Annotated in this window: 101 protein-coding genes, 1 tRNA gene and 2 pseudogenes; 64 read left to right on the top strand and 40 right to left on the bottom strand. The window is 67.8% G+C overall.

The genetic code is table 11. The features are described from left to right. Positions 1–211 precede the first annotated feature (211 nt). The 14 genes from FHS97_RS08915 (at position 212) to FHS97_RS08850 (ending at position 18,347) form a co-directional block, all read left to right on the top strand. On the top strand, positions 212–658 hold the full coding sequence (locus FHS97_RS08915; protein WP_184036026.1) for an RrF2 family transcriptional regulator: 447 nt from the start codon (positions 212–214) through the stop codon (positions 656–658). 2 nt (positions 659–660) lie between these two features. Further along, a complete protein-coding gene (gene sufB / locus FHS97_RS08910; RefSeq protein ID WP_028967178.1) occupies positions 661–2,124 on the top strand; it encodes a Fe-S cluster assembly protein SufB in 1,464 nt (487 codons plus the stop codon). A 147-nt stretch (positions 2,125–2,271) separates the two neighbouring features. Next, entirely contained in the window at positions 2,272–3,015 is a 744-nt protein-coding gene (sufC, locus tag FHS97_RS08905) for a Fe-S cluster assembly ATPase SufC (RefSeq protein WP_184036023.1), read from the top strand. Beyond that, positions 3,012–4,076 (top strand): SufD family Fe-S cluster assembly protein, encoded by a 1,065-nt coding sequence (locus FHS97_RS08900; RefSeq protein ID WP_184036020.1) that lies wholly within the window; start codon positions 3,012–3,014, stop codon positions 4,074–4,076. The genes sufC and FHS97_RS08900 overlap by 4 nt, the downstream gene beginning before the upstream one ends. A gap of 136 nt (positions 4,077–4,212) precedes the next feature. Continuing rightward, entirely contained in the window at positions 4,213–5,430 is a 1,218-nt protein-coding gene (locus FHS97_RS08895; protein ID WP_184036017.1) for an aminotransferase class V-fold PLP-dependent enzyme, read from the top strand. Continuing rightward, positions 5,427–5,891: an SUF system Fe-S cluster assembly protein gene (locus FHS97_RS08890; RefSeq protein WP_184036014.1), complete on the top strand. Its 465-nt coding sequence runs from the start codon at positions 5,427–5,429 to the stop codon at positions 5,889–5,891. The genes FHS97_RS08895 and FHS97_RS08890 overlap by 4 nt, the downstream gene beginning before the upstream one ends. Further along, positions 5,891–6,244, top strand: a complete 354-nt coding sequence (locus FHS97_RS08885) for a HesB/IscA family protein (protein ID WP_184036010.1) — start codon at positions 5,891–5,893, stop codon at positions 6,242–6,244. Before FHS97_RS08890 ends, FHS97_RS08885 begins: the two co-directional genes overlap by 1 nt. 240 nt (positions 6,245–6,484) lie before the next feature. Continuing rightward, positions 6,485–7,384 (top strand): YihY/virulence factor BrkB family protein, encoded by a 900-nt coding sequence (locus FHS97_RS08880; protein ID WP_184036007.1) that lies wholly within the window; start codon positions 6,485–6,487, stop codon positions 7,382–7,384. Between the two features lie 30 nt (positions 7,385–7,414). Beyond that, positions 7,415–9,838 carry a glycogen/starch/alpha-glucan family phosphorylase gene (locus FHS97_RS08875; RefSeq protein WP_184036004.1) on the top strand — a complete coding sequence of 808 codons (2,424 nt, stop codon included), beginning with the start codon at positions 7,415–7,417 and terminating at the stop codon, positions 9,836–9,838. Next, positions 9,835–12,006, top strand: a complete 2,172-nt coding sequence (gene glgB, locus FHS97_RS08870; RefSeq protein WP_184036001.1) for a 1,4-alpha-glucan branching protein GlgB — start codon at positions 9,835–9,837, stop codon at positions 12,004–12,006. The genes FHS97_RS08875 and glgB overlap by 4 nt, the downstream gene beginning before the upstream one ends. Positions 12,007–12,270: 264 nt before the next feature. Then, complete coding sequence (glgC, locus tag FHS97_RS08865) at positions 12,271–13,533, top strand: glucose-1-phosphate adenylyltransferase (RefSeq protein WP_184035998.1); 1,263 nt, start codon at positions 12,271–12,273, stop codon at positions 13,531–13,533. 4 nt (positions 13,534–13,537) lie between these two features. Further along, entirely contained in the window at positions 13,538–14,986 is a 1,449-nt protein-coding gene (glgA, locus tag FHS97_RS08860; RefSeq protein ID WP_184035995.1) for a glycogen synthase GlgA, read from the top strand. Next, positions 14,983–16,602: an alpha-D-glucose phosphate-specific phosphoglucomutase gene (locus FHS97_RS08855; protein ID WP_184035992.1), complete on the top strand. Its 1,620-nt coding sequence runs from the start codon at positions 14,983–14,985 to the stop codon at positions 16,600–16,602. Before glgA ends, FHS97_RS08855 begins: the two co-directional genes overlap by 4 nt. Then, the gene (locus FHS97_RS08850) at positions 16,599–18,347 is read left to right on the top strand and encodes a glycogen debranching enzyme (RefSeq protein ID WP_184035989.1); all 1,749 of its coding nucleotides are present in this window, start codon (positions 16,599–16,601) and stop codon (positions 18,345–18,347) included. Before FHS97_RS08855 ends, FHS97_RS08850 begins: the two co-directional genes overlap by 4 nt. Here FHS97_RS08850 and FHS97_RS08845 read toward each other — a convergent pair. After that, positions 18,329–18,646 (bottom strand): PilZ domain-containing protein, encoded by a 318-nt coding sequence (locus tag FHS97_RS08845; protein WP_184035986.1) that lies wholly within the window; start codon positions 18,644–18,646, stop codon positions 18,329–18,331. The genes FHS97_RS08850 and FHS97_RS08845 overlap by 19 nt on opposite strands. 123 nt (positions 18,647–18,769) lie before the next feature. Between FHS97_RS08845 and FHS97_RS08840 the strand changes: the two genes are divergently transcribed. Both FHS97_RS08840 and FHS97_RS08835 read left to right on the top strand, forming a co-directional pair. Further along, positions 18,770–19,951, top strand: coding sequence for a M24 family metallopeptidase (locus FHS97_RS08840; protein ID WP_184035983.1), 1,182 nt, complete (start codon positions 18,770–18,772; stop codon positions 19,949–19,951). A 17-nt stretch (positions 19,952–19,968) separates the two neighbouring features. Beyond that, a complete protein-coding gene (locus tag FHS97_RS08835) occupies positions 19,969–21,189 on the top strand; it encodes a multidrug effflux MFS transporter (RefSeq protein ID WP_246346561.1) in 1,221 nt (406 codons plus the stop codon). On the opposite strand, the gene FHS97_RS08830 is transcribed toward FHS97_RS08835, so the two are convergent. The 4 genes from FHS97_RS08830 to FHS97_RS08815 form a co-directional block, all read right to left on the bottom strand. After that, positions 21,144–22,460: a PepSY-associated TM helix domain-containing protein gene (locus FHS97_RS08830; protein WP_184035977.1), complete on the bottom strand. Its 1,317-nt coding sequence runs from the start codon at positions 22,458–22,460 to the stop codon at positions 21,144–21,146. The two genes, FHS97_RS08835 and FHS97_RS08830, sit on opposite strands and share 46 nt — an antisense overlap. A gap of 47 nt (positions 22,461–22,507) precedes the next feature. Continuing rightward, positions 22,508–22,891 carry a DUF2946 family protein gene (locus FHS97_RS08825; protein ID WP_184035974.1) on the bottom strand — a complete coding sequence of 128 codons (384 nt, stop codon included), beginning with the start codon at positions 22,889–22,891 and terminating at the stop codon, positions 22,508–22,510. A gap of 127 nt (positions 22,892–23,018) precedes the next feature. Next, complete coding sequence (locus FHS97_RS08820) at positions 23,019–23,489, bottom strand: OsmC family protein (protein WP_184035970.1); 471 nt, start codon at positions 23,487–23,489, stop codon at positions 23,019–23,021. Next, a complete protein-coding gene (locus tag FHS97_RS08815) occupies positions 23,486–25,423 on the bottom strand; it encodes an OPT family oligopeptide transporter (RefSeq protein ID WP_184035967.1) in 1,938 nt (645 codons plus the stop codon). Before FHS97_RS08815 ends, FHS97_RS08820 begins: the two co-directional genes overlap by 4 nt. 89 nt (positions 25,424–25,512) lie before the next feature. Between FHS97_RS08815 and FHS97_RS08810 the strand changes: the two genes are divergently transcribed. Beyond that, entirely contained in the window at positions 25,513–26,130 is a 618-nt protein-coding gene (locus FHS97_RS08810) for an FMN-binding negative transcriptional regulator (protein WP_184035964.1), read from the top strand. A gap of 6 nt (positions 26,131–26,136) precedes the next feature. Here FHS97_RS08810 and FHS97_RS08805 read toward each other — a convergent pair whose 3' ends face one another. Next, a complete protein-coding gene (locus FHS97_RS08805; RefSeq protein ID WP_184035961.1) occupies positions 26,137–26,925 on the bottom strand; it encodes a DUF6454 family protein in 789 nt (262 codons plus the stop codon). Positions 26,926–27,036: 111 nt separating this feature from the next. Here FHS97_RS08805 and FHS97_RS08800 point away from each other — a divergent pair, with 111 nt between their 5' ends. From FHS97_RS08800 to FHS97_RS08790, 3 genes are all read left to right on the top strand, one after another. After that, positions 27,037–27,519, top strand: a complete 483-nt coding sequence (locus FHS97_RS08800; protein WP_184035958.1) for a GNAT family N-acetyltransferase — start codon at positions 27,037–27,039, stop codon at positions 27,517–27,519. A 345-nt stretch (positions 27,520–27,864) separates the two neighbouring features. Next, complete coding sequence (locus FHS97_RS08795) at positions 27,865–29,151, top strand: homoserine dehydrogenase (RefSeq protein WP_184035955.1); 1,287 nt, start codon at positions 27,865–27,867, stop codon at positions 29,149–29,151. Between the two features lie 170 nt (positions 29,152–29,321). Next, the gene (locus FHS97_RS08790; protein WP_184035952.1) at positions 29,322–30,545 is read left to right on the top strand and encodes a threonine synthase; all 1,224 of its coding nucleotides are present in this window, start codon (positions 29,322–29,324) and stop codon (positions 30,543–30,545) included. Between the two features lie 128 nt (positions 30,546–30,673). Here FHS97_RS08790 and FHS97_RS08785 read toward each other — a convergent pair whose 3' ends face one another. The 4 genes from FHS97_RS08785 to FHS97_RS17705 form a co-directional block, all read right to left on the bottom strand. Then, a complete protein-coding gene (locus tag FHS97_RS08785; RefSeq protein WP_184035950.1) occupies positions 30,674–31,048 on the bottom strand; it encodes a hypothetical protein in 375 nt (124 codons plus the stop codon). A gap of 120 nt (positions 31,049–31,168) precedes the next feature. Then, entirely contained in the window at positions 31,169–31,375 is a 207-nt protein-coding gene (locus FHS97_RS08780; RefSeq protein WP_184035947.1) for a hypothetical protein, read from the bottom strand. A 139-nt stretch (positions 31,376–31,514) separates the two neighbouring features. Next, a complete protein-coding gene (gene murA, locus FHS97_RS08775) occupies positions 31,515–32,798 on the bottom strand; it encodes a UDP-N-acetylglucosamine 1-carboxyvinyltransferase (RefSeq protein ID WP_184035944.1) in 1,284 nt (427 codons plus the stop codon). Between the two features lie 66 nt (positions 32,799–32,864). After that, positions 32,865–33,134 carry a hypothetical protein gene (locus FHS97_RS17705; RefSeq protein WP_343053421.1) on the bottom strand — a complete coding sequence of 90 codons (270 nt, stop codon included), beginning with the start codon at positions 33,132–33,134 and terminating at the stop codon, positions 32,865–32,867. Here FHS97_RS17705 and FHS97_RS08770 point away from each other — a divergent pair. Then, positions 33,036–33,665, top strand: coding sequence for a Crp/Fnr family transcriptional regulator (locus FHS97_RS08770; protein WP_343053419.1), 630 nt, complete (start codon positions 33,036–33,038; stop codon positions 33,663–33,665). The genes FHS97_RS17705 and FHS97_RS08770 overlap by 99 nt on opposite strands. A gap of 2 nt (positions 33,666–33,667) precedes the next feature. Here the strand turns inward: FHS97_RS08770 and pgmG are convergent, their stop codons facing one another. The 3 genes from pgmG to FHS97_RS08755 are packed head-to-tail and all read right to left on the bottom strand — an operon-like array spanning position 33,668 to position 36,113. Then, positions 33,668–35,038: a phosphoglucomutase/phosphomannomutase PgmG gene (gene pgmG / locus FHS97_RS08765; RefSeq protein WP_184035939.1), complete on the bottom strand. Its 1,371-nt coding sequence runs from the start codon at positions 35,036–35,038 to the stop codon at positions 33,668–33,670. Next, positions 35,035–35,301, bottom strand: coding sequence for a J domain-containing protein (locus tag FHS97_RS08760; protein ID WP_184035936.1), 267 nt, complete (start codon positions 35,299–35,301; stop codon positions 35,035–35,037). Before FHS97_RS08760 ends, pgmG begins: the two co-directional genes overlap by 4 nt. A 2-nt stretch (positions 35,302–35,303) precedes the next feature. Next, on the bottom strand, positions 35,304–36,113 hold the full coding sequence (locus FHS97_RS08755; RefSeq protein ID WP_184035933.1) for a division plane positioning ATPase MipZ: 810 nt from the start codon (positions 36,111–36,113) through the stop codon (positions 35,304–35,306). A gap of 74 nt (positions 36,114–36,187) precedes the next feature. On the opposite strand from FHS97_RS08755, the gene panC reads away from it, so the two are divergent. From panC to queA, 7 genes are all read left to right on the top strand, one after another. After that, entirely contained in the window at positions 36,188–37,030 is an 843-nt protein-coding gene (gene panC, locus FHS97_RS08750) for a pantoate--beta-alanine ligase (RefSeq protein WP_184035930.1), read from the top strand. A gap of 109 nt (positions 37,031–37,139) precedes the next feature. Beyond that, a complete protein-coding gene (locus tag FHS97_RS08745) occupies positions 37,140–37,430 on the top strand; it encodes a hypothetical protein (protein ID WP_184035927.1) in 291 nt (96 codons plus the stop codon). A gap of 65 nt (positions 37,431–37,495) precedes the next feature. Further along, positions 37,496–37,735, top strand: coding sequence for an exodeoxyribonuclease VII small subunit (locus FHS97_RS08740; RefSeq protein ID WP_028967147.1), 240 nt, complete (start codon positions 37,496–37,498; stop codon positions 37,733–37,735). Continuing rightward, complete coding sequence (locus FHS97_RS08735; protein WP_184035924.1) at positions 37,732–38,640, top strand: polyprenyl synthetase family protein; 909 nt, start codon at positions 37,732–37,734, stop codon at positions 38,638–38,640. The genes FHS97_RS08740 and FHS97_RS08735 overlap by 4 nt, the downstream gene beginning before the upstream one ends. Before the next feature lie 15 nt (positions 38,641–38,655). Beyond that, the gene (gene coaD / locus FHS97_RS08730) at positions 38,656–39,156 is read left to right on the top strand and encodes a pantetheine-phosphate adenylyltransferase (RefSeq protein ID WP_184035922.1); all 501 of its coding nucleotides are present in this window, start codon (positions 38,656–38,658) and stop codon (positions 39,154–39,156) included. Between the two features lie 235 nt (positions 39,157–39,391). After that, positions 39,392–40,081: a peptidylprolyl isomerase gene (locus tag FHS97_RS08725; RefSeq protein WP_184035920.1), complete on the top strand. Its 690-nt coding sequence runs from the start codon at positions 39,392–39,394 to the stop codon at positions 40,079–40,081. A gap of 19 nt (positions 40,082–40,100) precedes the next feature. Then, positions 40,101–41,126: a tRNA preQ1(34) S-adenosylmethionine ribosyltransferase-isomerase QueA gene (queA, locus tag FHS97_RS08720; protein ID WP_184035918.1), complete on the top strand. Its 1,026-nt coding sequence runs from the start codon at positions 40,101–40,103 to the stop codon at positions 41,124–41,126. Positions 41,127–41,233: 107 nt separating this feature from the next. Here queA and FHS97_RS08715 read toward each other — a convergent pair whose 3' ends face one another. Together FHS97_RS08715 and FHS97_RS08710 are read right to left on the bottom strand one after the other, a co-directional pair. After that, entirely contained in the window at positions 41,234–42,280 is a 1,047-nt protein-coding gene (locus FHS97_RS08715) for a ferritin-like domain-containing protein (protein ID WP_184035916.1), read from the bottom strand. A gap of 55 nt (positions 42,281–42,335) precedes the next feature. After that, a complete protein-coding gene (locus tag FHS97_RS08710) occupies positions 42,336–43,331 on the bottom strand; it encodes a ferritin-like domain-containing protein (protein ID WP_184035914.1) in 996 nt (331 codons plus the stop codon). A gap of 148 nt (positions 43,332–43,479) precedes the next feature. Between FHS97_RS08710 and FHS97_RS08705 the strand changes: the two genes are divergently transcribed. From FHS97_RS08705 to FHS97_RS08680, 6 genes are all read left to right on the top strand, one after another. Next, a complete protein-coding gene (locus FHS97_RS08705; protein WP_343053409.1) occupies positions 43,480–44,064 on the top strand; it encodes a sigma-70 family RNA polymerase sigma factor in 585 nt (194 codons plus the stop codon). Further along, the gene (locus FHS97_RS08700; protein ID WP_184035912.1) at positions 44,054–44,758 is read left to right on the top strand and encodes an anti-sigma factor; all 705 of its coding nucleotides are present in this window, start codon (positions 44,054–44,056) and stop codon (positions 44,756–44,758) included. Before FHS97_RS08705 ends, FHS97_RS08700 begins: the two co-directional genes overlap by 11 nt. 128 nt (positions 44,759–44,886) lie before the next feature. Next, entirely contained in the window at positions 44,887–46,899 is a 2,013-nt protein-coding gene (locus tag FHS97_RS08695; RefSeq protein ID WP_184035910.1) for a hypothetical protein, read from the top strand. Next, a complete protein-coding gene (locus FHS97_RS08690; RefSeq protein WP_184035908.1) occupies positions 46,896–47,417 on the top strand; it encodes a TadE/TadG family type IV pilus assembly protein in 522 nt (173 codons plus the stop codon). The genes FHS97_RS08695 and FHS97_RS08690 overlap by 4 nt, the downstream gene beginning before the upstream one ends. Further along, a complete protein-coding gene (locus FHS97_RS08685) occupies positions 47,414–47,815 on the top strand; it encodes a TadE/TadG family type IV pilus assembly protein (RefSeq protein ID WP_184035906.1) in 402 nt (133 codons plus the stop codon). Before FHS97_RS08690 ends, FHS97_RS08685 begins: the two co-directional genes overlap by 4 nt. Before the next feature lie 135 nt (positions 47,816–47,950). Then, on the top strand, positions 47,951–48,838 hold the full coding sequence (locus FHS97_RS08680; protein ID WP_184035903.1) for an ATP-grasp fold amidoligase family protein: 888 nt from the start codon (positions 47,951–47,953) through the stop codon (positions 48,836–48,838). Positions 48,839–48,847: 9 nt separating this feature from the next. Here the strand turns inward: FHS97_RS08680 and FHS97_RS08675 are convergent, their stop codons facing one another. From FHS97_RS08675 to FHS97_RS08660, 4 genes are all read right to left on the bottom strand, one after another. Then, on the bottom strand, positions 48,848–50,296 hold the full coding sequence (locus tag FHS97_RS08675) for an oligosaccharide flippase family protein (protein ID WP_184035901.1): 1,449 nt from the start codon (positions 50,294–50,296) through the stop codon (positions 48,848–48,850). 74 nt (positions 50,297–50,370) lie between these two features. Then, positions 50,371–50,886, bottom strand: a complete 516-nt coding sequence (locus FHS97_RS08670; RefSeq protein ID WP_184035899.1) for an LbetaH domain-containing protein — start codon at positions 50,884–50,886, stop codon at positions 50,371–50,373. A gap of 197 nt (positions 50,887–51,083) precedes the next feature. Next, positions 51,084–51,551, bottom strand: a complete 468-nt coding sequence (locus FHS97_RS08665) for a glycine zipper 2TM domain-containing protein (RefSeq protein ID WP_184035897.1) — start codon at positions 51,549–51,551, stop codon at positions 51,084–51,086. Between the two features lie 283 nt (positions 51,552–51,834). Next, positions 51,835–53,544: an alpha-L-fucosidase gene (locus FHS97_RS08660; RefSeq protein ID WP_184035895.1), complete on the bottom strand. Its 1,710-nt coding sequence runs from the start codon at positions 53,542–53,544 to the stop codon at positions 51,835–51,837. A 151-nt stretch (positions 53,545–53,695) separates the two neighbouring features. Here FHS97_RS08660 and FHS97_RS08655 point away from each other — a divergent pair, with 151 nt between their 5' ends. After that, complete coding sequence (locus tag FHS97_RS08655) at positions 53,696–55,621, top strand: CocE/NonD family hydrolase (protein ID WP_184035893.1); 1,926 nt, start codon at positions 53,696–53,698, stop codon at positions 55,619–55,621. Positions 55,622–55,658: 37 nt separating this feature from the next. Here FHS97_RS08655 and FHS97_RS08650 read toward each other — a convergent pair whose 3' ends face one another. After that, entirely contained in the window at positions 55,659–56,969 is a 1,311-nt protein-coding gene (locus FHS97_RS08650; protein ID WP_184035891.1) for a sensor histidine kinase, read from the bottom strand. Then, positions 56,966–57,643, bottom strand: a complete 678-nt coding sequence (locus tag FHS97_RS08645; RefSeq protein ID WP_184035889.1) for a response regulator — start codon at positions 57,641–57,643, stop codon at positions 56,966–56,968. Before FHS97_RS08645 ends, FHS97_RS08650 begins: the two co-directional genes overlap by 4 nt. An 85-nt stretch (positions 57,644–57,728) precedes the next feature. Here FHS97_RS08645 and FHS97_RS08640 point away from each other — a divergent pair, with 85 nt between their 5' ends. The 4 genes from FHS97_RS08640 (at position 57,729) to FHS97_RS08625 (ending at position 66,301) form a co-directional block, all read left to right on the top strand. Continuing rightward, positions 57,729–58,991, top strand: a complete 1,263-nt coding sequence (locus FHS97_RS08640) for an efflux RND transporter periplasmic adaptor subunit (RefSeq protein WP_184035887.1) — start codon at positions 57,729–57,731, stop codon at positions 58,989–58,991. Beyond that, entirely contained in the window at positions 58,988–62,170 is a 3,183-nt protein-coding gene (locus FHS97_RS08635; RefSeq protein WP_184035885.1) for an efflux RND transporter permease subunit, read from the top strand. The genes FHS97_RS08640 and FHS97_RS08635 overlap by 4 nt, the downstream gene beginning before the upstream one ends. Next, positions 62,167–63,597 (top strand): efflux transporter outer membrane subunit, encoded by a 1,431-nt coding sequence (locus FHS97_RS08630; RefSeq protein ID WP_184035883.1) that lies wholly within the window; start codon positions 62,167–62,169, stop codon positions 63,595–63,597. The genes FHS97_RS08635 and FHS97_RS08630 overlap by 4 nt, the downstream gene beginning before the upstream one ends. Positions 63,598–63,811: 214 nt before the next feature. Next, on the top strand, positions 63,812–66,301 hold the full coding sequence (locus tag FHS97_RS08625) for a TonB-dependent receptor (RefSeq protein WP_184035880.1): 2,490 nt from the start codon (positions 63,812–63,814) through the stop codon (positions 66,299–66,301). A gap of 70 nt (positions 66,302–66,371) precedes the next feature. Here the strand turns inward: FHS97_RS08625 and FHS97_RS08620 are convergent, their stop codons facing one another. The 4 genes from FHS97_RS08620 to FHS97_RS08605 all read right to left on the bottom strand — a co-directional run bounded on the left by FHS97_RS08620 (position 66,372) and on the right by FHS97_RS08605 (position 72,853). Beyond that, on the bottom strand, positions 66,372–67,496 hold the full coding sequence (locus FHS97_RS08620; RefSeq protein WP_343053408.1) for an acyltransferase family protein: 1,125 nt from the start codon (positions 67,494–67,496) through the stop codon (positions 66,372–66,374). Further along, positions 67,493–69,757: an alpha-N-acetylglucosaminidase gene (locus tag FHS97_RS08615; protein WP_343053407.1), complete on the bottom strand. Its 2,265-nt coding sequence runs from the start codon at positions 69,755–69,757 to the stop codon at positions 67,493–67,495. Before FHS97_RS08615 ends, FHS97_RS08620 begins: the two co-directional genes overlap by 4 nt. Positions 69,758–70,083: 326 nt before the next feature. Next, the gene (locus FHS97_RS08610; RefSeq protein ID WP_184035874.1) at positions 70,084–70,767 is read right to left on the bottom strand and encodes a hypothetical protein; all 684 of its coding nucleotides are present in this window, start codon (positions 70,765–70,767) and stop codon (positions 70,084–70,086) included. Beyond that, positions 70,751–72,853: an alkaline phosphatase family protein gene (locus tag FHS97_RS08605; RefSeq protein ID WP_246346560.1), complete on the bottom strand. Its 2,103-nt coding sequence runs from the start codon at positions 72,851–72,853 to the stop codon at positions 70,751–70,753. Before FHS97_RS08605 ends, FHS97_RS08610 begins: the two co-directional genes overlap by 17 nt. A gap of 745 nt (positions 72,854–73,598) precedes the next feature. Here FHS97_RS08605 and FHS97_RS08600 point away from each other — a divergent pair. The 3 genes from FHS97_RS08600 to FHS97_RS08590 all read left to right on the top strand — a co-directional run bounded on the left by FHS97_RS08600 (position 73,599) and on the right by FHS97_RS08590 (position 76,568). Further along, complete coding sequence (locus tag FHS97_RS08600) at positions 73,599–74,231, top strand: HEAT repeat domain-containing protein (RefSeq protein WP_184035867.1); 633 nt, start codon at positions 73,599–73,601, stop codon at positions 74,229–74,231. Positions 74,232–74,312: 81 nt separating this feature from the next. Next, positions 74,313–75,041: an SUMF1/EgtB/PvdO family nonheme iron enzyme gene (locus FHS97_RS08595; protein WP_343053406.1), complete on the top strand. Its 729-nt coding sequence runs from the start codon at positions 74,313–74,315 to the stop codon at positions 75,039–75,041. A gap of 300 nt (positions 75,042–75,341) precedes the next feature. Further along, positions 75,342–76,568, top strand: coding sequence for an MFS transporter (locus FHS97_RS08590; protein ID WP_184035860.1), 1,227 nt, complete (start codon positions 75,342–75,344; stop codon positions 76,566–76,568). On the opposite strand, the gene FHS97_RS08585 is transcribed toward FHS97_RS08590, so the two are convergent. Further along, positions 76,537–77,667 (bottom strand): ROK family transcriptional regulator, encoded by a 1,131-nt coding sequence (locus tag FHS97_RS08585; protein WP_184035857.1) that lies wholly within the window; start codon positions 77,665–77,667, stop codon positions 76,537–76,539. The genes FHS97_RS08590 and FHS97_RS08585 overlap by 32 nt on opposite strands. 242 nt (positions 77,668–77,909) lie before the next feature. On the opposite strand from FHS97_RS08585, the gene FHS97_RS08580 reads away from it, so the two are divergent. The 12 genes from FHS97_RS08580 to FHS97_RS08535 all read left to right on the top strand — a co-directional run bounded on the left by FHS97_RS08580 (position 77,910) and on the right by FHS97_RS08535 (position 92,459). Then, the gene (locus FHS97_RS08580) at positions 77,910–80,285 is read left to right on the top strand and encodes a TonB-dependent receptor domain-containing protein (RefSeq protein WP_221233218.1); all 2,376 of its coding nucleotides are present in this window, start codon (positions 77,910–77,912) and stop codon (positions 80,283–80,285) included. Next, a complete protein-coding gene (locus FHS97_RS08575; RefSeq protein ID WP_221233217.1) occupies positions 80,282–81,217 on the top strand; it encodes a glycerophosphodiester phosphodiesterase family protein in 936 nt (311 codons plus the stop codon). The genes FHS97_RS08580 and FHS97_RS08575 overlap by 4 nt, the downstream gene beginning before the upstream one ends. A 144-nt stretch (positions 81,218–81,361) precedes the next feature. Next, entirely contained in the window at positions 81,362–81,460 is a 99-nt protein-coding gene (locus FHS97_RS17265; RefSeq protein ID WP_221233225.1) for an HU family DNA-binding protein, read from the top strand. A gap of 335 nt (positions 81,461–81,795) precedes the next feature. Continuing rightward, positions 81,796–84,423 carry a TonB-dependent siderophore receptor gene (locus tag FHS97_RS08570; RefSeq protein WP_184035852.1) on the top strand — a complete coding sequence of 876 codons (2,628 nt, stop codon included), beginning with the start codon at positions 81,796–81,798 and terminating at the stop codon, positions 84,421–84,423. After that, positions 84,423–84,995 (top strand): M16 family metallopeptidase, encoded by a 573-nt coding sequence (locus FHS97_RS17480; protein ID WP_246346558.1) that lies wholly within the window; start codon positions 84,423–84,425, stop codon positions 84,993–84,995. Before FHS97_RS08570 ends, FHS97_RS17480 begins: the two co-directional genes overlap by 1 nt. Further along, positions 84,959–87,163 carry a M16 family metallopeptidase gene (locus FHS97_RS08565; protein WP_246346573.1) on the top strand — a complete coding sequence of 735 codons (2,205 nt, stop codon included), beginning with the start codon at positions 84,959–84,961 and terminating at the stop codon, positions 87,161–87,163. The genes FHS97_RS17480 and FHS97_RS08565 overlap by 37 nt, the downstream gene beginning before the upstream one ends. Continuing rightward, on the top strand, positions 87,163–88,974 hold the full coding sequence (locus FHS97_RS08560; RefSeq protein WP_184035847.1) for an ABC transporter ATP-binding protein/permease: 1,812 nt from the start codon (positions 87,163–87,165) through the stop codon (positions 88,972–88,974). Before FHS97_RS08565 ends, FHS97_RS08560 begins: the two co-directional genes overlap by 1 nt. After that, complete coding sequence (locus FHS97_RS08555; protein ID WP_184035845.1) at positions 88,971–89,762, top strand: MotA/TolQ/ExbB proton channel family protein; 792 nt, start codon at positions 88,971–88,973, stop codon at positions 89,760–89,762. Before FHS97_RS08560 ends, FHS97_RS08555 begins: the two co-directional genes overlap by 4 nt. 3 nt (positions 89,763–89,765) lie before the next feature. After that, positions 89,766–90,179 carry an ExbD/TolR family protein gene (locus FHS97_RS08550; RefSeq protein WP_184035843.1) on the top strand — a complete coding sequence of 138 codons (414 nt, stop codon included), beginning with the start codon at positions 89,766–89,768 and terminating at the stop codon, positions 90,177–90,179. Between the two features lie 50 nt (positions 90,180–90,229). Continuing rightward, on the top strand, positions 90,230–90,901 hold the full coding sequence (locus FHS97_RS08545; protein ID WP_184035841.1) for a TonB family protein: 672 nt from the start codon (positions 90,230–90,232) through the stop codon (positions 90,899–90,901). 90 nt (positions 90,902–90,991) lie between these two features. Then, entirely contained in the window at positions 90,992–91,504 is a 513-nt protein-coding gene (locus FHS97_RS08540; RefSeq protein ID WP_184035838.1) for a sigma-70 family RNA polymerase sigma factor, read from the top strand. Continuing rightward, complete coding sequence (locus FHS97_RS08535) at positions 91,494–92,459, top strand: DUF4880 domain-containing protein (RefSeq protein WP_184035836.1); 966 nt, start codon at positions 91,494–91,496, stop codon at positions 92,457–92,459. The genes FHS97_RS08540 and FHS97_RS08535 overlap by 11 nt, the downstream gene beginning before the upstream one ends. 232 nt (positions 92,460–92,691) lie before the next feature. Here the strand turns inward: FHS97_RS08535 and FHS97_RS08530 are convergent, their stop codons facing one another. After that, positions 92,692–93,114 (bottom strand): MerR family DNA-binding protein, encoded by a 423-nt coding sequence (locus FHS97_RS08530; protein ID WP_184036506.1) that lies wholly within the window; start codon positions 93,112–93,114, stop codon positions 92,692–92,694. 70 nt (positions 93,115–93,184) lie between these two features. Between FHS97_RS08530 and FHS97_RS17475 the strand changes: the two genes are divergently transcribed. Then, positions 93,185–93,913 (top strand): cation efflux transmembrane domain-containing protein, encoded by a 729-nt coding sequence (locus FHS97_RS17475; RefSeq protein ID WP_343053405.1) that lies wholly within the window; start codon positions 93,185–93,187, stop codon positions 93,911–93,913. An 80-nt stretch (positions 93,914–93,993) separates the two neighbouring features. On the opposite strand, the pseudogene FHS97_RS08525 reads toward FHS97_RS17475, so the two are convergent. The 3 genes and pseudogenes from FHS97_RS08525 to FHS97_RS08515 form a co-directional block, all read right to left on the bottom strand. Next, positions 93,994–94,737: pseudogene (locus FHS97_RS08525) on the bottom strand (TonB-dependent receptor plug domain-containing protein); the annotation flags it as partial. 57 nt (positions 94,738–94,794) lie between these two features. After that, complete coding sequence (locus FHS97_RS17470) at positions 94,795–95,277, bottom strand: phage tail protein (protein WP_343053404.1); 483 nt, start codon at positions 95,275–95,277, stop codon at positions 94,795–94,797. Positions 95,278–95,281: 4 nt separating this feature from the next. Continuing rightward, positions 95,282–95,539 carry a hypothetical protein gene (locus FHS97_RS08515; protein WP_184035834.1) on the bottom strand — a complete coding sequence of 86 codons (258 nt, stop codon included), beginning with the start codon at positions 95,537–95,539 and terminating at the stop codon, positions 95,282–95,284. 323 nt (positions 95,540–95,862) lie between these two features. On the opposite strand from FHS97_RS08515, the pseudogene FHS97_RS08505 reads away from it, so the two are divergent. Further along, positions 95,863–96,675: pseudogene (locus tag FHS97_RS08505) on the top strand (DNA adenine methylase). 58 nt (positions 96,676–96,733) lie between these two features. Here the strand turns inward: FHS97_RS08505 and FHS97_RS08500 are convergent. From FHS97_RS08500 to FHS97_RS17255, 3 genes are read right to left on the bottom strand one after another with little or no spacing between them, the layout of a single operon-like run. Beyond that, on the bottom strand, positions 96,734–96,922 hold the full coding sequence (locus FHS97_RS08500; RefSeq protein ID WP_184035832.1) for a hypothetical protein: 189 nt from the start codon (positions 96,920–96,922) through the stop codon (positions 96,734–96,736). Between the two features lie 10 nt (positions 96,923–96,932). After that, positions 96,933–97,283, bottom strand: coding sequence for an SOS response-associated peptidase family protein (locus FHS97_RS17260; RefSeq protein WP_221233216.1), 351 nt, complete (start codon positions 97,281–97,283; stop codon positions 96,933–96,935). Between the two features lie 20 nt (positions 97,284–97,303). Continuing rightward, the gene (locus FHS97_RS17255; RefSeq protein ID WP_221233215.1) at positions 97,304–98,023 is read right to left on the bottom strand and encodes a hypothetical protein; all 720 of its coding nucleotides are present in this window, start codon (positions 98,021–98,023) and stop codon (positions 97,304–97,306) included. A 219-nt stretch (positions 98,024–98,242) separates the two neighbouring features. Here FHS97_RS17255 and FHS97_RS08485 point away from each other — a divergent pair, with 219 nt between their 5' ends. The 3 genes from FHS97_RS08485 (at position 98,243) to FHS97_RS08475 (ending at position 101,217) form a co-directional block, all read left to right on the top strand. Next, positions 98,243–99,196: a hypothetical protein gene (locus tag FHS97_RS08485; protein ID WP_184035828.1), complete on the top strand. Its 954-nt coding sequence runs from the start codon at positions 98,243–98,245 to the stop codon at positions 99,194–99,196. A gap of 280 nt (positions 99,197–99,476) precedes the next feature. After that, positions 99,477–99,887, top strand: coding sequence for a hypothetical protein (locus FHS97_RS08480; RefSeq protein ID WP_184035827.1), 411 nt, complete (start codon positions 99,477–99,479; stop codon positions 99,885–99,887). A gap of 52 nt (positions 99,888–99,939) precedes the next feature. Continuing rightward, the gene (locus FHS97_RS08475; protein WP_184035826.1) at positions 99,940–101,217 is read left to right on the top strand and encodes a site-specific integrase; all 1,278 of its coding nucleotides are present in this window, start codon (positions 99,940–99,942) and stop codon (positions 101,215–101,217) included. Positions 101,218–101,296: 79 nt separating this feature from the next. On the opposite strand, the gene FHS97_RS08470 is transcribed toward FHS97_RS08475, so the two are convergent. From FHS97_RS08470 to FHS97_RS08455, 4 genes are all read right to left on the bottom strand, one after another. Continuing rightward, positions 101,297–101,370: transfer RNA gene (locus FHS97_RS08470), tRNA-Gly, on the bottom strand. A gap of 242 nt (positions 101,371–101,612) precedes the next feature. Beyond that, on the bottom strand, positions 101,613–101,960 hold the full coding sequence (locus FHS97_RS08465; protein WP_184035825.1) for a response regulator: 348 nt from the start codon (positions 101,958–101,960) through the stop codon (positions 101,613–101,615). 28 nt (positions 101,961–101,988) lie between these two features. Continuing rightward, entirely contained in the window at positions 101,989–102,390 is a 402-nt protein-coding gene (locus tag FHS97_RS08460; protein WP_184035823.1) for a response regulator, read from the bottom strand. 157 nt (positions 102,391–102,547) lie between these two features. Then, positions 102,548–105,937, bottom strand: coding sequence for an amidohydrolase family protein (locus FHS97_RS08455; RefSeq protein ID WP_425506302.1), 3,390 nt, complete (start codon positions 105,935–105,937; stop codon positions 102,548–102,550). A 186-nt stretch (positions 105,938–106,123) separates the two neighbouring features. Between FHS97_RS08455 and FHS97_RS08450 the strand changes: the two genes are divergently transcribed. The 4 genes from FHS97_RS08450 (at position 106,124) to FHS97_RS08435 (ending at position 111,469) form a co-directional block, all read left to right on the top strand. Next, complete coding sequence (locus tag FHS97_RS08450; protein WP_343053403.1) at positions 106,124–106,864, top strand: Crp/Fnr family transcriptional regulator; 741 nt, start codon at positions 106,124–106,126, stop codon at positions 106,862–106,864. Positions 106,865–106,942: 78 nt separating this feature from the next. Beyond that, complete coding sequence (locus FHS97_RS08445) at positions 106,943–110,260, top strand: glycosyltransferase (RefSeq protein ID WP_184035821.1); 3,318 nt, start codon at positions 106,943–106,945, stop codon at positions 110,258–110,260. A 221-nt stretch (positions 110,261–110,481) separates the two neighbouring features. Next, a complete protein-coding gene (locus tag FHS97_RS08440) occupies positions 110,482–110,964 on the top strand; it encodes a hypothetical protein (RefSeq protein WP_184035818.1) in 483 nt (160 codons plus the stop codon). Positions 110,965–111,043: 79 nt separating this feature from the next. After that, positions 111,044–111,469: a VOC family protein gene (locus FHS97_RS08435; protein WP_184035816.1), complete on the top strand. Its 426-nt coding sequence runs from the start codon at positions 111,044–111,046 to the stop codon at positions 111,467–111,469. Between the two features lie 35 nt (positions 111,470–111,504). Here the strand turns inward: FHS97_RS08435 and FHS97_RS08430 are convergent, their stop codons facing one another. From FHS97_RS08430 to FHS97_RS08420, 3 genes are read right to left on the bottom strand one after another with little or no spacing between them, the layout of a single operon-like run. Then, positions 111,505–112,668: a glutathionylspermidine synthase family protein gene (locus FHS97_RS08430; protein ID WP_184035813.1), complete on the bottom strand. Its 1,164-nt coding sequence runs from the start codon at positions 112,666–112,668 to the stop codon at positions 111,505–111,507. 6 nt (positions 112,669–112,674) lie between these two features. Beyond that, a complete protein-coding gene (locus FHS97_RS08425) occupies positions 112,675–113,403 on the bottom strand; it encodes a PspA/IM30 family protein (RefSeq protein ID WP_184035810.1) in 729 nt (242 codons plus the stop codon). Between the two features lie 13 nt (positions 113,404–113,416). Then, positions 113,417–113,842 carry a YjfI family protein gene (locus tag FHS97_RS08420; protein WP_343053402.1) on the bottom strand — a complete coding sequence of 142 codons (426 nt, stop codon included), beginning with the start codon at positions 113,840–113,842 and terminating at the stop codon, positions 113,417–113,419. Positions 113,843–113,931: 89 nt separating this feature from the next. Here FHS97_RS08420 and FHS97_RS08415 point away from each other — a divergent pair, with 89 nt between their 5' ends. Next, complete coding sequence (locus tag FHS97_RS08415; RefSeq protein ID WP_184035803.1) at positions 113,932–114,573, top strand: DUF2491 family protein; 642 nt, start codon at positions 113,932–113,934, stop codon at positions 114,571–114,573. The last annotated feature ends 408 nt before the right edge of the window (positions 114,574–114,981 follow it).

Raw genomic sequence — 114,981 nt, 5'->3', positions numbered from 1 at the left:
TGTGTCGCATCCATCCAATCTTTGCGGCCGATTCAGCGCCATAACGGTGCTGCGACCCGAAGGGCTTCCTTAGGGAAGTCTCTTTCCTGAAGGGCCCGGCAGCGATGCCGGGCCCTTTTTTTGATCCGCACGCAGCGGTTGATTTCGCGCGCGCAAACGACCATCTGCCAATCGGAACAATTCGATCCGATTTGAGAGTGGTTCGCAACAGATGCGTCTTTCCAGCCTTACCGATTATGCCGTGGTGCTGCTCGGCGCCGCTGCACGGCATTGCGGTGGGATGGCGCGGCAGAATGCGACCTCGCTCGCCGAGGAGACGGGCGTGCCGCTGCCGACCGCGCAGAAGCTGGTCAGCAAGCTGGCGGCGGCCGGGTTGATCGACAGCGCGCGCGGCACCGGCGGCGGTTTCCGCCTGTCGCGCCCGCCGGCGTCGATCACGCTCGCCGACATCGTCGAGGCGGTCGAGGGGCCGATCGCGATGGCGTCGTGCGTCGATGCGGCGAATCACGATTGCGCGATCGAGGGAAATTGCCGGGTGAAGCCGCACTGGGGTGCGGTCAATCGGGCGGTGCGCGGGGCGCTGGCGGGGATCACGCTGGCGCAACTCGCCGCAGACGCGCCGGTGACGGCGCAGCAGCAGATGAAGGTTGAGGCATAATCATGGCCACCAAGAACGCCGAGGCACACGCCGCCGTCGCCAAGAAGTACGAATGGGGCTTCGCGACCGACATCGAGCAGGACTTCGCGCCCAAGGGGCTGAACGAGGACACCGTCCGCTATATTTCAGCGAAGAAGAACGAGCCGGAATGGATGCTCGACTGGCGGCTGAAGGCGTTCCGCGTCTGGCAGACGCTGGAGGCGCCCGACTGGGCGAAGCTCAACGTGCCGCCGATCGACTATCAGGATGCGTATTATTATGCCGAGCCGAAGGTGAAGAAGACGATCGCCTCGCTCGACGAACTCGATCCCGAAATCCGCCGCACCTATGAAAAGCTCGGCATCCCGATCGCCGAGCAGGAAGTGCTGGCGGGCGTCGAGGGCGCGCGCAAGGTCGCGGTCGACGCGGTGTTCGACAGCGTCTCGGTCGCCACCACCTTCCGCGCCGAGCTGAAGGCGGCGGGGGTGATCTTCCTGTCGATCAGCGAGGCGATCCGCGAATATCCCGAGCTGGTGAAGAAGTGGCTCGGCAAGGTCGTGCCGCAGCGCGACAATTATTTCGCGACGCTCAACTCGGCGGTCTTTTCCGACGGCACCTTCGTCTACGTGCCGAAGGGTGTGCGCTGCCCGATGGAGCTGAGCACCTATTTCCGCATCAATGCCGAGAACACCGGCCAGTTCGAGCGCACGCTGATCGTCGCCGACGAGGGCGCATATGTCTCCTACCTCGAAGGCTGCACCGCGCCGATGCGCGACGAGAACCAGCTGCATGCCGCGGTGGTCGAGCTGGTCGCGATGGACGATGCCGAGATCAAATATTCGACCGTCCAGAACTGGTATCCCGGCGACGAGAACGGCGTCGGCGGCATCTACAATTTCGTCACCAAGCGCGCGCTCTGCCAAGGCCGGAACAGCAAGGTGAGCTGGACGCAGGTCGAGACCGGCAGCGCGATCACCTGGAAGTATCCGTCGTGCGTGCTGGCGGGCGATGGCTCGGTCGGCGAATTCTATTCGGTGGCGGTCACCAACAACCGCCAGCAGGCCGACACCGGCACCAAGATGATCCACCTCGGCAAGAACACCAAATCGACGATCGTGTCGAAGGGGATCAGCGCCGGGCGCTCGGACAATACCTATCGCGGGCTGGTGCGCGTCGCGGCGAGCGCGGAGAACGTCCGCAACTTCACGCAATGCGACTCGCTGCTGCTCAGCGACCAGTGCGGCGCGCACACCGTGCCGTATATCGAGGTCAAGAACCCCAGCGCGCAGATCGAGCATGAGGCAACGACCAGCAAGATCAGCGAGGATCAGCTGTTCTACGCGATGTCGCGCGGGCTTGATGCCGAGGCGGCGGTCGCGCTGATCGTCAACGGCTTCGCGCGCGAGGTGCTGCAGCAGCTCCCGATGGAGTTCGCGGTCGAGGCGCAGAAGCTGCTCGGGATCAGCCTCGAGGGTTCGGTCGGTTAATCGTCGTCGTTCCTGCGGCAGGGTGTCCATCAAAGTACTATTTTGGTGGGACCCAAGGCAGGAACCAATGTCTGTCGCCGCAAGCGACACCGCGTGTTGATACAGAGATAGGCCCCTGCCTGCGCAGGGGCGACAGGTTGGGAAGCAATGCTCAAGATCGAAAACCTCCACGCCGAAATCGACGGCAAGGAAATCCTCAAGGGCCTGTCGCTCGAGGTGAACGCGGGCGAGATCCACGCGATCATGGGGCCGAACGGCGCGGGCAAGTCGACGCTCGGCTATGTGCTCGGCGGCCGGCCCGGCTATGAGGTGACCGCAGGCTCGATCACCTTCAACGGCGAGGACCTGCTGGAGAAGGAACCCCACGAGCGCGCCGCTGCCGGCGTGTTCCTCGGCTTCCAATATCCGGTCGAGATCCCCGGCGTCTCGAACGTCCAGTTCCTGCGCGAATCGCTCAACGCGCAGCGCACCAGCCGCGGCGAGAAGCCGCTGTCGGGCGCCGAGTTCCTCAAGCTGGCGCGCGCGCAGGCCGATGCGCTCGGGCTCCAGCAGGACATGCTCAAGCGCCCGGTCAACGTCGGCTTCTCGGGCGGCGAGAAGAAGCGCAACGAGATGGTGCAGATGGGGATCATCGACCCCGCCTTCGCGATCCTCGACGAGACTGACTCGGGGCTCGACATCGACGCGCTGCGGATCGTCGGCGACGGCATCAACCGCATCATGCGCAAGCCGACCAAGGCGGTGCTGCTCATCACCCACTATCAGCGCCTGCTCGATTACGTGCAGCCCGATCGCGTCCACGTCCTCGCCGACGGCCGCATCACGCGCTCGGGCGGGCCGGAACTGGCGCACGAGCTGGAGCGGCAGGGCTATGCCGAGGTCGCCGCGTGACGCTCGACCTTCCCTCCACCCGCGAGGAAGCGTGGCGCTGGGCGGATCTCGGCGGGATCGCCGCCGCCGCCGCGCTCACGCCGATCACGCGTCCCGATGCGCAGTTCCTCGACCTGCCCGGCGCGAAGCTGCTGTTCGTCGACGGCGTCCTCGATGACGCCGCCAGCGACCTCCACCGCGTCTGCGTTGGCGACCTCACCCCCGGCGCGCACGCGCTCGGCAAGCGCGCCACGCGCGGCTGGTCGCTCCACCTCGACGCGCAGGCGGTCGCGCACCCGGTGCAGGTCGTGCATGTCGCGACCGGCGGCGACAACCACGTCGCGGCGGAGATCGTGCTCGACACCGACACCTCGGCGCAGGTCGTCGAGACGTTCGTTGGCGCGGGCTGGTCGAACCGCAACACCCGCATCCGGCTCGGCAAGGCGGCGCGGCTGATGCGCGCCGTCCGCATGACGCAGGGCGCGGGCTTCGTCACGCTCCGCGACGAGGCGGAGCTGGGCGAGGGCGCGAGCCTGATCGGCACGATGCTCGCGGCGGGCGATCAGGGCGTCCGCATCGACGCCGCGATCACGCTGGCGGGCGAGGGCGGCTATGCCGAATATGGCGGCGCGCTGCTGACCCGCGACCGGCTCAAGCAGGAATGCGCGGTACGCGTCCGCCATGCCGAGCCCAACGGCCAGTCGCATCAATTGTGGCGCGCGGTCGCCGCCGACCAGTCGCAGGCAAGCCTCGCCGCCGCGGTCGAGGTCGCACGCCACGCGCAGAAGACTGACGGCGAGCAATCGTTGCGCGGACTGCTCCTGCACCGCACCGCGACCGTCAATCTCAAACCCGAGCTGGAGATCTTCGCCGACGACGTGAAGTGCGCGCACGGCGCGACGGTCGGCGAACTCGATGCCCGCGCCTTGTTCTACATGGCGAGCCGCGGCATCCCGGCGCCACGCGCCAAGGCCTTGCTGACGAAGGCGTTCGTCGCCGATGCGCTCGATCGTATCGCTGATGAGACGGTCCGCGCCGCCTTCGCCGCCGACGCGGATGCGTGGCTGGAGAGCGCATTGTGAGCGCTGTCCTACACGCCCGCCATCTGTCAGCGTCGGCGCCGATGACCGCGCTCCCGGCCCTTTCCACGCATGATGCGCAGACCGCGTTTGGCGTGACCTTCGCAAACATCCGCGCGTCGAACGGCGGGCGGCTCGCATGACCGACACCGCGCTCGCCGCCGGTCGCCCGCTCGATCTGGTCGCGGATTTTCCTGCGATCCCGGCGGGTTGGGCGTATCTCGACACCGCCGCGACCGCGCAGAAGCCGAAGCCTGTCATCGACGCGATCACCCGCGGCTACGACACCACCTACGCCACCGTCCACCGCGGCGTGTACCAACGTTCGGCGGACATGACGCTGGCCTATGAGGCCGCCCGCGCCAACATCGCCGACCTGATCGGCGCGCCCGCAAACGAGATCGTCTTCGTGCGCGGCGCGACCGAGGCGATCAACCTCGTCGCGCAGTCGTGGGCGGCGCAGAACCTCAAGCCCGGCGACCGCATCCTGCTGTCGATGCTCGAGCATCACAGCAATATCGTGCCGTGGCAGATGGTTGCCGAGCGCGTCGGCGCCGCGATCGACGTGATCCCGCTTACCGCCGATCATCGCATCGACCTCGACGCGATGGCGGCGATGATCCGCCCCGAGCACAAGCTCGTCGCGCTGGCGCATGTCTCGAACGTGCTCGGCTCGATCCTCGACGTGGCAAAGGCCAGCGAGATCGCGCATGCGGTCGGCGCGAAGATCCTGATCGACGGCTGCCAGGCGGTGCCGCGCGTGGCGGTCGACGTCGCCGCGCTCGGCTGTGACTTCTACGTCTTCTCCGGGCACAAGCTCTACGGTCCGACCGGGATCGGCGTGCTGTGGGCGCGCGCCGACCTGCTCGACGCGATGCCCCCTTATCAGGGCGGCGGGTCGATGATCGACCGCGTTTCGTTCGAGCGCACCACCTACGCGCCCGCGCCGACGCGCTTCGAGGCGGGGACGCCGCATATCGTCGGCGCGCTCGGGCTGTCGGCGGCGGTCGATTACGTCCGCGCGATCGGGCTCGACCGCATCCACGCGCACGAAACCGCCTTGGTGCGCGAGGCGCGCGCCGCGCTGTCGCACATCAATTCGATCCGCGTGCTCGGGCCGGACGACAGCGCCGGGATCGTCTCCTTCGTGATGGAGGGGGTGCATCCGCACGACATCGGCACCATCTTGGACGAGAGCCGGGTCGCGATCCGCGCCGGGCATCATTGCGCCCAGCCGCTGATGGCGGCGCTGGGCGTCGAGGCGACCGCGCGCGCCAGCTTCGCGGTCTACAACGGCCCCGGGGACGTGGCGGCGCTGGCGGCGGGAATCGAGCGAGTGAAGAGGATTTTCGGATGAGCGACTCGGTGCGGAGCGAAACGGTCGAGGCGGTCGACAAGCCGCCGCGCGCGCAGGTGTCCGACGCGGTCGATACGGGCGGTGCTGAGCGCCAGCGCGACTATCTGTCGGGCTTCCTCGCGCAGAAACCGAGCGGCGAGGCCGCGCACGAGCCCGGCGGCGCACTGTACGAGGCGGTGATCGACGCGCTCAAGGACATTTTCGACCCCGAGATCCCGGTCAATATCTACGACCTCGGGCTGATCTACGGCGTCGACGTCACCGAGGACGGCCATGCCGCGGTGACGATGACGCTGACGACGCCGCATTGCCCGGTCGCCGAGTCGATGCCCGGCGAGGTCGAGATGCGCGTCGCGGCGGTGCCGGGCATCGCCTTCGCCGACGTCAACCTCGTCTGGGATCCGCCGTGGGACCCGCAAAAGATGTCCGACGACGCGCGGCTCGAACTGGGGATGCTGTGATGGCCACCACGCTCCGCGCGCGCCCTGCGCCGCTGCTGCTCACCCCGACCGCCGAGGCGCGCATCGCCGAGCTGATGGCCAAGGCTCCGGTGGATGCGATCGGCGTCAAGCTGTCGACCCCGCGCCGCGGCTGTTCGGGGCTGGCCTATTCGGTCGATTACGTCACCGAGGCCCTGCCGATGGACGAGCGGATCGAGACGCCGGGCGGCACCCTGTTCGTCGACGGCGGGTCGATCCTGTATCTGATCGGCTCGACGATGAACTGGGTCGAGGACGATTTCACCGCCGGCTTCGTCTTCAACAACCCCAACGCCAAGGGTGCGTGCGGCTGCGGCGAGAGCTTTACGGTATAGCCGTCGCTTCTGCCCACAACCCGTCACCCCTGCGCAGGCAGGGGCCCATGTCTATGGAATGTTTCGGTAAATTTGACACATCGCCCGGCGCGCCTGTGTCAGGCCGATCGGCATACGACGCAGAGATAGGCCCCTGCCTTCGCAGGGGCGACGGGAGTGGGAGGTCTGCCGACCGCCGGACTAACCCAGGCTAATCCTTCCACCGGGAGCCTACGCCGCCGCGCGGCGTTCGCCCCCGTAATGAACATCGATCTCTCCTCGGCCGATCTCTGGCGATCCTTCCGGCGCAACTGGTGGGGCCAGATGAAGGCCGCCTACACCGCCTCGAACGACGACAATCTCGGACTGATCGCAGCCGGCGCGGCTTTCTACATCATCTCTTCGATCGCACCGATCCTCGCGGTGACGGTGTTCACCTATGGGCTGTTCGCCGATGCCGCGACCGTGCAGGAAGATATTCGCGCGCTGTTCGCCGCGCTGCCCGGCGATGTCGCGACGCTGGTCGGGCAGCAGCTCGACATCGTCACCTCGGGCTCGCAGGGGCGCAAGGGACTGGGATTGATCATCGCGCTCGTCATCGCGCTCTACGGCGGCAGCAAGGCCGCGACCGCGATGATGACCGCGCTCAACGTCGCCTATGAGGTCAAGGACAAGCGCAATTTCATCGTCTGGACGCTGACCTCGTTCGCGATCGTGCTCGGCGGTATCCTGCTGATCTTCCTCGGCATCGCCGCCAGCGCGGTGGTGGCGTTCATCGGCACGTTGATCCCGTGGTTTCCGGGCATCGTCCTCGCGTTGATCCGCATCGCGACCTATGCGCTGCTCGCGACGATCGTCATCACCGGCGCGTCGCTGCTGTTCCGGTTCGGGCCGTATCGCCACGGCGCGCGGCTGCGCTGGGCGACGCCGGGGACGGTCACCGCGACCGCGGTGTGGCTGCTCGCGACCACCGGCTTCAGCGTCTATGTCGCCAATTTCGGCAATTACGGCGCGACCTACGGCTCGCTCGGCGCGATCATCGTCGCGCTGACCTGGCTGTGGCTCAGCGTCTACGCCTTCCTGCTCGGCGCCGCGCTCGATGTGCAGGCCTATCGTGGACGGTCGGTGGAAAGCGTTGCTGGCGGGGCGGTCACCGCTTAGTCATTGTGCATACGTATCGGGGGGGCAGGCGTGATCGAGACCGAAACCGTGGCGCAGCGGGGTCCGCTGGCGCTCAACATCCTCGACACGCTGGTGCATCGCATCGGCAAGGACGAGCAGGCCGCGCGGCCGCACGATTGGCTCGCGGCGACGATCCTCACTGTGCGCAACGAGATTATCGAACGCTGGATGGCTTCCACCAAGGCCACGCACGCCGCGGGGGCGAAGCGCGTCTATTATCTCAGCCTCGAATTCCTGATCGGCCGCCTGCTGCGCGATACGCTGGCGAACCTGTCGGCGCGCGAGGAGGTGGCGGCGGCGCTGCACGAACTCGGCGTCGACCTCGCCGCGCTGGAGGAGATCGAGCCCGACGCCGCGCTCGGCAACGGCGGCCTCGGCCGGCTCGCGGCATGTTTCATGGAAAGCCTCGCGACGCTCGACCTGCCCGCCTACGGTTACGGCATCCGCTATGTGAACGGCATGTTCCGCCAGCGGATTGATGACGGCTGGCAGGTCGAGCTGCCCGAGACGTGGCTGCAATACGGCAACCCCTGGGAATTCCGCCGCCGCGAGAGCGCGTATGTGATCGGCTTCGGCGGCGAGGTGCACGGCGACGAAAGCGGCGCGGTGACGTGGAAGCCGGGCGAAATCGTCGAGGCGATGGCGGTCGATACGCCGGTGGTCGGCTGGCGCGGGCGGCGCGTCAACACGCTGCGGCTGTGGACCGCACGCAGCCTCGATCCGTTCAAGCTCGACGCCTTCAACCAGGGCGATTTCGCGGGTGCAATGGCCGACCAGCTCCGCGCCGAGACCTTGGTCCGCGTCCTGTACCCGAACGATTCGACCGCGGCGGGGCAGGAGCTGCGGCTGCGGCAGGAATATTTCTTCTCGTCCGCCTCGATCCAGGACATCGTCCGCCGCCACGTCCAGTATTTCGGCGATATCCGCACGCTGCCCACGCGCGCCGCGATCCAGCTCAACGACACGCATCCAGCGGTGTCGGTCGCCGAGCTGATGCGGCTGCTGCTCGACGAACATGGTCTCGCATTCGACGAGGCGTGGGAGATCACGCAGGCGACGTTCGGCTATACCAACCACACGCTCCTGCCCGAGGCGCTGGAGAGCTGGCCGCTGCCGCTGTTCGAGCGATTGCTGCCGCGCCACATGCAATTGGTCTATGCGATCAACGCCAGATTGCTCCGCGCCGCGCGACAGGCGGACGGGCTGGACGACCGCGCGATCGCCGCGATCAGCCTGATCGACGAGGGCGGCGAGCGACGCGTCCGCATGGCGAACCTCGCCTTCGCCGGTTCGCACAGCGTCAACGGCGTCGCGGCGCTGCATACCGGGTTGATGAAGACGACGGTCTTCGCCGACCTCCACCAGCTCTATCCCGAACGGATCAATAACAAGACCAACGGCATCACCCCGCGTCGCTGGTTGCAGGAGTGTAATCCGGGGCTCACGTCGCTGATCCGCGAGGCGATCGGCGACGGGTTCATGGAGGACGCCGGCAAGCTGACCGCGCTCGCCCCGTTCGCCGAGGACGCCTCGTTCCGCGAGCGCTTCATGGCGGTCAAGCGCGCGAACAAGGCTGCGCTGTCCGATTACCTGCGCAGCGAAATGGGCGTGCGGCTCGATCCGTCGGCGATCTTCGACGTGCAGATCAAGCGCATCCACGAATACAAGCGCCAGTTGCTCAACATTGTCGAGACGGTGGCGCTGTACGATCAGATCCGGAGCCACCCGGAGCGCGACTGGACGCCGCGCGTCAAGCTGTTCGCGGGCAAGGCGGCGTCGAGCTATCATCAGGCCAAGCTCATCATCAAGCTGGCCGGCGACGTCGCGCGGCGCGTCAACGCCGATCCGTCGATCGGCGGGCTGCTCAAGGTCGCGTTCGTCCCCAATTACAACGTCAGCCTTGCGGAGCGGATGGTGCCTGCGGCTGACCTGTCAGAGCAGATCTCGACCGCCGGCATGGAGGCGTCGGGCACGGGCAACATGAAGTTCGCGCTCAACGGTGCGCTGACGATCGGGACGCTGGACGGCGCGAACGTCGAGATCCGCGATCACGTCGGTGCGGAGAATATCGTAATCTTCGGCCTGACCGCCGACGAGGTCGCCGCCAAGCGGGCCGGCGGCTACAATCCGCGCGCGGTCATCGAAAATTCGGCGGAACTCGCGCAGGCGGTGAACGCGATCGCTTCCGGAGTGTTTTCACCAGATGACCACGACCGCTATCGCGATCTCATGAACGGCCTGTACGACCATGACTGGTTCATGGTGGCGGCCGATTTCGACGCCTATGCCGCCGCGCAGCGCGACGTCGACCGGCGCTGGGCGGACCGCGACGGTTGGGGCCGCAGTGCGATCCGCAACGTCGCGAACATGGGGTGGTTCTCGTCGGATCGTACGATCGGCGAATATGCACGCGAGATCTGGGGCGTGAAGTGAAGCCGCCCGCCGCCGCGATCGACGCGCTGCTGGACGGCACCAACGAGGATCCCTTTGCGCTGCTCGGCCCGCATCGCGGCCCGGAAGGCACGTTCGCGCGCGTATGGATACCGGGCGCGGACACCGTCGTCGCGCATACGTTGACCGGCGAGGTGCTCGGTACGCTGACGCGGGTCGATGAACGCGGGCTGTTCGAGGGGGTCATCGACGGCGACCCGCAGCCGCTGCGCTATGTCGCGCAGGGCGGGGGCGCGGAATGGTGGGTGACGGACCCGTACAGCTTCGGTCCGGTGCTCGGCCCCACCGACGACTTCCTGATGAACGAGGGCACGCATTTCCGCCTTCACGACAAGATGGGTGCGCATCTGATCGTGCATGAAGGCGCGGAGGGCGTGCATTTCGCGGTCTGGGCACCCAACGCGCGCCGCGTTGCGGTGGTCGGTGACTTCAACGACTGGGATCTGCGTCGTCACGGGATGCGCCGGCGCAGCGACACGGGGGTCTGGGAGTTGTTCCTGCCCGATCTCGGCGCGGGCCAGGCCTATAAATTTGCGCTCACCGGCCCTGACGGCACGCTCCAGCCGCTCAAGGCCGACCCCTACGCCTTCGCCGCCGAGCTGCGCCCGAAGACCGCCTCGCTCACCACCGCGCCGATGCACCATGAATGGGGCGATGCCGCGCATCGCGAGGCGTGGGCGTCGGTCGATCCGCGCCGCGCGCCGATCAGCATCTACGAGGTCCATGCCGGCAGCTGGCAACGCGACGAGAATGGCTGGTTCCTGACCTGGGACCAGCTCGCCGAGCGGCTGATCCCCTATGCCGTGTCGATGGGCTTCACGCACATCGAGTTCATGCCGATCTCGGAGCATCCCTATGATCCGAGCTGGGGCTATCAGACCACCGGCCTCTATGCCCCCAGCGCACGGTTCGGCGATCACGAGGGCTTCGCGCGCTTCGTCGACGGCGCGCATCGCGCCGGGCTGGGCGTGCTGCTCGACTGGGTGCCGGCGCATTTCCCGACCGACGCGCACGGCCTGTCGCGCTTCGACGGCACCGCGCTCTACGAACATGAGGACCCGCGGCTCGGCTATCACCCCGACTGGAACACCGCGATCTACAACTTCGGGCGGCGCGAGGTGTCGGCGTTCCTCGTCAACAACGCGCTGTTCTGGGCCGAGCGCTATCATGTCGACGGGTTGCGCGTCGATGCGGTCGCTTCGATGCTGTACCGCGACTATTCGCGCAAGGACGGCGAGTGGATCGCCAACCGCGAAGGCGGGCGCGAGAATTGGGAGGCGGTCGACTTCATGCGCGCCACCAACCGCGCGATCTACGCCCGCGAACCCGGCGTGTTCACCGTCGCCGAGGAGTCCACGAGCTGGCCCGGCGTCTCCGCCCCCGCCTATGACGAGGCCCCGCGCACCGCGCTCGGCTTCGGGTTCAAGTGGAACATGGGCTGGATGCACGACACGCTGAAGTACATGGCGCGCGAGCCGGTTCACCGGAAGCATCATCACGACGCGATCACCTTCGGGCTGGTCTATGCCTTCGACGAGAATTTCGTGCTGCCGATCAGCCATGACGAGGTCGTGCATGGCAAGGGCTCGATGCTGACCAAGATGCCCGGCGACGATTGGCAGAAGTTCGCCAACCTCCGCACCTATTATGCGATGATGTGGGGCTATCCCGGCAAGAAGCTGCTGTTCATGGGGCAGGAGTTCGCGCAGCGCGCCGAGTGGAGCGAGGAACGCTCGCTCGACTGGGACCTGCTCCACTCGCACGCGCATGAGGGCGTCCGGAAGCTGGTGCGCGACCTCAACCGCCTCTACCGCGAGAAGCGCGCGCTCCATGCCCGCGATTGCGAGCGTGATGGCTTCCGCTGGCTGGTACGGGACGATGCCGCCAATTCGGTGTTCGTCTGGCTACGCTCAGCGCCGGGCGCCGCGCCGATCGCCGTGATCGTCAACATGACCCCGGTGGCGCGGATGCCGTATCGTGTGCCGTTGCCGCATGACGGTCGCTGGCGCGAGGTGCTCAATTCCGACGCGCACGATTACTGGGGCTCGGGGCTAGGCAATCTCGGCGGGGTGGTCGCGAGCGGCGGTCACGCGGAAGTGACGCTGCCGCCGCTGGCGACGGTGATGCTCGAATGGGAACCCGAAGCGTGAGCCCGGCTCAGACGATCCGGCCGACGAGCGCGAAGATCGCGCCCCAGGCGAGCAGCGACGGGACGAGCGCACAGGCGACGCCACGGATCAAACCGTCGGCGGAACGGGGTTGGCAGGCGGGGTGCATCGGCGATCCTCTCGATAGTCGTCTTGTTCTGACTACGCACACACTCACGTTACCCGCGCCTTTTGGCGTCAAGACCGTGACAACATGGTTAACGCGTGATGAACGACAAGTAAAGATGCAGGGAAGGAGAGCCTGACGTGGACGAACGCAAAGGTCAGCCGCTGGCGCGCGACGCAATGGCCTATGTCCTCGCCGGGGGCAGGGGCAGCCGCTTGAAGGAATTAACCGATACGCGTGCGAAACCAGCTGTTTACTTCGGCGGCAAGAGCCGCATCATCGACTTTGCCTTGTCGAACGCGATCAACTCGGGCATTCGCCGCATCGGTGTCGCGACGCAATACAAGGCGCATTCGCTGATCCGCCATCTCCAGCGCGGCTGGAACTTCTTGCGCCCTGAGCGCAACGAGAGCTTCGACATCCTCCCCGCGTCGCAGCGGATCAGCGAGTTTCAATGGTATGAGGGCACCGCGGACGCGGTTTACCAGAACATCGACATCATCGCCGAGAGCGCGCCGGAGTTCATGGTCATCCTCGCCGGCGACCATATCTACAAGATGGATTACGAGATCATGCTGCGGCAGCACTGCGACAGCGGTGCCGACGTGACGGTCGCGTGTATGGAGGTGCCGCGGATGGAGGCGGTGGCGTTCGGCGTCATGCACGTCGACGGCAACGACCGGATCGTCGATTTCGTCGAAAAGCCCGCCGACCCGCCGTCGATTCCCGGCCAGCCCGATGTCGCGCTCGCCAGCCTCGGCATCTATGTCTTTAATACCAAGCTGCTGATCGAGGAACTGCGCCGCGATGCCGCCACAGAGGGATCGTCGCGCGACTTCGGCAAGGACATCATCCCCTATCTGGTCAAGCACGGCCATGCGCATGCGCACCGCTTCTCGGCGAGCTGCGTCCGCTCGCCCGAAGAGCCCGCCGCCTATTGGCGCGACGTCGGGACGGTCGATGCCTATTGGGAGGCGAACATCGACCTCACCGATGTCGTCCCGCAGCTCGACCTCTACGATCGCGAATGGCCGCTGTGGACCTATTCGGAGCTGACCCCGCCCGCCAAGTTCGTCCACGATATCGACGGACGGCGCGGGCAGGCGGTGTCGAGCCTGGTGGCGGGCGACACGATCATCTCCGGGTCGAACGTGCATCGCAGCCTGATCTCGACGGGCGTGCGCACCCACAGTTACTCGTCGCTCGATGAGGCGGTGGTGCTGCCTTATTGCAAGATCGGCCGCAACGCGCGGCTGAGCAAGGTGGTGCTCGATCGCGGGGTGATCATCCCCGACGGGCTGGTCGTCGGCGAGGACCCGGTGCTCGACGGCCACCGCTTCCGTCGCACCGACAAGGGCGTGTGCCTGATCACCCAGCCGATGATCGACCGGCTGGAGCTGTAACGGCATGACGATCTCGGTCCTGTCGGTCGCGTCCGAAGCCTATCCGCTCGTCAAGACCGGCGGGCTTGGGGACGTGGTCGGCGCGCTGCCCGCGGCGCTGATGCCGCACGACGTCAACGTCGTCACGCTCGTGCCGGGCTATCCGCGCGTGATTGCAGCGGTACAGGGGGCTGCCGCGCTCCACGACTGGCCGGACCTGGTCGGCGCGCCGGCGCGGCTGTTGTCGGGCACGATCGGCGGGCACAAATTGCTGGTGCTCGACGCACCCGGCTATTTCGCGCGCGAGGGCGGGCCCTATGGCGATCCGTCCGGGCGCGACTGGGACGACAATTGGCGGCGCTTCGCCGCCTTCGGGCGCGCGGCGGCCGATCTTGCCTCAGGTGCGGTCAAGGGCTTCCGTTTCGACGTGCTCCACGCGCACGACTGGCAGTCGGGGCTCGCCCCGGCCTATCTGCGCTTCGCCCCGGCGGGCGGGCGCTGTGCGCGGTCAGTGATGACAATCCACAATATCGCGTTTCAGGGGCGCTTCGATGCGAGCATCTTCGGCTCGCTGGCGCTGCCCGATCGCGCCTTCGCGGTCGACGGCGTCGAATATTATGGCGGGGTCGGCTATCTGAAGGCCGGGCTGGAGGCCGCGGACGCGATCACCACCGTCAGTCCGACCTATGCCGCCGAAATCCTGCGCCCCGAGTTTGGCATGGGGCTGGAGGGCCTGATCCGCGCGCGCCGCGAGCGGGTGTCGGGGATCGTCAACGGCATCGATCCGGCAGTCTGGAATCCGGCGGCAGACGCGGCGCTGCCCGAACGCTATGACGCCGGCGACTTGGCGTTGCGCACGATCAACAAGCGCGCGCTGGAAAAGGCCTTCGCGCTCGAACCCGGTGACGGGCCTTTGTTTTGCGTCGTGTCGCGGCTGACATGGCAGAAGGGGATGGACGTGCTCGCCGACACGCTCGACGCGTTGGTCGCGGGCGGCGGACGGCTGGCGTTGCTCGGGTCGGGCGATGCGTGGCTCGAACATGCCTTTCAGGAGGCGGCGGCGCGCCACCCGGGGCGGATCGGGGTGCGGATCGGCTATGACGAGGCGCTGTCGCATCTGATGCAGGGCGGGGCGGACGCGATCCTGATCCCGTCGCGGTTCGAACCGTGCGGGCTGACCCAGCTCTACGGCCTCGCTTATGGGTGCGTGCCGGTCGTCGCGCGCACCGGCGGGCTGGCCGACACCGTGATCCACGCCAATGATGCGGCGCTCGACGCCGGGGTGGCGACCGGCATCCAGTTCGATGCCGTCACGCACGAGTCACTGGCGCAGGCCATTGCGCTTGCGTTACGGCTATTTGCCACGCCCGAACGCTGGAGCTCGATCCAGCGCGCGGGTATGGCGGCGGACTTCTCCTGGGCGACCAGCGGACGCCGCTATGCCGATCTCTACCGGGAGCTGCTGTCCGCATGATCCGTACCGTCAAGACCACGCCCTTCACCGACCAGAAGCCCGGCACCTCCGGGCTGCGCAAGAAGGTGAAGGTATTCCAGCAGCCCAATTATGCCGAGAACTTCATCCAGTCGGTCTTCGACGTGGTCGAGGGCAGGCAGGGCGCGACATTGGTGATCGGCGGCGACGGCCGGTACCTGAACCGCGAGGTAATCCAGACCGCGATCCGCATGGCGGCGGCGGCGGGCTTCGCGCGCGTCGTGGTCGGGCAGGGCGGCATCCTCTCGACCCCGGCGGCCTCGAACGTGATCCGCCAGCGCGGCGCGCTCGGCGGGCTGGTGTTGTCGGCGAGCCACAATCCCGGCGGCCCCGACGAGGATTTCGGGATCAAGTATAACGTCGCGAACGGCGGCCCCGCGCCCGAGAAGGTGACCGAGGCGATCCACGCCCGCACGCTCTCGATCGCGGAGTGGCACGCCGCCGACATCGCCGATATCGATCTCGACACACCCGGCGAGACGCAGGTCGAGGGGCTGACGGTCGAGGTGATCGACCCGGTTTCGGATTATGCCGCGCTGATGGAGACGTTGTTCGACTTCGACGCGATCCGTGCCGCCAAGCTGACGATGGCGTTCGACGCGATGAGCGCGGTGACCGGGCCGTATGCGACCGAAATCCTCGAGAAGCGGCTCGGCTTCGCACCCGGCACCGTGCGCAACGGCACCCCGCTGGAGGATTTCGGCGGGCATCACCCCGACCCCAACCTCGTCCACGCGCACGAACTATACGAGACGATGATGGCCGGCGACGCGCCCGATTTCGGCGCGGCGTCGGACGGCGACGGCGATCGCAACCTCATCATCGGGCGCGGGCGGTTCGTGACGCCCTCGGACAGTCTCGCGATGCTCGCCGCCAACGCGCATCTCGCGCCCGGCTATGCCGGCGGGCTGAAGGGGATCGCGCGCTCGATGCCGACCAGCGCCGCGGCGGATCGCGTGGCGGAGAAGCTCGGCATCCCGTCGTTTGAGACGCCGACCGGCTGGAAGTTCTTCGGCAATCTGCTCGACGCCGGGATGGCGACGATCTGCGGCGAGGAAAGCGCCGGGACCGGCAGCGACCATGTCCGCGAGAAGGACGGGCTGTGGGCGGTGCTGCTGTGGCTCAACATCCTCGCCGCGACCGGCAAGAGCGTCGACCGGATCGCGCGCGATCACTGGGCGGAATATGGCCGCAACTATTATGCGCGCCACGATTACGAGGGCGTCGACAGCGCCGCCGCGGATACGCTGATGGCGGAGTTGCGCGGCAAGCTCGACGAATTGCCCGGCACGTCGTTCGGCGCGTTGACCGTCGCGGCGGCGGACGACTTCGCCTATGAGGACCCGACCGACGCGTCGGTCAGCCGCAACCAGGGCGTGCGCGTGCTGTTCGAGGGCGGCAGCCGCGTCGTGTTCCGCCTGTCGGGCACCGGGACGAGCGGCGCGACCCTGCGCGTCTATCTCGAACGCTACGAGCCGGTCGGCGGCGCTCTGGATGCGGAAACCGGCGTGATGCTCGCCGGGATCGTCGCCGCGGCCGAGGCGATCGCCGGTATCCGCGCGCATACCGGACGCGAGCAGCCCGACGTCGTGACGTGACCGCGACGCTCGTCGCGGGCGGCGTCGACTTCACGGTCCGCGCGCCGCGCGCGGAGGCGGTCTGGCTGTGCCTGTTCGACGGCGACATCGAGCGCCGTGTCGCGATGACGCGCGTGGGTGACGACTGGCACGTGCGGGTCGACGGGGCGGGCGAGGGGACGCGCTACGGCTTCCGCACCGATGCCGATTCGGCCAAGCTGCTGGTCGATCCCCATGCGGTGACGCTCGACCGGCGCTTCGTCTACGACCCGCATCTGCGCGAGCCGCGGATCGACACCGCCGCGCTGGTCCCGAAGGCGATCGTCACCGCGCCGCTGCCGCCGCTCGACCTGCCGCCGCTCTTCCGCGCCGGCGGGCTGATCTACGAGATCAACGTCCGCGCCTTCACGATGCGCCACCCCGACGTACCGGCGGCACAGCGCGGAACGATCGCCGCGCTGGCGCATCCGGCGGTGATCGCGCACCTCCAGCGGATCGGAGTTGCGGCGGTCGAACTGATGCCGGTCGTCGCATGGATCGACGAGCGGCATCTGCCGCCGCTCGGGCTCGGCAACGGCTGGGGCTACAACCCGGTCGTGCCGATGGCGCTCGATCCGCGGCTCGCCCCCGGCGGTATCGCCGAGCTGCGCGCCACCGTCGCGGCGTTGCGCGACGCCGGGATCGGCACGCTCCTCGACCTCGTGTTCAATCACACCGGCGAGAGTGATCTGCTCGGCCCGACGCTGTCGCTGCGCGGGCTGGATGATGCCGCCTATGCGCGCGCGCCCGACGGCAGGCTCATCAACGACGCCGGCACCGGCAATACGCTCGACTTCGCCAATCCGGCGGTGCGCACGCTGTCACTCGACACGCTGCGCCATTTCGTCACGCAAGCCGGGGTCGATGGCTTCCGCTTCGATCTCGCTACGGTGATGGCGCGCGGCCCCGGCTTCGACCGCGACGCGCCGATCTTCGCCAAGATCGCCGCCGACCCGGTGCTGCGCGATCGCGTGCTGATCGCCGAGCCGTGGGACATCGGCCCCGGTGGCTATCAACTCGGCAACTTCCCCGCCGACTGGCTCGAATGGAACGACCGTTATCGCGACGACGTCCGCCGCTTCTGGCGCGGCGACGGCAGCGCGGGGGCGCTCGCGACGCGACTGATGGGATCGAGCGACCTGTTCGGCGACCGCACGCGCGGGGTCAGCTTCGTCGCCGCGCACGACGGCTTCACGCTCGCCGACACCGTCGCCTTCGCCACCCGCCACAATCACGCCAATGGCGAGGACAATCGCGACGGCCATGCCGGCGAGATCGCGTGGAACAACGGCGTCGAGGGCGACAGCGAGGACGCCACCGTCCGCGCCGCCCGCGACGCCGATGTCCGCGCGCTGCTCGCGACGCTGTTCGCGACGCGCGGGACGATCCTGCTGACCGCTGGTGACGAGTTCGGCCGCACGCAGGCCGGCAACAACAACGGCTATGCGCAGGACGAATTGCTGTGGCTCGATTGGGATGGCCGCGACCGCGCGCGCGAATCGTTCGTCGCCGACCTCGCACGACGGCGGGCGGCGTGCGCGTCGCTCGCCGACCCGGCGATCGCGCACGATGCGACGTGGTTACGCCTCGACGGTCAGCCGATGCGCGACGCGGACTGGCAGGACGCGCCCGGCTTCATCCTGCGCTTGCGCGACGCGACGATCACCGTCGACCGCACCGCGCGCACCGTCACCCTGACGCCGTCGGATCAGCCGCAGATCGCATAAGGCGCGGCATTGGTGGTCGCGTCGACCAGATCGCGCAATTCCTTGCTGTTCAACGGCTTCATGAACTCGCAGCCGAAGACATGGTCGTCGACCCACGCGATTCGCGCGTGGCGTTCGGCTCCGCCCGGCAACGTCAGCTTCAGCAGCGTGCCCGCGGCCAGCGGCATCCCGCCGCGCGCGCGCAGCCCCGCCGCCGAGGCGTCGAGGATCTCGATCGAAATCGCCAGCCGCGCCAGCCCGCGACATTCGGCCGCAAGCCGTGGCTCCCGACGGTTGTCGATCTGCGGTTTGGATGCCATGGCCCCTTCTCACTTCTTCTACCCTGCCCGTGATCTACGGAGCGAGGAGTAAAGAAGCGGTAACCACCTATGTTATTGTCCGTCGACGCAGCGACGGCATGACCCAATTTGACGGAGCGTGGCATGACGATCGGCGGATCCAGCGCGGCGGCGGAGCTTGCGGCGATTACCCCCTGGGCAGACCGGGCAGCACCGATCGACGTTGCCGAGCGCATCGCGCGGCTGGAGCGCGCGCGCGCGCTGACCGCCGAGCTGGGGGCGGACGCCTTGCTGGTGCAGGCCGGGGCGTCGCTCCACTATTTCACCGGCGTGCCGTGGCACCCGAGCGAGCGGCTGGTCGCGCTGCTGCTGCCCGTCTCCGGCACGCCGCGGCTGATCTGCCCGGCGTTCGAGCGCGGCACGCTGGAGGCCGAGCTGGCGATCACCGCCGATCTGGCGCTGTGGGAAGAGGATGCGGATCCGGTCGCGCTGGTGGCCGATGCGTTACCGGCCGGGGCGACGCTCGCGCTCGACCCGATGCTCTTCTACGGCTGGGCGCGGCGGCTGGCGGGGGCGGGGCTGACGACGGTCGATGGCGCCGCCGCGATCGACGGCTGCCGGATGGTCAAATCGCCGGGCGAGCTGGCGCTGCTGTCGCAGGCCAAGCAGATGACGCTGGCCGTGCAGGCCGCTGCCGCGCGCATCCTGCGTCCCGGTATCCGCGAGAGCGAGGTGGTGCGCTTCATCGACGACGCGCATCGCGCGATCGGCGGCGGCCCTTCGTTCTTCTGCATCGTGCAATTCGGACAGGCGACCGCCTATCCGCATGGCCTGCCCGGCGACCGCGCGCTGGCGGAGGGCGATCTGGTGCTGGTCGATACCGGCTGCCGCGTGCAGGGCTATCATTCCGACATCACCCGCACCTATGCCTTCGGCCCGGTCGACGACGAGGTGCGCGCGATCTGGGACATCGAACACGCGGCGCAGGCCGCCGCCTTCGCCGCGGTCGCGCCGGGCGTGCCGTGCGAGGAGATCGACGCCGCGGCGCGCGCGGTGTTGGTGCGCGAGGGGCTGGGGCCGGATTATCGCCTGCCCGGTCTGCCGCACCGCACCGGCCATGGTATCGGGCTCTCGATCCACGAGCCGGCATATCTGGTCCGCGGCGACCGAACGCCGCTCGCGCCCGGCATGTGCTTCTCGAACGAGCCGATGATCGTCGTGCCCGGGCGGTTCGGCATCCGGCTGGAGGATCATTTCTACGTCACGGACGCTGGAGCGGCGTGGTTTACCGAGCCGCAACCGAGTATCGACCGGCCATTCGATTGAAAACGGACACAATTCCCATGAAGCCCCACGCCGCGCCTCCGGGCATGCACGCGACCGAATTCGTCATTTTCGTCGCGGCGGTGATGGCGGTGAACGCGCTGGGTGTCGATCTGATGCTCCCGGCGCTCGCCGATATCGGGCGCGATCTGGCGATCGATCAGGCGAACCACCGGCAGTGGGTGGTGACCGCCTATGTGCTGGGTTTCGGTGTCGGGCAGTTGCTCTACGGCCCGCTCGCCGATCGCTACGGGCGCAAGCCGGTGTTGATCGCGACGCTGATCGGCTTCGTCGGGGCGAGCGTCTTCGCCGCCGCCTCGGTGACGTTTACCGCGCTGCTCGGCGCGCGGGTGTTGCAGGGGCTGATGTCGGCCTCGACGCGCGTGATCGCGGTGGCGGTGGTGCGCGACAATGCCTCGGGCCGCGCGATGGCGCGCACCATGTCGGTGGCGCAGATGATCTTCTTTCTCGTCCCGATCCTCGCGCCGACGATCGGGCAGGGGTTGCTGGTGATCGGGCCGTGGCGGTTCGTCTTCTATGCGCTGGGCGGCTTTGCGGGGCTGGTGCTGGTCTGGACGCTGACGCGGCTGCCCGAGACATTGCCGGTCGAGCGCCGCACCGCGATCTCGCTCGCCAATCTTTCCAGCAGCTACCGGCTGACGCTCACCAATCGTTACTCGCTCGGCTATGCGCTCGCCGCGTCGCTGACGTTCGGCGGGATCATCGCGTTCGTCTCCTCGGCGCAGCAGGTGTTCGTCGACGAGTTCGGCGCGGGCGACCGCTTCACCGTCCTGTTCGCGATCTGCGCGGGCGCGATGGGCGTGGCGTCGTTCATGAACAGCCGGCTGGTCGAGCGGCTCGGCACGCGGCTGATCTCGCAGACCGCGGTGCTGGCGCTGATCGTGCTGTCGGTGCTGCATCTGTCGGTGGTGTGGATGGGCTGGGAGACGCTGGTCAGCTATATGGTCTTCCAGTCGCTGAGCATGACCTGCATCGGCCTGTGCGGGTCGAACTTCGGCGCGATGGCGATGGAGCCGGTCGGGCGGATCGCGGGCACCGCCTCGTCGGTACAGGGCTTCATCACCAGCGTCGGCGCGGTGCTGGTCGGATCGGCGATCGGCCAATCCTATGCCGGCACCACGCTGCCGCTGACGCTGGGGTATCTCGCGATCGGCGTCGCGGCGTTCGTGATCGTCTATGTCGTGGAGGAGGGCCAGCTCTTCCGCGCGCGGCTCGCCTGAGCCGCGGCGAGCGCGGCCTTGATGCGCCCGGAGGCCAGCGCGACAAGCATCGTCAGCCCGGTCAGCGGGAACAGCACGCCCGCCACCCCCATGATCGCGAGCAGCCCGGTGCCGGTGCGCGCATCGGGCAGTGTGGTCCGACCGCGCGGGCCGCGCTTCCACCACATCACCGGCGCGGTGACGGTCAGCAACGCGAGCGCCGCGCAGGCGAACAGCATGATCAGCCGGTTCGCCTCGCCATATTCCTTGCCCTGATGGACCGCGGCGCTCCACTCGATCACCTGACCGGGGCGACCGAAGTCCTTGAACCCGGCGTCCTGCAGCACGCGCCCGGTGCCGGCATCGACATAGACGACATGCGCCGCCCCCGACGTCCCGAGCGTCGCGCTGACCAGATACGGCGCGCCCGGTCCTTCCGGCCACGTCAACGTCCAGTCGGGCGCCATGCCGCGCGCCTGTGCCACCGCCAGCGCGCGGTCGGCGGCAATGCGCGGACCGGCATGGCCCATCGGCATCACATGTTGCTGGAGCGACCATGGCAAATCGTGCCCGGCATGACCCTCGCCACCGGGGGCGGCGGGGCGACCCCAGCCCGCGCCGGCGACGCCCGCCTGCACGTTGTGCCCCCATACTGCGCTCCACGGCATCCCGCTGAGCGCAAGGAACAGGATCAGCCCGCCCGCGAACAGCCCGGTCACGGCATGGAGGTCGCGCCAGAACAGCCGCCCGCTCGCGCGGCCGCGCACCGTCACCGTGCGCCCGCGTCCCCACCACAAATACAGCCCGCTGACGACGAGGATGATCGACCAGCCGGCGGCGATCTCGATCAGCCAGTTGCCGACCCAGCCGGTGATCGCGAGGCTGTGCAGATGCTTGACGGTCTGCATCACCCCGCCGGGATTGGTGGTTCCGAAGACGTGCGCGTCATGCGGATCGACGAACGCCATCTGCAGGTCGCCATCGCCGCGCCGTACGGTCACGCGCCAGCTCTCGTCGAGGGCGGCGGGCTTCTGCACCTGCGTCACCGTGCCGCCGACCGAGGCCCCGACGCGCGCGGCGAGCGTCTCGAGCGGCAGCGTCGCGCGCCCCGGGGTGACGTGGTTCCAGTCGTCATAGACCTGCCGCTCGATCTCGGGCTTGTAGAGATACAGCGCGCCGGTCACCGCCAGCCACAGCAGGAAGGGCAGCACCAGCAGGCCGGCGAAGAAGTGCCAGCGCCACACCGCGCGCTGGAGTTCGGCCGCGATCGCGGCCGGACGGGAAGGGGTCATGACGATTCCTCGGGTTCGGCGCGCGCCCGGCGCGCCGCGACAGCAGGTCAGCGGGTCGGGAGGATCGTTGGTGGGGCGCGGAGTGGCGGACGCCAGCGGAGCGCGCTACGCGGCGCAAGCTGGGTTTCTGGAGGTAGAGGACGCCCGACCACTGCCGCCAACGGCAGTACCAGCAAGAGCACGATCGCGAGCAACGTCGCCGGTGCGGCGACCGCGGCAAAGGCGCACGGACGCTCAAAACCGTCGTGCACCGGCGCGTCCGGCGCGTGATGATGCGCGCCGGTCGCCATCGTCATGCCGGGGCAGACGACGATCGCGACCTGCCCGTGCGCGACCTGCGGCATGAACCCGGCCGGCACCAGCAACCGGACCAGCAACGCCAGCGCGGCCACGACCGCGAACAGCGTCGATCGTGTGCGAATGCCGCTCACCCCGGCAGCTCCGTCATTGCGAGCACAGCGAAGCAATCCAGGGCCGGATCAGGACGCCCTGGATTGGTTCGCTGCGCTCGCAATGACGAACAACAATTGCCATGCGCCGCACCTTAGCGCCGGATGGTTAACCAGAACATACCGCGGCGACCGCGATCACCGCCGCGTGGCGCACCGGGAAGGCGACCGACCGCGCGATGAAGCAGCGCCGCTGCGCCTCCGCATGAAGCGCCTCCGCCAAGGCGGCGTCGCCCCCGGCGGCGATCGTCACGTGCGGGCGCAGCGTCGCCTCGCTGACCTGCCCGTTGCCGTCCTTGTCGAGCGTCAGCACCGCATCCGCCTCGTCGTGATAATCGGTGACGACGATCCCCGCATCGGCGCACAGGTGCAGATACCATAATTGATGACACGCGCTGATCGCGCCGAGCAGCAGCTCTTCAGGGTTCCAGCGCGTGGCGTCGCCGCGGAAGCGCGGATCGGATGAGCCGGCGATTACCGGCTTCCCCTCGGCCGCAATCTCATGGTCGCGCGCATAGCTGGTATAGCCCGCGGTGCCGACGCCGCGATTGCCGGTCCAGCGCAGCCAGACGCGCGTCACGCCGCGTGGAGCTTTCGCGTGCGGCGATACAGCCACCACGCGACCAGCGCGAACAGCAACGTCCCCGCGATCAGCGCCGGTCCCTCGAACCCGTCGACCAGCGCGAGCGGCGTCTCGGTGCCGGTCTCATAGACGATCCCCGCGAAAACGACGTTCCACAGGCTCTCGCCGACGATCATGCCGGTGGCGGTCAGCACCCCTAGCCGCTTCGCCGCCTCGGCATCGGGCAGCGTGTCGGCGCGCCTGTCGTAGAAATGCCCGATCACCGCGCCGACCACCACGGTCAACGTCGCGCTCATCGGCAGGTAGATGCCCAGCCCGACCCCTAGCGGCGGCAGTCGCAAGCGCCCGGCACGCCCCAGCGCCTCGTCGAGCGCGATCGCCGCCACGCCGGCGAGCGCACCCCAGCCGATCATCGTCCAGTTGAGATTGCCGCCGAGCACGCCCTGCGCCAGCGCCGAGATCAGCGCCGCCTGCGGTGCAGCCAACGCGTTCGGCCCCGCGCCCGGCATTCCGGCAAAGCCGAACGACGTGTAGAGCAATTGCATCACCGGCGGCACCACCACCGAGCCGAAGCACACGCCGATCACCAGCGCGACCTGCTGCTTCCACGGCGTTGCGCCGACCAGCTGCCCGGTCTTCAGATCCTGGAGATTGTCGTTCGAGATCGTCGCCACGCCGAACACGATGCCCGTCACGATCAGCGCATAGGCGACCAGCGCCTGCGTCTGTGCGACCTCCCCGCCGCGCCCGAACAGCCCGACCAGCAGCGTCGCCGCCGCGATCACCGACAGGATGCCGATCCCCGACACTGGCGAGTTCGATGCGCCGATCAGCCCGGCCATATAGCCGCACACCGCTGCGATCACGAGCCCGATCACCGCCACGAACAACAGGCTGCCCGCGACCAGCGCCCATTCATGTCCGGCGAGCGGCCCGCCGCTCACCACCGAATGGAGCAGCACCGCGACCGGCACGAGCGTCGCAAGGCTCACCACTGCGACGACGCCGATCGGCAGGTCGCGTTCCTCGATCGCGACGCTGTCGCCACGCGCGGCGGTCAGCGACGCGCGCAGCCCGCCGATCACCGGCTTAGCGATCCGCAGCAAGGTCCAGATCGCCGCCACCCCGATCACACCCGCGCCGAAGAAGCGCACGTCGCTGCGGAACACCCCGTTCGCCCAGACCGCGACATCGCCCGCCTGCGGCGCGGCGGCGGTCAGGATCGGCAGCACCACCCACCAGCCCACCACGACGCCGAGCAGGATCGCGAGCCCCGCCGACAGCCCGATCAGATGCCCCGCGCCGAGCAGCGCGAACGATAGCCCCGCGCTCACTCCGGTCGCGCCCGCGCCGACGCGGAAGAAGTGCGCGGCTTCGCCCGCGATCAGCCGCGTCTGCGTCAGGATCGAGAAGCCCGCGGCGGCCAGTGTGCTCGCGACGATCGCCGACAGCCCCTTGGCGCTCTCCGCGCCGCCGTGACGGCTTTCCTCCCCGACCTTGAGCACCTCGGCGGCGGCCCGGCCTTCGGGGAAGGGCAGCACGGTATCGACCACCAGCGCACGGCGCAGCGGCACCGAGAACATCACGCCGAGGATGCCGCCGGTTGCGGTGATCGTCGCGGTGGTGACGAACGGAAAGCCCTGCCACCAGCCGATCATCACGAGGCCCGGCAGCACGAAGATGATCGCCGCCAGCGTCCCCGCCGCCGAGGCGACGGTCTGGACGATGTTGTTCTCAAGGATCGTCGAATCGCGGAATGCGCGCAGCACCGCCATCGAGATCACCGCCGCGGGGATCGAGGTGGCGAAGGTCAGCCCGATCTTGAGCCCGAGATAGACGTTGGCGGCAGTGAACAGCAACGTGATGACCCCGCCGAGCAGCACGCCGCGGAGCGTGAGTTCGACCGGGGACCGGAGAGGAGCGGAAGCCATGCCGCTCTCTGGCACAAGTCCGCTGCCGGTTACAGCGTGGGCTCACCCATGATGGTCAACCCGGAGGCGCGATCGTATAAGCCGTTCCCATGTACCGGCCGCCTGCTTTTCGCGAAGATCGTCCGGATGTGCTCCGTGCCGCCATACTGGCGCATCCGCTTGCCACGCTCGTGACCGCGGGCGACCGCGGCATCGTCGCGAACGTGATCCCGTTCAGTCTTGCGGCCACGGCACGGGGTGACGTGCTCAGGGCGCATCTCGCTCGCGCGAACGAGCAGGTCGCCGACCTTCGCGCGGGTGCATCGGCGCTCGTCCTGTTTCAGGGGCCGCAAGCCTATGTCAGCCCGTCATGGTATGCGAGCAAGCGTGTCCACGCGAAGGTCGTGCCCACATGGAACTACGTTGTCGTGCAGGCGCGCGGCACGGCGCGCATGATCGACGATCCGGCCTGGTTGCTGGAGCAGATCGCCAATCTAACGACGGCGGCGGAGGAGGATCAGCTCGAACCATGGACGGTTGCCGATGCACCCGACGACTTCATCCGGGGTCAGCTGAAAGGCATCGTTGGGGTGGAGATCACTGTCGATCGCCTCGAAGGTAAATGGAAGGTCAGCCAAAACCGTAGTCGCGAGGACCGCATAAGCGTGGCCGATGGACTACGCGCGGCTGGCAATCATCAGGTCGCCGACCTGATCCCGCACGATTGAGCCGCACTACGCCGACGCGTCGTGCTCCAGCCGAAAGCGGTACAGCCGCCCCGGCCCATCCTCCGGCGCGAAATACAGGTCGCGTCCCTCGATCGCCATGCCCTCGGCCGTATAGGCGCCGGCGCCGATCGAGCGGCGCAGCGTCAGTCGGGGCCAGTCCAGCCAGTCCACCGTCCCGGTCCACCACGACCGCGGCCCGCTGCCCACCAGTCGCCCGCCGGCGAACTTGAGATCCTGATAGCGGGTCGGCGACGGGTTGGGAACGACCCGCATCCGCGTCGGCGCATCGCGGTCGATGACGTACAGCAGCCGGCTGTTCCAATTGCCCGCCACCAGCCAGCGCCCCTGCGCCGCGACGCAGCCGAGGTGATCCGCGACCCGGATGCGCCGCCGCACGCGCAGCGTCCCGGTATCCAGCTCGACCAGCACCGCCGAGCTGTTCGCGCGCAACTCAGCGACCGGCACCCATAGCGAATGCCCGTCGACCGAGATTCCGCCGGGATGATAGCGCGCGCCATCGGTCAGCTCGATCCGGCGCAGTGACCGACCCGTCGCGCGATCGAACAGGTGCAGGTAGCCGCGACGCGAAAACCGATCGACCGACGTTACCCACACGCGCGAGCCTTGCAGCGCCAGCCCCTGAACGTGGAAGATTTCGCCATCCAGCGCCGTGGCACCGCGAAAGCGCGCGCCCTCCACTTCGTTCTCGGCGGTCTGCGGCGCGGCGGCGACCGACAGGCTCGACAGTAGCAACAAGGCGAGGGTCGTCCCCGATCGCATCCATCGACGGTTCATGGCCGGACCCCGCAGCTTGCCTGCGACGCCCATGCCCGCGCTTCGTGTCAGCAGCGCGCAAGCTGCGTTGCGATTTGATGAGGGTCCGGTGTCGTTCTAAAGACGTTGCCGATGATGATCCGCCCGGCCACGCCCGATGATGCGGCGGCGATCGCCGCGCTGATCCTTCCCGAAATCGCCGCCGGCGAAACCTATGCCCTGCCACGCGACATTAGCGCCGCGGCGGCTGTTGCATATTGGTGCGGCCCGGATCGGCAAACCTTCGTCGTTGAAGATCAGGGGCGTCTGCTCGGCAGCTATTACCTGCGTGCGAACCAGGCCGGTGGCGGCGATCACGTCGCCAATGCCGGCTATATGGTCGAGCCGGCGGCGCGTGGGCGCGGCATCGCGCGCGCCATGGCGAGCGATTCGTTCGATCGTGCGCGCGCCGCCGGCTTCACCGCCATGCAGTTCAACTTCGTGGTGTCGAGCAACGCAGGCGCGGTGGCGTTATGGCAGGCGCTCGGCTTTGCGATCGTCGGGCGATTGCCCGGCGCGTTCCGCCATCCGACGCTCGAGGCGGTCGACGCCTTGGTGATGTTCCGCACGTTGTAAGGAACGCCTCGCCCGGGGGAACGGTCCGCCGACCGTCCCCCGCTCCGCTGCCGGTTCGACCGGCGCATCCTGTCCTGTTTTTTCCTGTTCGTCCGCGCTCTCCGGTGCGGCGAGTCGCTGCCTAGCGGACGTCCGGGCCAAAAAAAAGCCGGGCAAAGCCCGGCTGTAAAAGTTTTTAGGAGAGGATGCCTGAAAGGCACACCTTTTTTGCGCCGCAGCACGTCAGGACGCAAGTGCAATAATTCCCACTTCGATTGCATGAATTGCAATTCACGATCTTGTCGTCGCGCTCGACAGCGCAATCCGCACCGCCTAGCAGCACGGGCTAAGGACACGGAGACGAACATGGCGCAGGCGTTGCGGGTGGCATTGGCGGGGCTGGGAACGGTCGGGGGCGGCGTGATCCGCGTGCTCGACGAGAACCGCGAGCTGATTACCCGCCGCGCCGGCCGCCCGATCGAGGTGGTGGCGGTGTCGGCGCGCGATCGCGCCAAGGACCGCGGCGTCGACCTGTCGCGCTTCGCCTGGATCGACGACACCGCGGCGCTCGCCGAGGCGGAGGCGGACGTGGTGGTCGAGCTGATCGGCGGCGCGGACGGGCCGGCGCTGGCGCTGGCGCGGCGCACGCTTTCGGCGGGCAAGGGCTTCGTCACCGCCAACAAGGCGATGCTCGCGCATCACGGGCTGGAGCTGGCGCGCATCGCGGAGGGGGCGGGCGTGCCGCTGAAGTTTGAGGCGGCGGTGGCGGGTGGCATTCCGGTCATCAAGGGCTTGCGCGAGGGAGCGGCAGCGAATGCGATCGCGCGCGTCTATGGCATCCTCAACGGCACCTGCAATTTCATCGTCTCGAAGATGGAGGCCGAGGGGCGCGACTTCGCCGAGGTGCTCGCCGAGGCGCAGGCGCTCGGCTTCGCCGAGGCCGATCCGTCGTTCGATATCGACGGCGTTGATGCCGCGCACAAATTGTCGATCCTCGCCAGCCTCGCCTTCGGCACCGCGCCGGCGTTCGGCGATGTGGCGATCAGCGGCATCCGCCACCTGCTCGCCGCCGACATCGCCGAGGCGGCGGCGCTCGGCTATCGCGTGCGGCTGGTCGGGGTCGCGGAGGCGGATGGCGACCGGCTGTTCCAGCGCGTTCACGCGCATCTCGTCCCCAACGATCACCCGCTCGCGCATGTCACCGGCGCGACCAATGCGGTGGTGGCGGAGGGCAATTTCGTCGGTCGCCTGCTGTTCCAGGGCGCGGGGGCGGGCGAGGGGCCGACCGCGAGCGCGGTGGTCGCCGACCTGATCGACATCGCGCGCGGCGAGGCCGGCCCGCCGTTCGCGATGCCCGCCGACGCGCTGGCGACCGCCGCGGCCGCGGACAGCGGCGAGCGGCGCGGGCGCGCCTATCTACGCTTCACGGTGGCCGACCGCGTCGGCGTGCTCGCGGAGATCGCCGCGGCGATGCGCGACGCGGGCGTGTCGATCGAAAGCCTGATCCAGCGCGGCGCGCCCGCCGATGGCAGCGTGCTGGTCGCGATCGTCACCCACGACGGCCCGGAGCGCTGCGTCGCCGCGGCGCTGGAGCGGCTGCGCGGGTCGCAGAGCCTGACCGGCGAGCCGTTGTGGATGCACATTCTGGGGTAAGCTCTCCCGTGCCGTTATCCCCGCGCGAGCAGGAATCCAGAACCTCTGACGTTGCGGACCTTGCGGGCACCTGCGCGTCTGGATTCCCGCCGACGCGGGAATGACGATGGAAGTGGGTTTGCGCACGGGCCGGGGATGACGCTTCATGCCGCGCCCGCTAGACCCGCGGCATGAACGAGAACCTCACCGCCGATCGCCCGACGTTCGTCACGCATCTCGAATGCTCGCTGACCGGCGAGCATTATGCGGCGGATCAGCTCCACAATCTCTCGCGCGCCGGGCGGCCGCTGCTGGTGCGCTACGACCTCGACGCGGTCCGTGCCGCGCTGCCGCGTGACACGCTTGCCGCGCGCGCGACCGATCTGTGGCGGTGGCGCGAGCTGCTGCCGGTGCGGGCGACCCGCAACATCGTCAGCCTCGGTGAGATCGAGACACCGCTGATCCCGCTCCCGCTCAGCGCCGGACCCAATGTCTGGGTCAAGGACGAAGGGCGGCTGCCGACCGGCAGCTTCAAGGCGCGCGGACTGGTGATGGCGGTCGCGATGGCCAAGGAACTGGGCGTCACGCGGATCGCGATGCCGACCAACGGCAATGCCGGCGCGGCGCTCGCCGCCTATGCGACGCGCGTCGGGATCGAGACGATCGTCTTCTGCCCCGACGACACGCCCGAGGTGAACGTGCGCGAGATCGCCGCGCAGGGCGCGCGCGTGTGGCGCGTCAACGGGTTGATCGACGATTGCGGCGCGATCGTCGCCAAGGGAACGGCGGAAGGCCGCTGGTTCGATTTTTCGACGCTCAAGGAGCCGTACCGGATCGAGGGCAAGAAGACGATGGGGCTGGAGCTTGTCGCGCAGCTCGGCTGGCGACTGCCCAAGGCGATCTTCTACCCGACCGGCGGCGGCACCGGACTGATCGGGATGTGGAAGGCGTTCGACGAGCTCGAGGCGCTCGGCTGGACCGGTGCCGAGCGGCCGCGCATGTATGCCGTGCAGGCATCGGGCTGCGCCCCGATAGTCCGCGCGTTCGAGGCCGGCGAGGAACATGCCGAACGCTGGGAGGATGCGCAGACCGTCGCAGCGGGTATTCGCGTGCCGCGCGCGGTCGGCGATTTCCTGATCCTGCGTGCGGTGCGCGCGAGCGGCGGCAAGGCGCTGGCGGTCGGCGATCCCGCGATCCTCAAGGCGGTCGACGACGCCGCGCGCCGCGACGGGCTGTTGCTCTGCCCCGAAGGTGGCGCGACGCTGGCGGCGTACCGGCAGGCGCTCCGCGACGGCGAGGTCGACGAGGACGAGGAGGTGGTGCTGTTCAATTGCGCCACCGGGCTCAAATATCCGCTCCCCGCCGCCGAGCAGCGGCTCGACCGGCACGGGGTGATCGACTTCGACGCCCTGTAACCGAGTTGAGCGGTCGCGCCGGTCTTCGGGCTGTTCGCGCTCTTTTCGCTCCGAGCACCGTTTATCCCGTCGCCCCGGATCAAGTCGGGGATGACGGCCTGAAGTACGAGGGTCCCGGATGCGGCCGGCTAGAGCGTGACGTCGCGCTGCGCCGTCTCGGCGCACGATCGACCGATCCACCACGCGTAGAGCAGGATGCCCAGCCCGATCGCGACGCTGGTGGCGGCGATCGGCAGGCTGTCGCTGAACCCTTCCGACCAGTCGACCACGCCTATCGTTCCGATCGCGACGCCTGCGACCACCATGATCCAGCCGACCAGCCCCGCCGACCATCGCGCGCGTGGCTCGAGCTTGTCGATCAGCAGGCGCGCGCTGGCAGGGTCGACATCGAGCGCCTTGCGGATGGTGCGGTTGAACATGGCCTGCGAGATCAGGCGACAGATCCCCGCAACCACGAAGGCGAGAAAGGCCAGCGCACCGAGCGGGACGACGATCGCTACCATTTACGGTGATCCACAGCGGCCGCAGCAACGACGGCAAGGAAGCGGTCCTGCGCCAGCGCGATCGAGCGAACGGGCCGGCCCGTTCGGCGCAGCGCGACGGTCGTCATCGACCGACCGGGATCAATGCCGTGCGCAGGAGCGGCGAAGCTGGATGCCCTTGAACGTCAGCACCAGATGACCGAACCGCTCGCGCACCAGCCCTTGATCGAGCATATCGCGGATCGCTGCCGGATCCTGTCCGCGTGAGATAATCAGCGACGCGCCGGCGTTGCGTGCGGTCCACAGGATATTCTCGAGCTGCGGCGTGCTGCCGGTCGTCGCGTCCATCATTCCCACCCCTGGGCGTGCGCGCGACTCGTGCCGGCGCAGGGCCGACAGAAACGATTGCGCGCCCGTTCGTCAACGCCCCGCCGCAGGGCTGAACGAAAATGATTGACAAAGTGTTAACGCAACTCGCCAAAGTGGGTCAGCCGCCGCCGTCGCGCTCGATATCCGCGCCGACCGCCTGCAGTTTCTCCTCCAGCCGCTCGTAACCGCGATCGAGGTGGTAGACGCGCGACACGGTCGTCTCGCCATCCGCGACCAGCCCCGCGATGATGAGGCTCATCGACGCGCGCAGGTCGGTCGCCATCACCGGCGCGCCGACCAGCCGGTCGACCCCGGTCACCTCGGCGGTGCGCCCGCGCACGCTGATGTCCGCGCCCATCCGCGCCAGCTCGGGGACGTGCATGTAGCGGTTCTCGAAGATCGTCTCGGTCAGCGTGCTGGTGCCCGGCGCCTTGCACAGCATCGCCATGAACTGCGCCTGCATGTCGGTGGCAAAGCCCGGATAGGGCGCGGTCGACAGCGACAGCGGCTTCAGCTCGGCCTCGGACGTGACCATGATCGACCCGCGCCGCTCCTCGATCCCGACACCGGCCGCGCGCAGCGCGTCGAGCGTCGCGCCCATGTCGGCGGCGTTGACGTTGGTCAGCTCGACCGCGCCGCCGGTCACCGCCACCGCGCAGGCATAGCTGCCCGCCTCGATCCGGTCGGGCATCACGGCATAGGTGGCGCCGTGCAGCTCGTCGACGCCCTCGATCTCCAGCGTGTCGGTGCCGACGCCCTCGATCCGCGCGCCCATCGCGATCAGGCAGCGGCACAGGTCGACGATCTCCGGTTCGCGCGCGGCATTCTCGATCCGGCTGCTGCCCTTCGCGGTCACCGCCGCCATGATGACGTTCTCGGTCGCACCGACCGAGACCACCGGAAAGGCGTAGCGGCCACCGGACAGCCGTCCGCCCGGGGCGGTCGCGGTGACGAAGCCGGCGCTCATTTCCAGCGTCGCGCCGATCGCCTCCAGCGCCTTGAGGTGGAGGTCGATCGGGCGATTGCCGATCGCGCAGCCGCCCGGCAGCGAGACGCGCGCCTGCCCGGCGCGCGCGAGGATCGGCCCGAGCACGAGGATCGAGGCGCGCATCTTGCGCACGATGTCATAAGGCGCCTCGGTCGAGGTAAGCTGCCCGGCGCGGATCGTCATCACGCGGCCGAACTCGTCGGGCTTGCTGCCCTCGATCCGCGTCGAGGCGCCCAACTGGTTGAGCAGATGCCCGAAACCGTCGACGTCGGCGAGCCGCGGCAGGTTGCGCAGCGTCAGCGGCTCGTCGGTGAGCAACGCGCACGGCATCAGGGTCAGCGCGGCGTTCTTGGCGCCGGAAACGGGAAGTTTGCCGGTCAGGCGGCGGCCGCCGCGGATGAGGATACGGTCCATCGGCACGCTCTATCGAAGCCGCGGCGTCGCGCCAAGTGAACGAACGCATCTGCCGGTTGATCGGTTTTAATGCAGTGCGTGGCCGCGCCCGCGTAACGATCCGAAGAACTTGAGGATCAACATTGCGTGCCAGCGCTTAGTTTCGCCGATCGGGTCGGTGATTTTCTGTCTCTTTCCGCGGTTGAGCGCGGCGTGCTGGCGGGGCTTGTCGAGCGGGAACGCCCGCTTCGCCGCGGTGTGACACTCGTGCGGCAGAATGAACGTGGCACCGATCTCTTCGCGCTGAAAAGCGGGATGATGATGGGCTATGTGCTGCTCGGCGACGGTGGTCGTCAAATCTTGCGGCTGATCTTTCCGGGCGATCTTTTCGGAACGCAGGTGATGGTGTTCGGCAAGGCGCAGCAAACACTGGTCGCCGCCGCGGACAGCGTCGTCGCGCCGATCGACCGCGCCGCCTTGGCCGACGCGACGCTTCGTCACCCGCGTCTGGCGCTGGCCTTGACCGCGCTTGAACAGATCGAGAGTGCATCGCTGGCCGATCGGCTGGCGACGGTCGCCAAGATGCCGGCGCGCGCGCGCGTGGCGGGAATGTTGCTCGAGATCCGCGGCCGGATGCGGCGCGGCGATCCCGCGATCGGCGACAGCTTCAGCCCCGGATTAACGCAGGAGGAGATCGGCGACGCGATCGGGCTGACCGCGGTGCACGTCAACCGCATGCTGCGCCAGCTCGAGGATCAGGCGCTGATCGCGCGCGCCGGCGGGCGGGTGACGATCCTCGACGAGGCCGGCATGCGCCGCGCCGCCGGGCGCAACGATCGCGGCGACGGCGCCGACCTTTCATGGCTGCCCGAGGTGCAGCCGGCCTGACACTATCCGGTGCGCGACAGGCCGCACGCCGCCAGCTGTGCGTCGATCGTCGCGACCAGCCGCGCCAGCGCTTCCGGGTCGCGCCCCTCGGCGCGCAGCGTCAGCGCCGCCTGCGTGTTCGAGGCGCGCAGCAGCCACCAGCCGTCGTCGGTCGAGACGCGCACGCCGTCGGTCATCATCACCCGCGCGCCCGCCGCGGCCAGCCGCGCCGCGACCTCCTCGACCGTCGCGGTCTTGCGCGCCTCGGGCACCGGCACGCGCCATTCGGGGGTCGCGACCCGCGCCGAGGTTTCCGCGCGCAGGTCGGTCAGCGTCCGCCCCGACACATGCACCGCATGGATCAGCCGTACCGCGGCGTAGAGCGCGTCGTCGAAGCCGAAGTAATCGTGCGCGAAGAAGATATGCCCCGACAGCTCGCCGGCCAGCGGCGCGCCCAGCGCCTTCATCTTCGTCTTGATCTCGCTATGCCCGGTCCGCCACATCACCGGCGTGCCGCCCAGTTCGGTGATCCGCTCGAACAGCGCGTCGCTCGACTTGACGTCGGCGACGATCGTGCTGCCCGGCAGTTCGGCGAGGATCGGCGCGACGAGGATCGATAGAATCTCGTCGCCCCACAGCACGCGGCCGTGCGCGTCGACCGCGCCGATGCGGTCGCCGTCGCCGTCGAAAGCCAGTCCGAAATCGAGCTTCTTCTCCGTCACCAGCGCCTGGAGCTGTGCGAGATTGGCCTCCACCGTCGGATCGGGATGGTGGTTGGGGAAGGTGCCGTCGATGTCGCAGAACAACAGATGATGTTCGCCTGGAAGCTGCGCGGTGAGCGCACGGACGGCGGGACCGGCTGCCCCGTTGCCCGCGTCCCAGCCGATCCGGTAGGTGCCGCCCGCATAGCCGGCGAGCAGCCGGCCGACATAGGCGTCGCGCACCTCGGCCGCGGTGACGGTGCCCGCGCCGACCTCCCAGTCGCCGGCCTCGGCGAGCCGCGCGAGATCGCGCACGTCCGGCCCGCAAAAGCTGTTGCCCTGCATCACCAGCTTGAAGCCATTGTCCTCGCGGGGATTATGGCTGCCGGTTACCTGTACGCCGCCATCCACTCCTAGCGTCGCGGCGGCATAATAGAGCATCGGCGACGGCCCGACCCCGATCCGGACGACGTCGACCCCCGAGGCGGTCAGCCCCGCGACCAGCGCCGCCTCCAGCATCGGCGAGTGCGTCCGCCCGTCATAGCCGACCGCGACGCGGGTGCCGCCCGCGCGCCGGATGCGCGTCGCGAAGCCGCGCCCGACCGCCCAGGCATCCGCCTCGGTCAGCGTGTCGCCGACGCGCCCGCGGATGTCGTAGGCGCGCAGGATCTCGGGCGAGAGCCGGTGCGTCATCGCGGGTCCTTCAGCGCCGCCAGCAGCGTGTCGCGCGCCGCGTTGACGCGGCGCGCGCGCTGTTCGGAGCCGCCGCGGTCGGGGTGCAGCTCGCTCATCAGCCGGCGGTGCGCGGCGCGGATCTCGCCCGCGTCGGCGCGCGCATCGACCCCCAGCACGCGCCGGGCCTCGCCCGTCGGCGAGCGCCGCTTCTTCGCCGGCTTGCGCAGCAGCACCCAAACGCCCCACACGATCAGCGCCGCGACGATCCATTTGATCAGCATCGTCAGGCCGCCTGTGTCACGCCGACTTCGGGCAGCGCCAGCGCCGCCATCATCTCGCGCAGCTCCTGCCGCGCGGCGACATGGCTCAGCCCCATGCCGCCGAACTCCTTGGCGTCGAGCAGCGTCAGCCCCTTGGGGAACAATTCGCGGTAGATCACGCGCTCGCCGAGGCCGGGGATGATCCGGAAGCCGACGCGGCGCGCGAGCTGGTCGAGCGCTTCCGACACGCGGCGCATGTTGCGCGCTTCCAGATATTGCAGGCGGTTGCGCAGCACGACCCAGTCGATCGTCGTCCCGTCCTCGCGCGCGCGGGCCTTGCGCGCGTCCCAGATCAGCTCCGAATAGAAGCTGGGGCGGACCACCTTGTAGGTTTCGGGATCGACCTGTCCGATCAGGTCGAAGTCGACGAAGCTGTCGTTCATCGGCGTCACCAGCGTATCCGCCAGCGCGACCGCGATCCGCGCCGCCGGGTCGTCACGCCCCGGCGTGTCGATGACGAGGAAGTCATAGCCGTCGGTGAAGTCGCGGTACAGCGACGGGAACACCCCGTCGGCACGCCCGTCGCCGGTGGCATGGACCGGCACCGCCAGCTCGATCGCGGCGCGCGTCATGGTCGCCGCGCGATTGTCGAGATAGCGGCCCAGCGTCCGCTGGCGATGATCGAGATCGATGCACGCCACCCGCGCGCCCTTCGCGGCCAAGGCGATCGCGACGTGGACCGCCGTCGTCGACTTGCCCGTTCCACCTTTTTCGTTGGCGAACACGATCACATGGGTGCGACCGTGCGGCGCTTCCGTCCCCGTTTCGGACAATTCGTCGCATCCTCGATTGATTGCGTCCTGTCGCGACCATAGAACCCCCGACCGCGAGTTTCGAGGGGTAACGGGTGGAAGTGTATCGTGATCTCGCCAGTCTGCGTGCCGCGCTGGCGGAAGCGCGGGCCGGCGGGCGTGAGGTGGCGCTGGTGCCGACGATGGGCGCGCTCCATGCCGGCCATGTCGCGCTGGTCGAGGCGGCATGGCGGCCCGGCACGCTGGTGGTGGCGTCGATCTTCGTCAATCCGAAGCAGTTCGGCGCCAACGAGGATCTGTCGCGCTATCCCCGCAAGGAGGTCAGCGACATCGCGATGCTCACCGATGCGGGCTGCGACCTGCTGTGGTTGCCGCCGGTCGAGCAGATGTACCCGGTCGGCTTCGCGACCAACGTCTCGGTGGCGGGGGTCAGCGACGGCTGGGACGGCGCGGCGCGGCCGGGGCATTTCGACGGGGTCGCGACCGTCGTCGCCAAGCTGTTCAACCAGGTCCGTCCGACCCGCGCCTTTTTCGGCGAGAAGGACTTCCAGCAGCTCGCGGTGATTCGGCGCATGGTCGCCGACCTCGACTTCGACATCGAGATCACCGGCGTCCCGACCCAGCGCGAGGACGACGGGCTCGCGTTGTCGTCGCGCAACGTCTATCTGCTGCCCGAGGAACGCCAGAAGGCGGTCGCGCTGCCGCGCGCGCTGGGGGTGGCGGCGCGTGCGGTGCTCGGCGGGGCCACGGTCGACAAGGCGCTGGCGGATGCGACCGCGACGCTGGTCGCGGCGGGGTTCGCGGTCGATTATGTCGCGCTGGTCGATGCCGAGACGCTCGAAAGCGACCCCGCGCCCGGACGGCGGCGGCAGTTGCTCGCCGCGGCGCGGCTCGGCAACACGCGCCTGATCGACAATCTCGCCGTCGATCCGGCCTGATCGATAAGTTTGCTTATTGTCAGCGACTTAGATGATCGCGGCTTTAACCATTTGGTGAGCCGAATCGGTGCAAACCCCTCCTCACATTGAAGGATTGAGGGGTGATCCGATGGTAACCGATTTCGACACCGCGCTGCTGGCGCGCCGCATCAACGAAGCGACCCGCGGCGATACCGACGCCGCCTATGATCTGGGCGTGGCCTATTCGACCGGCACGATGGGTGCGGTGCTCGACCTGATCGAGGCGCACAAATGGTTCAACCTGTCGGCGGCGTGGGGCAATGATGCCGCCGCGGCGGCGCGCTCGGACATCGCCGAGGACATGACCGCGCGCGAGATCGCGACCGCACAGCGCGCCGCGCGCGACGTGCTCGGCGGGATGCAGCGCCGCGCGGCCTGATCGGTGCTGCGCTAACCTGCGGCATATCCTTGACCCGCCGCGCTTGCACAGCGCATAGCCGGGCCATGGAGAATTCGACCGAGACGCTGTCCTTCGAAGCCGGTCTGCGCGAGCTCGAGGAGATCGTCGCGCGGCTCGAATCCGGGGATACCCCGCTGGAGGAGGCGATCCGCCTGTACGAGCGCGGCAGCGTGCTGCGGCAACGCTGCGCCGACCGGCTGGATGCCGCGCAGGCGCGGATCGAGGCGATCCGTACCGGCGCCGACGGGCGCCCCGCCGCGGTCGAGCCGTTCGCCGCCGGATGAGCGTCGCCGCCAACGCCTCGCCGCAGCTGAAAGCGGCGCTCAGGGAAGTGTCGGCGGAGATGGACCGGCGCTTCGACGCGCTGTTGCCGATCCCGAACGATCCGCGCGCGGACCTGTACCGCGCGATGCGCCACGCCACGATCGGTGGCGGCAAGCGGCTGCGTCCGTTGCTGGTGTTCGCGACCGCGCGGCTGTTCGACGTCGCGCGCGATGCCGCGGCGCGTGTTGCGGTCGCGCTGGAGGCGATCCACGTCTATTCGCTGATCCACGACGATCTGCCCGCGATGGACGACGACGACCTGCGCCACGGCAAGGCGACCGTCCACAAGGCGTTCGACGAGGCGACCGCGATCCTCGCCGGCGACTGCCTTCACGCGCTGGCGTTCGAGGTGCTCGCCGATCCCGCGACGCACGCCGATCCGTTCGTCCGTGCCGAGCTGATCGCCGATCTCGCGCGCGCCTCCGGCCCGTCGGGGATGGCGGGCGGGCAGGCGATGGACCTCAAGGCCGATGGGACGCGCTTCGACCTCAACACCGTCACCCGGCTCCAGCAGATGAAGACCGGCGCGTTGATCGGCGCGGCGGTGGAGGGCGGGGCGATCCTCGGACGGGTCGCGCCGGAGGGCCGCCGCCATCTGCGCGGCTATGCGCACGACCTCGGGCTTGCCTTCCAGATCGTCGACGACTTGCTCGATGTCGAGGGTGATGAGCAACTGGCCGGCAAGAAGCTGCGCAAGGACGGCGAACAGGGCAAGGAGACGTTCGTCTCGCTGCTCGGCGTCGACCGCGCGCGCCAGCAGTCGCGGATGCTCGTCGACCAGGCGATCGACCATCTGCGCAGCTATGGCGAAGAGGCCGAACTGCTCCGCGCGATCGCGCGCTTCGTCATCGATCGTCGCGGCTGACCGGAAGGCTTGCTCATGCGTATCGGCGTCTATCCCGGCACGTTCGATCCGATCACGCTCGGGCATATGGACATCATCCGGCGCGGGGCGAAGCTGGTCGACCGGCTGGTGGTGGGCGTCACCACCAATCCCGGCAAGTCGCCGATGTTCTCGCTGGACGAGCGGATGGCGATGGTCGAGCGCGAGGTCGCCGCGATCGGCGGCGACATCCGTGTCGTCTCGTTCGATTCGCTGCTCATGGACTTCGCCGAGCGTGAGCGCGCGACGATGATCGTCCGGGGCCTGCGCGCCGTTGCCGACTTCGAATACGAATATCAGATGGCGGGGATGAACCAGCAGTTGAACGACCGGATCGAGACGGTCTTCCTGATGGCCGACGTCTGCCTGCAACCGATCGCGTCGCGGCTGGTGAAGGAGATCGCGATCTTCGGCGGGCATATCGGCAAGTTCGTCAGCCCCGCCGTTTGCGCCGAGGTGGTGGCGCGGGTCGAGCGCGACGGCCGGCGGGGGAGCTGAACCTTCTTTCGTCACTCCCGCTAAGGCGGGAATCCAGAACCTCTGACGCCTGCGCCCCTATCGATGAACCTGCGCGTCTGGATTCCCGCCTGCGCGGGAATGACGGTGCGGAGGGGCGCCTGCGCGAGGATGACAGGCGCGGATTCCTGTCTCACGCTCGCGCGCGTTCAGTTTGGCGCAAGCGCGTTTCTGGTCTAGGGCGAAGGGAACCCACTGATCCGATCCGAAAGACCCGATGCGCCCGTTCGCCCTTCTCGCCGCCGCGCTCGCCGCGACCGTGTCCGTCGCCGCTTCCGCCCAAGTGGACACGCAGGGCCGGCTGCCCGCCCCGCCGCTGAACGACAAGACCAACATCTGGGTGCTCGATCTCTCGACGGGCGGCCGGGTCGAGGTGGCGCTGCGCCCCGATGTCGCGCCGAAGATGGTCGACCGGATCAAGACGCTGACCCGTCAGCATTTCTATGACGGACTGACCTTCCACCGCGTCATCGACGGCTTCATGGCGCAGGGCGGCGATCCCAAGGGTGACGGCACCGGCGGCAGCACGCTCCCCGACCTGCCCGCCGAGTTCAACTATCTGCCGCACGTCCGCGGTGCGGTGGCGGCGGCGCGCGCCGAGAAGGAGGACAGCGCGAACAGCCAGTTCTACATCGTGCTGCAACCGCGCTTCCAGCTCGACAAGAAATACACCGTCTTCGGCCGCGTGCTGTCGGGCATGAACTATGTCGACGCGATCGAGAAGGGCGAGCCGCCGCAGACCCCGTCGCGGATCGTTCATGCCTATATCGCGTCGGACAATCCCCCGGCCTATCAGCCGCTGCCAGCCGCGGTCGCGCCGACGCTGCCGGGGACGCTTCCGACGCTGCCCGGCACCACGCCGGCCGCGGCGAAGCCCGCGCCGAAGAAGTCCGCTCCCCGCCGCTGACGCCCCGCCCGCTGCTACGATGAACGTCGATCTGTTCGACTTCACGCTCCCGCCGGAGCGGATCGCCTTGCGCCCCGCCGCCCCGCGCGACGCGGCGCGGATGCTGGTGGTCACGCCCGACGGGCTTGCCGACCGCACCGTCGCCGATCTGCCGGGGCAGCTTCGCGCGGGCGACCTGCTGGTCTTCAACGACACGCGCGTCATCCCCGCGCAGCTCGAGGGCATGCGCGGGTCGGCACGGATCGGCGCGACGCTCCACAAGCGCGAGGGGCCGCGCCGCTGGCGGGCGTTCGTCCGCAACGCGCGCCGGCTGCGCGACGGCGCCGCGATCGACTTCGGCCACGACGTCACCGCCACCGCGCACGACCGCGCCGAGGACGGCAGCTGGGCGCTCGTGTTCGCGGGCGAGGAGCCGGTCGAGTTGCTGCTGGAGCGCGCCGGGCGGATGCCGCTGCCGCCCTATATCGCGGGCAAGCGCGACACCGACGCACGCGACGCGCAGGATTATCAGACGATGTTCGCCGCCGAGCCCGGCGCGGTCGCCGCGCCGACCGCGGCGCTGCATTTCACGCCGTCGTTGCTCGCTGCGCTCGAGTCCGCCGGGGTCGAACATGCCACGCTGACGCTCCACGTCGGTGCAGGCACCTTTCTGCCGGTCAAGGCCGAGGACACCGCCGACCACCGGATGCACGCCGAATGGGGCCGGATCGACCCGGCCACCGCGGCGCGACTCAACGCGGTGCGCGCGCGCGGCGGGCGGGTGATCGCGGTCGGCACCACCTCGCTGCGGCTGATCGAGAGCGCCACCGACGCGGACGGCCGCATCCAGCCGTTCGAGGGCGATACCTCGATCTTCATCACCCCCGGCTATCGCTTCCGCGGCATCGACGGGCTGATGACGAACTTCCACCTGCCGCGCTCGACGCTGTTCATGCTGGTATCGGCGCTGATGGGGCTCGACCGGATACAGGCGGCCTATGCCTATGCGATCGAGCACGGCTATCGCTTCTATTCCTACGGCGACGCGAGTTTGTTGCTGCCATAGCCCGCTTCGGTCGCCCCGGACCTGATCCGGGGCCCGCTTCTTCTTCCTGGCCGGTGGTGAAGAAGAAGCGGGATCCCGGATCGGGTCCGGGATGACGGTTGGAGATATTACGACGAAAGCCCGACGCGCAGCGCGGCGTTGGGGTTGTTGGTGCCGTTCGGGAAGAAGCCCCCGCCGGTGCGGTTCGCGCCGGTTGCGTTCAGGTAGACGATGTTGTGCACCTGCTCGCTGCTGCGGCTGTAGGCGATCCCGTTGACGTTGGCGGGCACCAGATTGGCGGCCTTGTTGTCGTCGACCAGCCCCTGATCGTCGTCCGCGCCGATGCCGCGCGTCGTGTCGTCGGTCGGCTTGCCGTCGAGCAGGTCGCGCGCATCGGAAATCTGCGTGGTCGCGGTGATGAGCGAGGCGGTCGACATGCCCTTGGCGTAAAGGACGGTGCGCACGATCCCGGCGTGATACGCCTCGGCCGCGAGGATCCCCGCCGCCGCCTCCAGATAGGTCTTGTTGGTGAGCAGCGGTGCCGCGCCCTTATAGGCCGTCACCCCGACATCCTCGAACAGGAACGCGCCGAGCAGGAAGTTCTCGGGCGAGGAATAGGGGTTGAACGTATCGGTCGCCGTGATGACCCCCGCGGCGCGCGCCGCCGTGGTGAAGGCGCCGTTCGCGCCGCCGTCGATGTTGATGTTGGGCATCGCCACCGCCGCCGAGCCGAGCGCGGTGCGCAGAAAGGCGACATGCGCCGCCTCGTCGGCCGCGATCTCACGCGCATAGGCGCCGACCACCGGGTCCTTCGAGAAGTCGACCTTCGCGCCGCCGGTGACGGTGCCGCCGGCGGTGCCGCTGCCGCTGGCGGTCTGCGCCGCGGACAGGCCGGCGCCGGTGACCGCATACAGATAGAATTGCGCCTCGAGATATTCGAGGTTGAGCGCGAGGTTCAGCACGTCGCTGTCGGTGATCGCCGAGGGGGTCGGGGTCGGCGACGGCGTGGGGGTCGGTGCGGGCTGGTCAGGGTAATCGCCGTAACAGCCCGACAGCAGCGACGCGCCGCCCAGCAGCACCGCGCCGCCGCCGGCCGCCTTCAGGAAGCCGCGGCGCGCGGCACGGCGCGCATCGGCGGCGGACAGGATTTCGAGCGCCTTGAATGGATCGATCATCGGAAAAATTCCTTGAGAGCGTCAGGGGAACATCATCGGGAGCGCGCCGCCGCGCTCAGGTGGTCGACTTGATGTTGCCGTTGACGCCGTTGGGGAAGAAGCCGCCCATCGTCGCGGTGCCGGCGTTGAGATAGACGATGTTGAGCACCTGTCCGGGCGTGCGGCTGAAGGCGAGGCCGTTGCTGTTGAGCGGCGCCAGATTGGCGGTCAGCGTGTCGCCGCTGCCCGATGGCGCGATGCCCTGATCGTCGTTCGGCGCGATGCCGCGCACCTTGTCCTCGGTCGGTGTGCCGTCCAGCGCGTCGCGCGCGGCGGCGATCTGCTCGGTGGCGTCGATCAGCCCCTGCACGCCCTTGGAATAGAGCGTCGTCCGCACGATCGCGGCGTGATAGGCCTCGACCGCGAGGATGCCCGCGGCGGCCTCTAGGAACGTCTTGTTGCTGAGCAACGGCGCCGCGCCCTTGTAGGCGGTGACACCGACATCCTCGAAGATGAACGCGCCGAGCAGGAAATCGGTCGGCGAGGCATAGGGATTGAAGATGCCGCTGGTCGGGTCGACCACCTTTGCGGCGCGCGCCGCGGCGGTGAACGGCCCGTTCGCATCGCCGCTGATGTTGATGTTCGGCATCGCGACCGCTGCGGAGCCGAGCGCGGTGCGCAGGAACTTGACATGCGCCAGCTCGTCGGCGGCGATCTCGCGAGCATAGGCGCCGACCAGCGGATCGGTGGTGAAACTGACCTGCGCACCGCCGGTGACGGTGCCGCCGGCCGATCCGCCGCCGCTCGCGGTCAGGTCGCTGGTCAGCCCGGTGCCGTTGACGGCATAAAGGTAGAATTGCGCCTCGAGATATTCGAGGTTGAGGGCGAAGTTGAGGACATCGCTGTCGGTCACGCTGGTCTGCGCCAGCGCCGGATCGGCATAGGCGAACGCACCGCCGACCGCGGCCACGCCCAGCGCGGCGGTGAAGAAGGCGCGACGGTTCTCGCGCCGTCGGGCGCGGCCATCGAAGGTTTCGATCAGCAGATCCTGCTCGGTTCGGGCGTCTTGCATCGTCACTTCGCACCTCCCACACCCCACGGGGACGACACGGAACGTCTTCCTCAACGTGGGTAAAGTCAGGTACGAGGCGAATCCGGGTGCGGATGCGGGATCGTTAAAAAAGAATTGCGACGGGCGATCTTGCCAGTGGAGGGGTGCGGTGACGGGTAACGACACGCAGGCGGCGGAGACGCGAAGAGCGACGCTGGTCACCGCGCTGGCGATGAGCGCGACCGGTGACCGGCAAGCGTTCAGCCGCGTCTACGACATGACCGCCGCGAAGCTTTTCGGCATCTGCCTCCGTATCTGCGGCGAGCGGCAGGCGGCGGAGGACGTGTTGCAGGAAGTGTATCTGATCGTCTGGCGCCGCGCCGCCGGCTATCGGCCGGAGCGCAGCCATCCGGTCACCTGGCTGGCGACGATCGCGCGCAATCGCGCGCTCGACTGGCGCCGCTCGCCGCGCGGCCGCGCTTTCATCCCCGTCCCGGCCGGCGGCCCCGACGAGACGGTCGACGACGCGCCACGCGCCGACCAGGCGCTGGTGGCGACCGAGGACGGGCAGCGGCTCGATCACTGTCTCGACGAACTCGACGAGCGCCCGCGCCACGCGATCCGCTCGGCGTTCCTTGACGGGCTGACCTATGCCGATGTCGCGGGGCGCGCCGGGGTCCCGTTGCCGACGATGAAGAGTATCATTCGTCGTGCGTTGCTTCGTCTGCGGGAGTGTCTGAACGATGACGCCTGACGATCGCCTTCTCGCCGCCGAGCTCGTGATCGGCCTGCTCGCCGCGGAAGAGGCCGCGGCCGCGGAGGCACGGCGCGCGCAAGACGCCGATTTCGCCGCCGAGGTCGCATGGTGGGAGACGCGTTTCGCGCCGCTGTTCGATCAATATCGCGAGGTCGCGCCGCCGCCGTATCTGGCGGCGCGGATCGAGGCGATGCTGGCGCTGCCGCATGTCGCGGGGCGGACGCCGCGCGTGCACTGGCGCTCGCTCGCGATCGGGGCGACCGGCGGTGCGCTCGCCGCCTCGTTCGCGGCATGGCTGCTCACGCCCGTCGTGGTGACGGCGCCGGCCCCGCCGGTCACGACGCCGGCGCGCCCGGCCGGTCTGATGGTCGCGCAGCTCGCCTGGACCGACAAGGCCAAGGTGCCCGCGCCGGTCGCGATCGTCGAGCCGGCGCTCGGCTCGGTGCGGCTGACGCGCGGCGTCGACACGCCCGCCGACCGCGACGGCCAGTTGTGGCGGATCCCGGCGGGCGGCACGCCGGTGTCGCTGGGGCTGCTGCCGCGGGGCGGCGCGCGCGAGGTTCGCGTCGCGCTGGCCAACCTGCCCGCGACGGGGAGCACGCTGGCGATCTCGATCGAACCGCGCGGCGGGTCGCCGACCGGCCAGCCGACCGGACCGGTGGTCGCCGCCGGAACGCTAGAACGCTTGTGAGCGGACAAGCGCGTCGCCGGACGCGGATGATCGTATAACGTCCGATTGCCGCGCGTCTTACTTGATCTGAATTTATTTACGAAGCGGCCTTATTACCGGCGCGTGTGGAACCGCAGCAGACACGCGCCATGTGGCTGAAGACCCTCCTCGCCGATCGCGGCGGCGCGGTCAGCGTGCTGGCGGCGCTGTCGGCGGTCAGCGTGATCGGCATGGCCAGCTTCGCGGTCGACCTCGATCGCGGCTATGAGATCATGGTCGCCAACCAGCGTGTCGCGGACATGGCGGCGCTGGCGGCCGGCGTCGCCTATGGCGCCGCGAAGAACGAGGCGATCCTTCAGCCGACCGCGCAGGACCTCGCCACCGTCCACGGCATCACCAACGGCACCGTTTTCGCGCAGCTCGTGACCGACGTTCCCACGCCCGGCGCGAAGGCGGTGAAGGTCACGATCACCGTGCCGCTGACGGTGACGCTCGGCCGCGTGCTCGGGGTCGGCGCGAGCTTTCCGGTCAGCGCCACCGCCACCGCCAGCCTCGCCACCCAGTCGACCGCCGGTTGTATCGTCGGGCTGGCGAGCTCGGGGAATGCGATCGAGACGCAGGGCGGCGGCACGATCAACGCGCCGGGCTGCGCGGTCGGCGGGGTCGGGACGGTCGCGAACAACGGCAACGGCATCACCGCGAAGACGATCATCTCGGGCACGGGCGACATCATCAACAATTACGGCACGCTCGCCGCCGACCTGCTCCGCTACGCCGGGAGTTTCGTCAATCCGAGCTGGAACAACAACGTGCCCGGCGCGGACAAGCGCGTGAAGCAAAGCTCGACGGTCGCCGATCCGCTCGCCGACAATCTCGATCTCGGCAGCGCGCGCTCGTTGCTGGGCACGTGGCGCACCCCGGCGACGCTCGCCAACCCGACCACGCCGGCCGGGGGCGCGGTGTGGTCGTTCAGCGGCACGCCGTCGCCGGCGGTCGCAGCCTTTCGCAAGGGCAACAGCAGCAATTTCACCGTGCCCGCCGGCAAATATACGGTCGACACGCTCACGATCGGCGACAGCATGTCGGTGACCTTCAGTTCCGGGTCGACGGTGACGGTCGCCCGCGGCATCTCGATCGGCGGCGGGTCGACGGTGGTGTTCGGCGACGGCATCTACCGGATCAACGGCGGCTTTTCGAGCGGGTCGGGCGGCGTCACGTTCGGTGATGGCGAGGTGTCGATCGGGCAGGGCACGGTCAGCTTCGCGGGCACCAACCGCATCGGCAACGCCAGCGTCACGATCGTCGCGCCGCTGTCGATCAGCGGCGGCGCGACGCTGGCGATGGGGGCGGGGGCACATGCCTTCGGCGGGATCTCGGTCGGCGGCGGCAGCTGGCTGACGATGGGCAATGGCGCGCTCGACGTCACCGGCGCGATCTCAGTCGGCGGCGATTCGACGATCATCGCCGGCACCGGCGACGTCACGCTCTCCAACCCCGGCGCGCGCGCGATCGACCTGAGCGGCAGCGGGCGCTTCTTCATGGGCGACGGCCGCTTCAGCGCCAACGGCGCGGTGGTCACCGCGGGCGGCAGCCGATTGGTGTTCGGCAAGACCGCCAACCACCTCGTCAACGGCGACCTGTCGCTGGCGGGATCGGTGCTGTTCGGCGCGGGTCGCTATACGGTGAAGGGCAATCTCGTGAACGGCACCGGGGGCACGACCTGGGCCTATACCTCGCCGATCAACAACCAGACGTGGGGCGATTACCTCGGGGGCACCAGCGTTTCCGGCTATGACATGGCGGGGGTCGACGTCACCTTCATCCTGTCGGGGACGATCAATCTGGCGGGCGGCGCGAAGACGCTGCTGCTCGCGCCCGCGACGACGACCACCGACGGCGCGATCGCCGACATGCTGATCGACAGCCTGACCTCGACCGACACCAACTGGAGCGCCGGCGCCACCAACGTATTCAGTGGCGCGGTGCACCTCCCCAATTCGGCGCTGACCAGCAGCGGCGGGAACAGCACGCAATCGGGGGTACGCTGCTTCATGCTGGTCGCCTATCGCGTGACGATCACCGGCGGTGCCACCGCGGGGTCGACCTGCTCCGGGATCGCCGCGGGCGGCGCGGGCAGCGGCACGGTGGACCTGATCTCATGAGCCGACGCTTCCGCCTTCGTCGCTTGTCGCGCGACCGGCGCGGGGTGGCCGCGACCGAATTCGCGCTGTGGATGGTGCTGTTCTTCGTCACGATGCTCGCCGCGCTCGACATCGGCACCTTCTCGATCGAGCGCGCGCGGTTGGCGCAGGCGATGAGCAGCGCGTCGATCGCCGCGTTCAAGTCGCGCGACGCGGTCAACTTCACCGCGTTGCCCGGCTATCTCCGCGCCGCCGCGAACGTCACCACGCCGGGCGCGCTGACCGTCACGATTGGGTGCAACGGCGGGCAGAACAATTGCGTCAACACCGCGCGCACCTGTTCGTGCCTGACCGCGTCGGCGACGCTGGTGCCGGCCGGGAGTTGCGGGGCGCCGTGCGGCAGCGGGGCGTCGGCGAACAGCCAGTCGGGCTATTATTTGAAGATGACCGCCTCCTATCCGTTCCGCCCCGCGCTGCTGCCGCGCGGGCTGCTCGGTAACGGCGTGGTGTCGCAGGGCACGACGGTGCGGCTGCAATGATCCGCGACGAACGCGGCGCGACCGTAATCGAATTCGCGCTGATCCTGCCGCTGCTGCTGATGGCGCTCTTCGGGCTGATCGAGGGCGCGCGCCTAGTCTGGATGAACCAGGCGCTCGACCAGGCCGCCTACAGCACCGCGCGCTGCCGCACGATCGCCAGCACCAGCTGCGACAGCGCCGCGAAACAGGTCGCCTTCGCGGTGCAGCGCGCCAAGGCGAACGGCGTCACGGTCAATCCCGTCAATGTCGTCATCGACCCGTCGGCGACCTGCGGCGGATCGAGCGGCGCGCTGCTGGTGACGCTGACCGTCAGCTTCGCCTCACCGGCCGCCAGGCTGCTGCCGCTCCCGCAAACGGTGCGCGGACGGTCGTGCGTGCCGGTGCTACCCAAGGTGTGAGCGGTACCTCCGATCACGGTTGCAAATTGTAAAAAACCGACGTTCCGCCGCAACCCGCAAAAGTCTATGGGGCTGCCGTCCGCGGGCCCGTGCCCGGCGGGGAGCCGACGGCGCGAGGCTCGGGGGAGAGAGACGTTGGCGAACCTGCTGCAGACCGCGATGCGCGCGCTCTATACCGCGCTGCCCGCTAAGCAATCCTTGCAGGTGCAATCGCTCAAGGCGCTCGGCGAATGGCCGAACCTCGATCGGCCGAGCACTTTCAACGAGCGGCTTCATGCGCTCAAGCTCGCGCCGCACGATCCGCTGCTCCCGCTGCTCGCCGACAAGGTGCGCGTGAAGGACTGGGTCGCGGAGCGCGTCGGGCGCGACGTGCTGATCCCGACCTTGTGGTCGGGCAAGGTGCTGCCTGCGCAGGCGCCGTGCGACACGCCGTTCGTCGTCAAGGCGAACCATTCGTCGGGCTGGAACGCCTTTATTCGCGAACGCGACGATGCGGCGTGGGAGCGGCTGCGCGAGACCAGCGTGACCTGGCTCCAGGACGACTGGCACCCGTATCTGCACGAATGGTGGTACAACGACATCGAGCGTCTGCTGCTGATCGAGCCGATGATCGGTGAGAATCTGAACGACTACAAGTTCTTCTGCTTCAGCGGGAAGGTCCGCGCGGTGCAGGTCGACGCCGGGCGCTTCACCGATCACCAGCGCTCGTTCTTCGATGCCGACTGGAAGCTGCTGCCGTTCGCTTTCTCCTATCCGCCGATCGACGGCGCGGTGCCCGCGCCGCGGCATCTGGCGCGGATGATCGAACTGGCGGAGACGCTGTCGGCGGGCTTCGCGTTCGCGCGGATCGACTTCTACGATCTGGAAGCCGGGCCGCGCTTCGGCGAGATCACCTTCGCGCCCGAGGCCGGGTTCGGGCGCTTCATGCCGCGCTCGGCAGACCGGATGCTGGGCGAGTGGTGGGAAGAGGGCGAGCGCCGCGCCGCCGCCGCGCCCGATCGCGATCTGTCGATCGCGGTCTGAGCGCCACGTTCAGCGGCGGACGAACTTCGCCTTGATGGTCCGCACCTGGTCGAGCCGCAGCAGCAGGATCGCGGCGGCATAGACCAGCCCGCCGGCGGCGAGCGCGACCAGCGTCATCGGCAGGCCGGTGACATGCGCGAACGGCAGCAGCGCCGCCGCCATCGCCGCGCCCGCCACCAGCACCTTGGCATTGTCGCGCCCCAGCAGCCGGATGCCGAAGGTGCGCCGCGCGAGCAGCGCGCTGACCAGATAGCCGCTCGCCTGCGCCAGCAACGAGACGCCCGCGATCCCCATCAGCCCGTAACGATGCAGCGACAGCGGCCCGAGCAGGACGAAGGTCGCGATCGCCAGCGCCGGCGCGATCATCAGCAGCCGCATGTGCCGGGTCAGCTGGAACGCGACCTGCAGATGGTAGATGGTCAGCAGCCGCAACAGCGCCGCGGCGGTGACGAGCGGGAGCAGCGGCGCGCTCTGCGGAGCGAGGCGCGCGCCGAGCAGCAGGTGGCTGACCGGGCCGGCCAGCATCGTCGCGGCGACCAGCACCGGCAGGCACATCGCCACGTACATGACGGCATTGCCCTCCAGCAGCACGCGCGCCTTGTCCGGCCCTTCGTCCTCATAGGCGCGGACCATCGCGGGATACATGGTGATGTTGACCGCCAGCATCGCGAAGCCCAGCGTCTTCTGGAGCAGGTCGGCCGGCGCGGCATAATAAGCGACGCTGGAGATGCCGAGGATATGCTCGACCTGATAGCGATCGAGCACCCCGACGCCGTAGGACAGGCCGGAGCTGAGCATCAGCGGCGCGCCGAGCTTGAGCATCCCGCCCATGATCTCGCGATCCTCGCGCCGCGAACCGCTGAGGCGCAGCCGCCGCCAGACCGCATCGGTGGCGATCCCGCCGATCGCGGCGGTGCCCTGACCGATGATGACGCCCAGCAGCACGCCGGCCAGCCCGAGATGATAGCCGAGCACCAGCACCAGCGCGATCGCCAGCGACAGCGCCGACCGGGTGACGAGGACGCCGAACGTATGCCATGGCGTGTTGCGCGCGCGACTGACGATGTTGAGCATCGTCAGCGTCACCTCGCTGACCACGAACAGGAACAGCAGCCACAGCCATTGCGCGCTGAGCCCGAAGATCGTGCGCCCCGAGAAGAACAGCGTGGCGGTGACGATCGCCAGCGCGACGATAATGGTCAGCAGGATCGTGAACAGCGCATTGGCGCGGTCGGGGTCGATCCGCGTCGCGGCGGTCGGCGAATAGAGCGTCCGCGCCCCGACGATCCGCGCCCATTCGAACAGGATCGCGTTGATGAGCAGCGCGGTCGTGGTGATGAGCGTATAGCGGCCGAATTCCTCGGCCGGCAGCAGCCGGACCCAGAGCAGCAGCGAGACGAAGTTCAGCCCGCTGGAGATGCCGAGGCTGGCAGTGTTCAGAACGGCTGGGCGCGCCACGTTATTCCTCTTCTCACGATCCGCCGGAAGGGGCGAGCTGCGGCGTCGGTCGCCGCAACGATAAGCGGGACGCGCTAGGGCGCGGGCGAAATCCGCACCGGCCCCAGCGTCGCCATCCCGCCGGCCGGCACGATATGGCGCACGACGGCGTTCGCGCCAACGATCGCGTCGTCGCCGATATCGGCCTCGCCGACCACCACGGCGCCGGCGTAAAGCACCGCGCGGTCGCCGACCCTCGGATTGGCGGGCGCCTCGGCAGTGCGGCGGCCGAGCGTGACGTGCTGATAGACGGTCACGTCCCGGCCGAGCACCGTCCCGGCGCCGATCACGATCCCGACCGGGTGCGGCAGCCGCAATCCGGGGCCGATGATCGCGCGGCCGCTGAGATGGCAGGCGTAGCGCTTGACCGCGCGCCGGTCGGCCAGCACCGCAACGAGCGCGCCGATCGCCCCGCCGCGCACGCGACCCCAGCGCATCACCCGATAGAGCACCGCCACCGCGAATCCGGGGCAGGTGAACCAGCCGATGATCGCACCCTTGATGCCGACACGATTGCAGTTCGCGAACAGGTCCGCTCGCCAGTTCGTCACGCGTTCGTCCTCACGGCTGCCGGTGCGTGGCGGCGACCGGCTGGATGAAACGCCAGAACATGGTGCCGACCCCGCAACATTCCGAATGCCGCCTCGCATCAATCCGGGCGTGCGGCAAGCGTTAAGGTGCCATGCAACGGAAAGGGCCCCCTCCCGGTCGGGAGGGGGCCCATCGCCGCGACGCGACGGCGCGCGGCTCAGCGCTGGCAGTAGCGCGGGTTGTCCGAGCGCTCGACCGCATTGCCCGCCAGCGCGCCCGCACCCGCGCCGATCACCGTGCCGAGCGTGCGGTCGCCACGCCGGTCGATCGTGCGGCCGAGCAGCCCGCCCGCGATCGCGCCCAGCAGCGTGCCGGTCGTACCGTTCTGGCACCGGGCGGGGTACGAATAGCGGCGATCGTCGCGGTCGTTGCGGTAATAACCGCGATCGTCGCGGTCATAGCCGCCGCGGTCATATTCGGCATAGCGCGGGCCACGGTTCCAGCCGTCTTGATAGGCGTCGCGATAGGCGCGGTCATGGTTGCGATAGCCGTCGTCGTCATAGCCGCGATACTCGCGCTCGTAAAAGTCGCGCTCGACCCACCGCTGCGCCTGCGCCGCGACCGGGGTCAGCGCGGCCATCGCCAGCGCCACCGATCCGAAACCGACCGAGATCTTCTTCCACATGATCCAGCTCCCCTCACGCATCACCGACGCAGGCCCGAGCGGCTGCGACACTGACGGGGATAAACTCGCGCGATTGAGCGGAAACTGAATGCGTCCGTTATCCTGCGTTAAGGTCGATGTTCAAACCGCCACCTTGCTCTACCCGTCATCCCGGACGTGATCCGGGATCCCGCTTCTTCTTCGATCGCTCGAGAGGGGTGGGGCCCGGCGCAGGGGGTCATGGTCCGGCTCTGGATTGCTTCGCTACGCTCGCAATGACGGGGCAAGGTGACGTGGTCGGACCCTAAGCCACCGATCCTTCGGTCAGCCCCGACCCGCTGAGGATCAGCGCAATGCCGATGTCGTTGCGCAGCGCCGGCGGCAGCGTCACCTCCAGCGCGTCGCCGGTGCGCACGAAGCGCAGCGGCGCATCGCTGCCCGGCACCGTCACGCGCTGCACCGTCCCGCGCCCGACGCGATTGTCCGTCGCCAGCAGCGTCAGCCGCGCGACCCCATCCTCCGGCCAGCCGAGCACCAGCGCGTGCAGCCGCTCGCCCTTGGTCACGTAGCGGATGTCCTTGGCGCCATAGAGCGACTTCGGCCCCCCTTCCGAGAACAGCCCGCCCGCGGCGTTGCGCGGCCCCTCGCCATGCACGCGCCACGGGCGGGTCGCGTAGATCGCCTCGCCATAGCGCTGCATCCACGCCGCGATCCCCTCGACGATCCGCTCTTCCTTGTCGTCGATCGTCCCGTCGCCGCGCAGCGGCACGTTGACCATCAGGTTGCCGTTCTTCGACACCACGTCGCACAAGGTATGGATGACGGTCGCGGCGGACTTGTAGCGGTCCTCGTCATAGACCGCCTGATCGTAATGCCATTCGCCGATGCAGGTGTCGGTCTGCCACGGGAAGCGCTCGATATAGGTCTTGCCGCCGCGCTCGACGTCGTCGACGACGCCCATCCGGCGCTGCGGCGGGATGTTCTTGCCCGTCACCACTGCCTGCACCTGCCCACGGTTCCACGCCATGCTGCGGTTGTAGAAATAGGCGGTGATATCGAGCCCGGCCTGTTCGAGCGGCAGGTCGAAATTGTCGAAGTAAACCAGATCGGGGCGATAGCGGTCGATCAGCTCCTGACAGCGCAGATACCAGTTGCGCACGAACGCCTGATTGGCGGGCGTGCCCTCGTTCCACAGCCGGTCGTGCGCCTCGTGCCACGCATTGGCCTCCAGCAGCGTCTCGATCCCGTCGGGCATGATGTCGTCGCGCCCGGTATAGAGCTGTTGCGGGTCGAGCCCCTCCCACCATTTGCCCTTGCCGTCGGCGGCGGTCAGCCGGAACGCGTCATAACGCTGCCCGCGCCGCGGTCCCTCGGCGTCATAGCCGTACGCGGCCTGATTCCAGTGCCAGGCGTGTGCGGAATGGTTCGACACGCCGAAGCGCAGCCCGCGCTCGCGCGCCAGTTTCTCCCATGTCCCGACAATGTCGCGCTTCGGCCCGACGCGCGTGCTGTTCCACGCGTGATGCGTCGAGGCATAGCAATCGAGATTGTCGTGGTGATTGGCCAGCGCCATGAAATAGCGCGCACCGGCCTTCTGGTAGAGGTCGATCAGCCGCACCGGGTCCCATTTCTCGGCCTTCCAGCGGTTCTGGATTTCCAAGAAGCCGGTGTCGGCGGGGTGGCCGTAATGCTGCAGGTGATGCGCATATTGCGACGACCCCTGCAGGTACATGTTGCGCGCATACCAGTCGCCCGCGGCGGGGACGCATTGCGCGGTCCAGTGCGCCCAGATCCCGAACTTGGCGTCGCGGAACCAGTCCGGGACGCTGTAGCCGTTGGTCAGCGAGCGCCAGTCGCCGGTGAAGGCGCGCGGGGCGGGGACGCGCACCGCGCGCGCGCCGCCGGGCCGCGTGCCATAGGCGCAGGTGCCCGGCGTCGCCGCGCCCGCGGGGAGCGCCGCTACTGCCGCTGCGGTTGCGCCCGCGCCCAGCGTCTGCCTGCGTGTCACCTTCATGGCTGCTCCTCTCCGGGTCGTTCTTCGATTTGAGAACTGGTTTTCATCATCATGCCCGGCGATCCGGCGCAACGCCACCCCCTTTCGATGCGCTTGCGGCGGCGGGCGTCCTGCCGCACAGATCGCGACAACAATCCTGCCGGAGTTTTCCATGCGCCGTTCCGTGCTGTCGCTGCCGCTCATCGCTTTGGCCACCGTCGCGGCGCAGGCGCCCCAGACCGGGACAAAGACACAGCCGCCCGCAGGCGGCGACATCCCCGCGAACTTCCGCCTGCCCACGGTCGCGCGCGACTATATCAAGCAGGAGGTGATGATCCCGATGCGCGACGGGGTGAAGCTCCACACCGTCATCGTCATTCCGAAGGATGCCACGAACGCGCCGATCGTGCTGACGCGCACGCCGTACAACGCCTCGGCGCGCGCTAATCGCAGCGACAGCGCGTCGATGCTGAATGCCTTGCCGCTCGCCGACGAGATCTTCGTCAAGGGCGGTTATATCCGCGTCTATCAGGACGTCCGCGGCAAATACGGGTCGGAGGGCGATTACGTCGTGACGCGCCCGGTGATCGGCCCGCTCAACCCGACCAAAGTGGATCACGTCACCGACGCCTATGACACGATCGACTGGCTGGTGAACAAGGCCAATTTGCCGCAGTCGAACGGCCGCGTCGGGATGATCGGTTCGTCTTACGAGGGCTTCACCGTCGTCATGGCGTTGCTCGCTCCGCACCCGGCGCTGAAGGTCGCCGCGCCCGAAAGCCCGATGATCGACGGCTGGATGGGTGACGACTGGTTCCATTACGGCGCGTTCCGGCTCGCCAATATCGCCTGGCTGGGCGGGCAGACCGGCTACAAGAGCGGCGGCCCGCTGCCACCGACCGGCGGCTATGACGATTACGACAATTTCCGCGACAAGTCGGCGGGCGACTGGGCGAAGAAGTCCGGCTACGATCAATTGCCCTATTGGACGCGCATGTCGCAGCACCCCGCCTATGACGCCTTCTGGCAGGGGCAGGCGCTCGACATATTGCTCGCCGCCAACCCGTCGAACGTCCCGACGCTCTGGGAACAGGGGCTGTGGGATCAGGAGGATATGTACGGCGCGATCACCGCCTGGGAGGCGCTGAAGGCCAAGGGTAAATTGGGCAACAACTTCCTCGTGATGGGGCCGTGGCGGCACAGCCAGGTCAACCGCGAGGGGCGCAGCCTCGGCCCGTTCCAGTGGAACGGCGACACCGCCGCGCAATTCCGCGAGCAGATGGTGCGCCCGCTGTTCGATCAATATCTCAAGGACGGCGCGCCCGCGAACCTGCCGACCGCCGCGATCTACAACACGGGCGAGAATCACTGGGACCGGTTCGCCACCTGGCCGCTGGCGTGCGAACAGGGCTGCGCCGCGCCGCTGACCCCGATGTATCTGCAAGCAGACGGCGGGCTGGCGCTCGCGAAGGGCGCGGCCGGCGGCGACGCTTATGTGTCCGAGCCCGCCAAGCCGGTCCCGCATCTGCCGCGTCCGGTCAATTTCAACGACGGCCGCTGGGGCGACTGGCTGGTCAGCGACCAGCGCCCCGCCGACGGCCGCACCGATGTGATGACCTATATGACGCCGGTGCTGACGCAGCCGCTGCGCGTCTCGGGCGCGCCGATCGCCGACCTTTATGCGAAGACGACCGGCACGGACGGCGATTTCGTGGTCAAGATCATCGACGTGCTGCCGCCGAACGTCGCCGATCCGAAGATGGGCGGCTATCAGCTGCCGATCAGCCTCGACATCTTCCGCGGCCGCTACCGCGACAGTTTCGCCAAGCCCAGCGCGATCCCGGCGGGCAAGGTCCAGCGCTATCGCTTCCGGCTGCCGACCGTGAACCACGTCTTCCAGCCGGGGCACCGCGTGATGGTGCAGGTCCAGTCGAGCCTGTTCCCGCTCTACGACCGCAACCCGCAGACCTATGTGAAGAACATCTTCTTCGCGCAGCCCGGTGACTACAAGAAGGCGACGGTGACGATCGAACGCGGCGGCGCGAGCCCGAGCGCGGTGCTGCTCCCGATCGTCCCCGTCACGCAGCCGTCGAACTAAAGGCCGACGCCCCGGACCTGATCCGGGGCCCCGCTTCTTACTTCTGCTCCGCCAGCTCGAGACACGCCCGCAACCCGCGCCCGTCCTCGCCCGGCGCGAGCGTCAACGCGCCCCCATGCGCCGCGGCGATCCGCGCGACGATCGACAGCCCCAGCCCCGAGCCACCGCTGCGCGCCTCGCCCTTCCAGAACCGCTCGCGCATCTTCACCAGCCGCTCGGGCGCGATCGCCGCGCCGTCATCGCCCACGCACAGCCGCGCGCCCGGCCCCGCGACGACCGTAATCCGCGCTCCCGCCGGCGTGTGCCGCACCGCATTGTCGATGAGGTTCTCCAGCGCCAGCGTGATCGCCGCCCGCTGACCGGGGATCGTCACCGCCCCGTCGACCTGCAACGCGATCGTCCGTCCCGAGGCGAGCACCGCCGGCGCACGCTCCGCCACCACCTCTTCGGCGAGCGCGCCGAGATCGACCGCCGCGCCGTCGTCCTGCACCGGCCGCTCCAGATCGGCGAGGCTCAGCAATTGCGCGATCACCCGCGCCGCGCGGTCGACCTGCTGCAACAACGCCGCGCGCGCCGCCGCGTCCGTCACCGCATCGGCGCGCAGCCTGATCGTCGCCAGCGGCGTGCGCAGCTCGTGCGCGACATCCGCCGCGAACGCCGCCTGCGCCGCGAACGCCTGCTCCAGCCGGTCGAGCGCTTCATTGGTCGCCGCCGCCAGCGGCTCGATCTCGACGGGCAGCGTCCCCTGCGGCAGACGGCGGTCGAGCGCGCGCGGCCCGATCGCGGCGGCGGTCTGTGCCGCGCGCCGCATCCGCGCGCGGATACCGCGCGTCAGCCACGCCGCGGCCAGCGGCCCCAGCATCACGAACGGCAGCAGCAACAGCACGAACCGCTTGAGGAAAGTGGTCACGATATCGTCGGTCACCACTTCGGGCGCGGTGCTGTCCTGCGACACCACGATCCACCGCCCGGCGTCCATCGGCCGGCTGAGCACCGCGACCCGCCCAAGCCGCACCAGTTCCGGCCGACTCACCAGCGGCACCGCCCCCGGCACCGTCGCCCCGCGCGCGGCGAGAACATGCCGCCCGCCATCCACGATCGCCAGCGCCAGCCCGCCCGCGAGCAGGTCGACGCTCGCCAGCGCCCGCCGCGCATCGCCGCGATCGGCGCTCAGCCGGTCGGCGACGCGCTGCGCCTGCTGGTGGAGCACCTCATGCTGGTAATGCCGCGCGACGCGGTGGAGCAGCGCCCCCACCGCCACCGGCAAGGTCCCCGCGGCGGCCAAGGCGATCGCGATGTGGAGCAGCGCAAGCTGCCCGAACAGCGACCGCGGCCACCACCGCCTCATGCCGCGCTGCGCAGCAGATAGCCGACCCCGCGCACCGTCTCGATCCGCGCGCCGGTCCCCGCCTCGTCGAGCCGCTTGCGCAAGCGGTGGACATAGACCTCGACCGCGTTCCTCGAGCCCTGATCGCTCCCCGCGCCGAACAATTGGTCCTCGACCACGCGCTTGGGCACGACGTTCCCCGCGCGCCGCAGCAGCAGCTCCAGCAACTCGGTCTCGCGCGTCGACAGCGTCAGCACCTCATCCCCGACCCGCACCATCCGCGTCTCGACATCGAAGGTCAGCCGCGCGCACGTCAGCGACACGCCCAGATAGCCGCCCTGCCGCCGCAGCACCGCGAGCAGCCGCGCATGCAGTTCGTCGGCGTCGAACGGCTTGACGATATAATCGTCCGCGCCGTCGTGCAGCCCGCGCACCCGTGCCTCGACGCTGCCGCGCGCGGTCAGCACCAGCACCGGCCGCGTCTCGCCCGCCGCGCGCCGCCGCCGCAGCCACGCCAGCCCGTCGCCGTCGGGCAGCCCGAGGTCGAGCAGCAGCGCGGCATGATCGACCGCCGCCATATACGCCTCCGCCTCGTCCAGCGACGCGGCATGGTCGAGCGTCAGCCCGCGTTGCAGCAGCGCCGCGGCCAGCGCGTCTGCCAACGCCCGATCATCCTCGATCAATAATATGCGCAAGAAGCCCCCGCAGCGCAGCAACAGTAAGAAACATGTAAGTCGGCATCGCTACGGGCCTTACGGTTCACCGTACGCAGAGTCGATCATGCACGCAGCCGACGAATCCGTTCCGCTTCCCTCCGCGAACCGTCTGTCGCGCCCGGCGCAGTGGCGCTGGCTGGCGATCATCGCCGCCGCGTTGGTCGGAATCGTGCTGCTCGTCACGCTGATCGGAAAATGGACCCACAAGGAGGAGGCGCCGCCCGCGCCGCCGCCGCCCGGCACCTTCCGCCCGACGCCCACCCAGCTCGCCGGGCTACAGACGATGCGCGTCGGCGAGGGCGGTTCGGCCGAGCAATTGCTGGCCAGCGGCGCGATCACCGTCGACGGCGACCGCAGCACGCCGGTGCTGATGCCCTATGCGGGCCAGGTCGTGAAGGTGCTGGTCGAGGCGGGCGAGCGCGTCGTGCAGGGGCAGCCGCTGATGCTGGTGCGCACCGGCGACTTCGTCGAGGCGCGCAGCGGGCTGTTCGCCGCCCGCGCCGCCTATCAGAATGCGCAGGCGCAGCTCGTCGCGGCGCAGCGTGCGGCCGACCGGCAGAAGCAGATCTACGAAACCGCCGGCGGCGCGCTGAAGGATTATCAACAGGCGCAGGTCGATCTCGCCGCCGCGCAGGCGAGCGCGCGCACTGCCGCCGCCTCGCTGGGTGCGGCGCGCGACAAGCTCGCCGTGCTCGGCAAGTCGCCCGCCGAAATCCGCCGGCTGGAGAATGTCAGCGAGGTGGCGGGCATCCATGACGTTACCACGCTCCACGCGCCGATCAGCGGGCTGATCGCATCGCGCGACGTGGCCGCCGGACAATATGTCGGGCAGGGCGGCGACAAGCCGGTGATGACGATCACCGATCCGTCGCGCGTCTGGCTCGTCGCGCAGGTCGCCGAGGGCGATGCGGAATCGATCCACGTCGGCGATGCCGCCACCGTCACCACCCCCGCGCTGCCCGGCCGCACGTTCAGCGCGCGGATCGATCTGGTCGGCGCGGCGCTCGATCCGGTCACCCACCGCCTGCCGGTGCGCGCCGCGATCGCCAATCCCGGCGGCGCGCTCAAGCCGCAGATGTTCGCCAGCTTCGCGATCCGCCGCGCCAGCGCCAGCGCCGAGATGCGCGTCCCCGCCGCGGCGGTGATCCACGAGGGCGAGCAGGCGCGCGTCTGGGTCGTCCAGCCGCACGGCGTGCTCGCCTCGCGCGACGTCGTCACCGGCGACAGCCAGGACGGGCAGGTCGCGATCGTCAAGGGGCTCGCCCCCGGCGAGCGGATCGTCACCGCCGGCGCGCTGTTCGTCAACGAAGCAGGGCTCGGCGCGTGAACCGCATCGTAGGCTTTGCGCTGCGGCAGCGGCTGCTGATCGTCGGCGTCTTCGTCACCATGCTGGTGGCGGGCGTCATCGGCTTCCTGAATCTTAATATCGAGGCCTATCCCGACCCGGTTCCGCCGATGGTGGAGGTCATCACCCAGACGCAGGGCCTGTCCGCCGAGGAGATGGAGCGCAACGTCACGATCCCGATCGAGGTGCAGATGGCGGGCATCCCGCATCTGACCGCGATCCGCGCGATCAGCCTGTTCGGCCTGTCCGACATCAAGATCCAGTTCAGCTACGATTACACCAACGAACAGGCGCGGCAGCAGGTCATCAATCGCCTGTCGCAGCTCCCGCCGCTGACCGGCGGGGCGCAGCCGACGCTGTCGCCGACCAGCCCGGTCGGCGAGATCTATCGCTATCGGATCGCCGCGCCCAAGGGCTATTCGGTCATGGACCTCAAGACGTTGCAGGATTGGGTGCTGCAACGCCGCTTCAAGCGCATCCCCGGCGTGATCGACGTCACCGGCTGGGGCGGCAAGCTGCGCGCCTATGACGTGGTGATCGACAATGACCGCCTCTCCGCGCACGGCGTCACCGTCAACCAGGTGTTGCAGGCGATCGCGAAGAGCGACGGCAACGTCGGCGGGCAGACGATCAACTTCGGCGCACAGGCCGCGATCGTCCGCGGCGTCGGGCTGATCCAGTCGCCATCGGGGATCGAGAACGTGCTGGTCGGCACCGCCGGCGGGCAGCCGGTGCTGGTGAAGGACGTGGCGAAGGTCACGATCGGCAACACGCCGCGGCTCGGCATCGCCGGCTACAACGATCAGGACGACATCGTGCAGGGCATCGTGCTGATGCAGCGCGGCGCGCAGTCGATGCCGACGATCGAACGCGTCCAGAAGGAAGTCGCCGAGATCAACGATTCGGGTGTCCTTCCCCCCGGCGTCCGGCTTGAGCGGATCTACGACCGCTCGGATCTCATCAAGCTGACGATCCACACCGTGCTCGAAAACATGGTGGTCGGCATCCTGCTGATCTTCGCGCTGCAATGGCTGTTCCTCGGCAATCTGCGCAGCGCGATCATCGTCGCGGCGACGATCCCGTTCGCGCTCGCCTTCGCGATCCTGATCCTCGTGTTGCAGGGCGAGAGTGCGAACCTGTTGTCGGTCGGCGCGCTCGATTTCGGGCTGGTGGTCGACGCCTGCGTCATCATGGTCGAGAATATCTTCCGCCACATGGTCGAACGATCGGCGCACGTAGAGGGCGGCAAGGGCCATTATTCGCTCGCCAGCCGCTTCTCGGCGGTGCTCGGCGCGTCTAGCGAGGTCAGCCGCGGCATCTTCTTCGCCGCCGCGATCATCATCGCCAGCTTCCTGCCGCTGTTCACGCTGACCGGGGTCGAGGGGCACATCTTCGGCCCGATGGCCAAGACCTATGCCTATGCGATCACCGGCGGGCTGCTCGCGACCTTCACGGTCGCGCCGGTGCTGGCGACCCTGCTGCTCCCCGACAAATTGTCGGAGGTCGAGACGTTCATCGTCGGCAAGCTGCGTCGCGTCTACGAACCCGCCGCCGCCTTTGCGCTCGGCAATCGCGTCCTCGCGCTCGGCGGTGGCGTGCTGTTGCTGCTCGTCGCGATGGTCGGCGTCCGCTCGCTGGGCATCGAGTTCCTCCCGCATCTGGAGGAAGGGAATATGTACATCCGCGCCACGCTGCCGGCGTCGATCAGCCTTGAGGCGGGCGAGCCGACCGTCAACGGCATCCGCCGGATCATCGCGCAATATCCCGAGGCGACCGCGGTGCTGTCCGCGCATGGTCGCCCCGACGACGGCACCGATGCGACCGGCTTCTTCAACGCCGAATTCTTCGTGCCGCTCAAGCCCGCCGACGAATGGCCGTCGGGCATGACCAAGGAGAAATTGATCGACGAACTGTCGAAGAAGCTCAGCGCCAAATATCCCGGCGTCGATTTCTCCTTCTCGCAGATCATCGAGGATAACGTCGAGGAAGCCGCCTCGGGGGTGAAGGGCGCGAACTCGATCAAGCTGTTCGGCCCCGATCTGCCGACGCTCGAAAAATACGCCAACCAGATCAAGGACCAGATGGGCAAGGTGCGCGGGATCGAGGATCTCGGCGTCTTCCAGTCGCTCGGGCAGCCGACCGTCCGCATCGACGTCGACCGCGCGCGGGCGGCGCGCTACGGGCTGACTCCCGACGACGTGAACGGCGTCGTCGCGGCGGCGATCGGCGGCAGCAGCTCGGCCGATCTGTACGAGGCCGGCACCGACCGCCACTTCCCGATCGTCGTCCGGCTCAAGCCCGAACAACGCGATTCGCTGGAGGCGCTGCGCCGGATCACGATCGGCGCGCCCGCGCTCGACGGCAGCGCGCAGACGATCCAGGTCCCGCTGTCGGAGGTGGCGAACGTCCGGCTGACCTCCGGCGCGTCGTTCATCTATCGCGAGCATCAGGAACGCTACATCCCGATCAAATTCTCGGTGCGCGGCCGCGATCTTGGCGGCGCGGTCGATGAGGCGCGCGCGCGGATCCAGCGGGAGGTGCATCTGCCCGCCGGCTATCATCTCGAATGGGCGGGCGAGCTCGACAATCTCAACAACGCGATCGCGCGGCTGGAGATCGTCGTGCCGATCAGCCTGCTGCTGATGCTACTGCTGCTCTACGCCAATTTCGGCTCGATCCGCGACAGCCTGCTCGCCTTCGCCGCGATCCCGCTCGCGGTGGTCGGTGGGGTGCTGGCGCTGGCGCTGACCGGCACCGCGTTCAGCATCTCGGCGGCGATCGGCTTCGTCGCGCTGTTCGGGATCGCGGTGATGGACGGCATCCTCGTCGTCACCACCTTCAACAATGCGATTGATGAAGGCGTCGACCGCGCGGGGGCGATCGCGACGACGGTCCGCCACTCGTTGCGCCCGGTGGTGATGACCTGCCTGGTCGCGGCGATCGGTCTGCTCCCGGCGGCGATGTCGCACGGGATCGGCAGCCAGGTGCAAAAGCCGCTGGCGCTGGTCGTGGTCGGCGGGATGACGCTCGCGCCGGTGCTGATCCTGCTGATCCTGCCGGTGCTGATCGACCGCTTCTCGAAACGCGTCGCCCCCGCCGACCGCGGCGCGCATGGCCGCGACGTCGGCCACCATGGCGACGGATCGGAGGTGATCGCATGACCCGCACGCTCGCTCTGCTGCTCGGCTGCACCGCGATGGCGGCGTGCACGGTCGGTCCCCGTGATCTGGACCCGCATATCGCGCTCCCGGCGGCGACCGTACCCGCGCCGATCACCCCGGAAAGCGCACCGGGGCAGGTATTTTCGCCCGCAACCGCGTCCCCGGCGGCATGGTGGACGGCATTTGCCAGTCCGCAACTCGACAGTCTGGTCACCGAAGCGCTCCGCCACAACAACGACATCGCCACCGCCGACGCCTCCTTGCGGCAGGCCGCGGAGCAGGCGCGCGCGGCGGGCGGGGCGTTGCTGCCGCAGGCCGACGCCAGCTATCAGGTGGAAAGGGCACGGGTTTCTGACTCGATCTCGCCGGTGATCGCGAATCAGAACCAGCAGCTCTATACGCTCCACACCGCGCAGGTGAGCGTCAGCTACACGCTCGACGCCTTCGGCGGCACCCGCAGCCGCATCCGCTCCGCCCGCGCCCAGGCCGCCGTCCAGCGCAGCCGATTGGACGCGGCAAGAACCAGCGTTGTCAGTAACTTGGTGCAGGCGGTAATCCAGCGCGCGGCGCTCGCCGACCAGCTGGAGGCGGCGCGCACCGCGGTGACCGTCAACCGCGACATCCTCGATCGCCTGCAACTCCGCCAGCGCCTCGGCGCGGTCGGGGCTGCAGATGTGGTCACGCAACAAACCGCGCTTGCCGCCGCCGAGGGCGCGCTCCCCGCGCTGGTCCGGCAGGAGGCGCATCAACGCGTTGTGATCGCGGCATTGCTGGGCCGTGCGGCCGGCGAGGCCTTGCCCGACCTGCCGACACTCGCGCAATTGTCGCTGCCCACGCAATTGCCCGCGGTGCTCCCGTCCGACCTCGTCGCGCAGCGTCCCGACGTGCAGGCGGCGCGTGCGCAGCTTGAGGGCGCGGGCGCGGATGTCCAGACGGCGATCGCCGCGCGGCTCCCCTCGATCACGCTCAGCGCCAATGCCGGCGGTTCGGCGCAGCGCTTCGGAGACATGTTCAAAGACGGCAACCCCTTCTGGACGCTGCTCGGCGGCATCACCCAGCCGCTGTTCCACGCCGGGCAATTGCGCCATCAGCAACGCGCCGCCGAAGCCGCGCTGGACGCCGCCAAAGCGGGATATCGCAGTGCCGTGCTGACCGCGTTCGGCGATGTGTCCGACGCGCTCACCGGGCTGTCCACCGATGGCGTCGCGCTCGACGCCGCAACCCGCGCCGCGGATGCGTCGAACCAGGCGCTGACCTTTGCGCGGCGACGGCTGGCGCTGGGCGATATCGACACGCTGGCGTTGCTCAACGCCAGCGCCGCCGACGCGCAGGCGCGCGCGCAGCTGGTGCAGGCGCGCGCGGCACGTTTGACCGATACGGTCGCGCTGTTCGCGGCCGTGGGTGGGCGGGTCGCTGCGCCGAAATAGCCGTAGCTTCAATAGGACAGGGGAAATAAATCGCGGTCCATCATAAGGTCGCGGGTTGCATCGCCGTGTCATCGGCGACGTCACGCAAAGACGTTAAGATGAAACGAACGTGAAGTTTCTTCAGAGGAAACTGTCATCGTTGCGTCACAAGCTTGCAGTCGAATCAAACTAGACGCGCCTCGTCAGGCCAGCCGGCCGAAAGGGGATCGTCAACATGTCGTATACTTCGCGGGCGCGTCTGCGTCTGCTCACCGGGATCGCCGCACTGGCGCTGCCGTTCGCCGCACAGGCCGAAACGCCTGCTGCCACCACCACCGCCGATCCTGCGACCAGCGCGCCAGATGCCCCGGAGGCGCAGGGGCTGACCGAGGTGGTCGTCACCGCGACGCGGCGTGAAACCAATTTGCAGAAGACGCCGATCGCCATCTCGGTGATCGACCCGGTCATCATCAAGGACCGCCACGTCCAGAGCCTGCTCGATCTCGGCGATGGCGCGATCCCGTCGCTGCGCGTCGCGACCTTCGAGGCGCGCCAGTCGGCGCTGACGATCGGCATCCGCGGCATCGTGCCGTTCGACCAGAACCAGACCGCGCGCGATGGCGGCGTCGGCGTCTATGTCGATGGCGTGTATCTCGGCCGCTCTCAGGGGTTGAACGCGGCGCTGTTCGACGTGGCGCGGATCGAGGTGCTGCGCGGCCCGCAGGGCACGCTGTTCGGCCGCAACACCGAAGGCGGCGCGCTGTCGATCGTCACTGCGGCGCCGACCGGTAAATTCGGCGGCACGCTGACCGCGGGCTACGGCAATTACGGCGCCTACAACGGGCAGTTCCACGTCAACCTGCCCGAGTTCGCCAATATCTCGCTCAAATTCGACGGGGTGAGCCAGCATCAGGACGCGACCGTCCGTAACCCGCTGCCCGGCAGCTATGGCTGGAACTATTACAACCGGGTCGGTGGTCGGGCGACGGCGCTCTGGAAGCCCGCGCCGGGGCTGTCGGTGACCCTCGCCTACGATCAGGCGAAGGACGAAAATACGCCGTTTTATAGCCAGTTGGTCAACTACAACCCCAACCGTTACAATGTCGGCGCCTATAACAGTGCTAATGTGCTGACCTTCAATGGCGCAGCCTGCAACGTAAAGGCGTCGAAGGACAACACCACCGTCACGACCAATCCCTGCATCGCGCCGCTGTCGCCGCTGGTGAAGGTCGCGGGCGGCCGCCGCATGACCGCGGCGGAGATCGGCGTGCCGCAGCAACTCAGCGTCGACCAGACCCACGGCCTGTTCTCGACGGTGAAGTGGGAAGTCGCTCCGTCGCTCGAGCTGCGCTCGATCACCGCATGGCGTGGGGTCAGCACCGATCAGTGGGACAATTCGGGTGGTCCGCATCGCACCGTGTTCCAGCCGAACGGGAAGTTCAGCCGCTACAGCCTGTCCTGGATGAACCAGCACCAGTTCAGCCAGGAATTCCAGGCGGTCGGCAGCGTTCCGCAACTCGATTATACCGCCGGCCTCTATTACTTCGCCGAGAAGGCGGAGGAAACGGCCGCGACGCCGACCAGCAACCAGTGGAATGCGAATGGCACCGGCTATACCGTGCTCAGCCCGATCGTCACGGGCACGGTCAGCAGCGGTAACCAGGGCTGGGCGGTCGGCTCGCGCTTTCTGCAACGCGGCAGCCGTGCCACCGCGCACAGCTATGCCGCCTTTGCGCAGGCGACCTTCACCCCGGAGGCCGTCGACGCGTTTCACCTGACGGTCGGCGGCCGCTACACCAAGGATAAGCGTAACGGCACGCTGTTCCTCGTGCAGGGCAAGGCAACGAACTTCCCGTTCACCTTCGACAAGGGCCGTTTCGACCCGATGGTCACGGCGGCGTTCGACGCCACCGACACCATCCACCTCTTTGCCAAATACGCCACCGGCTATCGTGCCGGGGGCGCCAACTCCCGGTCACAGACCTTCGCCCCCTTCGGTTCGGAAGTGGTGAAATCCTATGAGGTCGGATCGAAGATGGATCTGTTCGACCGGCATGTCCGGCTGAACCTCGCCGGCTACATCATGGATCGCACCGGCACGCAGATCGACTTCGACAATGTCGATACCAACCCCAACAGCCCTACCTATGGCAATCACACCGAGGAAACGCGCAATGCGCCGGGCAAATCGAAGATCCGGGGTCTCGAGGCCGATCTGACCGTCAATCCGGTCGAGGGCCTGACGCTTACCGGTTCCTATGCCTATACCTATACCGACGTGCCGGCGACGCCGAACCCGTTCAAGAACAATGCGTTGACCAAGGTGTTCGTGGTCTTCACGCCCCGCAACGCCGCGTCGGCCTCGCTCGACTATGAACTGCCGGTCGCGATCGGCGAGGCGAAGGCGCGCTTCCACCTTGACGGCAATTACTCGGATGCGATGTACAGCTTCCAGAACGAGCCGGTGAAGACCGACAGCAGCTTCATCGTCAACGGCCGGCTGGCGCTGGCCGATCTGCCGCTCAACGACGGCGGAGCGAAGGTGACGCTCTCGCTCTGGGTACGCAACCTGTTCGACGAGGCGCACATCTATCGTCGCTCGGCGGCGAATTCGTCGCCGTCCGTGAACAACGATGGTTCGCTCAACTACGGCGGCGTGCTTGGCGACTACGCCAACTTCAACCCGCCGCGCACGATCGGGCTTGAAGGTGCGATCAAGTTCTGACGCACTGCGTAGCGTTCACGCGACGCCCGTCCCGGTTTCGACCGGGGCGGGCGTCGTCCGTTTCGACCCCTTACACCTTCAGGATGATGCCCCGGCGGTCGAGCGCACGGCCGAACCAGCAGCACAGCAACGTATAGGCGAGCGCACACAGCAACGATCCGATTGAGCCGGGCGCGAGTGCCTGAAACCATGTCTCGCCGATCCAGCGATACAGGCCGACGCCGGGCCGGATGCGGATCAACTCCATCGTTACAACGAGGAGTTCCGAAAACAGATAGATCGCGAGCGGATTGCGCCCGAGCATCTGCAGGAAAGCGCGCCCGACACGTACACCCTTCACCTCGACGGCCCCGATCACCGCGCCGAGCAGGATCATGTCGAGCCCGACCGTCAGCAGCACGAACGACCCGGTCCACAATTTCTTCGCGACCGGCAGCACGGGTGCGAGCAGCAGCGCGGCGATGACCAGGCCCGCGCCGATCAGCGCCATCCGTTTGACGGTCGCCGCGTGCTTTCCCCAGCGCTGGATCGCAACGCCCGCGAGATAGCCGGCAATGACGTTGACGGTCGCTGGCAGCGTGCCGAGCAGGCCTTCGGGATCGAAGCCTTGGTCCTTGCGATACAGATGGTCGGGGCCGATCAGCCACAAGTCGAGCAGCGTCCCGGAATTGCGATACCGCCCGAACGCCTCGCCGGGCGGGCTCATCCCGACGAGGATCGCCCAATGCGCAGAGAGCAGCGCGATCGCGGCCGCCAAGAGCCAGCGCGGCGACAGATAGCGCGCGAGCAGCCCGGCAAGAAGGTAACAAAGCGCGATCCGTTGCAACACCCCGGTGACGCGCGTCTCGGCGAGCGGCTTGATCGCCCAGCTGCCATCCGCGGCGCGCGCGACGAACGGATACCAATACATCAGAAATCCGAGCAGGAAGATCAGCAGCGCGCGCTTGAAAATCCGGCGCAGGAACGTGCGCTCCGCCATCGGCCGGGTCAGCGCAAAGCTCATCGCATTGCCGACCGCGAACAGGAACGACGGGTACACGAGATCGGCGAGGGTGAAGCCGATCCACGGCGCATGGACGAGTTGCGTAAACGGCTGCCCCGCACCCGCGGTGTTGACGACGATCATCAGGAAGATCGTCGCTCCCCGGAACATGTCGAGCGAGGCGAAGCGCTCGGCCCGCGCAACGACGGTCACGGCTGCGCGACCTGCGCCATCACCGCGCGCGCGGCACCGACTGCGTCGGCGGGCGCGGCGGCGCGATAGCTGCGGCCGTCGGCGACCCAGTGCATCTCCCACGCGTGCAGTCGCTTGAGGAACGCCGCATCATCGACCGGTCGCCCGGCACGCGCCGCCGCGCGCGCTTCGGAGAGATACATCGTCCAGCGCGGCAGGTAATAATCCGCATAGAGCCCCGCCCATGCCTTTGACGCATAATCACCGAGATGCCCGGCGCCGCCCCAGACCGTCACCTGCGCCTTGGCATCCTCCTCAAAGCGGCGGCGCTCCGTCGGGGTGTCGCCGTACGCGCGCGCGTCGGCGATCCAGCTCGCGAGCGTCTCCTGCTGCCCGCCGATCAGCTGATCGATCGCCCGCGCCAGTGATGTGATGCGCGCGGCCGCGCGGTCGCCGGCGGCAACGTCGCCGCGCTGATAGGCCGCGACCGCTGCCTTGAGGTGATCGTCGAGCGCCAGGCTTGCCTCGTGCCGGACAAGGTCGACCAGATCGTAGCGGAACAGGGTGCTGTCGCGATGGCGGTCGGCCAGCCCGAGCAACGCTTCGATCCCGGCGCGGGCCTTGACGCGGTCGCCGGGGCTGGCCGGATAGGTGGGCGCATCCGCCGACGGGCGCTTGAAGAACAGATAGGCGCCCGCGCGCTGGTTCCACCAGCGCGATGTCCAGTAGCGCACGTCATAGACACCGGCGACCACGTCCCGCCAGGCTGCGACCAGCGCCTCGTCGCTCTGCCCGTAGCGCGCGTGGGCGTAGCGATCGAGCCACGGACCGAGCGCCATGTCGCCGCCCGGCCAGGCGGCGTCGAACGCATAATCATAAGCGAGGCTGTTGTTGTGCAATCCTTCCGGGAACATTCCGAACCCGCGTACCCGCCCGCGCGCCGGATCGGCGAGCAGCGCGGCGATGTCGCGGCGGTAGAAATCGGGCGCGCCATAGATCGGGTTGCTGCCCCCGTAATTGTGGACGTAGCCGTAGATCCAGTCCTTGCCGTCGAAGCCGTTGGTTTGCTTCCAGATGCCCGGATAGCGATCGTTGCCGATGTCGAGGATCAGCATCCGCTGGTCGGGGACATCGCGCAGAAAGGCGGCGATGGCGTCACGCGTCCAGAATTCCTTGTCGGCGCCAAACAGCCAGCCTTGCATCACCCAGGTGGCACCCGGTTGCGCGTCGGCGATCGAGGCGTAGAGCCGCTTGCCGTAAGCGGCGAGCCGCGCGTCCCGAACCGTCGGCGGCAGCGCGGCGGCGCGCGTGGCGGCGGTGTTGGCGGTGCTGTCGCCGTAGCTGGCATGCGCGGTGTCGCTGCCGTCGTCGGCGATCGGGGGCACCATCTCGTTGAACGCGTCGGCGAGATAATAACGGCCGGGGCCATATTCGGCGGTGTAGAGCTTCAGGAAGCGCGCGGCCAGTTTCGCAAAGAGCGGGTCGGATGGGTCGAGCCAGTAAGTGCCCGGAAAACCCTCCCATTCGCGCATCCGGTAGATGCGGGCCTCGGGATGCGCCTTTGCGAACGCCTCGGGCACATAACCCGCGAAGGCGGGCAGGATCGGGGTCATGCCCAGCGCGCGCACCCGCGCAAGAATCTGCTTTTGCAGGACGCGCTTCTTCTCGATCCAGTTGGACGACAATGGCGCGCGATAGCCCGCCATATTGCCCATCCGCTCCCACGGCAAAAACGGTGCGCCTGCAAATAATTGCCCGAGCTGCGCCTCATGCAGCCCCTGTTCGCGCCACAAAGCGCGCCAGATGAATTCCTGACCCTCCATCGCGAGCGGCATGTCGACACCGTGCACCGCCATCAGGTCGATTTCGCGCTCCCAACGCGCCCAGTTCCACCACGGGGTCGTGTAACCGTAGGTGCAGGTATTCAGATAGGCGCGGAAACCGAATGGTGAGGTCACCCATCCGCTGTCCTGCGTGGTTAGCCCGGTGAGCGTACCGACGCGGTTGCCTTCCCATGAAGCGTGAAACCGGCCCTGTTTGCCGAGCGCTGCGGTGACGCCGCGGACCGCCGCAACCGGCGAAGAAGCGGTGACGGTGACGCGATCGCGCGCCGTTTGCACCCTGTAGCGCGCATCCGTCGCGGAAATGAGCGTCACCGTCACGTTCGGTGACGCGACTCCGAGCCGTGCGAGCGCGGCGTGCGCATCGGCGGCGGTCTGCGACGCGGCCGGGGTCGCAAGCAGCAGTCCGGCGAGCAATGCGGTGGCATGCCGCCTCGTCACAGCACATCCCACGCGGCATCGTCGATCGAGCTGGCCATCTCACTTCCTCCCTTTCGGATGCGCCACCACCCGGTCCGACACGATCCTTGTCGGGCGTCGCGGTCTCGGCACGAATTGGTCTTCCCCGAAGAGCAATTTGTAATGTTCTGGTATTATTGCTCGCACGCGCCTCTGCGCGGTGTCAATCGGCCATCACGGCAAAAGCGCGGGGCGGGGAGGTGCGCGTGTCCGGACTTGGTCCGGGCTCTTGCGCGCGCGGGACGGACGGAAAGAAAATGTCACCCGGGAGAAGCCCGGGTGGCAAAAGCATCAGGGCATCGGCCGGCTCAATCGCCCGCGATGTCGCGAGCCGCGTTGGTGACGATATAGCCCTGCGCATCGGGCCGGAACAGCGACGCCGACGGAGCGTCATCGTCGAGCGCCGTGACCCGCCAGATCTCCCTGCCGGCGCCATCCAGCATCAGCATCGGAAAAGCCTGTTCGCGGCTCCAGCAGATCCGCGTCCGTCGACCGTCGCTGTCGAGCGCGAACCAGCGGCACGGCGCGAGCGGGGTCGTCGCGCCACCGCCGTTCGCCAGTGCGGTCAGCCGATAGCGCCCGGCCGGCCGGCGCATCCCGAACGCCAGATCGTCCCAGTCGGTGAAATGACCGACCTGATACAGGCTGGTCCGGTCGACGATCGTGTGCAGGTGGCGGCGACGGTCGAGGAGGTCCAGCCGGAACTCGGGGCGGCGCGGGTTGCGCCGCGTAGCGATCGTGACCAGCCGGCCATCGGTGTCGCGCCGCAGCCGCACCGCGCCGTCGCGCCACAGCTCGATCCGGTGGACACCGTCGCGCGCCCGGTACGTGACCCGTGCGTGGAAATGCGCAGGGGCCGCATTCGTCGTGAACGCCTGATCGAAGCGCGGCGCCGCCACGGCACCCGCGGCGGTGCCGGCGGTGGTGGGCAGTGCCGCCACCACCACCGCCGACGCGAGGACGACCGTGCCCCGCTTAGCGGCGGATCGCACGGGCATAGTCGAAATAGTGATACGTCTTGCCGTCGACCGTCACGTCCTTGACCGCGAGCTGGATCGTGTAGGTGCCGGCGGTCCGCGTGGCATCCTTCGTCGCGCCGGTCGGATCGGTCGGCGTTTCGAACGCCAAGCCGGTGGCGTTGACCGCTGGGCTGATGACGCGTGGCGTCACCGCGGCGGCCGTGGTGCTGCGCGGGCTGACCAGCGCCTCGTTCAGCACGCGGCCGTCGGCTTGCGGCATCGACAGGCCGAGCAGCCACGCGATCGTCGGCGCGACGTCGACATTGCCGCTCGGCCCGCTGACCACGAGATTCTTGCGGAAGCTGGGCCCGGCGGCGATCAGCGTGTTGTGGACGTCGGTGATGCCGAAGCTGCCGTGCATTCCCCGCTGCCCACCGGCGCTCTCGAATTCGATGCCTGGCTTGCCTTGCACGATGGTGTTCTCGTCCCAGTTGAACGAGACGACGATATCGGGCTGCCCCTTGCCGCTGCGGGCGCTGTTTTCGAGGTTGATGTCCTTCATCGCGAAGGTGCCGGGAATGCTGTCATAGCGGCTGTCGACGAAGATCGCGCCATATTCCTCGCGGCGCTGCAGGATCGCGACGATCTTCTGCACCAGCGCCTTATCGTGGTTGGGCACGTAGATGTAGTCCGATCCGCCGTTTGCCGCCACGACGACGCCGTCGGCCGGCAGCGTGCCGGGCGCTGGCACCTTGAAGCTGGCGACCGGCTTCGCGAGGGTCGCGCTGATCGCCTGATAACGGGTGTCGATCGTGCCGCACAGCGCGCCGGTCGCGTCGCTGCGCACCGGCACCGTCGGCGTGCCGTCGGCGCGGAGGCCGTACATCGCGCTGGTCGTGCAGCCGCTGCCGTCGAAGGCCGCGATCCCGCGATAGGTCAGCAGGTCGGCGGTGCGCACGTCGCCCGAGAAGGAGAAGCCGCTGTTGCTGATCCCGCTCAGCGTCGCCGCCGCGCCGTTGCCGGCCGGATTGATCGCACGCAGCGGATAGAGGCTGGTGGGTCCGGAAACGGTGGAATGGCCATGGTCGGAGACGATCACGACGTTGGTCGTCTGGTCGAGCCCCTGCGCCTTGAGCGCTGCGAGCAACTCGCCCAATCGCGCATCCTGCGACTTCAGCCCTGCCTTCACATTTGCGGTGCCGGGACCATAGCCGTGCTCGACATTGTCGGGCGTGCGGAACCAAATCAGCGAGAGCATCGGGTTCTTCTTGGGCAGGATATAGCTGGTGAAGACCGACATCATATATTTGTTGGCGGCGTCTTCGGGCGCGCCGCTCGCATCCGAGGAGTCGCGCGCGGTGACGGTCAACGCGCCGTCGGGGTCGAAGGCGGTGGTGTTGAACGTCGCATAGCCGGCGCGTCCGGTCGGGTTGCCGTTGGCGGCGGCGAGCGTTACGTCGCCATAGGTCTTGATCGTGTTGGTCGGCACCGCGAACTTGGCGGCCTGCAATTCGGTGACGAGGCTGCGCGGGCGTATCGTGTTCTCGTCGACGAACAGGCTGTTCTGGCCCAGATCCTGAATATAGGCCGCGCCGGACTTGCCGATCGTGGCGGTAGTGATCCCCGCCGCCTGCGCGGTCGCGAACAGGCTCTTCACCAGCAGCAGCTGGTTGCCGTAATAGCCGTTGAGGGTATCGAGGATCGCGTAATCCTCGGTAAAGACCGGCGCGACATAATCCGCCTTGCCCGACGCGCTGTTGCCCGCGGGGATCGTGTTGCCGCTACCCTGCGGCGGGGTCCAGAAGGTGTTGCCGTAGAAGCCGGTCGTCGCCGGAAACGACCCGGTCGCGAAGCTGGCGCCGTTCATCATCGTGAACGTCGGATAGGTGGAGTGGTTGTCGGTAAACTGCACCCCGTCCTGTTGCAGCTTGTACAGGTTCGGCGTGTCGGTGGCGTTCACGTCGTCGGGACGCAGGCCGTCCCAGACGAACACGATCGTCCGCGTGGCGGCGAGCGGGGTGGGCGAGGGGCTGGGCGTCGGCGATGGCGCGGCGGCGACCTGCGCCTTGCCGTAATCGCCGTGACAGGCGGACAGCGTTGCCGCGATGGACAGCATCATCGTCGTCGCCAACAAACCCGCGCGTTTCATCGCTCGTGCCCCCGTGAGAATCAATAAACGGCGCGCTAGGTGTTGTTGATGACAATGGTGTGAAGGTGTGGGGAGCTGAAAAGGCTGTGCATGAAGTTAAGATGAAAAGGCTTTGTTGCATTTGTCATGTCATTAACCTCTCCGGGTCAGGTCCATATAGTCGCGGCGATGGCGCGGGACGGTGCGTGGAGAACTTCAACGAAGCAGGATTGCGGTAGGTGGAGGTGCCGAGGTGCTTCGGGCCGCCGCCGGGGCCAAGGCGGAGGCCGTCGCGATCCGCAGTGATTCGGCTCGCCCTGTCAGCGGGGGCAGCCGAGACCGGCGCTAACCGCTGATCAGGCGAATAAGGAGCAACGTCGATGGGGACGTGGAGCGGGTGAAGGGCATCATTCACAATCACTTCCGGGCTGGCCATGCGTATGAGCATTCGATACGCAGTGGAGTTGCTTTAAAAGGAATTTTTCGCGCCTAGAGAGTTTGCTCCTGAGCGCATTGAGATGGCGGACTTAGGGGTTTGTTGATTGATGAGCCAAGTGTCCCATGTACGGAATCCGCTGACGGTCATCGCTATGTTCGCGGGCTTGTTAGAAGTAAGTGGTACGGTTGTTCTTTCGCTGCTTGAAAAGGAAGTGCAGGAAACATTTGTATGGTTCCTGATGTTGCTTCCGAGCTTACTTGTCATCTACTTTCTTTGAGACTCTAAAACTGCGCCATCATGTATTATATGCGCCCTCTGATTTTCAGGGCGAAAAGATCTGACAACGGCTTCATCCCGGAAGGATCGGTGATCGAGGGCTATGACGAAAGCCGGCGACAGGGGGCCTACCCGCTCGGTCGCGTCATGGCCTTGGCGTCGATCGCGGCACGCGGCGATCGCGCCAACGCGTCCTACCTGCTTGAGCAATTGGTCGATGGCAACGAGGTGCTGCGCTATTGGGCGGCGACCGGCCTGCTGATCCTGGGCGAGGGTGCGCGGGGCGGCCTGGCGTCGTTGCAGGCGTCGATGCACGACGACCCCTCCCCACAGGTGCGCGTGGTCGCCTCCGAGGCCGTTGCGAACCTGACCGATGGCGTGGAGGCGGTAACGCTGTTGGTCGACCTGCTCGAACGCCACCCGCATCCACGTGTCCGGTTGCAAGCGCTGAACGCGCTGACCTTCATCGGCAACAAGGCGCAACCCGCGCGTGCCGCGATCGGCCGCGCTGCGCGCAGCGACGACGAGTATTTGATCGATGCCGGGCGCTATCTGGAACTGGTGCTCGACGGCACCTATAAGCCGTCAACCCCAACCATCGATCTGAACGCGGTTACTCGCAATGCCAATCGTGCCGCACCATCCCCGCATTGACGCCGAGATCGGAACCATGCGCACCATTCCCGCGCATGCGTTCGAGATGGGGTGCGACGACTTTACCCCGAGGAACGGCCCGTGCGACCGGCGGCGGTCACGTCGTTCCGGATCGATGCAACGCCGGTCACCAACGATATGTTCGCTCGGTTCGTGGCGATAACCGGCCATGTCACCGACGCCGAGCGAGAGACGGACGGGCGCGCTGGATCGCTGCTGTTCGCCTTCCATGACGACGGGCCAGCGGACTGGCGGTTCGTTGATGGCGTCTCCTGGCGCCGGCCGCATGGACCTACCAGCAGCCTGGACAGCCTGGAACTCCATCCAGTCGTTCACGTGTCTCACCGCGATGCAGAAGCCTATGCGGATTGGGCGGGCAAGAGGTTGCCGAACGAAGCGGAGTGGGAAGCTGCGGCGCGAGGCGGCCTGCAAAGCTGTGCCTATGCCGGGGGCGAGACGCTGCTGCTTGACGAAGCCGTTCCCGCCCGCATCTGGGAAGGCGACTTCCCCGTGTCTCGATCGCAAGGGCGCAAATTGCCGTTCACCGCTGAGGCTGCCGGCCACGACCCGAATGGCTTTGGCCTGTTCGACATGATCGGCAATGTCTGGGAGTGGACGGCGGACGAGGCGAGCGGCTTCGGTGCCGTGCGGGCCTGCTGCGGCGGGAACCGCAAGGACGATCCTGTTGGACGGATCATCAAGGGTGGATCGCACCTGTGCGCGCCGAATTGGTGCCAGCGCTACCGCCCAGCAGCGCGCCAGGTGGCGCTCCCGCCCACCTCTCACATCGGGTTCCGCTGCGTAGACTGACGAAGTTGTTCCGCTCCACAGCATCACTGGGGCCCGTCGAATTGGAAGGCCGATTTCCCGATTGGAAACGGCTCGCGTGACGGCCCGGGCGTTCTCGGGATCGATCGAATTTCGGGAGAGCTGAAGGCTCTCCGAAACCGCAACAACAGCATCAAACGGGGGTACCATCGCTGCCCGGCTGGAACCATCACTCGCGATAGTGGTGTCACAACCGTTCGGCCCGATCCGAGAATCCGAAATCGATCCCTGGACGTTGATGTGAAACGATATGAGGGCATGCTTGGTCGGATGATGCCCCCCGTGCCGATGCAATCCGATCGCAAGGTGTCGATCCCGCTCTATGTGGCCGCGCATTTCGGGAAAAGCCTTTGGTGGAACGGGTCGGAGCTGTTCCTGGCCTTCTATCTGACCGAGCATATGCGCTTGGCGCCGCTCGTCGCCGCAGCGGCGATCGCGATCGGATTGATGGCGGGTGCCGCGTTCGACATCGTGATCGCGCACCGCGCCGCACGCGTCACGAGCTTGCAAGACGCCGGAAGGCTGCAACTGATCGGCGCCGCCCTGTCCTTTGCTGCGCTGCTGCTGCTGATCGTGGCGTTGCGGGTCGATGGCAGCGGGCGCGTGGCGATTGTTGTCGCCGCCAACCTCGGCTACCGCTTCGCCTACACTCTCTACGACCTGCCGCAGAATTGCCTGCTGAGCCTCATCGACTGGACCGAGGATCAGCGCCGGCGCGCCGCCTCGGGCCGGACGGTCGCCAGCGCTGCCGCCATGCTGATCATGGCGATCCTGGTCAGTCTCGATCGGCCGCTCTCGGACGGTACGGACCATCTGATGGTCGCCGGAGCGACCGCGATGGTGGCGCTCGGATCGTCGGTCGCCCTGTGGCGGCAGACGCGTCTCGTACGGCGGAACGCTGCGACCCCGACGAAGGTGGCGGTGATCGGAAGCGGTATGGGCTTCGCCTGGCCGCTGGGCCTGATGGCGATCGTCTGCCTGACCGTTCCCGCCTTCTTGAAACTCACCCCCTATCTGACGAGCTATTCGCAGGGCGCGGGCGGATCGCTGCCGCTCGTCATCGTTGCGGCGGCGACCGCCGGCTCTCAACCGGTTTGGCTGTTCGTCCTGCGACATGATGGCGAACGTCGCGCGGGATTGCTGGCGGCGTTACTCCTTGCCGCAGCATCGGCGCTGACAGCAAAGCTATGGGTCGCCGCGCTGCTGATCGGGATGGCGAGCGGAGGGTTGGCCACCATCATCTGGTCGAGCTTCGCCATCATCGTTGCGGATCGCGCGCTCGCGTCGACGGCACCGGCCTTTGCCTGGCTCACCGCGACCGCGAAGCTGGCACTGGCGGTCGCCGCAATCGGGATCGGCGCGATCCTGTCGTCCGCCGATTATCGTCACGACGGCGCCGGGCTGCTGCCGTTCATGGCCGGGCTGATCCTGATCGGCGGGATCGCCACCGGCCTCTATACCCTGATGACCGCGCGGATCAGGCCAGGAATGCGCGCTGGATCGGCATGACCGCGGCCCCCAGCGCCACGGCGTCCCCCGTCAGTTCCGACCGGACCACCTGCGGCGGGGGGGGCGCGATGTCATGGCGGTTGGGCGCGCGCGGAACCGCGATCCGTGCGACGAGCAGGTCAGCGATCGCGGGCGGAAGCCGACCACCGATGACGACCGCGGTCGGATCGATCACATAGCCTAGCATAGCGATCAATGCCGAGAAGGCTGGCGCCGCCTCCTCCAGCCATGCCTCGACGCCCGACGTCGTCGCATCGATTGCTGCGAGCATTTCCTCCACGGAGCCAAAAGCCGCTCCGGCCTCGTCGACCAGCGTGCGGAGCCGGTTGAGGTTGGGATAGCCCATGTGGCCGATGGTCCAGACCCCGCCGAACTCGCCGGCATTGCCGCGCGCGCCCCGGAACAGCCGGCCGTCGCTGATGATGCCACCCCCAAAACCGTTGGTGAGATGCAGATAAGCGAAGTCGCGCACCGTGCGGCCGATGCCGAACAGGCTCTCCCCGGTTGCGCCCGCCGCGCCGTCGTTCTCCACCGTTACGGGAAGCCCGAGCGCGTCTTCGAGCAGATCGGTTGGCTCCGTTCCCGTCCAGTCGTCGAGCGATGGCGGCCCGACCATTTGCCCGGCCTCACCCGTGAAGAACGCGGAGATGCCGACCCCAAGACCGATGATCCGGGCCGAATCGATCCCCGCTTCCTCGATTAGTTCATCACGAAACGACAACAATGTGGCAACGACCGCCGCGCGGGTCGGTTCGGATACAGCACGGCGTCTGCTGCCCACGACATTGCCTGCACAATCGATGAGGATCAGCGACACCGCATCGCCTAGGATCGCCGCACCAAGCGATGCCGCAAAGTCGGGAACGATCCGGGCGATTACGCTGGGATGACCGGGTCGGTCGACCCGACGCGCATCGAGGCGGATCAGCCCATTCGCCACGAACCCCTGGAGCAGCCGGGCGACGGTCGGTTGAGCAAGGCCCAACCGGCGGGTGAGCGCCGCCTGGCTGATCCCGTCCGACTTGAACACGAGGTCGAGGAGCTGCCGACCTCCGGCACTGACCGGGACGCTCAAAGGCTGAGGGGAAAGATGCCGCATTGCCGATCTGTACCGGCATTGACTGTCATGATCCAGTCATGCAGCATGCATACTATACATATAACATTCTTCATGGGGGTTTGATTGTGACCGGTCTTCATTGCATCTTGCTTGGCTCACTCATGCTCGGCGGGGCCAGTTCAGCTTACGCGCAAGACGCCAAGCTCCCACCGTCCTCGCCGCCGCAAAACGCCTCCGTCGCAGCGACGGACGCCGCACCGCAGGAGGATACCGCCGACATCGTGGTCACGGGCACGCCGCTCGGGCGCACCCGGCTTGATGCACCGTTTGCGATCAGCGCCTTCAGCGAGGCTGCGATCGCCAAGGCGGCGCCGCTCAGCACGGCAGACCTGCTCAAGACCGTACCGGGTTTCTCCGCCGAACCGTCCGGCGGTCAGGGCGGTGGCCAAAATCTGTATGTGCGCGGCCTGCCGGCGGGTGGCTGGTTCTATGTCCAGTTGCAGGAGGACGGGCTGACGCTGTTCGACGAGCCGCAAGAAAGCTTCTTCAACATTGACACGCTCTACTCGCTCGACCTGATGACCCAGCGGGTTGAGGTCGTGCGCGGCGGCACCTCCCCCATCTTCGCGAACAACGCGCCGGGCGGCACCGTCAACGCGATCACGCGCCGCGGCACCGCCACCCCGGAGGGTCAGGTGAAGGTGACCGGCGGCAACCATGGCTTCGCACGCGGGGACGCCTATGTCGCCGGGCCGATCAGCGACACGGTGCGCTATAGCCTGGGCGGCTTCTATCGGCGTGACGACGGCTACCGCGAACCCGGCTTCACCGCCGACAGGGGCGGCCAGATCCGCGGAAGCCTCTCTTTCTTGCTGGGTGACGTTCTGCTCGATGTCGACGCCAAATATCTCAACGATCGCACCGCCTTCTATAATCCCATCCCACTCGCCGATCCGCGCAATCCGTCGACCTCGCTATCCGGGCTGATCGATCCGCTCAACGGTACGCTGCTGTCCAATGCGTTCCGTAACACCGTGCAGCGCAGCTCCTTCTGCGGCCAGGCAACGACCCGCGACGCCGATCTGGCCGACGGCATCCACAGCCGCGTCTTTGAGACCGGTGCGTTCCTCACCTGGGATGCCGGCGATGGCCTGACCCTGACCAACAAGGCCCGCTTCACCGATGCGCGTGCCGGCTATGACGCGGTGTTCTCCGGTGCCGCCCCGGCGGCCGGCTCCACCTATCTGGCGTCGGCGCTGGCACGCGCCCAGGCCGGGTTCGGCGCAGCCGTCACGCGGGTCGGCTTCGTCGACGCCAATGGCGGTGCCGCCTTCGATCCGGCGACGACCGGCGGGCTCGTGCTCGAAAGCGGGCTGTGGAACACCCGCACCAACCTGCGCACGATCGCCAACGACCTGCGCCTGACCAAGCAGTTCGACAGCGGCCCGCTGGGCGGCGCGCTCGGCACCCACAGCCTGTCGTTCGGGGTCTACTACAATCACTTCGACTTCGATCAGGATCGGTTGCAGAACACCATCCTGACCAATGTGAAGAACCGTCCGGACCTGCTCGACGTCGTGGCGTACAACGCCGCCGGCCAAGTGGTGGGCAGCGTCACTGAGAACGGCTTCGTCCGCTACGGCAACGGCGTGACCCGCGGCAATGCGAAGGGCTTCTACCTCTCGCCCTACATCGCCGACAGCGTGACGTTCGGAAAGCTCGGCTTCGATGCTGGCCTCCGCTACACCTACTACGACGCGAGCGGCGGGGTGTTCGCCAATACGACCCGCAACCTCGGCAATGCGGCGACGCTGGCCGACGACAATGTCGGTGGCCTGTCCGGCGCGTTCGCCGCGCGCAGCGACCACCGTCGCGCGCTGCAATGGACGGTCGGTACGGAATACAAGTTCGTGCCCGAGGCGCAGCTGTTCGCCCGCTACACCGCCTCCGAACGCCTGCCGCGCCTCCAGAACGTCTACCAGACGCAAAACCTCGGCTTGACCTCGATCGCGCAGGCCGAGGGCGGCATCCGCACCGCCTTCAAGGGCTTCAGCGCCGGCTTGGTCGGCTTCTGGAGCAAGTTCGACAATCTGACCACCAGCGCGATCGTGCTCGATGCATCGGGCAATGTTGTCACCGTGCCGCTGGCGGGCGGGACGCGGACCTATGGCGTCGAGGCCGACCTGAACTGGCGGCCGGCGCGCTTCTTCGGGATCACCGGCACCGCCACCGCGCAGCGCCCCGAAACGAAAAGCCTGGTCAACGTTACCACCGGCGCCGCGTATACCGGGCTCGAGGGCAAGCAGCTGTCGCGCATCCCGCGCTATATCTTCTCCGCCTCACCGACCGTCTATGTCGATGTCGCCGGGCGAGCGATCGAACTGTCCGCGCAGGTCTATCACCTGGCCCGGCGCTACGTCGACTATACCAACGCGACCGCGCTGCCCGCGTTCACGACGCTGGACCTCAACCTCCTTGCCCGGATCACCGACCGGATCGAGGTGCAGGGCCACGTCAGCAACCTGACCAACACGGTCGGCCTGACCGAAGGCAATGCCCGCGTCGACCAATTGTCCGGTCAGGGGACGGCGGAAGCGATCTATGCACGCCCGATCTTCGGCCGGATCGCCACCGTGTCGCTGAGCTATCGTTGGTGAGCGCGCGCACCCGGATGAGCACGACGGCGGCCTTCGCCGTTGTCGCCTGCCTCACTGCGCAGGCGACGATGGCGCAGCCGGGCGACACCCGGCTCGAACGCCTGCTGCACGACGACCGGCGCACCGTGCTGGTCGCCTCGCATCGCGCCTGCTGGAAGAAGACGTCGGAGAACTCGATCGACGGCATCAGGCGGTGCGCGGCCGACGGGATCGACATCGTCGAGATCGACGTCCGCACCACCCGCGACGACGTCCTCGTGCTGATGCATGACGAGACCGTCGATCGCACGACCGATGGTCACGGTGCGGTCGCCGACCTGACGGCCGCCGAGATCGCCAAGCTGCGCTTGCGGGAGCGTGGCGGTGGTCCGGGCACCAGGCTGACCGAGGGTCGTGTGCCGACCTTCGCGCAGGCCCTGGCGGCGATCCGCGACCGAGTGCTGATGAACATCGACGTGAAGGCCGCTGCGTTACCGCGCGTCATCGACGCGGTTGTCGCGGCGCGAGCGACGCGTGCCGTGATCCTGAACGTGCCGATCGATGTGGATCCGGCGATCATGCGGCGTGCGCAACAGCTGGGGATCGCCGCGCAGCCCGTCTATCTCGAACGCGAGCAAAGGGGTCCGGCCTCCGCTGCGCTTGCCCGCGCGGCCGCCCATCGACCGGCCTCTATTCAGCTGATCTTCGATACGCCGGCGGTAGTCGATACGGCTCGGGCAGCGGCAAAGGAGACGCGCCTGTTCGTCAACACTATGGCCTTCGATATCGAACGGGGAACGCCCATGAACCTGTCGGGGCCCTATCTCGATGCGCGAGCCGTCACCGATCCTGACGCGGTGTGGGGCGCCCTGATCGCGCATGGCGTCACCATCATCCAGACCGACGAACCATGGCGCCTTCGCGCATGGCTGCGCGCTCGCCGGTTGCGCTGATGTCGTGACGCCGATCACGAGGTCCGGTGAGAAGAGAGTCAAGATCGTGCGCTAAGTGCGGCGTATTGTCTTTACTGGGAATCGCGACGACCGAAGCTTTCCCGAAAAGGATGATATTTCGGGAATGTCCTTCGTGGTGGCAAACTGCCTGATCCGGCGAGCGGCGAGGCTATCCAGATCGCCGCATCGCGCAAGCTGACGTTCGTGCCAGCCAAGGCGGTCAAGGATTCGCTGAACAGCTGAAGCATCGTGACCGATGCCATCCACGTGTTATCCAGGGGGTGGTGTCGGTCAGTCACAGCAGGCTGATGACTGCTGCCCATGGGCGATGAACCATCCCCACTCGATCTTCTAGCCGCCGCGCTTGACCACCATTCGACGCCAGATGCTGCCCGCGTTGCTCCGTCTGGCGTCGATCTCGTCACATTGGCGATCACGCGTGGCGCAGGCGAGCGACGCGCAGTCAGCCAGCACTAACCAAAATCTACCGGAGCAAATCGCAGCCCGCCAGTCTTGCGATAAGGCTACCTCAGTGCTGGTGCCTCCTAACTAAACCATGCCGCCGCAGTGACGCTTTTTTGGTTTCGCCCGTCAATCACAAGGAAGGCTGTCGTGTTGGCAGTCGAGATGGCGGGGGAAGCATGCGTCATTCAGGGGGTATCAACCGGAAAATCGCCGTTCTGTGGCTGGCGACGGCTATGTCTGCGGTCGCTCCGGCGGGAGCAGCCCAGGCGCGGGTAGCGCAATTTCATGTGGCGGCGGGTTCGCTGGACAGCGTTCTCACAAATGTCGCCGCGCAAGCGGGCAAACGCATCATTTTCGATCCCGCGGCAGTGCGCGGCCGGTCGGCTGCGGGGGTGAGCGGCCTGATGGAGCCGGAAGCGGCGATCCGTCGGGCGCTCAACGGCACCGCGCTGTCGCTACGCACCACCGCCTCAGGCGACTGGATCATCAGCGCGCCTGCCGCCGATGCAGGGGGCCAGATCCTGTCGACGGTACACGTGACGGCGTCGACTGACGAGGAGGACAGAGGAAGCCATTACGTCGGCGCCAATGGCAGCAGCGACCCGATCGCGACCGAGGGCACGCGAAGCTATACGACGACCGGCACCATCGTCGCCTCCAAACATCCGCTGGCGCTCAAGGAGACGCCGCAGGCCGTGTCCGTCGTCACGCGGCAGCAGATCGACGATCGGACCATCAACGGTGTCACGGATGCGCTTGCCGCGCTGCCGGGCGTCACCGACTTCAATTCGCGCGGCTTTGCGATCAACAACGTCCAGATCGACGGCGGCTCCCCGATCTTCGTCGGCGCCGGCCCGGCGGGCAATTTCATCTCGCAATATACGTTCAACGACGATCTTTCGATCTACGATAGCGTCGCGATCCAGCGCGGGGCGGCGGGAACGTTCACGGGGGTCGGTTCGCCGGGCGGCGCGATCAGCCTGGAACGCAAGCGCCCGCTCGACCATGCCGCGACCGAAGTCACGCTGCAAGGCGGGTCCTGGGACCGGTTGCGCGGGGTGCTCGATGCGTCCTCACCGATCCTGCTCGGCGGTTTGCTCCGGGCGCGGACGGTCGTGACCGGGGAGCGTAACGATTATTTCTACGATCACGCGACCCGCCGGTTCGCGCAGGTCTATGCCAATATCGAGATCGACCCCGCCGACGGGACGACGATCAACGTCGGCGCAAAGGTCAGTCATCATCGCGACACGCCGTTCCGTGGTCTGCCGACGGGACCGGATGGCCATTTGCTCGACCTGCCGCGCAGCACCTGCCTGTGCACGCCGTGGAGTCGCTCCACCACCGACAGTCGGGAAGCATTCGCACAACTGACCCAGCGGCTGGGCGCAAGCTGGAAGGCGCACCTCAACAGCACGGCTGTCTGGCAGGACGGATCGGACGACGCCTTCATCTTCAATCCGCGGTTCAATGCCGTCGGCACCACGCCCGGCAAATTGAACGACGGCCGGATCAATGCCTATCTCTCCTACCGCAAGTCCAATCAATACCTGCTCGACGGGTATCTCGACGGCAAGTTCGCCTTGCTGGGGATCGGCTTCGATGTGACGGTCGGCGGCAATTACCAGCGGGTCACGCAGACGATCACCCATCCGTCCGGCACCTATGCCTATCGGAATTTCGTGGTGATTCCATTCGATCCGCAGCAATTCCCGCAACCGACGCCAGCGCAGTACAAGCGGGTTGCATCGACCTATAATCCCGACGACAGTCAGCGTCAGTTCGGCGGCTATGCGACCATCACAATTTCGCCGGTCAACAGCATCCATCTGACGATCGCCGAACGTTATTCGGCCTACAAGTCGAATGTGGAGACGGTCGTCGCAACGCCCGCAGGAAAGCCGCCGGTCGTCAGTGCCAATTCGACCAGTTTCGACAATCTGTCGCCTCCGAACTTCTCGCTCGTCGTCGATCTTTCCAGAAAAGTGTCGGCCTATACCAATTACAATTCGATCTTCGACCGGTTCAGTTTCTACCAGGCCGATGGAACGATGGTGAAGCCGGCGACCGGCGTGAACATCGAAGGCGGGCTGAAGCAGGTGTTCGCCGGCGGCACGCTGAATGCCTCGCAAGCTGTCTTTTATATCGAAAGCCGAAACACGCCCGTCATGGACCCGAAGGCCGATTTCGCGCTGAGCGCGGTCAACGGGTCGCAATGCTGTTTTCTCACCGATGGATCACTGACGCGCAGCAAGGGCGTGGAATTCCAGCTACAGGGCGCGCTGACGCCGCGATTCAATATCGACGCGTCCTATACCTATACCAGAACCGACAACGAATTAGGCCCGGTCGCACTGGCGCAACAGATCACCTTCCCGATCTCGCGCTTCATTCCCGATCATCTCGCTAAATTCTGGGCGACATGGCGCCCACAATTCGCGGGAGACAGGCTGACGCTCGGTTTCGGCGGCCACATCGAAAGCAAGGTCGCGCCCTATACGGCATTCGTCCGTTACGATCCGGCCAGCAACAGCATGAAGCTCGACTCTTTCGACACGCCCCGCCCCGGCTATGCGACGATCGACGCGATGCTGGGCTATCGCCTCGATCGGCGCTTCAGCCTTCAGGCGAATGTCACCAACCTGGGCGACCGGGTTTATTATTCGACCGTACAGACCAGCATCGGCAGCTTCTACGGCCGGCCGCGCTCCTTTCTGCTGACGCTGAAGGGGAAGCTGTGATGGGGGCAGTCGCGGCGACCGCGCCGGCCGATCCGCTGGTCGAGGCGCGCGCCTGGCGTCTGGAGAGCGGGGCGCTCGCGGCGGCCGTCGACGTCGACTGCCGGCGCGAGGTGCTCGGCAACGGGCTGACCGTCCTGCTGCAACCGGATACCTCGACCGCGCTGGTCCATGTCAGCGTCGGTTACCGCGTCGGATCGATGGAGGAAGGGGTCGGCCAGACCGGACTCGCCCACTTCATGGAACACTTGATGTTCGCGGGCACGCACGCGCTGCCGGGCAGCTACGTCACCCGGATGATGGACGCGGGCGCGACCTCCGTCAACGCGACGACGGGGCGTGACATGACGCGCTATTTCAGACCGTCCCTGCGCACCTGCTCGACCATGTCCTGTTCGCCGAGGCGGACCGCATGGCCAATTTCGCCGACGCGCTTGAGGAGGCGGTCATCGAGCGCGAGCGCAATGTCGTGCAGGAGGAGAAGCGGCAGAACGAATCCCGGCCGCTGGGAAAATTGTTCGAATGGCTGTCGCAGGGGATGCTGCCGGTGGATCATCCCTACCGGCATCCGGTGATCGGCCATGAGCGGGATATCGCCGGTTACGGTGCGGCGGCGATCCGCGCATGGCACGCGACCCATTACGGGCCGGGCAACGCGGTGCTTGCGATAACCGGCGCGATCGACGCGGAGGCGACGCTGGCGTTGGTGAAGCGCTATTTCGGGTCGATCCCGCCGATCGCACCCGCCCCACGTGTGCTGGCCCGCGTCGACGCCCTGCCGCACCAGAGCGTCCTGCATGTCTCCGACCGCATCGACCGGCCGGGCATCGTCTTCCGAAGCTGGATGACGCCTTCGCTCGTCGCCGCGCCGTGCACCCATGTCGCGCTGCTGGTCGCGGCGGAACTGCTGGGCGCGGGGCGATCGAGCCTGTTGCACCAGCGTCTCGTCACCGAACAGGCCCGCGCTACCCACGTTGAGGCCAAGGCACTGGGTGGTCGCGCGACGGGCACGTTCATCATCTCCGTCACGCTCGAAAGCGCACCGGAACTCGCGACATCGACGGCGATCGATGCGGTGATCGCGGAATTGATCGAGACGCCCATCGCGGCCGACCGGCTGGAGGATGTCCGCATACGGATGCTGGCGGAACGGGTCCGTGCACTCGAATCCTTCGAACAGCGCGCGGCGACGCTGATCGAGGGCGAAATCCTGCACCGTGACGCGCGTTGGTCCCGCCGCGAGGCACAGATCATCGCCGATCTCGATGAAAAGGACATTCGCGACGCGATCAGGGACTGGCTGACGCGCGACGGCTTTACGTTGCTGGTCGACCGGATACCGCCCGCCGTCGCGCTGCCGCGCGTGGCGGCGGGTGCGCCGTCGATCGGCGACCCGGCAGCGGTCGCGGTCAACGTGCCGCTGGGCGAGGAAGCGCGGTTGCGATGCGGGGCGCGGCTGCGGGTCGTGCACCGGCCGGGCGACCGGCACTTCCATCTGCGCGTGCTCGGGCGCGGCGGACGGGCACAGGAGCCGGTAGGGCTGGAGGGGATCGCGGAACTGGCCGGGTCGCTGCCGGCCATCGGCGCCGGTGCCGACACCGCTGCCACGCTTGCCAGCCGCGCGGCGCGCGCCGGTCTGCGTCCGGCCATGCGGGTCCTGCTCGACCGCGCGCTCCTCGATATCGGCGGGCTGGCGGGCGCGCTGCCGAGCGCGATGGGGCTCGCCGGCGATCTCCTCCTACGGCCGTGCTTCGGATCGGACGATCAGGCGCGGGTGCTGGCCGCGATGACAGCGCAAGCCCGCGCGCGCGCCACCGACCCCGCCGCGCAGGCATGGCGCGAGACGAACCGGGCGTTGTTCGGCGCGCGGCACCGCCTCGCCGATGCCATGCCCGCCGCTCCCGACATCGCGGCGCAGCTCACCGCCACCGACCTTGAGCGTTTCCACGCTGCTTCGTGGCACCCGGATGAGACGGTCCTGCTGCTGGCTGGGGATATCCGGCTGGCCGATGCGGTGGCGCTGGCCGAGGCGATGTTCGATGGCTGGGCCCCCGGGAAGCCCGGCGCGATGCCGACGCGGCTCGCCCTCGCGCCCGTCGAGCCCGGCATCCGGATCGTCGATGCGCCGGGGCGCAAATCCGTCAGGATCACGCTCACGTGGCGGATCGACGACGCGCTCGACATGGACGAAGCGGTCGGCCTCCAATGTCTGGGACATATCCTCGCCGGCGACTTCGGCGCGCGCGCCGGGCTGCGGCTGCGGCAGGATCTCGGCTGGACCTATGGCGTGCAGGGCGGGGCGGGCGAGTTGCTCAGCCGGCGCGGGCCGGGTCATGGATCGTTGAGCGCCGAGGTGAAGCCCGGCCTGACCGGGAAGGCGCTGCTCGAACTGCGCCGCGTGATCGCCGGATTGCGCGAGGATCGACCCGCGACCGAGGCGGAGATCGAGGCTTTCCGCAGGGTGCAGCGCCAGACGCTCGCTCGATATAGCGAACGGGCCAGCTCGGCGGTGAATGCGATGCAGATCGCGCTCGAATATGACTATGACCGACACGAGGACTGGCTAGCGGCGCGCGCGCGCGTCGAGGCGTTGACGCCGGAGGTACTGCGCACGCAGGCGCACCGGCTGTTGCCGGCAAACGAGGACCTCGTGACGACCCTGCTCGGTGAGGCAGAACGGATTGCCGCCGCGCTGGATGGTGTCGCCCAATCCGGCACGATCGTCGTTGGGGAGCACGGTTGATGGCGAACACGCCGCCACCATCCACCGGGACGATGCGATCGCAGGTTCATGTCCTGCCGCGCGATCGCAAGATCAACGCCGCCTTTTTCCGCCGCCTCGGGCTGCTGGCGGGACCTTACTGGCTGCGGCGCGGTGCCGTGCTGCCCTGGGCGCTGTTCGCAACCGGTTTCGTGTGCAACGCCGTCAACGCGGCGCTCGGCGGCTTCATGACCAAATGGACCGGCGACCAGACCAACGCTTTGGTCGCGAAGAACGTCGATCTCTTCTGGCCACTGACGATCACGATCGGTGTCGCGATGATCGTCAGCGCCGCGATATCATGGACCAGCGAATTCGCGACCGATTATCTGGAGGTGCATTGGCGCCGTTGGCTGACCAGCCTTCTGGTCGATCGCTACCTCGATCATCGCACCTATTACGACATCACCGTCGATCGGGACATCGACAATCCCGATCAGCGTATCCAAGAGGAAGTTGCGCCCTTGTGCAAGGCGCTGGTGCAGTTTCCGCCCGCGCTGATGGCGATCGGCTTTTCGGTGTCGGTGCAGGTGGCGCTCCTTGGCCGTATCTCGCCCTATATCGCCCCCGCGATCTTCACGCTCGCGGCGGTCCGCTTCCTGAGCTTCGTCTATGTCTACCGCCCCGGGATCGGCATCGCCTGGGACATCAAGATCGCGGAGGCGGACCTGCGCTACGGCGTGCTGCACGTCCGCGATCATGCCGAGACGATCGCCTTCTACGGTGGTGAGCGGGCGGAACGTCATCAGATCCGCGTCCGGCTGGACCATGCCGTGCGCCAGACGATCCGACATGCCCTGAACGACATCCGGGTCAATTTCTTCATCAAGCTGTTTCAGCTCGCCGACTTCGTGCTGCCGCTGATCTTCGTCGTGCCGCTCTTTCTGGCTGGCCGTATCGAATATGGCGCGATCGCTTCGGCGGCAACGGCGACGATGTTCATCCAGAGCGCGCTCGGCGGGCTCGAGCGGCTGATCCCGACCATGACCAGTGTTGCACCCAACGTGGTCCGGCTGGCGCAGATCATCGAGAAGTCGAACGCTGTTCGCGCGGTCAGCGCCGCTGTAACGCCGGGGCAGCATTCGATCGATCTGCGCCGGGGTGGCGACACGATCCGTGTCGAGAGGCTCACCTACAAGACGCCGGATGGCGAACGCAGTCTTGTCGAGGATATCACGCTGGAACTGTCGCCGGGCCGACGGATGCTGGTCGCCGGACAGACCGGCGTCGGCAAGAGTTCGTTCCTGCGGGTTCTCGCCGGTCTGTGGACGCGCGGCGCGGGCCGGGTCGAGGTGCCGCCGTCCGATCGCGTGATGTTCATGCCGCAGAAGCCCTATATGATGCTCGGTACGCTGCGCAGCCAGCTGCTCTATCCGCACGAGCCGGACGGCTGCGCCATCACGGATGCCGAGCTTCTCGCGGTGCTGGCGCGCGTCCGGCTGGGCGATCTGGCGGATCGTCACGGTGGTCTGGACGTGGAAAAGGACTGGGCTCGCCTCCTCTCGCTGGGCGAACAGCAGCGGATCGGCTTCGCGCGCTTCCTGCTTGCCAGGCCGACGCACGTCTTCCTCGACGAAGCGACCAGCGCGGTCGATGTGCCGATGGAGGCGCATCTTTACGCCCTGCTCGTCGAAGCGGGGGCAACGGTTGTCAGCGTCGCCCACCGCGCCAGCGTCATTCCTTTCCATCATCTCGTCCTTGATCTGCGCGAGAACGGTTGGTCGTTGCAGCCGATCACGACTGGCGATGGTCGTTCCCCCTCCCTCTGTCTTGTTTCGGAAACCACCCGATGATCCGTCCGCCCTACCTGCCCCGCCGTGTCCTTCACTGGATTGCCGCCGGCCTCTCAGCCTTGCTTCTGTCCGCGCCAGCATCGGCGGCGACGACCCTACGCGTCGATGCCGATGCGCTTGCGATGTTCCGTCATGCCGATGCGGTGGTTCAGTTCGTGATGCTCATCCTCGTCGCGGCATCGTTCGTCAGCTGGACCCTGTGTGTGGTCAAGCTGAACGCCATGCGCGAAAGCCTGCGCGGTGTTCGCGGCGCAACCGCGCAGATCGAGCAGGCCGCATGTCTCGCGGACCTGCGCGACCTCGATCGCGCGACGACCGCCATGGCGGAGGCGGCACGACGCGAGATCACGTCCTCGGCCGCTTTGATCGACGACGGACGGGTCGAGGGCGCGGCACAGCGGGTGGGCGAGCGGATCGCGCGGATCGAAGGCGCGGCGCTGGCGAGACTGCGGGAGGGACTCCCGGTGTTCGCGTCGATCAGTTCGGTCGGGCCGTTCGTCGGTCTGTTCGGGACCGTATGGGGCATCATGCACAGCTTCGCCGGTATCGGTGCCGCCAAGGCGACGAGCCTCGCCGTCGTCGCGCCCGGCATCTCGGAGGCGCTGCTGGCCACCGCGCTGGGGCTGGTCGCGGCGATCCCCGCGACGATCATGTACAATTACCTGCTGCGCCGCCTCGCTGCCAATCGTGATGCACTCGCGACGGCGGCGACGCTGCTGGCGGGATTGGCGGCCCGTGAGATGGAGACGATCGCGGTCGCCGCCGCGCGCCGGACGGGGAGCGCCTGAACCATGGCGATATCGGACCGGCGAGCGGATGATTTCGAGGAATGTAGCGAGATCAATCTTACCCCATTTATCGACGTGATCCTCGTGCTGCTCATCATCACGATGATCGCCGCCCAGGCCTCCAGCGTGGCGCAGCCCGTCGATCTTCCGCGCTCGGGGGCAAAGCCGGTGGCAGCCGACGCGCGCCCCGTCGTCGTGACCGTCCGGGCGGACCGAACGCTCGTCGTGAACGATCGGCCGGTGTCGCGTCCGGGGCTGCGTCGCGCGCTGATCACGGCGGGATTGCGGCGGGACGATCGCGTCCTGCTCGCCGCGGATCGATCGCTGAGTTACGCGATGGTCATGGATGCGTTGGATGCGCTGCGCGACGCCGGCTACACACGCGTTGCGCTGGTCGGACGCGAGCGCGAGCGGTGACATACGACGTGCCCACGGAGCGACGGGACCGCTGGTGGACCGGTTTGGCCGTGGCGACGATATTGCATGGCGGTATCCTGCTGTCGCTCGTCGTCAGCGTCGACCATGCTGCGCCGCCATCCTCGACGCCACCAAGCATGGCGGTGGAACTGGTCAGCCTGCCGCCGTCGCCCGTCCCACAGCCGCACATCAGCGCGTTGTCCGCCGCACCGCGACCGCGCGTGGAGCCGCCGACGCCGCTCGACCGGATCGACGCTCCTCCAGTGAGTGCCGAGGCCGATCTCCATCTCCCGCCGCCCCGGCCGGTGCAACCGCCGCGGCCATCACCGCCACCGGGTCCGCCTACGCCGCCGCAGCTCGCGGAGACCGCAGTGCAAAAGGCGGCAGTGGACCGCCTCGCCAGCGCCGAAGATGGCGATCCGCGCGCGGCGGCGGCGTGGCAATCGGAGGTAATCGCACGGCTGGAAGCCGCCAAACGCTATCCTGCCTCCGCCCGTTTCGCGCATGAGGAAGCGACGCTGGTCGTGCGCTTTGTCGTGGACCGGGCCGGCAAGATTCGCGACCGCCGATTGGTCGGTCAAAGCCGGTTCGACGATTTGGCGGACGAGGTGCTGGACCTGCTCCACCGCGTCCGCCTGCCACCGCCCCCGGCCAGCATCGAGGATCGCGATCTGGCGTTGACGGTTCCGATCGAATTCTCGTTTCGACAAGCGGCCCGGTAGGCGCGACCAGTCGATTTAGGATATTTCTCGTTTCAACCGCGATACTATATCGATCTTATAGGATATTCATGTTTCTGATCTGTTGCCGCCATGAACGTGGGTGTCAAATCAGACTGGACGGCGGAAGAGATATTCCGCCTGCACTACGATTGGCTGCGTCGCTGGCTGCGCCCGCGCACCCGCCTCAGCGATCATGTCGACGAGGTCGCCGCCGAAACCATGGTCAGGATCGTTCGCGTGGTCGGGCAACAGGCGATCAGGGAACCACGCGCGATCATGACGGTCATCGCGCGCCGCCTGCTGCTCGACCTGAACGACAAGGACGCGCTGCGACGCCATTACGAGGCGGCGATCGCCCATCTGCCGCCCGCGCTCGAGCCTTCGGCGGAAGAACGGATGATTATCCTCGAGGCGTTGCAACGGATAGAACATGTGTTGAAGCCGCTTTCGGTAAAGACGCGTTCCGCGCTTCTGCTCAGCCATGTCGACGGGCTACGTCATGCCGAGATCGCGCAGCGTCTCGGCCTGTCGGTCAGCATGATCCGCAGGCATATCGCCACCGCGATGCGCGCCTGTTACCAGGAATTCGAGCATGACGGATGAGACGGATGCACTTCCCGCCCATGTCGTCGACGAAGCAATCGGCTGGATGATGGCCATCCGGGAAGACGCGCTGACAGCCGCCGAACGGCTCGAGTTCGAGGCATGGCTGACCACGGACCACCGGCATCTCGCCGCCTGGCACCGGCTGGACGGGGCGCTGGCACCGTTCCGGTCCGTGGCTGCGCATATTTCAGGTGCAGCATTGGCGGCATCGCTGGAACAGCAGCGCGTGTCGCGGCGAACGGTCTTGCGGAAGGGGGCCGGGGCGGTGGCGGGGTCGGCGTTCTGCCTCGCCACCGTCGATCGCTTCGTTCCCCTGGTTGACGCGGGCGCCCGCTTTCGGACCAATACCGCCCAACGCAAGCAATACCCGCTCCCGGACGGTAGCGTGCTGACGCTCGATGCGCGCAGCGCCGCGGATGCGATGGCGGACGATAGGCGCGGGCTGTCGATCCGTGAAGGTACGGCGCTCATTACGGCAGCGCCATCAGCGCAGCCATTCACCGTGACGGCTGGAGCCTTGCATGTTACGTGGCCGCGAGGGACCGCGATGATCGTTCATCGCGCGGGCGATAGCCGCGTCGTCGCCATCGATCAGCCGATCGTAGTGACGCTGGGGGATCGCCTGACGAATCGGGCGCACGCAGGGGAGGGTTTTGCCCTGGTAGATGGAGCCCTGCGCCAGCTTGCCGCCAACGAGACGCTGGACGCTTCCAGCTGGGTACAAGGCAGCCTCCTTCTGCATGACCGTCCGTTGGGCTCGTTGATTGCAGCTCTCCGTCCTTATCAGCCCGGCATCCTCGCCATCACCGACGCGGCGGCATCGCTTCGGATCAGTGGCGTATTCGACCTGGCTCGGATTGACAGCACACTTGATATGATCGTCGGACTTCTCCCGGTTCGCGTCCGACGGATAGGAAGCTTGTTCCGGCGGATTGAGCCGCTCGCTGGATAATGACCTCTCTACGAGACGGTCTCGTCAGATCTCCTGATTGTCTGCGGGTCCACTCCATGCATAAACACCGAGCGGTTGGCTTGGCTCATTGAGCACGAAGTGGCTGGACGGACCGCCACTCTTCCTTGTTGGGGTCCGGTGAGAGGATGGTCAAAATCGTACGCTAAGCCCGGCGATCGTCCCGATTGGGATTGCAAATTGGGAAAGCGACAGGCATCCCGAAACTCGTCAACTAGGCCATTCGGGACGATTTACGACCATCGGCGGAGGGTGCCAGCGCCTCAATGATCCGGCATTCTGCAACGGTGCCGCCATCACAGGATTCGATGACCGCCTTCAGTTCGCGGCGCAGGGCAGTCAGGTCGGCGAGCTTGCGATCCACCTCACGCAGATGCTCATTTGCGATACGATCGACGCCGGCGCAATCGCAGGTGCGATCATCCGACAGGCTCAACAACGCACGCACCTGGTCCAGCGAGAAGCCGAGGTCGCGTGCGCGCCTGATAAACGACAACCGGCCCAGCTCGGCCGCGCCATAGGTGCGATAATTGCCGCTGCTCCGGACAGGCTTTGGCAGCAATCCGATGCGCTCGTAATAGCGGACGGTTTCGACCTTGGTGTTGGTCGCCTTGCCCAAATCTCCAATCGTCAGCACCGCCACTTTGACCCTATAGTTGCTACAGACATTAGATGGGGTGTCGCTCCGATGTTAAAGAGGTGACGACATGGCAGGTGGATGCTGCGGCGGCTGCGCCGCTTCGACCAGCAAGAATGATCCGGCATGGCGGCGCGTGCTGTGGATCGCGCTCGCCATCAATGCCGGCATGTTCGGGGTGGAAATTGTGGCGGGCGTCGCTGCGCATTCCGCATCCCTGAAAGCGGACGCGCTCGACTTTCTGGGCGACGCCGCGAACTACGCGATCAGCCTCGGTGTCACGGGGCTGGTACTGCGCTGGCGCGCCCATGCGGCGCTCGCAAAAGGGGTGTCGCTACTCCTGCTGGCCATGTGGGTGCTGGGCTATACCGTCTGGATGGCGGCCAACGGCACGCTGCCGGGAGCGGAAACAATGGGCGTCGTCGGCGTGGCTGCGCTGGTCGCCAATGTCATTTGTGCCGCACTGCTCTGGCGGCACCGGGGCGGCGATGCGAACCGGCAATCGGTCTGGATATGCTCGCGCAACGACGCGATCGGCAACATCGCCGTCGTGGGCGCGGCGTTCGGCGTGTTCGGGACCGGCACCGGATGGCCCGACATTGCGGTTGCCGCGATCCTTGCTGGTCTGGGCGTTTCCGGTGGCGTGCAGATCATCCGGAAGGCGCGCGCCGAGCTGGCTCAATCCGCGCCGAACCTGAAGCGGATACCGCCGTTGATGGTGCGCCCGTCCAGCGGTCCCCAGGCATCGACCGTCCACGAACCGTCCGGTGCGCGGCGGGGTAGCAGCAATGGGTCGTAACGGGTCTGGCGGAAGTTCAGGAGGTTCTCGGCATTGATGAACAGGCTGACCTTTCCCAGCACCAATTCGCCCATCGCACCCAGCTCGACATAGGGACGGCTGCGGGTGCGGTAGGGATTGTCGTCCAATGACTGGCGTCCGGTGTAATAGGCTTCCAGTCCGACCCTGCCCCGGTCGTGCGTTTCCCACACCGCCGTCAGCCCTGCGGTGTCGCGCGGGGTCAGCGGAACGAGACGCCGCCCCGTTCCGTCCGGGTTCGGCTCGCGAGCGTCAGTACGGACATAGCTGCCGGTGAAGGTGATCGCATCGAGGCGGTAGCGCAGCAGCAGTTCGGCGCCTCTGGTGCGGGTGACGCCATCAGCGTTGACCAGTTCGGCGCGCGTGGCGCCAACGTTGCGAAGCTGCACGGCATGGTCGATGTTCGACCCGAACAGCGTCAGGCTTGCTTCGATGGGGCCTCTCGCATAGCCGAAGTCGATCGATGCGCTGTCGGCCGTTTCGGCCCGTAGCCCACGCAGCCGCTCGATCCGCGATAACCCCGCTGCCTCTACCTCTTCGATGAACGGCGTAGGCGCATAGAACCCGCGCCCGATCGAGGCGCGCACCGACCACGGCCCAGGCTTGAACAGCATCGACAGGCGCGGGCTGACCCGCGCGCCATATTCGCTGTGATCGTCGAGCCGCGCGCTGCCCGCCAGCGTCAGGTCGGGCAACAGCGTCTGCTCACCTTGCGCGAACAGTGCCGGCACGCGGTAGGTGTAGTCGAACGCGGTGAAGGTGCGCGAGCGGTAGCTGTCCACCTGATAGGCAGCCCCGCCAGCCATATCGTGCCGCCCGATCCTCCGCCCAAAGACGCCTCGGTGAGGACCGTGCGGTGCCGGTCATTCTCGATCACGTCGCCGAAGGTACCGCCGATCAGATTGGCGGTGGTGCCGGCGGCGTCCGCGCCGGTCGCGACGCGCACCACGATCACCGGCGCACGGACCTGGTCGGCGATCGCCTGAAGCGCGGGGCGGAGCGTTCCGCCGGTGCCGGTGCCGGCGACGCCGATCGCGGCATCGAGGTCGGCGATCGGCGTCGAGCAGCTCGGCCTCGAAGGTGATCGGCTCGCCGTTAGGCTTGGCGATCAGGTCGGGCTGGTGGCGCGCGATCCACGCCAGCAGCGGCACGACGATCTGGTCGGGGCTCCCTGCGAAATCCTGCACGACGAGATTGGCGGTGTAGCGGTACTCGAACGACAGCGACGACCCGGCGCGCGCCGCCACGCGCCCGCGGTCGACGAAGATCGACAGCGTCTCCGGGCTGGCGCGCAGCGCCGGCACCGCGCGCAGCAGCAGGTCGCGCAGGCTGTCGAGCTTGGTCACGAGGTCAGCGCGCCCAGAGGTTCAGCACGCGCCGCACCGCCTCGCTGACCAGCGACGCCTTGGTGGCGTAGCCGAGGAAGGTCGGATGCACGGTGTCGCTGTACCAGCCCAGCCCGTTTGCGACCGCGAACGAGCGCCACGCCGCGCGCACGTCGAGCACCGGCACGTCGGCGGCCAGCGCCGTGGCGATCGTCGCCGCGGCATAATCATTCTGCGACGCGGTGAAGCCGGTGACGCCGCCATCCCAAAGCGGGGTGGTCACGATGACGTCGCCCGACAGCTTGCCCTGCGCGATGCCGGTTGCAAACCCAAGGATGCGACCGCGATGTTCTACGAGCTGGAGATCGAGCCGTTGCAGGCGGCGTTTCTCGAGGTGAACGACTGGCTGGGGCAAGAGGTGGTGCGGTTCCGCCAGCGGCCCTCGACGCAGACCGGCTGATTTCGCGCGCGGCCTGATGGGTCGCGCGGGGAGAGCCGGGTGGCAGCCCGGATCGCCGACGAGGGAAAGCTCGCCATAACCTGATGACCAGTCGGTCGTCCGCACCCGAATCGCTTCGGGCGCGACCCAATAATGCGAGCATCTCAATGTTGGACAGCCTTATCTCGGTTCGGCCCGTCGCTCCCGCGGCGAGCTATATCGGCGGCAAGCGTAACCTCGCCGCTCGCGTCACCAAGCTGATCGAGCAGATCCCGCACGACGGCTATGGCGAGCCGTTCGTCGGCATGGGCGGGATCTTCCTGCGCCGGCGTGCCCGACCGCGTGTCGAGGTGATCAACGATGCGTCTGGTGATGTCGCCACCTTCTTCCGCGTGCTTCAGGAGCATTACGCCTATCTGCTCGACATGCTGCGCTTTCGCGTCGCCAGTCGCGCTGAGTTCGAGCGGCTGCGCGCGATTCCGGCCGAGCGGCTGACGGATCTCCAGCGCGCGGCGCGATTCCTGTATCTTCAGCGGCTGGCGTTTGGCGGGCGGGTCGACGGGCGGCATTTCGGCGTCGATCGGACGCAGGGCGCGCGCTTCAACGTCACCAAGCTGGAGCCGATGCTGGCCGAGATCCACGATCGCCTCGCCGGCGTCGTGATCGAGTAGCTGGACTTCGGCGAGTTCATCCGCCGTTACGATCGCGCCGGCATGCTGTTCTACCTCGATCCGCCCTATTGGGGCTGCGAGACGGACTATGGGCAGGACGTGTTCGGCCGGGCCGACTTCGAGCGGCTGGCGCAGTCGCTGCGCGGGCTGAAGGGGCGGTTCCTCATGTCGATCAACGATACGCCCGGGGTGCGTGCGACGTTCGCCGGGTTCAACATGACGGAGGTCGCCACGACCTACACCGTCGGCGCGGTCGGTAGCACGAAGGCAGCCGAGTTGCTGATCAGCGGGCACGCCATGCCGGCCTGAGCGGTTGACGCTCGCGCGTGTCCCGAAAGGCGCGTGCGAGCGTCGACGTCAAGGCTGTTCAGTCGCGCGCGTCGCAGACCGGGCAGAGGCTGAAGCCCTCGGTCACCATGCCGTCACCCGCGACGAACGGCGCGCCGCAATGCGAGCACTCGGCGTCGGGCTCTTCCGGCTCGAAGGACAGGGTCCATGGATGGAGTTTGGCTTGCGGCTTTGGCGTGTCCATGGTGCAAGTGTCTAGCAGGGCCATCTTTAACGTTCTAAACGACGCTCATCAGTTGCGACGGGAAGGGCTGGGCGAGCAGGATCGCCTGATCGAACGGCGCGGTGAGCCACGCCGTTTCGTCTTCCTCGTGCAACAGCACCGGCATGGCCTTGGGGTGGATCGGTGCGACCAGCGGGTTGGGGTCGGTCGTCAGGAAGGCGAACACCGCGCCGCCTTCCGCCGGGCGCCAGACGCCGGCGAGGCTGACGATTGGGCGGCTGGGCACGTCGAACAAGTGGAGTGGCAGTTTGCCGTCCGCACCGCGGGTCGGGCCGTATTCGCTGAACGCCGTGAACGGCACGAGGCAGCTCCACCAGCGTTTGGCGCGGCCAACCGCAAGTTTCACAGCAGTCCGCCATTGTCTGTTTAAACCTTGACCACCACAACTTTGCGGATCCGGATGGTTGCGCTGCCCGGCCCGCGGAACTCGGCCGCGAACGCAATGTCGAGACGGTCGAATGTGGTCGAACCAGAGCGGGTCAACGTCAGGATATCCGGCGACAGCAGGTTGACATACGCGCCGCTGGACCCGTTGAGGTGAGCGGCGATCGGTTGCATGTCGAACTTGACGACGTTGACCGTCACGCCGTCGAACCATGCGGTCGCATAGGCACGAACCGAACGGAGATTGACCGAGCCCGCGTCAACCGCGATCTCTGCGGCGAGCCGGACTTTGTCGCCCATCGCAAGGCCGGTCGTGATCTGCTGCGAGAACAGCAGTCGATCGCTGTTGGCCGTCGACGTGATGGCAGCGATGAACTCGTTGCCGACACCATCGGGAGCGGGGCCGGTTGAGACGTTAGCCGTTGGCGTGCCGCCCTTGTTGGCGCCCCACGAAGCCGGCACCGATCCGGAGATGCCGGTGACGGTGCTACCGCCGGTGGCCGTGGTGAACCGGCCGTTCGTGGCCAGCGTCGAAGCGTTGAGCGCGAGCAGGTCAACGACAGTGCCGCCGATCTGCGTTGCGGCCCAGGCAGCGAAGTCATTGCCCGCCGCGCGCGCGCCAATGTTCGTCAGGTGCGTGCCGTCGTAGCTGTAGCCGCTCTTGAACGCGATCGAGGTCGTGGAGGTCGGGTCGACCAGCACCGAGGCGGCGAAATCGAAGACGCGAAGGGTCTGCGGGTTCGCAGCGGCATAGGCGCGCAGAGCTGCGTTGAAGTCGTAGCGATAGCCGATCTGGGTGGCAGTGAACGCCTCGGCGCCCGGTTCGGTGTGCCAGATGACGCTCTTGCCCGCCGCGATCGCTGCGTCGATATTCCCGTATCCGCCTCACCCGCACCTAGCGGTCAGGGCGTATCGGGGGAGGTGCCGAAGCTGACGACAGCCGCCGATGTAAAGACGGCGGTGCGCGCGTGGCTAGATGCCGATGACGCAACCCATTGGGGCACGTTCGAGACGGCGCTTGACGCCGCCATCAACGAGACGCCAGAACGCGCTTTAATCGTGGCGATGCTTCGGGCCGATGCCGCAACGATGCGCGCGAACGCCGATGCCTACAGCGAGGAAGCGCCAACCGATGCGCGTGCGCTTCATGAGGTGGCTGCGACGCTCGGGTTCAAGGCCGCGCAGATCGAGCGCGGCGATCATCTTGACGCCGCCTTGAAGCCGCAGGACTGTGAGGCGGCAACGTTTCAGGCGATCCACGAAGCGATGATGGATGAACGCGACGGAAAGCCGTGCGGCTGCATCATCGAACGCGGGTGTGAGGCGGCGGGCTACCACGATCCCGAAAGCGCCGCCGACGCTTTCAAGGCCGAAGCCGTCAAGCGCGTGCTGGCCCTTGCCGCCCCCGCCCCATCATGTGCGCCGGGGGAAGTCGACGCGGCAACCGCCGTCATCCGCGCGCACGCTGCCCGGCTCGGCGTGAAGGCCATCACGATCGCTACCGATACCGCCGCCCTCTCTGCAGGGGCTGGACGCGAAGGAGGGGTGGCGGTCGATCGACAGCGCTCCGCGTGTCGGTTCATGGTTCATTGCCGATGGCGGTGGGCTGGATCGCCCTACACCGATGAAGTGGTGCGAACGTGTCGGCGCTTGGGAAGCGGATGCGGTCATGCTGGAGGATTGGGACAATCAGGCGGAAGGCTACAGCCGCCCGCTGTTCTGGTTTGCGATCCCCGACCGTTCCGCCACCCCCTCGCAGCGGCTGGACGCGGCTACGGTCGAGCGGATCGTTCGGTCAGCCATCAATCGCGCTTTGCGAGCGGAAACCGACCCGGTGCTTTCGTTCAGCATCGAGCATCGCCAGCGCGAGCGTAACGCCGCTGTAGCTGATGCTGTCGCCGCCCTCGCCACCGAACCGCACCAGCACGGGGGGAAGGGAGCGTGAGCCGGCGTTATAGCGTCGAGAGCGTGCTTGATAAGCATCTGGACCACCAGATCAGCCGAGGTCCGCGACCGCCCGCCAATGTGATGGTCGACAATGCCTTGCGCGCCGTACTCCCTCCCGGTGTCCCGCCGTCGTGGCAGTCGATTGATGCCGCTCGCTATGTCAGCGGATTGCCTCGGCATGAGGCGACGGCAGAGTTGACGATGTTCGATGCCTGCCGACGACTTCTGGATCGCGCTTCGCGGCGAGCTGGTCGCCGAGCTCGGACGCCGGCGCGCCGCCTACGCCTTGTTGGTCGCGAAGGGGCGCCTGGAACGTCCTGTCGCCGACCGTGAGCTCCGCGTCTGGCGCTCGATCGCTCGATCGGTCGGCGCGATCGAGGGCATGGGCGACGCCAGCTGGAGCGAGATGATCCACTCGCTCCGTCGCGAGATCGCCCTCCGCCGCAAGTTCTATCCCGCCCAGATCGCCGATCGCCGCCTCTCGGCCGACGAAGCGGCGCGACGGCTGGAGCTGATCGAGCTGTGGCACGACCTGTTGTGGCATGACGCCGGCGGCGAGACCGGGCGCGCAGCACGGGCCGAACGACTGAACCAGCTCGAGTTGCGCGCCGCCGCTTGACCGCAGCGCGGATCCGCGCGCACCCTTACTACCGCCACTGGAGCCCCCGACGATGGCGAAGATCACCATCCCCTATTTTCGCGCCAAGAAGACCGCTGGCGGCGTCCGCTTTTATTGGCAGCCCTCGGCCGAGCTGAAGGCGACCGGCTGGAAGGCCATGTCGCTCGGGCAGGACGAGAAGGCGGCGATCAGCGCGGCCCGCGCGCGCAACGACGAGGTCCGCGTCTGGCGCTCTGGTGGTGCCCGTCCGCGCGACGTCAAGAAGATCGCCCAGCGCCACACGATCGACGCCGTCATCGCCGAGTTCGAGAAACAGCGGTTTTCCAAGCTCGCCGAGAACACGCGGAAGGAATATGCGGCGAAGCTGCGCACGATCAGCCGCTGGGCAGGCGACGTGCGGATCGACGCGATCACCCGCAAGAACGTCCTGGCGTTCCGCGACGCGCTTTACGCCCCCCGTAAGGACGGCATCGTGCGCGAGACTAGCGCCTTCAACACGCTGAAGGTGCTGCGGACCCTATTCGACTGGGCCAAGAAGAACGAGCTGGCGCCGACCAATCCCGCGGCCGGCGACCTCGACGTGTCAATCCCGGCGCCGCGCCAGCAGTTCGCCAGCGCGCTCGCGCGCGACGCGCTGGTCGCCGCGGCCGACGAGCTCAACCGCCCGAACATGGCGGCGGCAATGATCCTCGCGTGGACGATTGGACAACGCGAGGAGGATCTGCTGAAGCTGGTCCAGACACGATACACGGAGCTCGCCGCCTATGAGGCCGACGATCCGGCGGTCTACGCCCGGATCGCCGCGCGCGAAGCGGACGGCCGCGTGATGGGTGTCCGGCTGCGCCAAGGCAAGACCGATCGCTGGGTTGGCGTACCGGTCACTGGCGAGGCGCGGGCGCATCTGGAGAAGGCTCTAGCCGGGGCGCGTTCGCTGGGGCTTGCAACGATCCTCTACGACGAGGATCGCGAGCGGACGTGGACAGCGCAGAAGCTGGTTGATCGACAGACCCGCGCCGCCCAGTTCCAGCGCAGCTTTGCTGCGATCCGCGAAAAGGCAGCGGCGACAGTCCGCGAGCAAGGCGATCAGGATCTGGCGATCGAGATCGCCGATCTTCAATTCCGCGATTTCCGGCGCACCTGCGTCGTCGTCATGGGGCAGCGCGGCATTCCGGATCATCTGATCTCGGCCATCACCGGCCACCAACTCGATACCGTCAAGAAGATCCTTGAGACCTATCTGCCACGCACGACAGGCATGGCGATGCTGGCTGTCGACCTCACCAATGAGCGCGCGCCGCGATCGGCCGAAAGGGACATTCGACGCGCCTGAAATCTGCGATGTTGGAATTCCAACTTGAACGATGTTGGAATGCCCAACGCCGAAACCGCAAAAAACCGAGGATTTGCGCTGGAGCGGGTGAAGGGAATCGAACCCTCGTCGTAAGCTTGGGAAGCTTCTGCTCTACCATTGAGCTACACCCGCAAAACAGCGTCTTGCCGCTGTTCCGAGCACTTGTGGGTCCCGGTTGCAAGACCCGCGTGTGCGTCGATGGCCGAGTGCCACATTCCCGCTGCGCTCGTCAACGTAGATCGTGCTAAATCGGGAGGCGTGACGATGCACGGCTCCGGGCCGTGCCGCCAGTGACCCTTTTCGGGGGGGGGCTACCCAGCCGCGACGGTTCTGCGACCAGTGGACGTCCGACCGCTCCCGCGCGATCCGGCACGTCAATCGTGGATCAGGCGCCCCAGCGCTTGCGTTGTCCGCCTGATGGTCGTGGCCTTGTGACACCGCGCGGCCGCTGTAAAGCGAGCCGGCAGCGACGTGCCGCCATAGCCGGTCGTGAACAGGAGCGGCACGCTGCGCGCGGTCAGGAGATCCGCGATCGGATACGCCGGTTCGGCGCCGGGCTTCACGTCGAGGATCGCACCGTCGATCCATTGCCCTGACCGTATCAACGCCAGCGCGTCCGCGAGCGGCGATCGGTCGATGCCGATGAGATTGCGGGCGCGATCCTGAACTTCGTCGACAGGCACCGTCTGGCGCTCCTGCCATGCGATCCGCTGCTGCACCACGCGGCTCGCTTTCCCCATCCGCGGTTCTTCAGGCGCTCCGGCTCCATCGTCTGGGGTCTGCGAAGCGTCCCGCTTGGGCGGCGACCGCCGCGACGACCGCATCGTAGATCACGGGCTTCTGCAGGAGCGGCGTATCGGCCAGATCGTGCGGGACGACCGAGGCGTCATATCCGGTGACAATGACGCTTTGCACCTGCTGCGCCTTGAGCCGCCGGGCGATGTCGAATTGCGCGTCGGACCCGTCCAGGTTGAGGTCCAGAACCGCATGGGAGGGACGAAATTCCTCGATCATCCGCACGGCGTCGCTGGCGCTGGGACACGGGCCGAGCACGATGGCGCCTGCCTCCCTGAGCGTATCGGTCGTGTCGTCGGCGATGAAATATTCGTTCTCGACCACAAGCACGACACGCCCCGCCAGTTCCCGCTCCATCAGTATCGCCCCCAGTCAACTGACCTCCATCATTGTCACAGGCATCGTTTTGCGCCGTCATAACAAAGGATAAGGGCTTGGCCGGGATCGGGCTGTTCTTCGGTGGGCGCCGAAACTTCTGTGAAGTGAAGCATCGGACGCCACCGCCGGCGCGTCGTCAGTCGAGATCGCTGTTGCCGTGACCATGACCGGTCGTCAGCTTCGCGCCGGTGTCTGCGCCACGACCGTGCCCGGTCTCCCACCAATAAGGCAGGCGCTTGCGATTGCCGGTTGCGACTTCGTTCAGCGTCGCGGCCTCATAGAGGCGACCGCCGAGCATCACGCGGCTGATCTTGTCGCTGTTGCGGATGTCGGCGGTGGGGTCGGCGTCGAGCACCACCAGATCGGCGAGCTTGCCGGGTTCGAGCGAGCCGACATCCTTCTGATAGCCGAGCGAGGTCGCCGAGGCGATCGTGCCGGCGCGCAACGCCTCGATCGGGGTCATCCCGCCGCGCACGAAGCTCCACAGCTCCCAATGCGCGCCGAGCCCGGGTTGCTGGCCATGCGCGCCGATCGCGACGGGGATGCCCTTGTCGGCAAGCTTCTTGGCCTCGCGTGCGGTGGCGCCATCGACATAATCCTCCTCGGGCGCGATCGCGCGACGCGCGTTCTGCGCGGCGAGCAACGCAACCGGCGCGTGGCGGGTCAGCAACGGGTGCCGCCACACGTCGCTGTGCGCGCGCCAGTACGGATCGCCCGCGAGGCCGCCGTAAGCGACGACCAGCGTCGGGGTGTAGCCGACCGTGGTCTGCGCCCACAGGCTGAGCACGTCATTGTAGAAATGGTCGAGCGGGACATTGTGCTCGAGCGTCGAATTGCCGTCCGACACCAAGGTCATGTCGAGCGTGTAGAGCGACCCTCCCTCGGGGACGACCTCCATCCCCTCGGCCTGCGCGGCGGCGACGACCATCTGGCGCTGTTCGCGGCGCGGCTGGTTGTAGTTCTTGACGCTGTGCGCGCCCTGCGCCTTCAGGCGGCGGACGATCGACAGCGCATCGTCATAGCTGTCGATCTGCGCATAGACGTCGGGACTCTTCGCGCCATAGATCACCTCGCCGGTCGAGAAGGTGCGCGGCGCGAGCACCAGCCCCGCCTGTTGCATCTCGGCGGCCGGGAAGATCTCCGCCGAGCGCGACGACGGATCGTGGACGGTGGTGGTGCCGAGCGCGAGATTGGCCATCGCCGACCAGTTCTGCTGCGGGACCAGTTCGTCGTCGCCCTGCGGGCCGTGCGCGTGCGCGTCGACGAAGCCGGGGACGATCGTCTTGCCGGTGACGTCGACGGTCGTCGCGCCCGCCGGGATCTGCACCGACGCGCGCGGTCCGACGGCGACGATCCGGTCGCCGCGGATCAGCACCGTGGCGTCGTCGACGATCCCGCCATCGGCACCGGCCATCGTGACGACGCGCGCGCCGGTGAGCGCGACGGTGCCGGTCGGCTTGGCGGCGGCAACCTCCATCGACAGCGACACGCCGGTGCGCGGCGCAGCGAATTTGGCCGCATCCTCGTCGGCCGGCGCGGCGCGGAACAAGGCGGCAGTGTCGGCGGAATAGAGCGTCGGGCCGGCGCTCCAGTGGAGGCGCTTGCCATTGTCGGACCAGTTGATGAAGTCGGCCCCGTCCGCGCTGACCCGCGTCACCGGCAGCGCGCCCGACTTGGTGTCGACCTCGACCGCCTGCGTGCCGGGCATCAGCGGCATCACGAACGCTTCATAATTCTGGCGGAATGCGACGTAGTCGCCGGCCGGCGAGATCTGGAAGTCGTTGACCAGCTCGCCCGCGGCATGAACGCGGCGGTTCTCGCCCGACAGGTCGGTGCTGACCAGCTGCCGCTTGTTGCCTTCGTTGACGATCAGGAACACGCGGTCGTTGGCGGTGCCGAACTGCGGCGCGGCGGCATCCTTCGCGACGCGCACCGGCGCGCCGCCGGTCGCGGCGACGCGATAGACGCCGGTGCCGGCATTGCCACGCGGCGCGGTCAGCTCGCCGCCCTCGCCCTGTTCGAAGACGATCGTCTTGCCGTCGGGCGAGAAGCGCGGGCGGCGGTAATGGCCGGCGACGGGGGTCACCGCCTTCGCCGCGCCGCCGCCCGCCGCGACCGTTCGGATCTGGCCGAGCCCGGCATCGGTCCAGCCGGTGAAGACGATCGTGCGCCCGTCGCGCGACCAGCTCGGCCACAGCTCCAGTTCGTCCGTGGCGCGCGTCAGCCGCTTGGGCGCGCCGCCGGCGAGCGGCTTGATCCAGAGCTTGCCGAGCGTCTCGAAGACTACCTGCTTGCCGTCGGGCGAGACGGTCGCCCAGCGCGTCGCTTTGGTCATGAAGCGCGCGGGCGCGACCTCGACCTGCGGGTGCGCGGCCTCGGCGATCACGCGCGTGTCGTCGACGCGGAACGGGATCACGCTCGCGGTACCGCCGTCCACGCCGACGCGACGCAGCTTGCCGCCCGACCAGAAGACGATGCCCTTGTCGTCGGGCGTCCAGCTCATGTTCGGATAGACGCCGGTCACCGCCCACGTCTCCTGCACGTCGCGGTCGAGCGGGCCGTAGACGATCCGCTCGACGCCGGTGGCGAGGTCCTTCACCCACAATTTCGTGACATTGTCGTCGCGGCGGACGAACGCGATCATCTTGCCGTCGCGCGACGGGGTCGGGCGCACCGAGCCGCCGACGCCGCTGACCGCGGTGGTCACCTCGCCGGTGTCGATGTCATAGCGTTCGATGTCGAACAGGTCGGTGCGCGAGTTCTGCGCATATTCGAAGATCGGCCCCGACGAGACGTTGCGCGTGTAGTAGATGCTCTTGCCGTCGGGCGCGTAGATCGGCTCGCCGAGTTCCTTCTGCAGCACCTCGCTGGCGCGCTTGACGAGCTGCACCCCGCCGCCGCCCGAGACATGGTAGAGCCACACCTCGCCGGTGCCGAGCGAGCGGCCGGTGGTGAAATGCTTCTTGGCGGCGATGAAACGCCCGTCCGGGCTCCACGTCGGCTGGTTGAGCAGGCGGAAATCCTCCTTGGTCACCTGCCGCTTGTCGCTGCCGTCGACGTTCATCACCCAGATGTTGTCGCCCCCGCCGCGATCGGAGGTGAAGGCGATACGGCGACCGTCGGGCGAGAAGCGCGGCTGATGCTCGAACGCCAGCCCCTCGGCGATGCGCGTCGGCGTGCCGCCCGCGATCGGCATCGTGTAGATGTCGCCGAGCAGGTCGAAGGCGATCGTCCGCCCGTCCGGCGAGACGTCGACGTTCATCCAGCTGCCCTCGTCGGTCGTCATCCGCACCTGCTTCGTGCGCAGCCCGCGCGGGGCGTTGACGTCCCATTTGGCGGGCTTGGCGTCCTTCGCCCCTGCTGCCGTCGACGCCGGGGCGGGGGGCGGCAAGGCGCCGGCAGCATCGGACGTCGGTGCGGTGGCCTCGTTCTCGGGCAGCTGGGTCTGTTCGACCGGCTTGTCCTGCGCGGCGAGCGGGGCAGCGGACAGGCACAAGGCGAGGGCGGTCATGGCACGAAAGGTCACGATGGTGGATGTCCCCTGATTGTCCCGCCACCGTGCCGCGATCCGCGCGGCGCGTCACGCTCGAAAATCGTCCTGCGCGAAATCAACGCGTTCCGGCACGCGAAAGTGGTCGATGCCATAAAATGGATCAGCGCTGGCTGCGCCAAACCGTGTCTAGGATGCGGTTGGATCTTGCGGGAATATCGTGTGTCTGAACCTTTGCCTCTCCACCGTTTCGAGGAATTTATCCCGCTGGCAGAAGAGGATAGGGAGCGGGTCCGTACGCTGGGCGAGCCGCCGGCGTCCTTTCCGCGTCATGCCGTGCTCCGCCGCGAGGGGGAGGCGCCGCGCTATGTCTATCTGCTGCTGAGCGGATGGGTCGGGGCGTCGATCCTGCTGCCCGGCGGCGAGCGGCAGATCGTCAAATTCCACCTCCCCGGTGATATGCTGGGCACCCCCAGCATGTGTCTGGCGCAGGCGGCCGACACGCTGACCGCGCTGACCGCGGTGACGATCAGCCGCGTGCCGCTGGCGGCGTTCGGCACGGTGTTCGCCTCCTCGCCGCGCTTCGCCGCCGCGATGTTCCTCAGCGTACAGCGCGAGCGCGTCGCGTTGATGGACCGACTCGCCGCGATCGGGCGCACGCCGGCGATCGCGCGGGTCGCGGCGTTGCTGCTCGATGTCGAGGAACGGTTGCGCGCGCTGGGCGCCGCGGGCGCGGACGGCTTCGACATGCCGTTGACGCAGGAGCAGATCGGCGATCACCTCGGGCTGACCGCAGTCCACGTGAACCGCGTCTTTCGCCAGATGGTTGAAAGCGGGCTCGTCTCGCGCGAGCGCCAGCGGTTCGTGCTGCTCGATCCGGCCCGGCTGCGCTCGATGTCGGCGCGGCAGCAACGGGTGATGACCCGCGACGCCGGCTGGCTGCTCGGCGAAACCAGCGTCTGATGCGCTGTAGTTAACCGCTTTTTCGTCAACGCCGGCTAACGGCCTTCCATCGGTCGGAACGATGGGACGAACACGGGCGTGGCGATTTTCTACGATGCCAGCGGGCGGCGCGCCCGGCGGGTGCGTGTGGCGCTGGGCGTCGCGGTGGCCGTGCCGCTGCTGCTCGCCGCGCTGCTGATCGCGGCGGTCGTGCGTCCGGTCGCGGCGGTGGCACCGCGTTTTGCGCTGCCCGACGCCCCCCAGGCCGCGGTGGCGGAACCGGTGCGCGACGTCGCGACCGGCGCGTGGCTGCCAGCGGCGAGCGGCGCGGCGCTGAGCGGCGGGACGATGGGCTTCTACATGCCGTGGGACGCGCCATCGCGGCAATCGCTGGCCGCGCATGTCGGTGCGCTGGAATGGCTCGTACCCGGGCTCGCGACCGTCACCGGCGCGGATCACCGCTTCGTCGCCGAGGACGATCCGTTCATGCGGCAGGTGCTCGCGCGCGCCGCGCATCGCCCGCGCGTGCTGCCGATGGTGCAGAATGCGGCGGCGGACGGCAGCTGGGACGGTACGGGCACCGCCGCCTTGCTCGCCGATCGCGGCGCACGGGCCCGCTTCGCCGACCAGATCGTCGCGCTGGTGACGCGCGAGCGCGGGGCGGGGGTGATGCTCGACCTCGAAAGCCTGCCGGCGAGCGCGCACCGTGATTACCGCATCTTCCTCGGCGAGCTGCGCGCGCGCTTCGCACCGCGCGGCTGGACGGTCGCGCTGGCGACTCCGGTCGCCGATCCGGACTGGGACCTGCGCGCCTATGCGGCGGTCGCCGACCGGCTGGTGCTGATGGCCTATGACGAACATTGGATGGGCGGGGCGGCGGGGCCGATCGCGTCGCAGCCGTGGTTCGCGCGCGTCGTCGCGCCGGCGGTGGCGCAGGCCGGCGCGGACAAGGCGATCGTCGCGATCGGCAGCTATGCCTATGACTGGCAGGGCCGCACCACCGTGCCGCTCGCGATCCCCGACGCGCTGGCGATCGCGGCGCAGGCCGGGGTGAAGCCGGTGTTCGACCCGGCCAGCGGCAACAGCCATTTCGCCTATGACCGCGACGGCCGGCATCACGAGGTATGGATGCTCGACGCCCCCAGCGCCGCCAACCAGATGGCGGTGGTGCGGCGCACCGGCGCGGCCGGGGTGGCGCTGTGGCGGCTGGGCAGCGAGGATCCGTCGGTGTGGCCGGCGCTGTCCGGCGCTACGCGGCCCGATCTGCGCACCGTGCCCGCGCCGGCCGGCATCACGGTGCGCGGACAGGGCGAGATCATGCGCATGACGGCCGAGGCGGCACCGGGCGCGCGCGCGGTGACGTGGCGCGACGGGCTGATCCGCGCCGCGCGCTTCGTGCGCCTCCCGCAGCCCGACACCGTCGAGCGCACCGGCGCGCATCGCCGCCAGATCGCCCTGACCTTCGACGACGGCCCCGATCCGGCGTGGACGCCGCAGATCCTGGACGTGCTGACGCGCGAACACGCGCCCGCGACCTTTTTCGTCACCGGCGCCAATGCGCTGGGGCAGGGTGCGCTGCTGCGCCGGATCGTCGCGCAAGGCAGCGAATTGGGCAACCACTCGACCTCGCACGCCGACCTGTCGCACCGTTCGGAGGCGGCGATCGCGCTGGAGCTGAAGGCGACCGCGCGGATCGTCGAGGCATATACCGGCCGCGCGCTGACCCTGTTCCGCCCGCCGTTCCTCGGCGATGCCGATCCCGATCGCCGCGACGAGCTGCACGCGACGCGGGTCGCGGCGCGGCTGGGATATCTGACGGTCGGGCTCAACGTCGATCCGCTCGACTGGCAGGGCCCGCCCGCCGCGGTGATCGCCGAGCGCGTGATCGCGCAGGTCGCGGCGGGCACCGCCGAGCGTCCGGCGCAGATCGTGCTGCTCCACGATTCGGGCGGCGACCGGACGCAGACGCTGCGCGCGCTGCCGCTGATCATCAGCGGGCTACGGGCGCGGGGGTATGAGTTCGTGCCCGTCTCGACGCTCGCGCGGCTCTCGCCCGCGGCGGTGATGCCGCGGCTGCGGGGCTCGGCGGCGGCGGATGCGGCGGGGACGCGCGGACTGTTCGACGGACTGGCATGGCTGCGCGATGCCGGGGCGGCGCTGTTCGCGGTGGTGATCGCGATCGGCATCGCGCGCGCGGTCGCCCTGACCGGGCTGGCGCTGTGGCGGCGGCGTCGCGAGGCGGCGCCCGAGCCTGCGCCGCATCTGGTGCCGACCTTCGTTTCGGTGCTGATCCCCGCGTTCAACGAGGCGCGCGTGATCGAGGCGTCGGTGCGCCGCATCCTCGCCAGCACCGGGCCGCGCGTCGAGGTGATCGTGATCGACGATGGCTCCACCGACGGAACCAGCGACGTCGTGCAGGCGGCGTTCGCGATCGACCCGCGCGTCCGGCTGCTGACGCTGGCGAACGGCGGCAAGGCGCGTGCGCTCAACACCGCTTTGGCGCAGGCGCGCGGCGATGTGGTGATCGCGCTCGACGCCGACACGCAGTTCGAGCCAGAGACGATTGCGCGGCTGACGCGCTGGTTCGCCGACCCGTCGATCGGCGCGGTGGCGGGGAACGCCAAGGTCGGCAACCGCACCAACCTCATCAGCCGCTGGCAGGCGCTCGAATATGTCACGGCGCAGAATCTCGAGCGGCGCGCGTTGCTGGCGCTCGGCGCGGTGACGGTGGTGCCGGGCGCGGTCGGCGCGTGGCGGCGCACCGCGCTCGACGCGGTCGGCGGGTATCCCGAGGACACGCTCGCCGAGGACCAGGATCTGACGATCGCGGTGCAGCGCGCCGGATGGCGCGTGGCGTGCGACAATGACGCGATCGCCTGGACCGAGGCGCCCGAGACGGTGCGTGCCTTGTTCAAGCAACGTTTCCGCTGGGCGTTCGGGACGCTGCAATGCCTGTGGAAGCATCGCGGTGCGCTCGGGCGGCGCGGCGGGCTGGGGCGCATCGGCTTGCCGCAGGCGTTGGTGTTCCAGTTCCTGTTCACGCTCGCCGCGCCGCTGATCGACATCGCGCTGCTGCTCGGCGTCGGCGGGACGGCGTGGCGCGTCCATGATCGCGGCTGGGATGCGGCGGGCGGCGACGCGCTGACCGTGGTGGCGTTCTGGGCGGCGTTCGCGGCGGTCGATCTGGCGTGCGGGTGGATCGCCTACCGGCTCGACGGGCGCGAGGCGCGCTTCCCGGCGCTGCGGTTGCTGATGCAGCGGTTCGGCTATCGGCAGCTGCTCTACGCGGTAGTGCTGCGCGCGCTGTACGTCGCCGCGACCGGGCCGAAGGTCGGCTGGGGCAAGCTGGAGCGGACCGGCAGCGTCGCGGTCGCCGAGGTGCCCGCGACGCCGGCGCCGCTGCGCGCGGCGGCGTGACCTGACCGGCGAATGTTGCGAATGTTGAGACGCTGGCGGGGTGACGGTCCGGGAGGGGCGGCGGCATCATCCCGGCGTGATGCCGGATGTGGGACGGTGTAGGACAGGCCGTCGCCGGGCTGGCGCCGAAGCCGGTCGCACCGGCAACGATCGGTTTTGTAACACTTTCTTATGGGTCGCACGTCACGGTGCCCGCCAGAACGGCATGACGGATAAGGTGGATGACGAAAGCGATCCTCTGGTTGTTGGCGACGCAGGGCGTGGCGATCGCCCCACCACCGGTCTATGCGCCTTCACATGCCTATCCGCTCTCGACGCAGCGCGCCGCGTTTCGGTCAGTGACGTTCGACGTCGAGGTGCGGGGCGGCAGTCAGTTGTTGTGGTCGGGGCCGATGCGCGTGTCGACCGACGCCGGTGCGTCGATCGATCGGCGGCAAAGCGATGCGCCTGCCGAACGATGTTCGACCGCGGAACGCGGGTACGGCAGCAGCGAGCGCGAGGCGCTGTCGCTCGGCCTGTCGATGCGCGACGCCACGGCGACCGTCGTCACGATCCGGGGCTCGTGGGAGCGGCGGATTGAAGGCGATGCGTGTGGCGGCGGGACGCGGACCGTCTCGTTTTCCGACACCGTGCCGATCGCGCCGGGCAGCGTGAAGACGATCAAGGGCGATGGCGGGCTGACGGTGACGTTACGGCAGCGATAGGCCGGTGCGACCATCATCGTGCTGACGTAGCGCGAAAAGGACGATAGCGTAGCGCTTCATCTGCCGTGGAGCGTTGCCCATGTCGTTGTTGTCCGCCCTGTTCGTCCTCGCCGCCGCCGCGCGGGGCGAGCATGTCGCAATCCAGGCGTCCGATATCGATCGCAGCGCGACCTTCTACCACGAGGCGTTCGGGCTCCGGCTCATCAAGCAGCCGTTGCCGAACCGGCGCTGGATCGATCTCGGCAACGGCTTTGCGATGCACATCCTCGACGGACGGACTGCGCCCAAGCCGTCGAACATCGCCGAGCATGTCGCGATCCATGTCGACGATCTGGCGAGCGTGACCGCGTGGCTCGACGCGCACCAGCGGCCGTGGACCGATCTGGCGGGCAAGCCGCGGACAATGCAGACGCGCTTCGACGGCGTGCGGCAGATCTATACGCAGGACCCGGACGGCTATTGGCTGGAGGTCAGCGACCGCCGCGGGGTAGTGGCCAAGCGGTAGGATCGTCATTGCGAGCGTAGCGTAGCAATGACGGGTTAGATAATCGCGTGCGGGACGAAGCGGGCGAGGTCGCGAGTGATCGGGCCGTCGTCCTCGCGGATCGACAGCGCGACCGGCTCGTCGCCGACGATCCATGACCCGATCACCGCATGTTGCCCGTCGAACACCGGCAGCGGGCTGAGCGCCTGGACGATATGGCCTTCCTCGCCATAGCCGCCTTCGGGGCCGCGATCCTCCGCCGTGCCGTCGTGGAGTTCGATGTCCCAGCCTTCGCGCGAGAACAGCGGCTTGCGGACGAAGCGGTCGCCGATCGCCGCGACGCCCGCGGCATCGTCGGCGAAGGCGGCGGGGAGGAGGTTGGGGTGGCCGCGGTGGCGTTCCCAGAGCAGGGGGAGCATGCCCTTGTTCGACAGGATCGCTTTCCAGGCCGGTTCGAGGAACATGGTCTTGGTCGCAGGCAGGTGCGCGGCATAGGGTTCGCGCAGCATGTCCTCCCACGGGTAGAGCTTGAACAGCGCTGCAATCAGGACATTTTCCTCGTCGACGAACTGGCCGTCGCCGTCGACACCGATCCGGTCGATCGCGACGAACGCCGGGTCGAGCCCGGCCTGCCGCGCGGTATCCTCAAGGTAGCGGACGGTCTGCCGGTCTTCCTCGTGATCGGCGACGCTGGCGAAATGCAAGGTACTTCCGGGGGTTAGCAGCGCGCCGAACCGCGCGACCAGCGCGTCGTGGAGGCGGTTGTACTGGTCGGCGTCCGCCGGGAGCGTACCGTCGGCGATGCGGTCCTCCAGCCATTGCCACTGGAACAGCGCGGTCTCGTAGATGCTCGTCGGGGTATCGGCGTTGTATTCCAGCAGCTTGGCCGGGCCGGTGCCGTCAAAGGCGAAGTCGAAGCGGCCGTAGAGCGAGGGCGCGTCCGCCTTCCACGAGGCAGCGACCACGTCACGCATCGCGTCGGGGATCGCGAGCCGGTGCATCAGCGTGTCGCTTCCGACCACCTCGGTGACCAGATCGCGGCAAAAATAGTGCAGCTCTGCGCTCGGCGTCTCGATCCCGCGTTCGATTTCGTCGAGCGAGAAGCGGTAATAGGCGCGCTCGTCCCAATAACGCTCACCATCCATGTGATGGAAGGTGAAGCCCATCGACCGGGCGGTCTCCTCCCACCCGGCACGCTCACCGGTGACGATGCGTTCCACGTAGGATCAGCCGCCGGATTTGTCGTCGAGCCGTTTGGCTTCGCCGCCGTCGCGCGGGGCGGACAGGCGGGCGAGGATGTCGTCGGCGCTCGACGCGCCCGGCAACAGACCGGCGCGCTCCAGCTTGGCGTCGAGGTCGGCGCCCGTGCGCATGTCCTCCAGCTCGGCCGAGGCGCGGAACTTCTCCTCGCGCACCGCCTGCCGCTCCTTGAGCCGCGCGAGGCTGTCGGCGGCGGAGCCCAGTTGCGACTGCGCGCCGTGCGTGTTGCTGGCGATCTGCGCCTGCGCCTGCTGGACGCTTTCGTTGGCGCGGACGACGTCGACCTCGCGGCGCAGCGCCTCGATCTTGCCGTCGCCCTGCTTGATGATCCCGCGCATCCGGTCTTCGGCGGTGCGCATGTCGGCGACCTGCGGGGTCTTGGCGTTCAGCTCGCGCTCGATCTGCGCCAGCCGCTCGGCGACCTCGCGTGCGAGGTCCATGTCGCCGCGGCCCATCGCGGCGCGCGCCGACGCTTCGTATTTGTCGCGTTGCGCCGAGAGCTGCTCGATATCCTTTTCGATCAGCCGGCGCTTGGCGGTGACGGTCGCGAGATCGTCGCGCGCCTTGGCCTGCGCGGTGCCGGCATCGCGGAGCTGCTGGTCGAGGATCGTCAGCGCACGCGCGTCGACCACCGACTGGCCCGCCTCATGCGCGGTGCCGCGGATCAGCGTGACGAATTGCTTCCACATCGACATCGGTCAGTATTCCTCAGGCAGCGGCGAAGGCGTGGCGCAGATCGGCGGCGGCATCCAGCGCGTTATGCGCCAGCACGCGCAGTTCGATCAGGATCGTGCGCAGCGTCGATTCGATCGAAAGCTCGCCGATCAGCTCGTAATATTCACGCCCGTCGACCTCGGTGATCGCGAAATTGGACAAGGGCACCAGCTTCTGCGCCTTGAGCAGGAAGTGGTTGAAGGCGGCGGCATCGTCCATCTCGGCGACCGGCCACAATAGGCTGGAAACGACGATCTGCTCGCCCGCAACGCTCAGGAACACCGCCAGATCGCCGTGATCGTGCATCGTCACGCGCAGCACGTCGCCGACGCGCTCGACGCTGAGTTCCGCGCTGTGCTCGCCGGCGCCCAGCGCCTCGGCCAGCCGCCCGATCGTCCACACCCGTGCCGTATCGTCCACGCTTTTTGCCCTCTCGCCCGTGCTTGACACTCCAAGCATAAGCCCGCAGCCTTTGGCAAGGTGGATGGGCACACGGGAATGCGCGCGACATGATCTTCGGCAGCCTGTTCGGCGGCGGACGCGACGAAGCCAAGAGCGCGGTGGCGGTGGTGCGCGACGTGACGATCGGCCGGATGGTGCGGCTCGACGCACTGGCGTGGCGGCGGCTGGCCGGCGGCACCTTCACGCTCGACCGCGACACGCTGGAGATCACCGCGCAGGGGATCATCAAGCTCGACGACGGCGGCGGGTACGTCCACCGTTTCTACACCGATGACGAATTGATGCTGCAGGCGGTCAGCCAGCAGCCCGACGGGTCGGACGCCGATGATTTCACATTGTTCCGGCCGTGGTCGTCAACCTATGCGACTGGCGGGTGGGACGATGCGGCGTTCCGCGAGCGGCTGAGCCAGCCGGTGTGGAACGAGGCCGGGCTGCCGCCCTTCCGCCGCTTCTGGTACGATGGCGACGAGCGGGTGCAGCCGCCGGTGCAATTGTGGGAAGCGCTCTATTACGAGCGCGACGGCGACCCGGTGAAGCATATTCGTCAGCAATGCATGCTCTACGTCCGCGATCTGGCGCCGGAGGGGCAGGAGCTGTTGCTCGCGCTGTCGGCGCGGCCGGAGGGAGGCGATACGACGCATGACATCATGATCGGGCTGCCGTTGTCGCCGGCGGAGTTCAGTGCGTAGCGGGTGGGGCGCAACCTTGCCGTTCGTCTCGAGCAGCCGTCGAGCCTGTCGAGACGGCGTGTCGAGAGGTTCCGCGCGGTGGCTGTCTCTCGACACGGGCTCTCGGCAGGCTCGATCCCTGCTCGAGACGAACGGGGTGGGGATAGGACTGTAGGTAGCTCGTCATTGCGAGCGTAGCGAAGCAATCCAGTGCCGGACCAGGACGCCCTGGGTTGCTTCGCTCCGCTCGCAATGACGGCTTTGGCTTACCTCGTTATGCCGCAGGCCGGTGTGACGGTGAGGTTGCAGTGAAGGGCTAACTCTTTCAACGTCGCCCCCCTGAGTTCACAAACGAAGTGCAACACCTGAGACAGGTGCTGCCATGTCGAGATATCGTCAGCTTACGCTCGAGGAGCGGTGTTCGATTGC

The organism is Sphingomonas endophytica (genome assembly GCF_014199415.1).
Classification (GTDB): Bacteria; Pseudomonadota; Alphaproteobacteria; order Sphingomonadales; family Sphingomonadaceae; genus Sphingomonas; species Sphingomonas endophytica.
Note: the sequence above shows the minus strand (reverse complement) of the source record. Positions and strands in the feature narration are given on the sequence as shown.

What these genes read in the sequence shown, in the direction of transcription:
- FHS97_RS17475 (WP_343053405.1), top strand. Translation starts at nt 93,185, where the DNA reads ATGGCAGGTGGATGCTGCGGCGGCTGCGCCGCTTCGACCAGCAAGAAT.
- FHS97_RS08535 (WP_184035836.1), top strand. Translation starts at nt 91,494, where the DNA reads ATGACGGATGAGACGGATGCACTTCCCGCCCATGTCGTCGACGAAGCA.
- FHS97_RS08760 (WP_184035936.1), bottom strand. Translation starts at nt 35,301, where the DNA reads ATGCTGATCAAATGGATCGTCGCGGCGCTGATCGTGTGGGGCGTTTGG.
- FHS97_RS08915 (WP_184036026.1), top strand. Translation starts at nt 212, where the DNA reads ATGCGTCTTTCCAGCCTTACCGATTATGCCGTGGTGCTGCTCGGCGCC.
- FHS97_RS08840 (WP_184035983.1), top strand. Translation starts at nt 18,770, where the DNA reads ATGACGATCGGCGGATCCAGCGCGGCGGCGGAGCTTGCGGCGATTACC.
- FHS97_RS08630 (WP_184035883.1), top strand. Translation starts at nt 62,167, where the DNA reads ATGACCCGCACGCTCGCTCTGCTGCTCGGCTGCACCGCGATGGCGGCG.
- FHS97_RS08625 (WP_184035880.1), top strand. Translation starts at nt 63,812, where the DNA reads ATGTCGTATACTTCGCGGGCGCGTCTGCGTCTGCTCACCGGGATCGCC.
- FHS97_RS08565 (WP_246346573.1), top strand. Translation starts at nt 84,959, where the DNA reads ATGCTGCCGGTGGATCATCCCTACCGGCATCCGGTGATCGGCCATGAG.
- FHS97_RS08425 (WP_184035810.1), bottom strand. Translation starts at nt 113,403, where the DNA reads ATGTCGATGTGGAAGCAATTCGTCACGCTGATCCGCGGCACCGCGCAT.
- FHS97_RS08540 (WP_184035838.1), top strand. Translation starts at nt 90,992, where the DNA reads ATGAACGTGGGTGTCAAATCAGACTGGACGGCGGAAGAGATATTCCGC.
- FHS97_RS08640 (WP_184035887.1), top strand. Translation starts at nt 57,729, where the DNA reads ATGCACGCAGCCGACGAATCCGTTCCGCTTCCCTCCGCGAACCGTCTG.
- FHS97_RS08735 (WP_184035924.1), top strand. Translation starts at nt 37,732, where the DNA reads ATGAGCGTCGCCGCCAACGCCTCGCCGCAGCTGAAAGCGGCGCTCAGG.
- FHS97_RS08880 (WP_184036007.1), top strand. Translation starts at nt 6,485, where the DNA reads ATGAACATCGATCTCTCCTCGGCCGATCTCTGGCGATCCTTCCGGCGC.
- FHS97_RS08660 (WP_184035895.1), bottom strand. Translation starts at nt 53,544, where the DNA reads ATGAAGGTGACACGCAGGCAGACGCTGGGCGCGGGCGCAACCGCAGCG.
- FHS97_RS08415 (WP_184035803.1), top strand. Translation starts at nt 113,932, where the DNA reads ATGATCTTCGGCAGCCTGTTCGGCGGCGGACGCGACGAAGCCAAGAGC.
- FHS97_RS08815 (WP_184035967.1), bottom strand. Translation starts at nt 25,423, where the DNA reads ATGGCTTCCGCTCCTCTCCGGTCCCCGGTCGAACTCACGCTCCGCGGC.
- FHS97_RS17480 (WP_246346558.1), top strand. Translation starts at nt 84,423, where the DNA reads ATGGGGGCAGTCGCGGCGACCGCGCCGGCCGATCCGCTGGTCGAGGCG.
- FHS97_RS08685 (WP_184035906.1), top strand. Translation starts at nt 47,414, where the DNA reads ATGATCCGCGACGAACGCGGCGCGACCGTAATCGAATTCGCGCTGATC.
- FHS97_RS08475 (WP_184035826.1), top strand. Translation starts at nt 99,940, where the DNA reads ATGGCGAAGATCACCATCCCCTATTTTCGCGCCAAGAAGACCGCTGGC.
- FHS97_RS08885 (WP_184036010.1), top strand. Translation starts at nt 5,891, where the DNA reads ATGGCCACCACGCTCCGCGCGCGCCCTGCGCCGCTGCTGCTCACCCCG.
- FHS97_RS08835 (WP_246346561.1), top strand. Translation starts at nt 19,969, where the DNA reads ATGAAGCCCCACGCCGCGCCTCCGGGCATGCACGCGACCGAATTCGTC.
- sufB (WP_028967178.1), top strand. Translation starts at nt 661, where the DNA reads ATGGCCACCAAGAACGCCGAGGCACACGCCGCCGTCGCCAAGAAGTAC.
- FHS97_RS08790 (WP_184035952.1), top strand. Translation starts at nt 29,322, where the DNA reads ATGAACGAGAACCTCACCGCCGATCGCCCGACGTTCGTCACGCATCTC.
- FHS97_RS08560 (WP_184035847.1), top strand. Translation starts at nt 87,163, where the DNA reads ATGGCGAACACGCCGCCACCATCCACCGGGACGATGCGATCGCAGGTT.
- FHS97_RS08700 (WP_184035912.1), top strand. Translation starts at nt 44,054, where the DNA reads ATGACGCCTGACGATCGCCTTCTCGCCGCCGAGCTCGTGATCGGCCTG.
- FHS97_RS08845 (WP_184035986.1), bottom strand. Translation starts at nt 18,646, where the DNA reads ATGGCATCCAAACCGCAGATCGACAACCGTCGGGAGCCACGGCTTGCG.
- FHS97_RS08555 (WP_184035845.1), top strand. Translation starts at nt 88,971, where the DNA reads ATGATCCGTCCGCCCTACCTGCCCCGCCGTGTCCTTCACTGGATTGCC.
- FHS97_RS08800 (WP_184035958.1), top strand. Translation starts at nt 27,037, where the DNA reads ATGATGATCCGCCCGGCCACGCCCGATGATGCGGCGGCGATCGCCGCG.
- glgA (WP_184035995.1), top strand. Translation starts at nt 13,538, where the DNA reads ATGACGATCTCGGTCCTGTCGGTCGCGTCCGAAGCCTATCCGCTCGTC.
- FHS97_RS08725 (WP_184035920.1), top strand. Translation starts at nt 39,392, where the DNA reads ATGCGCCCGTTCGCCCTTCTCGCCGCCGCGCTCGCCGCGACCGTGTCC.
- FHS97_RS08785 (WP_184035950.1), bottom strand. Translation starts at nt 31,048, where the DNA reads ATGGTAGCGATCGTCGTCCCGCTCGGTGCGCTGGCCTTTCTCGCCTTC.
- FHS97_RS08890 (WP_184036014.1), top strand. Translation starts at nt 5,427, where the DNA reads ATGAGCGACTCGGTGCGGAGCGAAACGGTCGAGGCGGTCGACAAGCCG.
- FHS97_RS08855 (WP_184035992.1), top strand. Translation starts at nt 14,983, where the DNA reads ATGATCCGTACCGTCAAGACCACGCCCTTCACCGACCAGAAGCCCGGC.
- FHS97_RS08550 (WP_184035843.1), top strand. Translation starts at nt 89,766, where the DNA reads ATGGCGATATCGGACCGGCGAGCGGATGATTTCGAGGAATGTAGCGAG.
- FHS97_RS08710 (WP_184035914.1), bottom strand. Translation starts at nt 43,331, where the DNA reads ATGCAAGACGCCCGAACCGAGCAGGATCTGCTGATCGAAACCTTCGAT.
- FHS97_RS08895 (WP_184036017.1), top strand. Translation starts at nt 4,213, where the DNA reads ATGACCGACACCGCGCTCGCCGCCGGTCGCCCGCTCGATCTGGTCGCG.
- FHS97_RS08440 (WP_184035818.1), top strand. Translation starts at nt 110,482, where the DNA reads ATGACGAAAGCGATCCTCTGGTTGTTGGCGACGCAGGGCGTGGCGATC.
- FHS97_RS08500 (WP_184035832.1), bottom strand. Translation starts at nt 96,922, where the DNA reads ATGGCCCTGCTAGACACTTGCACCATGGACACGCCAAAGCCGCAAGCC.
- FHS97_RS08805 (WP_184035961.1), bottom strand. Translation starts at nt 26,925, where the DNA reads ATGAACCGTCGATGGATGCGATCGGGGACGACCCTCGCCTTGTTGCTA.
- FHS97_RS08460 (WP_184035823.1), bottom strand. Translation starts at nt 102,390, where the DNA reads ATGGAGCGGGAACTGGCGGGGCGTGTCGTGCTTGTGGTCGAGAACGAA.
- FHS97_RS08655 (WP_184035893.1), top strand. Translation starts at nt 53,696, where the DNA reads ATGCGCCGTTCCGTGCTGTCGCTGCCGCTCATCGCTTTGGCCACCGTC.
- FHS97_RS08745 (WP_184035927.1), top strand. Translation starts at nt 37,140, where the DNA reads ATGGTAACCGATTTCGACACCGCGCTGCTGGCGCGCCGCATCAACGAA.
- FHS97_RS08690 (WP_184035908.1), top strand. Translation starts at nt 46,896, where the DNA reads ATGAGCCGACGCTTCCGCCTTCGTCGCTTGTCGCGCGACCGGCGCGGG.
- FHS97_RS08715 (WP_184035916.1), bottom strand. Translation starts at nt 42,280, where the DNA reads ATGATCGATCCATTCAAGGCGCTCGAAATCCTGTCCGCCGCCGATGCG.
- murA (WP_184035944.1), bottom strand. Translation starts at nt 32,798, where the DNA reads ATGGACCGTATCCTCATCCGCGGCGGCCGCCGCCTGACCGGCAAACTT.
- FHS97_RS08780 (WP_184035947.1), bottom strand. Translation starts at nt 31,375, where the DNA reads ATGGACGCGACGACCGGCAGCACGCCGCAGCTCGAGAATATCCTGTGG.
- FHS97_RS08480 (WP_184035827.1), top strand. Translation starts at nt 99,477, where the DNA reads ATGCCTGCCGACGACTTCTGGATCGCGCTTCGCGGCGAGCTGGTCGCC.
- FHS97_RS08810 (WP_184035964.1), top strand. Translation starts at nt 25,513, where the DNA reads ATGTACCGGCCGCCTGCTTTTCGCGAAGATCGTCCGGATGTGCTCCGT.
- queA (WP_184035918.1), top strand. Translation starts at nt 40,101, where the DNA reads ATGAACGTCGATCTGTTCGACTTCACGCTCCCGCCGGAGCGGATCGCC.
- FHS97_RS08605 (WP_246346560.1), bottom strand. Translation starts at nt 72,853, where the DNA reads ATGATGCTGTCCATCGCGGCAACGCTGTCCGCCTGTCACGGCGATTAC.
- FHS97_RS08740 (WP_028967147.1), top strand. Translation starts at nt 37,496, where the DNA reads ATGGAGAATTCGACCGAGACGCTGTCCTTCGAAGCCGGTCTGCGCGAG.
- FHS97_RS08650 (WP_184035891.1), bottom strand. Translation starts at nt 56,969, where the DNA reads ATGAGGCGGTGGTGGCCGCGGTCGCTGTTCGGGCAGCTTGCGCTGCTC.
- pgmG (WP_184035939.1), bottom strand. Translation starts at nt 35,038, where the DNA reads ATGACGCACCGGCTCTCGCCCGAGATCCTGCGCGCCTACGACATCCGC.
- FHS97_RS08830 (WP_184035977.1), bottom strand. Translation starts at nt 22,460, where the DNA reads ATGACCCCTTCCCGTCCGGCCGCGATCGCGGCCGAACTCCAGCGCGCG.
- sufC (WP_184036023.1), top strand. Translation starts at nt 2,272, where the DNA reads ATGCTCAAGATCGAAAACCTCCACGCCGAAATCGACGGCAAGGAAATC.
- FHS97_RS08665 (WP_184035897.1), bottom strand. Translation starts at nt 51,551, where the DNA reads ATGTGGAAGAAGATCTCGGTCGGTTTCGGATCGGTGGCGCTGGCGATG.
- FHS97_RS08435 (WP_184035816.1), top strand. Translation starts at nt 111,044, where the DNA reads ATGTCGTTGTTGTCCGCCCTGTTCGTCCTCGCCGCCGCCGCGCGGGGC.
- coaD (WP_184035922.1), top strand. Translation starts at nt 38,656, where the DNA reads ATGCGTATCGGCGTCTATCCCGGCACGTTCGATCCGATCACGCTCGGG.
- FHS97_RS08600 (WP_184035867.1), top strand. Translation starts at nt 73,599, where the DNA reads ATGTATTATATGCGCCCTCTGATTTTCAGGGCGAAAAGATCTGACAAC.
- FHS97_RS08695 (WP_184035910.1), top strand. Translation starts at nt 44,887, where the DNA reads ATGTGGCTGAAGACCCTCCTCGCCGATCGCGGCGGCGCGGTCAGCGTG.
- FHS97_RS08585 (WP_184035857.1), bottom strand. Translation starts at nt 77,667, where the DNA reads ATGCGGCATCTTTCCCCTCAGCCTTTGAGCGTCCCGGTCAGTGCCGGA.
- FHS97_RS08795 (WP_184035955.1), top strand. Translation starts at nt 27,865, where the DNA reads ATGGCGCAGGCGTTGCGGGTGGCATTGGCGGGGCTGGGAACGGTCGGG.